General features: G+C 43.8%; 104 protein-coding genes, 13 tRNA genes, 1 other RNA gene and 1 pseudogene (1 of these 119 running past the window's edge). 67 read left to right on the top strand and 52 right to left on the bottom strand.

Annotated features, from left to right (window positions below):
* The 4 genes from AY607_RS10400 to apbC all read left to right on the top strand — a co-directional run.
* Positions 1 to 87, top strand: the 3' portion of a protein-coding gene (locus tag AY607_RS10400) for a hypothetical protein (RefSeq protein WP_155858359.1). It extends 510 nt beyond the left edge of the window; only the last 87 of its 597 coding nucleotides appear in the window; its start codon lies beyond the left edge, outside the window; it ends in the stop codon at positions 85 to 87.
* A 116-nt stretch (positions 88 to 203) separates the two neighbouring features.
* Positions 204 to 1,004, top strand: coding sequence for a hypothetical protein (locus AY607_RS10395; RefSeq protein ID WP_064102549.1), 801 nt, complete (start codon positions 204 to 206; stop codon positions 1,002 to 1,004).
* 389 nt (positions 1,005 to 1,393) lie between these two features.
* Complete coding sequence (locus AY607_RS10390) at positions 1,394 to 2,182, top strand: hypothetical protein (protein WP_064102481.1); 789 nt, start codon at positions 1,394 to 1,396, stop codon at positions 2,180 to 2,182.
* Between the two features lie 294 nt (positions 2,183 to 2,476).
* Entirely contained in the window at positions 2,477 to 3,742 is a 1,266-nt protein-coding gene (gene apbC / locus AY607_RS10385; RefSeq protein ID WP_064102480.1) for an iron-sulfur cluster carrier protein ApbC, read from the top strand.
* A 39-nt stretch (positions 3,743 to 3,781) separates the two neighbouring features.
* Here apbC and AY607_RS10380 read toward each other — a convergent pair whose 3' ends face one another.
* The 3 genes from AY607_RS10380 to AY607_RS10370 are packed head-to-tail and all read right to left on the bottom strand — an operon-like array spanning position 3,782 to position 7,283.
* A complete protein-coding gene (locus AY607_RS10380) occupies positions 3,782 to 5,797 on the bottom strand; it encodes a TRAP transporter permease (protein ID WP_064102479.1) in 2,016 nt (671 codons plus the stop codon).
* Complete coding sequence (locus tag AY607_RS10375; protein WP_064102478.1) at positions 5,794 to 6,279, bottom strand: DUF1850 domain-containing protein; 486 nt, start codon at positions 6,277 to 6,279, stop codon at positions 5,794 to 5,796. The genes AY607_RS10380 and AY607_RS10375 overlap by 4 nt, the downstream gene beginning before the upstream one ends.
* Positions 6,279 to 7,283, bottom strand: a complete 1,005-nt coding sequence (locus AY607_RS10370; protein WP_064102477.1) for a TAXI family TRAP transporter solute-binding subunit — start codon at positions 7,281 to 7,283, stop codon at positions 6,279 to 6,281. Before AY607_RS10370 ends, AY607_RS10375 begins: the two co-directional genes overlap by 1 nt.
* Positions 7,284 to 7,915: 632 nt before the next feature.
* On the opposite strand from AY607_RS10370, the gene AY607_RS10365 reads away from it, so the two are divergent.
* The 6 genes from AY607_RS10365 to AY607_RS10340 all read left to right on the top strand — a co-directional run bounded on the left by AY607_RS10365 (position 7,916) and on the right by AY607_RS10340 (position 15,883).
* Positions 7,916 to 8,509: a LysE family translocator gene (locus AY607_RS10365; RefSeq protein WP_064096423.1), complete on the top strand. Its 594-nt coding sequence runs from the start codon at positions 7,916 to 7,918 to the stop codon at positions 8,507 to 8,509.
* A 123-nt stretch (positions 8,510 to 8,632) separates the two neighbouring features.
* A complete protein-coding gene (dcd, locus tag AY607_RS10360; RefSeq protein ID WP_004280726.1) occupies positions 8,633 to 9,202 on the top strand; it encodes a dCTP deaminase in 570 nt (189 codons plus the stop codon).
* A gap of 208 nt (positions 9,203 to 9,410) precedes the next feature.
* On the top strand, positions 9,411 to 11,513 hold the full coding sequence (locus AY607_RS10355) for a hypothetical protein (RefSeq protein ID WP_064096422.1): 2,103 nt from the start codon (positions 9,411 to 9,413) through the stop codon (positions 11,511 to 11,513).
* A gap of 11 nt (positions 11,514 to 11,524) precedes the next feature.
* The gene (locus AY607_RS10350) at positions 11,525 to 12,247 is read left to right on the top strand and encodes a hypothetical protein (protein WP_064102476.1); all 723 of its coding nucleotides are present in this window, start codon (positions 11,525 to 11,527) and stop codon (positions 12,245 to 12,247) included.
* Positions 12,248 to 12,280: 33 nt separating this feature from the next.
* On the top strand, positions 12,281 to 14,566 hold the full coding sequence (locus AY607_RS10345) for a hypothetical protein (protein ID WP_064102475.1): 2,286 nt from the start codon (positions 12,281 to 12,283) through the stop codon (positions 14,564 to 14,566).
* A 21-nt stretch (positions 14,567 to 14,587) separates the two neighbouring features.
* A complete protein-coding gene (locus tag AY607_RS10340) occupies positions 14,588 to 15,883 on the top strand; it encodes a hypothetical protein (RefSeq protein WP_064102474.1) in 1,296 nt (431 codons plus the stop codon).
* Between the two features lie 58 nt (positions 15,884 to 15,941).
* Here the strand turns inward: AY607_RS10340 and AY607_RS10335 are convergent, their stop codons facing one another.
* The 4 genes from AY607_RS10335 to AY607_RS10320 all read right to left on the bottom strand — a co-directional run bounded on the left by AY607_RS10335 (position 15,942) and on the right by AY607_RS10320 (position 22,715).
* Positions 15,942 to 17,660, bottom strand: coding sequence for a proline--tRNA ligase (locus AY607_RS10335; RefSeq protein ID WP_064102473.1), 1,719 nt, complete (start codon positions 17,658 to 17,660; stop codon positions 15,942 to 15,944).
* A gap of 96 nt (positions 17,661 to 17,756) precedes the next feature.
* Positions 17,757 to 20,864 carry an efflux RND transporter permease subunit gene (locus tag AY607_RS10330; RefSeq protein WP_064102472.1) on the bottom strand — a complete coding sequence of 1,036 codons (3,108 nt, stop codon included), beginning with the start codon at positions 20,862 to 20,864 and terminating at the stop codon, positions 17,757 to 17,759.
* A 24-nt stretch (positions 20,865 to 20,888) separates the two neighbouring features.
* Positions 20,889 to 22,016, bottom strand: a complete 1,128-nt coding sequence (locus AY607_RS10325) for an efflux RND transporter periplasmic adaptor subunit (RefSeq protein WP_064102471.1) — start codon at positions 22,014 to 22,016, stop codon at positions 20,889 to 20,891.
* Positions 22,017 to 22,067: 51 nt separating this feature from the next.
* Positions 22,068 to 22,715, bottom strand: a complete 648-nt coding sequence (locus tag AY607_RS10320) for a hypothetical protein (RefSeq protein ID WP_064096415.1) — start codon at positions 22,713 to 22,715, stop codon at positions 22,068 to 22,070.
* Positions 22,716 to 23,001: 286 nt separating this feature from the next.
* Here AY607_RS10320 and pilG point away from each other — a divergent pair, with 286 nt between their 5' ends.
* From pilG to AY607_RS10290, 6 genes are all read left to right on the top strand, one after another.
* The gene (gene pilG / locus AY607_RS10315) at positions 23,002 to 23,385 is read left to right on the top strand and encodes a twitching motility response regulator PilG (RefSeq protein ID WP_064096414.1); all 384 of its coding nucleotides are present in this window, start codon (positions 23,002 to 23,004) and stop codon (positions 23,383 to 23,385) included.
* 27 nt (positions 23,386 to 23,412) lie between these two features.
* The gene (locus AY607_RS10310; protein WP_064096413.1) at positions 23,413 to 23,781 is read left to right on the top strand and encodes a response regulator; all 369 of its coding nucleotides are present in this window, start codon (positions 23,413 to 23,415) and stop codon (positions 23,779 to 23,781) included.
* A 5-nt stretch (positions 23,782 to 23,786) separates the two neighbouring features.
* The gene (locus AY607_RS10305) at positions 23,787 to 24,323 is read left to right on the top strand and encodes a chemotaxis protein CheW (RefSeq protein ID WP_064102470.1); all 537 of its coding nucleotides are present in this window, start codon (positions 23,787 to 23,789) and stop codon (positions 24,321 to 24,323) included.
* A gap of 46 nt (positions 24,324 to 24,369) precedes the next feature.
* Positions 24,370 to 26,442, top strand: a complete 2,073-nt coding sequence (locus AY607_RS10300; RefSeq protein WP_064102469.1) for a methyl-accepting chemotaxis protein — start codon at positions 24,370 to 24,372, stop codon at positions 26,440 to 26,442.
* A 167-nt stretch (positions 26,443 to 26,609) separates the two neighbouring features.
* Entirely contained in the window at positions 26,610 to 31,067 is a 4,458-nt protein-coding gene (locus tag AY607_RS10295; protein ID WP_064102468.1) for an Hpt domain-containing protein, read from the top strand.
* A 3-nt stretch (positions 31,068 to 31,070) separates the two neighbouring features.
* Complete coding sequence (locus tag AY607_RS10290; protein WP_064096409.1) at positions 31,071 to 31,529, top strand: hypothetical protein; 459 nt, start codon at positions 31,071 to 31,073, stop codon at positions 31,527 to 31,529.
* A gap of 63 nt (positions 31,530 to 31,592) precedes the next feature.
* On the opposite strand, the gene dapE is transcribed toward AY607_RS10290, so the two are convergent.
* The 3 genes from dapE to AY607_RS10275 all read right to left on the bottom strand — a co-directional run bounded on the left by dapE (position 31,593) and on the right by AY607_RS10275 (position 33,992).
* Entirely contained in the window at positions 31,593 to 32,729 is a 1,137-nt protein-coding gene (gene dapE / locus AY607_RS10285) for a succinyl-diaminopimelate desuccinylase (RefSeq protein WP_064102467.1), read from the bottom strand.
* A gap of 122 nt (positions 32,730 to 32,851) precedes the next feature.
* Positions 32,852 to 33,001, bottom strand: coding sequence for an entericidin A/B family lipoprotein (locus AY607_RS10280; protein WP_064096407.1), 150 nt, complete (start codon positions 32,999 to 33,001; stop codon positions 32,852 to 32,854).
* A 115-nt stretch (positions 33,002 to 33,116) separates the two neighbouring features.
* The gene (locus AY607_RS10275; RefSeq protein WP_064096406.1) at positions 33,117 to 33,992 is read right to left on the bottom strand and encodes a DUF1853 family protein; all 876 of its coding nucleotides are present in this window, start codon (positions 33,990 to 33,992) and stop codon (positions 33,117 to 33,119) included.
* Positions 33,993 to 34,079: 87 nt separating this feature from the next.
* Between AY607_RS10275 and AY607_RS10270 the strand changes: the two are divergent.
* The 11 genes and pseudogenes from AY607_RS10270 to AY607_RS10220 form a co-directional block, all read left to right on the top strand.
* Positions 34,080 to 34,433 (top strand): annotated as a pseudogene (locus tag AY607_RS10270) (YbaN family protein); the annotation flags it as partial.
* 140 nt (positions 34,434 to 34,573) lie between these two features.
* Positions 34,574 to 35,107 (top strand): cell wall-recycling L,D-carboxypeptidase ElsL, encoded by a 534-nt coding sequence (gene elsL, locus AY607_RS10265; protein ID WP_064096404.1) that lies wholly within the window; start codon positions 34,574 to 34,576, stop codon positions 35,105 to 35,107.
* 494 nt (positions 35,108 to 35,601) lie between these two features.
* Positions 35,602 to 35,677: transfer RNA gene (locus AY607_RS10260), tRNA-Val, on the top strand.
* A gap of 28 nt (positions 35,678 to 35,705) precedes the next feature.
* Positions 35,706 to 35,782: transfer RNA gene (locus tag AY607_RS10255), tRNA-Asp, on the top strand.
* A gap of 48 nt (positions 35,783 to 35,830) precedes the next feature.
* Positions 35,831 to 35,907: transfer RNA gene (locus AY607_RS10250), tRNA-Asp, on the top strand.
* A gap of 21 nt (positions 35,908 to 35,928) precedes the next feature.
* Positions 35,929 to 36,004 (top strand) — tRNA-Val (locus AY607_RS10245).
* Positions 36,005 to 36,018: 14 nt separating this feature from the next.
* Positions 36,019 to 36,095, top strand: a tRNA-Asp gene (locus AY607_RS10240).
* A 69-nt stretch (positions 36,096 to 36,164) separates the two neighbouring features.
* Positions 36,165 to 36,240, top strand: a tRNA-Val gene (locus tag AY607_RS10235).
* A gap of 14 nt (positions 36,241 to 36,254) precedes the next feature.
* Positions 36,255 to 36,331, top strand: a tRNA-Asp gene (locus AY607_RS10230).
* Positions 36,332 to 36,437: 106 nt separating this feature from the next.
* Positions 36,438 to 36,513 (top strand) — tRNA-Val (locus AY607_RS10225).
* A gap of 72 nt (positions 36,514 to 36,585) precedes the next feature.
* Positions 36,586 to 37,047 (top strand): DUF2750 domain-containing protein, encoded by a 462-nt coding sequence (locus AY607_RS10220; protein WP_064102466.1) that lies wholly within the window; start codon positions 36,586 to 36,588, stop codon positions 37,045 to 37,047.
* A 23-nt stretch (positions 37,048 to 37,070) separates the two neighbouring features.
* On the opposite strand, the gene AY607_RS10215 is transcribed toward AY607_RS10220, so the two are convergent.
* The 4 genes from AY607_RS10215 to yccS form a co-directional block, all read right to left on the bottom strand.
* Entirely contained in the window at positions 37,071 to 37,865 is a 795-nt protein-coding gene (locus AY607_RS10215) for a YdcF family protein (protein WP_064102465.1), read from the bottom strand.
* A 98-nt stretch (positions 37,866 to 37,963) separates the two neighbouring features.
* Positions 37,964 to 40,600, bottom strand: coding sequence for a PepSY domain-containing protein (locus tag AY607_RS10210; protein ID WP_081408814.1), 2,637 nt, complete (start codon positions 40,598 to 40,600; stop codon positions 37,964 to 37,966).
* A 170-nt stretch (positions 40,601 to 40,770) separates the two neighbouring features.
* Complete coding sequence (locus AY607_RS10205) at positions 40,771 to 41,331, bottom strand: YcxB family protein (protein ID WP_064096401.1); 561 nt, start codon at positions 41,329 to 41,331, stop codon at positions 40,771 to 40,773.
* Positions 41,332 to 41,416: 85 nt separating this feature from the next.
* Positions 41,417 to 43,591 (bottom strand): YccS family putative transporter, encoded by a 2,175-nt coding sequence (gene yccS / locus AY607_RS10200; RefSeq protein ID WP_064102463.1) that lies wholly within the window; start codon positions 43,589 to 43,591, stop codon positions 41,417 to 41,419.
* Positions 43,592 to 43,729: 138 nt separating this feature from the next.
* Between yccS and AY607_RS10195 the strand changes: the two genes are divergently transcribed.
* Positions 43,730 to 44,947, top strand: a complete 1,218-nt coding sequence (locus AY607_RS10195; RefSeq protein WP_064102462.1) for a multidrug effflux MFS transporter — start codon at positions 43,730 to 43,732, stop codon at positions 44,945 to 44,947.
* Positions 44,948 to 45,024: 77 nt separating this feature from the next.
* Here the strand turns inward: AY607_RS10195 and AY607_RS10190 are convergent, their stop codons facing one another.
* Positions 45,025 to 45,732: a nitroreductase gene (locus tag AY607_RS10190; RefSeq protein WP_064096398.1), complete on the bottom strand. Its 708-nt coding sequence runs from the start codon at positions 45,730 to 45,732 to the stop codon at positions 45,025 to 45,027.
* Between the two features lie 899 nt (positions 45,733 to 46,631).
* Between AY607_RS10190 and gltS the strand changes: the two genes are divergently transcribed.
* Both gltS and AY607_RS10180 read left to right on the top strand, forming a co-directional pair.
* Positions 46,632 to 47,870 carry a sodium/glutamate symporter gene (gltS, locus tag AY607_RS10185; RefSeq protein ID WP_064096397.1) on the top strand — a complete coding sequence of 413 codons (1,239 nt, stop codon included), beginning with the start codon at positions 46,632 to 46,634 and terminating at the stop codon, positions 47,868 to 47,870.
* Positions 47,871 to 47,915: 45 nt separating this feature from the next.
* Positions 47,916 to 49,391, top strand: a complete 1,476-nt coding sequence (locus AY607_RS10180) for an alanine/glycine:cation symporter family protein (RefSeq protein ID WP_064102461.1) — start codon at positions 47,916 to 47,918, stop codon at positions 49,389 to 49,391.
* Between the two features lie 54 nt (positions 49,392 to 49,445).
* On the opposite strand, the gene chrA is transcribed toward AY607_RS10180, so the two are convergent.
* Positions 49,446 to 50,651 (bottom strand): chromate efflux transporter, encoded by a 1,206-nt coding sequence (gene chrA, locus AY607_RS10175; RefSeq protein WP_064102460.1) that lies wholly within the window; start codon positions 50,649 to 50,651, stop codon positions 49,446 to 49,448.
* Positions 50,652 to 50,775: 124 nt separating this feature from the next.
* Here chrA and AY607_RS10170 point away from each other — a divergent pair, with 124 nt between their 5' ends.
* The 7 genes from AY607_RS10170 to AY607_RS10145 all read left to right on the top strand — a co-directional run bounded on the left by AY607_RS10170 (position 50,776) and on the right by AY607_RS10145 (position 57,080).
* Entirely contained in the window at positions 50,776 to 51,780 is a 1,005-nt protein-coding gene (locus AY607_RS10170) for a patatin-like phospholipase family protein (protein WP_064102459.1), read from the top strand.
* Between the two features lie 348 nt (positions 51,781 to 52,128).
* Complete coding sequence (locus AY607_RS15055) at positions 52,129 to 52,305, top strand: hypothetical protein (RefSeq protein ID WP_171254955.1); 177 nt, start codon at positions 52,129 to 52,131, stop codon at positions 52,303 to 52,305.
* Between the two features lie 286 nt (positions 52,306 to 52,591).
* On the top strand, positions 52,592 to 53,113 hold the full coding sequence (locus AY607_RS10165) for an acyl-CoA thioesterase (RefSeq protein ID WP_064096393.1): 522 nt from the start codon (positions 52,592 to 52,594) through the stop codon (positions 53,111 to 53,113).
* Between the two features lie 441 nt (positions 53,114 to 53,554).
* Complete coding sequence (locus tag AY607_RS10160) at positions 53,555 to 54,118, top strand: TetR/AcrR family transcriptional regulator (RefSeq protein WP_064102458.1); 564 nt, start codon at positions 53,555 to 53,557, stop codon at positions 54,116 to 54,118.
* A 31-nt stretch (positions 54,119 to 54,149) separates the two neighbouring features.
* Positions 54,150 to 55,346 (top strand): MFS transporter, encoded by a 1,197-nt coding sequence (locus AY607_RS10155; protein WP_064102457.1) that lies wholly within the window; start codon positions 54,150 to 54,152, stop codon positions 55,344 to 55,346.
* Positions 55,347 to 55,350: 4 nt separating this feature from the next.
* Positions 55,351 to 56,244: a DNA-binding transcriptional regulator HcaR gene (gene hcaR, locus AY607_RS10150; RefSeq protein WP_064096390.1), complete on the top strand. Its 894-nt coding sequence runs from the start codon at positions 55,351 to 55,353 to the stop codon at positions 56,242 to 56,244.
* 221 nt (positions 56,245 to 56,465) lie between these two features.
* Positions 56,466 to 57,080 (top strand): glutathione S-transferase family protein, encoded by a 615-nt coding sequence (locus tag AY607_RS10145; protein WP_064102548.1) that lies wholly within the window; start codon positions 56,466 to 56,468, stop codon positions 57,078 to 57,080.
* Between the two features lie 194 nt (positions 57,081 to 57,274).
* On the opposite strand, the gene AY607_RS10140 is transcribed toward AY607_RS10145, so the two are convergent.
* Together AY607_RS10140 and AY607_RS10135 are read right to left on the bottom strand one after the other, a co-directional pair.
* Positions 57,275 to 58,879 carry a bifunctional 3-(3-hydroxy-phenyl)propionate/3-hydroxycinnamic acid hydroxylase gene (locus AY607_RS10140; protein ID WP_064102456.1) on the bottom strand — a complete coding sequence of 535 codons (1,605 nt, stop codon included), beginning with the start codon at positions 58,877 to 58,879 and terminating at the stop codon, positions 57,275 to 57,277.
* A gap of 347 nt (positions 58,880 to 59,226) precedes the next feature.
* Positions 59,227 to 59,472: a hypothetical protein gene (locus AY607_RS10135; protein WP_064102455.1), complete on the bottom strand. Its 246-nt coding sequence runs from the start codon at positions 59,470 to 59,472 to the stop codon at positions 59,227 to 59,229.
* 389 nt (positions 59,473 to 59,861) lie between these two features.
* On the opposite strand from AY607_RS10135, the gene AY607_RS10130 reads away from it, so the two are divergent.
* The 5 genes from AY607_RS10130 (at position 59,862) to AY607_RS10110 (ending at position 64,679) form a co-directional block, all read left to right on the top strand.
* Positions 59,862 to 60,869, top strand: a complete 1,008-nt coding sequence (locus AY607_RS10130; protein WP_064102454.1) for a CobW family GTP-binding protein — start codon at positions 59,862 to 59,864, stop codon at positions 60,867 to 60,869.
* 101 nt (positions 60,870 to 60,970) lie between these two features.
* Positions 60,971 to 61,501 carry a YaeQ family protein gene (locus tag AY607_RS10125; protein WP_064096386.1) on the top strand — a complete coding sequence of 177 codons (531 nt, stop codon included), beginning with the start codon at positions 60,971 to 60,973 and terminating at the stop codon, positions 61,499 to 61,501.
* 87 nt (positions 61,502 to 61,588) lie between these two features.
* Complete coding sequence (locus tag AY607_RS10120; protein ID WP_064096385.1) at positions 61,589 to 62,212, top strand: MgtC/SapB family protein; 624 nt, start codon at positions 61,589 to 61,591, stop codon at positions 62,210 to 62,212.
* Between the two features lie 85 nt (positions 62,213 to 62,297).
* Complete coding sequence (locus tag AY607_RS10115) at positions 62,298 to 62,636, top strand: FKBP-type peptidyl-prolyl cis-trans isomerase (protein WP_004280661.1); 339 nt, start codon at positions 62,298 to 62,300, stop codon at positions 62,634 to 62,636.
* A 231-nt stretch (positions 62,637 to 62,867) separates the two neighbouring features.
* On the top strand, positions 62,868 to 64,679 hold the full coding sequence (locus AY607_RS10110; protein WP_064096477.1) for a diguanylate cyclase: 1,812 nt from the start codon (positions 62,868 to 62,870) through the stop codon (positions 64,677 to 64,679).
* On the opposite strand, the gene AY607_RS10105 is transcribed toward AY607_RS10110, so the two are convergent.
* Entirely contained in the window at positions 64,676 to 65,143 is a 468-nt protein-coding gene (locus tag AY607_RS10105; protein WP_171254963.1) for a GNAT family N-acetyltransferase, read from the bottom strand. The genes AY607_RS10110 and AY607_RS10105 overlap by 4 nt on opposite strands.
* Positions 65,144 to 65,525: 382 nt before the next feature.
* Here AY607_RS10105 and AY607_RS10100 point away from each other — a divergent pair, with 382 nt between their 5' ends.
* The 3 genes from AY607_RS10100 to AY607_RS10090 all read left to right on the top strand — a co-directional run bounded on the left by AY607_RS10100 (position 65,526) and on the right by AY607_RS10090 (position 67,181).
* Entirely contained in the window at positions 65,526 to 66,011 is a 486-nt protein-coding gene (locus AY607_RS10100; protein WP_064096383.1) for a hypothetical protein, read from the top strand.
* A 246-nt stretch (positions 66,012 to 66,257) separates the two neighbouring features.
* Entirely contained in the window at positions 66,258 to 66,533 is a 276-nt protein-coding gene (locus tag AY607_RS10095; protein WP_064102453.1) for a hypothetical protein, read from the top strand.
* A gap of 150 nt (positions 66,534 to 66,683) precedes the next feature.
* Complete coding sequence (locus AY607_RS10090) at positions 66,684 to 67,181, top strand: DUF2505 family protein (RefSeq protein ID WP_064102452.1); 498 nt, start codon at positions 66,684 to 66,686, stop codon at positions 67,179 to 67,181.
* Positions 67,182 to 67,295: 114 nt separating this feature from the next.
* On the opposite strand, the gene AY607_RS10085 is transcribed toward AY607_RS10090, so the two are convergent.
* From AY607_RS10085 to sdsA, 9 genes are all read right to left on the bottom strand, one after another.
* Entirely contained in the window at positions 67,296 to 67,970 is a 675-nt protein-coding gene (locus tag AY607_RS10085) for a DUF1345 domain-containing protein (protein ID WP_064102451.1), read from the bottom strand.
* A gap of 218 nt (positions 67,971 to 68,188) precedes the next feature.
* Positions 68,189 to 68,629 carry a YbjQ family protein gene (locus AY607_RS10080; protein WP_064102450.1) on the bottom strand — a complete coding sequence of 147 codons (441 nt, stop codon included), beginning with the start codon at positions 68,627 to 68,629 and terminating at the stop codon, positions 68,189 to 68,191.
* 3 nt (positions 68,630 to 68,632) lie between these two features.
* Entirely contained in the window at positions 68,633 to 68,989 is a 357-nt protein-coding gene (locus AY607_RS10075) for a YbjQ family protein (protein ID WP_064102449.1), read from the bottom strand.
* A gap of 107 nt (positions 68,990 to 69,096) precedes the next feature.
* Positions 69,097 to 70,569 carry a multidrug efflux RND transporter AdeIJK outer membrane channel subunit AdeK gene (adeK, locus tag AY607_RS10070; RefSeq protein ID WP_064096377.1) on the bottom strand — a complete coding sequence of 491 codons (1,473 nt, stop codon included), beginning with the start codon at positions 70,567 to 70,569 and terminating at the stop codon, positions 69,097 to 69,099.
* Positions 70,569 to 73,745 (bottom strand): efflux RND transporter permease subunit, encoded by a 3,177-nt coding sequence (locus AY607_RS10065; protein ID WP_064096376.1) that lies wholly within the window; start codon positions 73,743 to 73,745, stop codon positions 70,569 to 70,571. Before AY607_RS10065 ends, adeK begins: the two co-directional genes overlap by 1 nt.
* 13 nt (positions 73,746 to 73,758) lie before the next feature.
* Complete coding sequence (locus tag AY607_RS10060) at positions 73,759 to 75,021, bottom strand: efflux RND transporter periplasmic adaptor subunit (RefSeq protein WP_064096375.1); 1,263 nt, start codon at positions 75,019 to 75,021, stop codon at positions 73,759 to 73,761.
* A 37-nt stretch (positions 75,022 to 75,058) separates the two neighbouring features.
* Positions 75,059 to 75,661 carry a phosphatase PAP2 family protein gene (locus tag AY607_RS14870; RefSeq protein WP_081406363.1) on the bottom strand — a complete coding sequence of 201 codons (603 nt, stop codon included), beginning with the start codon at positions 75,659 to 75,661 and terminating at the stop codon, positions 75,059 to 75,061.
* 158 nt (positions 75,662 to 75,819) lie between these two features.
* Positions 75,820 to 77,862 (bottom strand): site-specific recombinase, encoded by a 2,043-nt coding sequence (locus tag AY607_RS10050; protein WP_064102448.1) that lies wholly within the window; start codon positions 77,860 to 77,862, stop codon positions 75,820 to 75,822.
* A gap of 15 nt (positions 77,863 to 77,877) precedes the next feature.
* The gene (gene sdsA, locus AY607_RS10045) at positions 77,878 to 78,855 is read right to left on the bottom strand and encodes an All-trans-nonaprenyl-diphosphate synthase (protein ID WP_064096372.1); all 978 of its coding nucleotides are present in this window, start codon (positions 78,853 to 78,855) and stop codon (positions 77,878 to 77,880) included.
* A 444-nt stretch (positions 78,856 to 79,299) separates the two neighbouring features.
* Here sdsA and rplU point away from each other — a divergent pair, with 444 nt between their 5' ends.
* From rplU to AY607_RS10005, 8 genes are all read left to right on the top strand, one after another.
* Positions 79,300 to 79,611: a 50S ribosomal protein L21 gene (gene rplU, locus AY607_RS10040; RefSeq protein ID WP_004651211.1), complete on the top strand. Its 312-nt coding sequence runs from the start codon at positions 79,300 to 79,302 to the stop codon at positions 79,609 to 79,611.
* Between the two features lie 19 nt (positions 79,612 to 79,630).
* Complete coding sequence (gene rpmA, locus AY607_RS10035; RefSeq protein WP_004280639.1) at positions 79,631 to 79,885, top strand: 50S ribosomal protein L27; 255 nt, start codon at positions 79,631 to 79,633, stop codon at positions 79,883 to 79,885.
* Positions 79,886 to 80,132: 247 nt separating this feature from the next.
* Positions 80,133 to 80,828: an outer membrane lipoprotein chaperone LolA gene (lolA, locus tag AY607_RS10030; protein ID WP_064102447.1), complete on the top strand. Its 696-nt coding sequence runs from the start codon at positions 80,133 to 80,135 to the stop codon at positions 80,826 to 80,828.
* A 166-nt stretch (positions 80,829 to 80,994) separates the two neighbouring features.
* Entirely contained in the window at positions 80,995 to 81,753 is a 759-nt protein-coding gene (locus AY607_RS10025) for an RsiV family protein (RefSeq protein WP_064102446.1), read from the top strand.
* Positions 81,754 to 81,853: 100 nt separating this feature from the next.
* Positions 81,854 to 83,125: a serine--tRNA ligase gene (gene serS, locus AY607_RS10020; RefSeq protein ID WP_064096369.1), complete on the top strand. Its 1,272-nt coding sequence runs from the start codon at positions 81,854 to 81,856 to the stop codon at positions 83,123 to 83,125.
* Positions 83,126 to 83,200: 75 nt separating this feature from the next.
* Positions 83,201 to 84,574, top strand: a complete 1,374-nt coding sequence (gene cysG / locus AY607_RS10015; RefSeq protein ID WP_064096368.1) for a siroheme synthase CysG — start codon at positions 83,201 to 83,203, stop codon at positions 84,572 to 84,574.
* Between the two features lie 31 nt (positions 84,575 to 84,605).
* Positions 84,606 to 85,082: a tRNA (cytidine(34)-2'-O)-methyltransferase gene (locus tag AY607_RS10010; protein ID WP_064096367.1), complete on the top strand. Its 477-nt coding sequence runs from the start codon at positions 84,606 to 84,608 to the stop codon at positions 85,080 to 85,082.
* 88 nt (positions 85,083 to 85,170) lie between these two features.
* Positions 85,171 to 85,650 carry a hypothetical protein gene (locus AY607_RS10005; protein WP_064096366.1) on the top strand — a complete coding sequence of 160 codons (480 nt, stop codon included), beginning with the start codon at positions 85,171 to 85,173 and terminating at the stop codon, positions 85,648 to 85,650.
* A gap of 69 nt (positions 85,651 to 85,719) precedes the next feature.
* Here the strand turns inward: AY607_RS10005 and AY607_RS10000 are convergent, their stop codons facing one another.
* From AY607_RS10000 to rpoD, 6 genes are all read right to left on the bottom strand, one after another.
* Positions 85,720 to 87,108 (bottom strand): APC family permease, encoded by a 1,389-nt coding sequence (locus AY607_RS10000; protein WP_064096365.1) that lies wholly within the window; start codon positions 87,106 to 87,108, stop codon positions 85,720 to 85,722.
* Positions 87,109 to 87,372: 264 nt separating this feature from the next.
* Positions 87,373 to 88,557 carry an iron-containing alcohol dehydrogenase gene (locus tag AY607_RS09995; RefSeq protein WP_064096364.1) on the bottom strand — a complete coding sequence of 395 codons (1,185 nt, stop codon included), beginning with the start codon at positions 88,555 to 88,557 and terminating at the stop codon, positions 87,373 to 87,375.
* A gap of 1 nt (position 88,558) precedes the next feature.
* Complete coding sequence (locus AY607_RS09990) at positions 88,559 to 89,092, bottom strand: hypothetical protein (RefSeq protein WP_064102445.1); 534 nt, start codon at positions 89,090 to 89,092, stop codon at positions 88,559 to 88,561.
* A gap of 74 nt (positions 89,093 to 89,166) precedes the next feature.
* Entirely contained in the window at positions 89,167 to 89,826 is a 660-nt protein-coding gene (lipB, locus tag AY607_RS09985) for a lipoyl(octanoyl) transferase LipB (protein ID WP_064096362.1), read from the bottom strand.
* 149 nt (positions 89,827 to 89,975) lie between these two features.
* Positions 89,976 to 90,263 (bottom strand): YbeD family protein, encoded by a 288-nt coding sequence (locus AY607_RS09980; protein WP_064096361.1) that lies wholly within the window; start codon positions 90,261 to 90,263, stop codon positions 89,976 to 89,978.
* A 114-nt stretch (positions 90,264 to 90,377) separates the two neighbouring features.
* Positions 90,378 to 92,291 (bottom strand): RNA polymerase sigma factor RpoD, encoded by a 1,914-nt coding sequence (rpoD, locus tag AY607_RS09975; protein WP_264753795.1) that lies wholly within the window; start codon positions 92,289 to 92,291, stop codon positions 90,378 to 90,380.
* 374 nt (positions 92,292 to 92,665) lie between these two features.
* On the opposite strand from rpoD, the gene AY607_RS09970 reads away from it, so the two are divergent.
* Positions 92,666 to 92,872 (top strand): PA3496 family putative envelope integrity protein, encoded by a 207-nt coding sequence (locus AY607_RS09970; protein WP_064096359.1) that lies wholly within the window; start codon positions 92,666 to 92,668, stop codon positions 92,870 to 92,872.
* 71 nt (positions 92,873 to 92,943) lie between these two features.
* On the top strand, positions 92,944 to 93,468 hold the full coding sequence (locus AY607_RS09965) for a YecA family protein (protein WP_064096358.1): 525 nt from the start codon (positions 92,944 to 92,946) through the stop codon (positions 93,466 to 93,468).
* Between the two features lie 63 nt (positions 93,469 to 93,531).
* On the opposite strand, the gene AY607_RS09960 is transcribed toward AY607_RS09965, so the two are convergent.
* From AY607_RS09960 to AY607_RS09945, 4 genes are all read right to left on the bottom strand, one after another.
* Complete coding sequence (locus tag AY607_RS09960) at positions 93,532 to 93,963, bottom strand: ABZJ_00895 family protein (RefSeq protein ID WP_064102443.1); 432 nt, start codon at positions 93,961 to 93,963, stop codon at positions 93,532 to 93,534.
* 29 nt (positions 93,964 to 93,992) lie between these two features.
* On the bottom strand, positions 93,993 to 94,610 hold the full coding sequence (locus tag AY607_RS09955; protein WP_064102442.1) for a DedA family protein: 618 nt from the start codon (positions 94,608 to 94,610) through the stop codon (positions 93,993 to 93,995).
* 87 nt (positions 94,611 to 94,697) lie between these two features.
* Positions 94,698 to 94,976 carry a hypothetical protein gene (locus AY607_RS09950; protein ID WP_064102441.1) on the bottom strand — a complete coding sequence of 93 codons (279 nt, stop codon included), beginning with the start codon at positions 94,974 to 94,976 and terminating at the stop codon, positions 94,698 to 94,700.
* A gap of 207 nt (positions 94,977 to 95,183) precedes the next feature.
* On the bottom strand, positions 95,184 to 96,116 hold the full coding sequence (locus AY607_RS09945; RefSeq protein WP_064102440.1) for a rhodanese-related sulfurtransferase: 933 nt from the start codon (positions 96,114 to 96,116) through the stop codon (positions 95,184 to 95,186).
* A gap of 188 nt (positions 96,117 to 96,304) precedes the next feature.
* Between AY607_RS09945 and AY607_RS09940 the strand changes: the two genes are divergently transcribed.
* From AY607_RS09940 to AY607_RS09925, 4 genes are all read left to right on the top strand, one after another.
* Positions 96,305 to 96,790, top strand: a complete 486-nt coding sequence (locus tag AY607_RS09940; RefSeq protein WP_064102547.1) for a DUF1289 domain-containing protein — start codon at positions 96,305 to 96,307, stop codon at positions 96,788 to 96,790.
* Positions 96,791 to 96,835: 45 nt separating this feature from the next.
* Entirely contained in the window at positions 96,836 to 97,447 is a 612-nt protein-coding gene (locus tag AY607_RS09935; protein ID WP_064102439.1) for a LysE family translocator, read from the top strand.
* A gap of 113 nt (positions 97,448 to 97,560) precedes the next feature.
* Entirely contained in the window at positions 97,561 to 99,354 is a 1,794-nt protein-coding gene (locus tag AY607_RS09930; RefSeq protein ID WP_064102438.1) for a DUF2157 domain-containing protein, read from the top strand.
* Positions 99,351 to 99,917: a GDYXXLXY domain-containing protein gene (locus AY607_RS09925; protein ID WP_064102437.1), complete on the top strand. Its 567-nt coding sequence runs from the start codon at positions 99,351 to 99,353 to the stop codon at positions 99,915 to 99,917. The genes AY607_RS09930 and AY607_RS09925 overlap by 4 nt, the downstream gene beginning before the upstream one ends.
* A gap of 66 nt (positions 99,918 to 99,983) precedes the next feature.
* Here the strand turns inward: AY607_RS09925 and panD are convergent, their stop codons facing one another.
* From panD to AY607_RS09870, 11 genes are all read right to left on the bottom strand, one after another.
* Positions 99,984 to 100,364 carry an aspartate 1-decarboxylase gene (gene panD / locus AY607_RS09920; protein ID WP_008307603.1) on the bottom strand — a complete coding sequence of 127 codons (381 nt, stop codon included), beginning with the start codon at positions 100,362 to 100,364 and terminating at the stop codon, positions 99,984 to 99,986.
* 144 nt (positions 100,365 to 100,508) lie between these two features.
* Positions 100,509 to 101,090 (bottom strand): aminoacyl-tRNA hydrolase, encoded by a 582-nt coding sequence (gene pth / locus AY607_RS09915; protein ID WP_064096351.1) that lies wholly within the window; start codon positions 101,088 to 101,090, stop codon positions 100,509 to 100,511.
* 19 nt (positions 101,091 to 101,109) lie between these two features.
* Complete coding sequence (gene rplY / locus AY607_RS09910) at positions 101,110 to 101,406, bottom strand: 50S ribosomal protein L25 (RefSeq protein ID WP_004645781.1); 297 nt, start codon at positions 101,404 to 101,406, stop codon at positions 101,110 to 101,112.
* 98 nt (positions 101,407 to 101,504) lie between these two features.
* The gene (locus AY607_RS09905) at positions 101,505 to 102,458 is read right to left on the bottom strand and encodes a ribose-phosphate pyrophosphokinase (protein WP_064096350.1); all 954 of its coding nucleotides are present in this window, start codon (positions 102,456 to 102,458) and stop codon (positions 101,505 to 101,507) included.
* Between the two features lie 36 nt (positions 102,459 to 102,494).
* A tRNA-Gln gene (locus AY607_RS09900) sits at positions 102,495 to 102,569 on the bottom strand.
* 92 nt (positions 102,570 to 102,661) lie between these two features.
* A tRNA-Gln gene (locus tag AY607_RS09895) sits at positions 102,662 to 102,736 on the bottom strand.
* Between the two features lie 19 nt (positions 102,737 to 102,755).
* Positions 102,756 to 102,830 (bottom strand) — tRNA-Gln (locus tag AY607_RS09890).
* Between the two features lie 26 nt (positions 102,831 to 102,856).
* Positions 102,857 to 102,931: transfer RNA gene (locus tag AY607_RS09885), tRNA-Gln, on the bottom strand.
* Positions 102,932 to 102,933: 2 nt separating this feature from the next.
* Complete coding sequence (gene ispE, locus AY607_RS09880; protein WP_171255304.1) at positions 102,934 to 103,761, bottom strand: 4-(cytidine 5'-diphospho)-2-C-methyl-D-erythritol kinase; 828 nt, start codon at positions 103,759 to 103,761, stop codon at positions 102,934 to 102,936.
* A 21-nt stretch (positions 103,762 to 103,782) separates the two neighbouring features.
* Complete coding sequence (gene lolB / locus AY607_RS09875; RefSeq protein ID WP_064102435.1) at positions 103,783 to 104,361, bottom strand: lipoprotein insertase outer membrane protein LolB; 579 nt, start codon at positions 104,359 to 104,361, stop codon at positions 103,783 to 103,785.
* Between the two features lie 7 nt (positions 104,362 to 104,368).
* Complete coding sequence (locus tag AY607_RS09870) at positions 104,369 to 106,081, bottom strand: tetratricopeptide repeat protein (RefSeq protein ID WP_064102546.1); 1,713 nt, start codon at positions 106,079 to 106,081, stop codon at positions 104,369 to 104,371.
* A 79-nt stretch (positions 106,082 to 106,160) separates the two neighbouring features.
* On the opposite strand from AY607_RS09870, the gene hemA reads away from it, so the two are divergent.
* Complete coding sequence (gene hemA, locus AY607_RS09865; protein ID WP_064096347.1) at positions 106,161 to 107,450, top strand: glutamyl-tRNA reductase; 1,290 nt, start codon at positions 106,161 to 106,163, stop codon at positions 107,448 to 107,450.
* 138 nt (positions 107,451 to 107,588) lie between these two features.
* Here the strand turns inward: hemA and AY607_RS09860 are convergent, their stop codons facing one another.
* The gene (locus tag AY607_RS09860; RefSeq protein ID WP_064102434.1) at positions 107,589 to 109,511 is read right to left on the bottom strand and encodes a DNA primase; all 1,923 of its coding nucleotides are present in this window, start codon (positions 109,509 to 109,511) and stop codon (positions 107,589 to 107,591) included.
* Positions 109,512 to 109,707: 196 nt separating this feature from the next.
* Positions 109,708 to 110,703: an outer membrane protein assembly factor BamD gene (locus AY607_RS09855; protein WP_064102433.1), complete on the bottom strand. Its 996-nt coding sequence runs from the start codon at positions 110,701 to 110,703 to the stop codon at positions 109,708 to 109,710.
* 71 nt (positions 110,704 to 110,774) lie between these two features.
* Here AY607_RS09855 and rluD point away from each other — a divergent pair, with 71 nt between their 5' ends.
* From rluD to AY607_RS09840, 3 genes are read left to right on the top strand one after another with little or no spacing between them, the layout of a single operon-like run.
* Positions 110,775 to 111,827 (top strand): 23S rRNA pseudouridine(1911/1915/1917) synthase RluD, encoded by a 1,053-nt coding sequence (gene rluD / locus AY607_RS09850; protein ID WP_064102432.1) that lies wholly within the window; start codon positions 110,775 to 110,777, stop codon positions 111,825 to 111,827.
* Positions 111,828 to 111,864: 37 nt separating this feature from the next.
* Positions 111,865 to 112,605, top strand: a complete 741-nt coding sequence (gene pgeF, locus AY607_RS09845; protein ID WP_064102431.1) for a peptidoglycan editing factor PgeF — start codon at positions 111,865 to 111,867, stop codon at positions 112,603 to 112,605.
* A gap of 40 nt (positions 112,606 to 112,645) precedes the next feature.
* Entirely contained in the window at positions 112,646 to 113,206 is a 561-nt protein-coding gene (locus AY607_RS09840; RefSeq protein ID WP_064096342.1) for a flavodoxin family protein, read from the top strand.
* A gap of 56 nt (positions 113,207 to 113,262) precedes the next feature.
* Here the strand turns inward: AY607_RS09840 and smpB are convergent, their stop codons facing one another.
* Positions 113,263 to 113,742, bottom strand: a complete 480-nt coding sequence (smpB, locus tag AY607_RS09835) for an SsrA-binding protein SmpB (protein WP_064096341.1) — start codon at positions 113,740 to 113,742, stop codon at positions 113,263 to 113,265.
* Positions 113,743 to 113,881: 139 nt separating this feature from the next.
* Here smpB and coaD point away from each other — a divergent pair, with 139 nt between their 5' ends.
* From coaD to AY607_RS09815, 4 genes are all read left to right on the top strand, one after another.
* Entirely contained in the window at positions 113,882 to 114,373 is a 492-nt protein-coding gene (gene coaD / locus AY607_RS09830; protein ID WP_004280585.1) for a pantetheine-phosphate adenylyltransferase, read from the top strand.
* Position 114,374: 1 nt separating this feature from the next.
* A complete protein-coding gene (locus AY607_RS09825; RefSeq protein ID WP_064102430.1) occupies positions 114,375 to 114,638 on the top strand; it encodes a YfhL family 4Fe-4S dicluster ferredoxin in 264 nt (87 codons plus the stop codon).
* Between the two features lie 26 nt (positions 114,639 to 114,664).
* Positions 114,665 to 115,042: RNase P RNA component class A (gene rnpB, locus AY607_RS09820), an RNA gene on the top strand.
* A gap of 72 nt (positions 115,043 to 115,114) precedes the next feature.
* A tRNA-Met gene (locus AY607_RS09815) sits at positions 115,115 to 115,191 on the top strand.
* The last annotated feature ends 152 nt before the right edge of the window (positions 115,192 to 115,343 follow it).

Here is a 115,343-nt window from a genome sequence, read left to right as displayed (position 1 = left end):
ATGGAAAAATCTAAACCGTATTACCATAATTATTGGGCAATCGCGGAAAAGCAAAAACTATTATTCAGTGTGAATGGCTTTTATTGAATTGCATTGGTGCTGAGTTTAGTGAAATCGTTAAAACAGACCACTTTATTGGTATGGCTCATGCAAGAATCGTGGATAATAGTGCGATTGCATTCACTAAAATGAGTCAGCCGTCCATGATTGAATATGACGACTATGAAGATGATCAACCCGTCACGCGGATTAAATCGAATATCAAACAACAGACTTTAGGCAAACGCATTCTTGAAGATGCTCAACGCTATTTAGAACAAATCTCGCAAGGCGAACATACATTTTTAATCGAAACCTTGCGTGATCTGGCACAGCAAGATGAATACTTTAATGTGTGGGCAGACCAGCTCGATCAACCTGTCGGCTCAAAAGTCGCCAATGATGCCTTGACCCTGATGCACTTCTGGCAACAGAGGCATCGTCATGAAGATGTCCAAACCTTTCATTTATTGGATGTCCTCAATAGCGAAGACTTTCAAAAAGAGCTGCTCACGGCTTTTGATGCGATGCAGATAGATGAAGCCCATAAAGCCTTACGTCGTCCAGTGATCATTGAAGCCTTTAAAATGTATAAATTGGGCTGTTATGCAGGTTGTGTGCCTTTGCTCTATGCACAGCTTGAAGGCTTATTGACCGATGTGCTGATTCAACAAGGCTACTTAAAACAAAATGGAACCAAGTTTGTTGATGTCTATAAAATTGTTCCCGGTTTAAAAGGCAATGAAATTAAGAGTCTGTGGCATAAATCTAAAATTGCCACGGAAATGAATCCATACTTTGCCGAACTGGCAGCCTATAAGATGGATTCAAGCTCGAATGTGACCGCAAGTCGTCATAACATTTTGCATGGCACAGATGTGGCACATTTCACCCAAGCGCGTAGTTTTATCCTGTTTATCTGGCTGTTCTCGGTATTAAGTTTTATGAGTACCGTGCGAGCTTAAGCTAAGATCTCTGGTTACCTGTAGTTTTAATCATCCTGTAAAGGTTTAATGTAGATTAACACCAAGCATCCTTTAGCTTTAACAATCAGGCGATAACAGCATTTGAATGGGCGAGCTACAGGAAATGCGATGTCAGAATGACAGAAAAATGTTTTAGTAGAAGTGTAAAGAATGAAGATGAACAGAATGTTCAAAACACAAATCACGATTTTTTGCGGCTGGCAGTGATTAAAGTTTGAGATCGTGAGGTTTGTACTATCTGATGCAATGATCAGCAACAACATGTACAGGCTTTGTTGCAGTTTGCTTAATTCAGCTACTTCATTGCATGCTTTGTGCTAAAAAATTGTCTGATAATTTATTATTTATGACACCTTAGGAGGGTACTCATGACTCAGAATAACCAGACAAGTACTTCAAAGCAGAACCAAGATAAAGAACAACATGCACGTGAAATGAATGATCAGGTTTCAAAAGAGCAAAAGCAGAACGAGATCGATAAACAGCATAATCAGGAACACAAGAATGGACAAAATGCTCAGACCAATGCCGAGGAGAAGTCTGATACTCAGCATAGCAGCAAAAATGTAAATACTGAGCAAAAAGACAGTTCTAAAGAGAATGAGTCAGATCAAAAAACTGAAAGTTTCAAAATGGATGACTTAAAAGCCAAAGCAATTGCAATTGGTGAGGAGCTTTTGCAAAAAGGTGAAAAGCTTCTGAATGAGCTAAAACATGGCAAATCTGACAGCCAGAAAAATGGTGAGCAAGAGACAGATCACGCGAAAAAGGCCAAAGCCGATCATAAATCTCAAGACAAATCATCTGATAAGTCAGATAAACAGAATTCTAAAGATGATCAGAACGATCAGCAGGCCGGTATGGCAAATTTGAAAGACGAAGCCATGCATAAGTTTGAAGATACTAAACAAAAAATCACGGAATTAGTAAGTGAAGCTTCTGTTAAATTCGCCGAGCTGAAACAGATGGCGACGGATACCATGAACAAGATGAAGGATACTCAAGCTAAAGACAATGATGCTGATCAGCAGAAAGACGCGAAAGATACAGATTCAGCAAGTAATTCCGAATCCAAAAAAGATGAATCAAAACAGGATCAGGATAAAAATACAAAGGAACAACAGGGCAAGTCTGAAAACAGTAAAAATCATAAGTAATTTATGATTATAGAGCCACTTTAATCACAGCAGGTTAGAGTGGCTTAAAATATAGAAACCTAATATAAAAAATAATGTTCACATCAAAAATAATATGTCTTCATTTACTTCTTTCTCATTCATTTTTCATTATTTATATGTGCCAAGATTTCATGAAATATTTTATAAAACCAAGTGAAATAGTTGGAAATTGAACATATCTGTTTCATCTTCTCCAATACAGTGCTTAACCTTCGCCTAAAACCCCGTTAAACTAGGCCATTCAGATGTCGATCTACATTTTTGGAGTAACCTATGTCGTGGCTTTCTTCGCTTAAATCGGTTTTTTCGCCTTCCAAGGAGGTGAACGAAGAAGCTGTGCAGAACGTACTGCAAAACTATATTTTGCCAAATTCCAGCAATGCCTTGAAAGATCGCATTACACAGGTCAATGTACAGGGTGAGATTCTGCAAATTACCCTGAATACCTATCCAGAAGAAAAAGAACAACTGCAACAGATTCATGATGAGCTGGCAGAAGCTTTGCAAAAATGTGGTATTCAAGAGTTGAATATGCATGTGGTTCAGCAAAAAACCGGGCCTAAAAGTAAAAATTCGGGTGGTTGCGGACATAACCATGCTGAAGGAGAAAGCTGTTCAAGCCAACCTGCAGTACCAGCAAAACCCAATCTTCCGCCTGTAGTTGATGCTTCGGCTCAAGCTGAAAAGGCAGAAGATGCTGATCCGAATAATCCACCGATTCAAAAAGCTGCACCACAACAGCGTGATGTCCCGAAACATCCTCGTATTCAGAATGTGATTCTGGTGTCATCTGGCAAAGGTGGGGTGGGTAAATCGACTACTACTGTCAATCTGGCCTTGGCTCTAAAGCAAATGGGCCTGCGGGTAGGTGTACTAGATGCCGATATTTATGGTCCAAGTATTCCGACCATGCTCGGCAATGCCGGTAAAACACCGATGATCGAAGCAGAACAGTTTGTACCTCTTGATGCCTATGGAATGGCAGTGTTATCGATTGGACATTTAACCGGTGATCACAATACACCGGTTGCTTGGCGTGGTCCAAAAGCTACGGGAGCATTAATGCAGCTCTTTAATCAGACTCTATGGCCAGATCTGGATGTCCTGATGATTGATATGCCACCTGGCACGGGCGATATCCAGTTGACCTTAGCACAGCGTATTCCGGTGACGGGTGCTGTAATTGTGACAACACCACAAAATGTGGCCTTGCTGGATGCAACCAAAGGCATTGAGCTGTTTAACCGTGTACAGATTCCAGTCATGGGCGTAATTGAAAATATGTCGACCCATATCTGCTCAAATTGTGGTTTTGAGGAACAGATTTTTGGTACAGGCGGTGGCGATAAACTGTCTGAGCAATATCAAATCCCATTATTGGGCCGCTTACCTCTGGACGCTAAAATTCGTGAAAATGCTGATGCAGGAAAACCTTCCGTGATTGCAGGGGACGAGGCAGCAGATAGCTACATGGCGATTGCAGAGAAAATTGCAGTACAGTTACCAAAAGCAGAAAAAGACCATAGCCGAATTTTCTAAAGTTCCACGTTAAAAAAAGAGAGCCGAGGCTCTCTTTTTTTATGAGGTTTTGACTGAGATGGTATTTTCTTTTCTTGCCTGAATCACATTAACTCCAATAGCAATAATTACCATAATCGTTCCTGCAATATCGGTAATCATTTCAGGCACAATCATCATTAATGCGCCGACACCCAAGAAGATACGCCAGAACCAGTTCATGGCAGTTTTAAAATAGCCTTCTACCGCTGCGCCTAATGCCAGAATGCCAACAATCGACGTTACCGTAATACTTAAAATGACATTCCATGCTGGTAAAGTAAATTCTTTGGCATTGACTGCAATATCTGTGGTGTCAATCATCAGCATTGCTGGGTTATAGACAAACAGGAAAGGCACAATAAAACCAGCCAGTGATAAGCGTAAGGCCTGGAAGCCAGTCCGCATGGGGTCGCCTCCTGCAATTCCGGCTCCGGCAAAGGCGGCCAAGGCAACCGGTGGGGTGATATTGGCAAATAGTCCGAAATAGAACACAAACATATGTGCTACTAAGATTGGAATATCAAAGTTCGCCAAAGCCGGCGCTGCCATAGTGGCTGTGATGATATAGGCGGGAATCGAAGGCAGGCCCATGCCAAGAATCATCGATGCAATCATGGTAAAAAACAAGGTCAGGAACAGACTGCCTGCACCAATACTCATAATTGAAGAAGTCATTACCGAGCCAAAACTGGTCAAGCTGACCACACCGATAATAATACCCACCACCGCACAGGCAGCCATTACTGAAAGGGATTGTTTAGCGCCATCTGCTAAGGCTTCCAGAATTTCCTTCGGCCCCATACGCGTAGATTTTCTAAATGCCGCAACGACGATGGTCAATAAAATTGTATAAACTGCTGCATAGCTGACCGGCATCGACTGGAATAAGAAGACCACGAGGACAATAATTGGAAGTAATAGATGTCCGCGTTCTTTCAGTACTTCTTTGACCCGCGGCAAGTCTGATTTGGGTACGCCTTTTAGATTATCCCGACCTGCCCTAAAATGGACTTGTGCTATTACACCCAGGTAATACAGCAGGGCAGGCAATACCGCAGCTAAAGCAATCGTGCCATAACTGACACCAGTTGTTTCTGCCATGATGAACGCACTAGCCCCCATGACTGGAGGTAAAATCTGCCCACCCACAGAAGCACTGGCTTCAACCGCACCGGCAAAGTTTTTGTGATAGCCAATTTTCTTCATCAAAGGAATGGTAAATGAACCCGTTCCTACGACATTGGCAACTGCTGTACCATTGATACTGCCCATAAAGCCACTTGAAATCACCGCAACTTTGGCAGGGCCACCTTGCTTATGCCCGGCAAGTGCCATAGCCAAATCGTTGAATAATTTTCCCATTCCTGATTTTGCTAGAAATGCCCCAAACAGAATAAACAGGAAAATGAAGGTGACCGAAGCACCAATGGCTGAAGAATACAGACCTTCGGTTTTTAGATACATTTGCCCGAAGATATCACTCAACGTATAAGGGCGAGTGAGCAAGCGATCCGGCATCCAGTCAAAATGACTGACAAATGGGTAGCTCAAGAAAATCAGTCCCAAGATCGGTAGTATCCAGCCCATAACCCGCCGTGCAGCTTCGACCACCAACCCCACAGTCATAATCGAGAATACAATATCCATCGTATTTGGTATGCCTCCCCGGGTGGTCATAATTGCCTGATATTCCTTGAACAGATAAAAGAAAGAGGCAAAAGAGGCAATCACTAAAATCCAGTCAGTCCACGCAACCTTTTGTCGGCTACTGTTTTGACGCGCTGGATACAACAAGAAAATCAGTGCCAGACCAATTGAGACATGCGCTGCACGTTGAATCAATTCCGGTAAAGGGTTAAAGGTGATATACAGATGAAATAACGAGTAAGATATTGCCAGGGCAGCAATAAACCAGCGTACCGATTTATTGATCGGGTTACGGGTAACGGATTCACGATCAAATTTTTCTAATAATTCTTGTTGCTGCTGCTCATTTAGTGCTTCTGGCACATGTTTTATTTCTTGTGGATTCATAGGCAATCATTTAAACCTCTTTTTTTCCATAGGCTGTCTTTTTTTATAGAGATATGTACGGTGCTGTAGTCAGGGAAGTCCTGATAAATATTCCAGACCCGATCAGCAATCTCGATTTTTCCCTGCATCCTGCGCGAAATGACCCAGTTTAGTTCTTTCATCTTCCGGTTAATTTGCATATGGATGCTTCCATCTTTCTGCCGGGTAAGAGTACCTTGGTCGGGTGTTCCTGCACCGAATGAAACAAATTGTGTTGCTGCCAGAATTAAATCGTTTTTATCTTGAATATAGCGCTCTTTCCACGCTGTTTTTTCTACCGAATGAATCCAGCTAAGCTGAAAAGTCTTCTGGGTAATTTTGCATTGAAAATTTTGCTCTTTCACTTCGATAATAATGTAAGGAAACGTCATCCATAAACAGCTTGCAAGGAATCCAGCCAAACCAAAAAGTGCAGCAAATGCTGCACCTTGTATCCATTTCATCAGTTCGCTTTATTCTCATCGTAGAATTTTTGCGCGCCAGGATGCAAAGGAGCAACCAGACCTTTTTGCGCACCATCTAAAGTGATTTCCTTAGCGGCCTGATGCGAGTTTGCCAGTTGATCCAGACTGGAGAAGAAAGTCTTGGTCAGCTTATACACATCATCGGTAGATAGATCCGAACGAACCACGAGAGCATTCATAATTGCAGCTGTTGGAATATCTTCAGCATTGCCATACGTGCCTTTAGGAATGGTCATCGGCAGGAAATAAGCCTGATCTTTGGCAATAGCTTTCACTTTGTCAGGGTTGATACTGACCAGTTGCATATCAAAACCTTGTTGTAGTTCCATCAAAGAAGAGTTTGGAATACCACTGGTGAGGAAAGCTGCATCCAGCTTGCCCCCTTTCAAAGCATCAGCTGCTTCGGCATAGCCCAAGTAATCGACTTTTACATCCTTATAAGTAATACCAAAACCCTTCAGCAGACTACGCGCATTTACTTCTACACCTGAGTTCTGGGCGCCAACTGCAATACGTTTGCCTTTTAGATCTTCAATATTTTTGATACCAGAACCTTTAGACGTTACGATTTGCACGTAGTTCGGATAGAGAGCCGCGATCTGCTGAACATTATCAATCTTGTTGCTAAAACTGCCTTGACCATTAATGGCTTCAGTAAGACTGTCACTCATGACAAAGGCCATTTCCACTTTATTCTGTTTTAATAGGTTCAGGTTCTCAACGGAAGCACCCGTGGTCTGAGTTTTGGAATTCACGCCGTAGGTCTTGTTATAAATTTCAGCTAATCCTGTCCCAATGACATTATAAGGTCCTGAGGCACCGCCTGTGGCAATATTCACAAAGCGGGTTTGTAGTTTATCTGCAGCCACGCTTTCGCCGGATGCAGCCTGATTGGCAGATTTATTTTGTGTATTATCATTCGAGCAGGCGACTACACCGGACAGCGCTAAACTCATGGCTGAAAGCTTGATCCATTTATTCATATATAACTCCTGATATTATTCTATAGTTCTTAAAAAATATAATTAAAACAACAATATATTAAACCGTCTGGATGTGAAAAATGTGAATTATCATCTGTTGTTCTTGTACAATTTAACAGCAATTATTTTGCCTGAATACCTTTAATAGCATTTTTTTAAAAATTTACTTTATCAATATGTTCAAAAAATTGAGCAAGATAGACATTTTAACTTTGTAGCTTAAATATAATAATTTAGAGATCGATAAAAGTTAGGTCTATAAAAAACCTTCATGTATCGCCTTATAAACTTGATGCGCAGGAGTAGTGGGGGCAATTTTATTTAGTTAAAGTTGAATAAAAATACTGATTTTAAAATTATTTGCCTTCATTTGCTGAAAATAAGTATTTGGAGACTTTAAGCCTCGGTGTTAGGTTGAAAAAGTCACTTTTATAGCCTTTTTCTTATCAGCTTATAGTTTTGTAAATTGATAAAAATGACTTGAGAGTAGGGAAGCTATATTTTTAATTAACCTTATAAATTAATTGAAAAATATTTAATTATTAACTTCTATAATAGGTTCTCTTACAATTATTTTTTTGCAGCTTTGACTTAACTATTCTATGCTACGCGGATTAGAGCGAGGTCAAACTATGATTTCATGGTTTTTTATTGGTTTAGTGGCAACCATTCTTTTAACACCAGGCCCAACCAATACCTTATTGGCATCTTCAGGCATTCAGGTCGGATTTAAAAAAACATTTCGTTTAATTCCTGCTGAAGCCTTTGGTTATCTGATTGCTATTAGTTTTTGGGGCATTCTGATCGGGAAAATTTCCGTTCATCTTCCACTGTTACCGACCATTCTCAAACTTTTTAGTGCTGGCTATATTCTGTTCCTTGCTGTGAAATTATGGCGGACTGCAGAGCTGAGTGAAAATTTTGATAAGGTCTCAATTCGCGCACGTGAATTGTTTTTAGCAACCTTACTTAATCCCAAGGCACTTTTATTTGCCTCAGCCATTTTTCCTGTGATTGTCTGGAAAAGCAGCCAACATTATGTGGCTCATATGCTCGTTTTCTTGCTTTTACTGATCCCGATTGCATTCTTCTGGACTTTTTTAGGCTCAATCCTAGCCAGAAAAAACAGCCGCTGGCTCAATCAGAAAAACCTGCAGAAAACGGCTTCGCTGGTGCTAATGAGCTTTTCTATTCCTTTAAGTTATTCTGCACTTTTAAGTTTATAAGCTGATCTCGATCAGCAATTTTTGGGCAACTTGAGCTCTCAGACTTTCACTTATTTTCATTAGTGGCAATTTCAGTTAAAGTACGTCGCAATAACTTGTTCTTAAGATTTTTGGATTATATCAATGGCAATTAAGTCTGATCGTTGGATTCGCGAAATGAGCGAAAAACACGGCATGATTGAACCGTATGCAGAAAACCAGGTACGTTTGGATGAAAATGGTCAAAAGCTGATTTCGTATGGCGTATCCAGCTACGGCTATGACGTGCGTTGTGCACGTGAATTTAAAGTATTCACCAATGTGCATTCTGCAATTGTCGATCCGAAGAACTTTGATGAACGCAGCTTTATTGATATCGAGTCGGATGTTTGTATCATTCCGCCGAACTCGTTTGCTTTGGCGCGTACCATCGAATATTTCCGCATTCCCCGTAATGTTTTGACCGTGTGCTTGGGCAAATCTACTTATGCGCGTTGTGGCATCATTGTCAACGTGACGCCGCTTGAGCCAGAGTGGGAAGGACACGTAACTTTAGAGTTTTCAAATACTACCAATCTTCCTGCGCGTATTTATGCAGGTGAGGGTGTAGCGCAGATGCTGTTTTTTGAATCTGATGAAGTCTGTGAAACCTCATATAAAGATCGTGGCGGTAAATATCAAGGTCAGACAGGTGTTACTTTACCAAAGACCTAATTGCTTTAAGCTATTGAATGACGGGACTTTATGTCCCGTTTATTTTTTTGAGATTTTCATTCATCGGAAACTGCTATTTTTCGCCTAATTGGCTTTGGCATCTGTGTTAAAAATCAGCATAATGGATTCCGCATAACCATAAAAAAAGACGCGGCTGGGAAGCTGAAGTATAAAGGTGCGGAGCATCAGATAAAAAGGAAAGAGCGAGATGACTCAGATCAAAGCTATATTAAAATTTCGCAAAAGTTATTTGGCGATGACCATCGGTTTCAGCCTGTTGCCTTCTGCACATGCGATGCAGGAATTATCAGACTCTTCTCTTTCTGACACCACTGGTGAGGGTGTTGCACTGGTACTTGATGATTTTAAAATGGTGTTTCAGGGACCCAAAGATCTTTCTGATGGTTCCAGTTACGCGAGAGGAATTCAAAATCCGGGGCAGGCTGATACCGGTTTTATTCGGATTATTCCAACCGGCGAAAACTATAACCAACTTGGTCAGCGTGCTTACGATAAAATTTATAAAACCTCTTATGACAGCAATGTTCTCCAAGGCAAAATCGATAGAGGGTATAACACCTTATATACTTCTACCTATAATTCCACTTATGACACGAATTATAGAAGTTTATACAGCACTTATACTCAGCCTATTCCTGATAAATTAACTGCTGAAAGAACCAAATTACAATCTGAAATTCCTGACCGTTATTTTAATTCAGATACAATTATTCAACGCTATTTTAATGAGCGACATAATTACTATCGAGCGGGTACTAATGGGGGATTTCTAGGTGGTGATGATGATGCAAAAGTTATAAATGATGGTACAACCATTTATAAAACACGTCCTGTTAGTGAGGATCCCACAGGGGTTTTGAAATATGCTGCAAAAGCCCTGGAATATGCCACTACAAATACCTATGAAATGATTCAGTTACTGTATGGTGGTCGTGCGGGTGAAGCAAATACAAATTTAACCAATTCTACTTTTTATAAAAGTTTGAATAGTTTCACGCGTAATAATACTATTGGGGCAGAAATTACTACTTTAGTACAGCGACTTAGCGATGCATCATATGCAGCAGCAACTATCCGCGCTAAATTTGAAGCAGGACAACTTGCAGAAGCAGAGGCTAAAAGACTAACAGAAGAACTTTATACAAGCATCCTTAGAGATGCGAGAACAGCTGCTTTGCTAGAGGCGAAAAATACTCCCGTCAGTTCCCTAAGAACCAAAGCAGATGTATTTATTTATGGTCTGGCATTATCAAAAAGTGATGGTTCTCTAAGCACGCGATATAGTAATCAGGGTTTTAGTTGGGGATCGGCAGATAATCCCTGGTTATTCCGGGCAGGAACTGAGAATGTCAAACAGTTTAAGGATGCTGCTAAAGATGTAGGTTATATTGCTTTGGAAGCCCCATTAAGCCCCATCGCAGGCGTCGAAAGTGATAATAATATCAAGCTGGGCTTCTGGAGTGATATTTTTGCTCGCGCGCTTGACTCCTCTAATCTGGTAGATCCTATAACAGGTGGGCCAACATCAGGGCTTGATACGGATTACCGATTAAGAACCCAATTTGTTGCCAATGGTTTGAGTTTCAATGGCTCGCAAGTTCGTTTATTTCAAACCCTGGAATCTGATAATAAGGATTACAGCCAAACCTTAGGTATGACAAGTATAATCCGGCTAAATACTAATGACCGGCCAGAAACGCTCAGCAGTAGTGACGCTAATCTTAACAGTAAAGGTATTCGTCTCAGTACTGCAGCAAAAACCAATGCACTTGATGGTGATGGACCGACTCCGGCTTTGAACGGCAGTGTTGCTCCGATATTTCATGATTCTGAAGGTTTATATCTCTATAGTCCTAATATTAACTTGGTGCTCGGTAATATGTACCAGCCTTTTGTAGTCGGTTCAGAAGGTAATAATATTATTTTAGAAGTGACACGTATTCCTAAAATTCCTGCTATCTATAATCAAATCTATCAGAATTATGGAGGCGGACTGGGAACCACAGATCTAAAGGGTTCAACCTGTAATGTCTATAGTTGTGGTACACCAATTAAAAATAATGCTGCAGATACTAGCGCACTTTATCAGGGGCGCAATGCGACTCACAGTAGCATCTCGATAGGGACTACAGAGCGTGTCCCGGGGACCAATATGCTGCGAGCCAAGGATGGTGTGAATTCAACAGGAATCGTATTTAAAAATACTGATGGTGTAAGTAAGAATTTTGGATCTGCTGTCATTGATGGTGTCCTGATTCAGCATCTGAAAATTAAAACAACTGGTCTATAAAGGAGTATAAAATGTCCAAATTAACCATATTCTGTACATTATTGTGTACTTCTATGATCAGTTTTGCCGGATTGGAAACCCTTGATCAGCAAGAGTTAACCGATACAGTGGGGCAGGGTGGAGCTGACCTTAGCTGGACTTTATCCTTGAACCATATCTATGCAACAGATTTAAGTAAGGCTCAAATTTCCCGGCTTAACGGAAGTGGTAATCCGCTCGAAGTATTTTATGTTCTAGATCCCACCGCTTGTGGAGCAACAAAACAATTTTGCCGTCTGGCAATAGCGCCGAATAACCATGTTGATGCCAATGGAAATAAGAAGTGGTTAGTCTTTAAAGGCATTCAAGGCACAATTCAGATTGATAAGTTTTCAATTGATGGTACAACCATTATTAATCACCGTAATGAACCACAGACGGCGATGCAAATTACCTTTTACGATGACAAGCCTTTAAAAATCAGGAACTTGGGTTTTAATACGGTTTCGATTGAAACGGGCACAGGTGCTGGCGCCTTAGAAGGTTATGCCAATACAGATGTTTATAGTACCTATACTGGCCGTATTTATAATGCTGATGGAACTTATACAACCGCGCCCCAAGATGTTCCTTCATTTGATAAAGGTGCTGAAAAAGGATTTATGGGGTTGAACGTGCATGGAAATCTGCATATGTCAGGCAATTTGAAGATATTTGGTTATAACTGTACAGGTGGAGCACAAAGTCGTTGTTAGTAACAACGCCAAGTACAGCATAAGGATATAGAAATGAAAAAAACAACAATAAAGTTGAAGTTGCTGACGGTATGCATGTGTCTTATACAACAAAGTTATGCACTTGAAATTATCGAAGAGCAGGAGTTGAGTGAGGTGACTGGACAAGACGGTATGGTCATTACCCATGAAATTTCTAAAGCCACTATTGCCCAAGTGAATTGGTACGATCCAAACTTAAACCCCAGTACTAAAATGGGTTTAGGTTTACATAATTTTGAAATTACTGGAAAAAATAATAAACCAATTATTAGTCAACTTGAAATAGATGTAGGTGCCACACAACAGGGAGCTGGTCTCCGGCTTGCGGCAAGTATTTCCCCATTTCAAGCCACTGCAGATTTAAAGTTGGTAAAGGTTGCCTGTACCACTAATCCATGTAGCCAATCTGCGAATAGTATTCGGACTGCTGGGGAACAATCTAATCAAAGCTTAGGTGTATTGGGAATGAGTACTTCTACACCGCTGAGTGTTCTATTACAAACCAGTGCCGGTTTATTTAATAAAGACTCAATTGCCAGTATCGATTTTCAACTTAAAAATGCCACGATTAGTCATAAATTGGGTGAAAATAGCTTAATTCTAAATGACTTTAATTTTAATTTCGCGGGTCAGGGATATTTGTATATTGACCCGGCTGAAGGTGTGGTGCTCACTACGAGAAACGGTAATCAAGATCATTATGTCGATCTTAAGCGTGCTGAAGATACAACTGATCTCGTAGCTGGTCGGGTTAATCCGACCAATCCTGGGGTCAATATAGACTTGCGTTATAACACGCCAAATAACGAACGTAAAAATATTATGCGTTTAGGTGCTTCGGGTGCCGTGACCAATGCAAGGTTATCCATGAGTGCTGATCAAACCCAGATCGGTACTTTTGATGTGAGTAATAAAGTAAATGGGGTACTGGAGCGTCAGGACAAAACTGCCACAGGATACAGTAGCCTGGTTGGGGAAGGCGGGTTGAACCTGGGATTATCTGCGGATTTTACTGGTGCTAATAGTGCCGGACGTCCAGCCACTATGGCCCCAACAACATTTGAGATTGGGCATACTGGTAAGGGAAGTCATGCTGTGCAATTTTCTAATATTAGACCATTGACTACACGTAATGCTGACGGAACCTTACATGGTAAAAATGCTTATATCGACTTTGGCAATATATATATAAATACCATTACTGCAAAAAATCTCGATTTTATAATCAATGAGAATATGCAAAAGACGCTAGGCAGTAGTAGTAATGTGCTTAAACAAATACTCAGTACTACCGCGAATGGAGAAGATTTTGCCTTTATCGCCGTGCGTGGAATGGATTTTCAATCCATTGCTGCGAAAGCACGCTTTATATCAGATAACTCTTTGGCGGAAATTGGTGGGGACGGAGGTTCTTGGGGAATCGGTATTCCTATCTATAATTTGAATGCCAATGTTGCCTTGTCGGGAACGACTTATGGAGCAGACAATAAGCAGGCAATTGCTTATAACATGATGGTATCTACAGAAGGTTACGGAATTGATAAAAAAACCGGTTTGCCAAGCACAACCTCAATTATATTGATTGATGGCAAGAATGGCGATCATGGTGAGGCAGTTAACTATTATGCGGGTTTTAGGAATATCGATGCCCTGATCAAGTCGGAAGGTATTATTGGCTATGAAGATGAAGGTATTTATATTCGTGCCGATAAACTGCTGATAGGGGCTAAAGCTGAGCTTGCGATTGGTCAATTACCAGGCTCTAAATACAATTGTACCAATGCATCGGTCGCTAAGTGCGGGGGCTATGTGCCTTACGATAATTTTTCTAAACGTGATGATGTTTTGACCAATATTGCTTTTAAACTCGATGGAAATGGCGAGCTCCTCATCATTCCAGGAGTGGATCCAACCAGCGATTCACCAGATACTAATTTTTTATCTTTTGATGCAAACTTTAAATTCAGACCCCTTACTGCAGAAGAAAATGCAGACAAAAATAATCTGGGGAGCTATTTTAGTATTGCCAATGAAGATATGGATTCAACCGGTGCATTAAAAACTTCTTCAATTAACTTTAACCGGATGGAAGGTCATTTGGGTGTTAAAGGGAAAGTCCGTGTCAGTGCCGATACAGTAACTTTAGATAATCAGGTCAAACTGAATTATACAAATAATATTGCGACACCATTTAAAACCAATTTTGCGATGGCCACCAATGGCAATATGCAAAACATAGCAAATATTGCGCTGACTGGTGGGACGATTCGTAGCACGATGGGTATTACGCCACGCTAATAAGAATATAAGGACATTAAAATGAAAAAAATACTTTTAAATAGTCTGGTTGTAGCAATGTGTGCGATTACACAACAAAGTTTTGCAATGACCAGCTTAAATGATGAAGAATTATCTACGGTAGAGGGTCAGGCACTTCTTTCGATGGAAGTACAAAAAGGTTTTAAACAAATAGATAATCTTGGTAATAACTATGATCAGTCCAATATTTCTTTCTATAAATTAGGTTTAGAAGCCGAGATGGAGATCAATACCAATATTAAAAAGCTACAACTGGGTTGCGGTGGCGTGAATGGGGCGGTAGGCTGTGATATTGATATTGATAATATCGCATTAAGTGGTCTGCCCGCGAATTCGAACTATACTGCCGATGATCGCGCAAGTAGTTCAGCATTGATCACCAATCCATTTCTTCAATTTGCGATTAAAAATCCAAATCAGGCATCTACTCGTGAAGTCCTAGGCTTTCGTCTAAGCGCCGAAAAAATTCAGGGTCTTTTGACTTTGGGTGCTGAAAATAGCAATACACCTAATGGGATTAACAGTTTTAGTGGTTATATGAAGACTAAAGCAGCATCAGGTGTAGCAAACACAGCTTCTCGGGTTATGGACTATGCATCTACGGGCCAATATATTGAAGGTACTGTGAGGGGTAAATTAGGGAATTTAACCTTGCCTCTTGATTTGCATTATAAATCAAATGATTATTCCTTCACTTTGCAGGAATCAACAGCCCCATTTGCTATTCCTTCTACTATTGTTTCAGGAACACGTATGAAGGAAATTGTCTTGAAAGGAACAGGCACAGTGGAGCGTATAGATTTCAGTGGTCCATTAAAAGCGCAGTTGTTAAATGGTGCTCTGACCCTCGATAAGCAAATTACGGGCTATTTAACAGGTCTCAAGACTGATATTACAGTAAATCAAAATCTTGGCTTAATCCATGCTCTATATTTAAATAACCCGGCATCCTTATCATTACAATCACAAAAAATTCTTTGGCCAGGCGCGGCAGTCGCTGCGAATCAAGGATGGTGGCTGGCAATGGAGGATGAGGTAGATTTAGGCAGTATCTCTCCATCAGATAAAGTACAAATTACAAATGAGGTTTTACAACAAACGATTGCAGGAATTAACCATGACTTGACTAATAATGTCCGAATTTGTGGAGGCATTATCAGTGGTTGTATTGTTGGCGGTTCACTGGATGTAAGTGAAATTAAAAACCCGACTTTAATTGATTTCCCTCTAAACAATTTAAAATTACAAGGTCAAGATTTTAAGCCGAACTGCTTTGGTGGTCATAAATTCTGTTGAGGCCGAGATAACCATAAAAAATCCCGCATGAAGCGGGATTTTTTATGGTAAGAAGGAATTACTTTGCGATTTTCGCTAATAACTCTTCTTTAGAAATATTTACAGATTCAGCATCACGACGGCCTTTATACTCAAACGTACCCGCATCCAGACCTTTTTCACCAATTACAATACGGTGTGGAATACCGGTAATTTCAAGATCGGAGAACTTCACGCCTGGGCGCTCATCCCGGTCATCAAGAATGACGTCATAACCCGCTGCGGTCAATTCTGCATACAGTGCTTCAGCTGCTTCCATGGTACGTGGTGACTTATGCGCATTCATTGGCACAATCGCAACTTCAAAAGGCGCAATCGCTTCAGGCCAGATAATACCTTTCTCATCGAAGTTTTGCTCGATTGCTGAAGCCACCACACGTGTCACACCAATCCCGTAACAGCCCATGGTTACAGTAAATGGTTTGCCATCTTTACCAAGAACTTTACAGCCCAAAGCCTCAGAGTATTTCTGACCTAACTGGAAGATGTGACCCACTTCAATACCACGTTTGATCTGAAGTGTACCTTTGCCATCTGGAGAAGGGTCGCCTTCAACCACGTTACGCAGATCAAAAACTTCAGTGAACTGTGCATCACGTTCCCAGTTTACGCCAGTTGCGTGTTGATCTGCTTCGTTTGCACCGGCAACAAAATCAGACAATACAGATGCTGCACGATCCACAATGACAGTTAAACCTTTTTCTACCAGACCTTGAGGACCAACGAAACCAGCAGTTAAACCTAAAGCCTGAATTTGTTCTTCGGTTGCAAAAGTCAGTGGCACTGCAATTAAAGGATGTTTTTCAGCTTTAATTTCATTCAGTTCATGATCGCCACGAAGGAATAGCGCCACTACGGGTGCATCCTGACCTTCTTCAGCCGCAACACCTTGTACAAGCAACGCTTTTACTGAATGGGCAGGATCTGTACCTAAGAAGGCAGATACATCAGCAATGGTTTTCTGATTTGGCGTATCTACCAGTTTAAGTTCTTGTGTTGGTGCTGCACGTTCACCGACAAGCACCGCTTCAGCCATTTCAATGTTGGCGGCATAGTCAGATTCAGTCGAAAACGCGATATCATCTTCACCACTTGAAGCCAGGACGTGGAATTCATGTGAACCTGAACCGCCAATCGAGCCAGTGTCCGCTTGTACTGGGCGGAAATCTAAACCTAAGCGGGTAAAGATTTTGCAGTAGGCTTCGTACATTTTGTCGTAAGTTTCTTGCAAAGATTCCTGATCGGCATGGAAAGAATAGGCATCTTTCATGATGAATTCACGTGAACGCATTACACCAAAACGCGGACGGATTTCATCGCGGAACTTGGTTTGTACCTGGTAGAAATTGGCAGGCAATTGCTTGTAACTTTTCAACTCGTTACGTGCAAGATCAGTAATGACCTCTTCATGTGTTGGGCCAAGCACGAAATCATTGTTATGACGGTCTTTGAAACGTAGCAGTTCAGGACCATACTGTATATAACGTCCAGACTCTTCCCAAAGTGATGCCGGTTGAGTTACAGGCATCAATACTTCAAGAGAACCGGCATTGTTCATTTCTTCGCGAACGATCGCTGCAACTTTATTTAATACGCGAACGCCCATCGGCAACCAGGTGTATAAACCTGAAGCCAACTTACGAATCATACCGGCACGAAGCATGAGCTGATGCGAAATAACTTCAGCGTCGTTCGGGGTTTCTCTCAAAGTTGCAAATAAAAAGCGACTCGCGCGCATGGAAACTGTCCTAAAAAATTAAGCGTTAAAGCAGGGATTATACAATAAAAAATGAGGTGAGCATTTGGGAATGTCACCTCATTGTGTTGCATTAAATTATGCCATGATTTTACATGCCTGACGCAGCATAAAATTCTTAAAGTCATCCAGATAGGTAAAGATCACCGGGACCACCACCAAAGTCAGCAGGGTAGAGGTAATCACGCCACCAATCACGGCGTGTGCCATGGGTGCACTTTGTTCCCCCCCTTCGCCTAGTCCCAAGGCCAGCGGAACCATCCCCATCACCATGGCACTGGTGGTCATCAGAATGGGACGCAGACGGGTTTTACCTGCTTCAATAATCGCATCATAACGGTCTTCACCGCGGTCCATGGCTTTCTTGATAAAGTCGATTAGCAGAATCGCATTCTTGGTCACTAGTCCCATCAGCATGATGATCCCGATAATCGAAAACAGGTTCATGGTCGAATTAAACAGGAACAAGGCCAGAAATACCCCAATAAGCGACAATGGCAATGAAGCCATAATTGCCGCAGGGTGAATAAAGCTGTTGAACTGCGAACCGAGTACAATATAGATAAATACAATTGATAGGGTAATCGCGGTCAAGGCATAACCTGCAGATTCTGCCATATCGGCATTGGAACCCTGAGTGTCAAAACTATAGCCCGGTGGCATATCGAAATTTTCTTGCAAGCGGCTGATATCAGCCCCGATGTCGCCTGCAGGGCGTCCAGACGTATTCGCTTCTACGAGTACTTCACGAGCCAGATCACGTCGGTTAATCTGCGAAGCGCCGAGCTTTTCTTCAAATTTGGCCACGCTTGAAAGAGGAACCAGAATTGGTTGATTGCTGGCAGTGGTTTTATTCGAAGTGATATACATATTCTGTAAATCGCTTGGCAAGCTACGCTGGTTTTCGGTCAGGCGCAGATTTACATCATAGGTTTCACCTTTTTCATCCTGCCAGGTGGTGACATCATCACCAGCAATCAGTGGACGGACCACATTGGCAATCTGATTCACCGATAAGCCTAGATCACTGGCCAGGACACGATTGATCTGGACACCAAGCGTCGGCTTGGGCTCTTTCAATGAAGTTTCCAGATCAACAATGCCATCAATTTTAGCCATTTCCGTCATAAAACGATCGGAAATTTTTTGCAGTTCATCCAGATCAGGTCCTTTGATCGAAATCATGATCGGTTTCTGACCACCTGATACGGTTTCATCAGCGGATGCCACCGAGGTAATGCTGATTCCGGCAACAGATTGCAGACGCTGACGGAATTCATTATTCAGCTCATTCAGGGTTTTTTCACGCTCGGTACGCGGTGTCACGGTCACCCGTAAACTGACATGGTTTTTACCGCGGTCGGTTGCACCATTAATCACCCCATAGGTGGCTTTGACCTCCGGATGCTGACGAATAATCTGATCCACCTGCTGCAGTTTGGCTTGTGAATATTCAAGCGATGAATCGACTGGTGTTTCAAACTTGATCCGGATTTCGCCTTTATCCGGAACTGGTACAAATTCGGTACCAATCAGCTTGGATAACCCCAAGGCACCAAATAATGAAGCAACGGCAATCAGAAGGGTGATAAATCTGAACCGCAGTGCCAGTTTTAGCAGTTTTTCATAAACATGGCTTAAATTATCCAGCTTGCCGGAAATCCAGTTAAAGAAACGTTGTATCCGGCCTGGCTTTCTGTTCGGATCTTTTTTCTTTTCTGCCCAGTGTGCAGAGAGCATCGGGTCCAAGGTAAAGCTGACAAACATTGAGATCAGCACGGCTATACTTACCGTGACCCCGAACTGGTAGAAAAAGCGGCCAATAATACCGCCCATGAAGGCCACAGGCAGGAATACGGCAACAATGGTCAGTGTGGTGGCCAGCACAGCGAGTCCAATTTCTTTGGTGCCATCGAGTGCAGCAGTCACATGATCTTTGCCCATATCGGCATGCCGGACAATATTTTCACGCACCACAATTGCATCGTCGATCAACAGACCAATACTCAAGGACAGCGCCAGCAAAGTCATCATATTGATGCTAAAGCCAAAGGCCCAGATAAAGGTCAGCGTGCCCAAGAGTGCAATCGGCAGAGTCAAACCGGTAATTACGGTTGAACGGAAAGAACCCAGGAACAGCAGGACAATCAGCACAGCCAGTACTGCACCCTCCACAATAGTGCGGGCTACATCGCCAATGGTGCCACGGATACTTTTGGAGGCGTCCACCACCACCTGTAAGGTAGTGCCTTGTGGAAGCTGCGCTTCAATATTTTTTAAAGCTGCGTAGGTCTTGTCTACTACTTCAATAACGTTTGCATCTGAACTGCGCAAAATATCAATTGCAACTGCAGCTTTCCCATTCAAAAAGGCAGCGGATTCCAGCTCTGCCTGACTGTCTTGAATATTGGCCACTTGTCTGAGAAAAATCGGTACGCCGTTTTTATTGGCAATGACCAGATCACCGAAGGCGAGGGGATGCAGCACTTTGGAATTGATTTCAATAACCAGTTCCGAATTCCCAGACTTGAGAGTGCCTCCCGGGACTTCAATATTTTCTGCCTTTAAGGTATTAATGACACTATCTACACCGATACCAAAAGCTTGCAGTTTTTGCGGCTCTACCTGGATCCGGATCTGGCGTTGTGCATCACCTAACAGATTGACCGTACCGACCCCTGGGATTGTACGCAGTTGTGGCACAATCCGCTGGTCCAGATATGAACTCAGTGTTTTTACGTCCATATTGTCAGATTCAAATACAATCGACATCACTGCATTTGCTGTCGGATCATAACGTTCGACAATCGGTTCCTGAATTTCATCCCGGAATTCAGCAGTCACAGAGGCGATTTTATCCCGCACGTCCTGAGCTGCTGTGGTAGAGGTCACATCTAGATTAAATTCGGTGGTGATGATGGACAGGCCTTCACTAGACTGGGAAATCACCTGTTTCAAACCGGAAATGGTATTGATCTGATCTTCGAGTTTCTTGGTGATTTCCGATTCAACCGTTTCCGGAGAAGCGCCTGGATAATTGGTATAGATCACCACAAAAGGGAAATCGACATCAGGGAATTCTTCAACGCCCATCCGCTGCCATGAAGCCAGCCCCAGCACCATTAGGCAGAACATCATCATGATGGTGAAAACCGGATACTTCACACTAATTCGGGTAAACCACATATCAATGATCCTGTATGAATGGCTTTAGTTGGCGCGAAGGGTGACAGTTTTTTGCAGATCGGCTTCGCTAAACTTAACCCGGCTGACCTGATCACCATTTTCCAGTCCTTGAACCACGGCAATGTTATCGCTATAACGCTGTTCTAGTACCTGAACATTGACCTTGATAATTTTATTCTGGCGAATCACCCAGACATAGGGTTTGTTCTGGATATCCTGAATGGTATCCAATGGAATCAGCTGTCCGGAAATCTGTTGTGAACTCAGAATGTTGCCTTCAACGAAGGAGCCGATACTTAGCGAGGGAATGGTTTCATTTGGCGTGGCAAAGAATTCGATCTGGCGACTGGCCTGATCTGCAATAGGGGAAATCCGGCTAATTACGGCAGTGAGCCGGTTTGGATTACCTTGAATAGTGTATTCGATTTTACTGCCCAGCCTTAAACCTGATTGCAGATCACTGGGTACGCGTGCCTGAATTTCCAGCCGTTTCGGATCGACGATTTCAAACAGGGTTTGTCCAATTGCAACGGTCTGGCCAGGCTCAACCTGGCGCTGGGTAATTACACCACTGATCGGGCTGGTCATGATGCCATCACGATCTGCTTTCTGGGCAATATCAACATTGGCTTGCTGGGCACGGACATTTTCCAGCTGTGCCTGATAGTCCACCTGACTTTGTTCATATTCTACTTTTGAAATAAAACCCTGATCTAGCAGGCGCTTTTTACGCTGCATCATATTGCGGGCCTGATTGGCTTGCGCTTGAGTGGAGGCCAGGTTGGCACGTGCTTGTGCCAGACGGGCTGCATTGTCCTGGTTATTCAGGCGTACCAGTACCTGTCCCTTGTTAACTGATTGACCTACCTGCGCGTTTACGCTGGTAGCAGTGGCAGAGACCTGTGCCTGTATGCTGCTTTGATTGACTGCACGGATGGTGCCGGTAAATGCGGTTTTTTGAACTGAATTGCCAGATTGAACCGCAACTAAATCCTGTGAAATGACTTCAATAGATTTTGGGGTTTCGGCTTGCACTGCAGGTTCATTTTTGTCGCAAGCCACTAAAAACATATTTAAGCAAAGTGCACTCACGATTAGCACAGAGCGCGGCGAAAGCATATTTAAATCATGAGAGTGCGGTGCAGGTTGCATATGAGTCCTTTTAGTTAGCTATGAATCAAAGCCTTGGCCAACTATTTGCATTTATTCAAGTGCTTTTAAACGGGCGATAATTTTGTCGTATTCTGCTTCCAGATTTCGATAGCGACTTTGTAAAGATTGAATATTCTCTTTTTGGGAAATGAGATTTTTCTGATTATTTTCCAGCATGGTTTTGAGGTGCGCCGGTGGAGTTTGACCTTTACGTAAATATTCCCGTTCCTGGCGAACGAACATGATCCGATCTTTTTGCAATTGCTTAATTTGCTCTTGCTGAAAATCAATCTGCTTTTTTAACTGGGTCAGGCTGTCATTCTTTTTTTGCAAGGCAGTCTGACTATTGTTATAGGCTCGCTTAAGTTTATGGTCTTCCGCAATCCGCTGCGCCTGTTGAGCACGTTGCGGGGCTTGTCTGATATCGGCTTCAGCGTTATAAGGACGGGCACGTTTAATGACCTGCATATTCTGGTCAAGTGCCTCATAACCATAACGGATATGATTGGGCGTAACATTGGTGCTGATATTGGCCACACCTTTACTGTCGTAATAACGGTACCAGGTGGCTTTTTGTGGGAGCTGGTTACTGCTCGCACAAGTTAAGCTGAGCTGCAAGAGCAACAATACAGCAACAATGAATTGACCAGTCATTTTATTTTTATCAATGACAGCAAGTTTTATTGAAAACTGACTCATCATTGGCTCCCCGAATTTAAAGTTGGCTAAATTACTTATTTTAAAGTAATAATATTGTTATATTAGACTTAAATTTATCAATAAAAAACTACCGTTAGTCAAAAAAAAACCAATAACCATAATAAAATGTGAAGCTGTTGTTAAAAATAAATGATTTTGTCTACTTGTGTAGAAAATGTTCATTGATAATACAAGTGACTTTATGTTAAAAATGTTTATCGATCGTAATAAAATAATCCTATGAGCCTTATGGCATATAGTTTCTAAAATGGGAAGGGTTAAACAAATGGACGATAAATTCCAAAATCTAAAAATTATGGTTATTGATGACTCAAAGACCATTCGTCGTACTGCAGAAACTCTTCTTCAGCGTGAAGGTTATGAAGTCATTACTGCGGTAGATGGTTTTGAGGCTTTATCAAAAATTGCCGAAGCAAATCCGGATATCGTTTTTGTAGATATTATGATGCCGCGCCTAGATGGTTATCAGACCTGCGCCTTAATCAAAAACTCTCAGAATTACCAGAATATTCCTGTGATTATGCTATCAAGTAAAGATGGCTTATTTGATCAGGCCAAAGGTCGTGTCGTGGGTTCCGATGAATACCTGACCAAACCTTTTAGTAAAGATGAATTGCTAACTGCAATCCGTAACCATATTAGTGCTTAATATATTTGATTTTTTTGGGGAATTGGCATGGCACGTATCCTAATTGTGGATGACTCACCGACAGAAACTTTTCGCTTTAGAGAGATTCTTTCTAAACATGGCTTTGATGTGATTGAAGCAGCTAATGGGGCAGATGGGGTCACCATGGCACAGGCAGAACTGCCGGATCTGGTTCTGATGGATGTAGTGATGCCGGGCGTGAATGGATTTCAGGCGACCCGCCAGATTGCACGTGGGGCAACAACCAAACACATTCCAATCGTGATTGTGAGTACCAAGGATCAGGCTACTGACCGCGTATGGGGCAAGCGTCAAGGCGCAGCGGACTATCTAACAAAACCAGTCGATGAAAAACAATTAATAGATGTAATTAAGCAGCACCTCAATGCAGGATAAGCTCTATGGCAGCAAATGGATTTATCGAATTGCTTCGCATTGCGAAACGTGGAAATAAAAACTACGTTTCCAATGGCAATGAAGTTAACCGATGGTCGGGCATTGCTTTTGAGATGATGGGGCAATATTTTGTTGCTCCGCTGGGGGAAGTATCAGAAGTGATTTATCCCCCAAAATATACGCCGGTACCCAAGACACAAGCCTGGGTATTGGGTTTGGCGAATATCCGGGGAAGACTGTTGTCTGTTTCTGATCTGACGCAATATGTATCAGGGCAAAGCAGCCAATTTTCACCGACTCAAAAAGTATTATGCATCAACCATAATGACCAGTATGTGGGTTTGGTCGTAGATCAAGTTTTGGGTATACAACATTTCAATAAGAAAAGTTTCTTTTCGAAGAAATCTGAATTGGATAAAAACTTACAAGAATATTGTCAGGGGTTTTTCCATCAGCACAACCAGCAGTGGCATGTGTTTTTATTCAGTCGTCTGTTGCAAAATCCAAAATTTATGAACGCATCTATAAAATTTATAAATTAAATGTCGCGCTCGAAAGTAAGCAAGGCGTCAACCGGGGAGAGGCTGCATGGGCTTTAAACTTAAAAAGAAAAATACAGGTGAGAGCACTGGCCGCAAGGGCGGTAATGCTTTTTTAGCTAAGATTCAAACGCAAATAGATCAGTTATCACGTGTCTTCGGTGATAGTGAGAAATCAAAACCGCTGATCTATGGAGCAGCAGGCTGTCTTTTAGCCGCACTGATCACTTTATTGTATCTTTTTTATAGTGTACCACGTACCAACGAACTTACTCAGAGTCTGGGTGACCTGCGTCTCCTCTCGCAAACCATTTCGCGCCAGGCGACTGAGGCGACCGCTTCCGGTACACCAGAAGCTATGAAAAACCTGACTGACTCGCAAAAAGCCTTTGCTGAAAATCTTGAGACAGTTAAAAGTATTCACTCCAATAATGATGCGTTGCAGGCAGTTGATAAACAGTGGACAGAAGTTTCCAGCAGTATTGATCTGATTACCTCGCAACAAAAGATTATTAACCAGTTATACGACACCAATATCGCGATTGGTGAGGCAATTCCGGGGATTCAGGCCGAATATAACTTGATGGTTGACCAGATGGCACGTCAAGACATGCCGTCGAACCAGGTTGTTATTGCCAAAAACCAGGTATTTATTGCGGAACGTATTTTGCGTTCGATCAGTCTGGTACTGACGGGTACTGATGGTTCACGTGAATCTGCAGATGACTTCAGTGCCGATACCGAAACTTTCGGCTCATATTTAAATGCTCAGTTAAATGGTTCTGCTGAACTGGGTGTACAGCGTATTGATGATCCAACCCTGCGTGAATCTCTGGAAGGAATCAAGGCTGAATATGATGACGTACTGGAATCTGCATCAGCAATTATTCTTAAAAACTCTGCACAGATCGTCAAAGTTCGTCAGGCTGCTGCATCAATTTTTTCCCAGTCTGATGTACTTTTAGACAACCTGAATAAATTATCAGGTAACTCAGGTCTTAAAACAGTAGTTCCAGCTGTCCTGCTGATTGCATTATTAGTCAGTTTCTTGCTGTGTGTATTCAAGTTACTTTCTCTGCGTGGCTTGTCAGATAAGCAGCGTGTGGGCCGTTTACAAGAAGAATATGACCGTAACCAGAATGCGATTTTACGTTTACTCGATGAGATCGCCGACCTTGCAGATGGTGACTTACGTTCATATGCAACGGTATCTGAAGACTTTACCGGTGCGATTGCCGACTCGATTAACTTTGCGATCGACCAGTTACGTGACCTGGTATCGCGTATTACTGAAACTTCACAAGAAGTTGCGCAATATACCGCGACCACACAAAGCATTACCAACCAGTTAGCTGAAGCATCTGAACATCAGGCACAAGAAATTGCTGGTGCTTCTGCAGCGATTAATGAAATGGCGATGTCGATTGATCAGGTATCTGCCAACGCCGATGAATCAGCTGTGGTAGCAGACCGTTCGGTACAAATTGCTGCAAACGGTGCAGATGTTGTACAGCGCTCGATTGAGGGTATGGACACGATTCGTGAACAGATTCAGGAAACCTCAAAACGTATTAAACGTCTGGGTGAATCTTCTCAGGAAATTGGTAACATCGTAGCCCTGATTAACGATATTGCCGACCAGACCAACATCCTGGCATTAAACGCAGCGATTCAGGCCTCGATGGCGGGTGAAGCAGGTCGTGGTTTCGCGGTCGTTGCCGATGAAGTACAGCGTCTTGCAGAACGTTCTGCCTCTGCAACCAAGCAGATTGAAGGTCTGGTAAAAACCATTCAGACGGATACGAACGAAGCCGTAATCTCGATGGAACAAACTACGGCTGAGGTTGTGCGTGGTGCGAACCTGTCTAAAGATGCCGGTGTGGCACTGGATGAGATTCAAACGGTATCGAATAACCTGGCAAAACTGATTGCGAACATTTCTGATGCTGCGAAACTGCAGTCGGCTTCTGCGGGTCATATTGCGACCACGATGAATGTCGTACAGGAAATTACCTCGCAAACCACCAGTGCGACCTTCGATACAGCGCGTTCGGTATCCGAACTGGCAAACATGGCCGATGCATTACGTGAATCTGTAGCTGACTTTAAACTGCCAGAATAAAGTCAGAAATGATGGGGAAATGTGTCTTGACTGCGGTTGAGACACATTCAAGAAATACAGATAAAGCCTCGACAAGATGTACTTAACTTCATACGTTAGGTATCGCGTGACGGTCACAATTAAGTTTGAGCGCCCTTCTTGGCGGCATAACGTAAGAAGCATGAGCTATGAAAGAAATATTAAAAAATTTAGTTGAAACGACAACGCTTCCTGAAGATAGTTATCTTGACCAAGATGCAGAAATTCTTGAAATTTTTGTTGAAGAAATTGAAGAAATCTTCGTTGAGTTAAATGCTTTATTTCCAGAATGGTTAAGTCATCCAGATCATCAAGAAAATCTGAAGACTATTCGTCGCCATTTTCATACCTTGAAAGGTTCAGGCCGTATGGTCGGTGCCAAATCGGCAGGAGAGATGGCCTGGGCGGTGGAAGATACCCTGAATCGGGTTTTGTCGGGTTCAATTCCACTGACACCGACCGTGCAGAAATTTGCTCAAGCAGTATTGAATATCTATCAATATGCTTTATATCCGAAATTCAAACAAGTCCAGCCGCTTGATCTCGATCTGCGCCCAATGGTGCTGTTGGGGCAACAATTACAACAACAAATTACACCTGAACCTGCGCTGCAGGAATTATTGATATTGGCAGATCATTTAACTGCAGAAGGTCAAATAACAGGTCTTGAATTTGCAGATAATGCAGACAATGGGTTAGGTGCAGCTGAGCCAGCTCTAGCTCAAGTAGAAATCCCTGTTCGCAGTGATATTGAAGAGACAGTGGCAATCTTTATTGAAGAAGCAGAAGAGCATCTGGATACGATTGCGACTTTCCTTCGTACTGAAGATGAAAAATCACAAGATTATAATGCCCTGATCCGTGCGATTCATACCCTGCGCGGCAGTTCATCCATGGCGCAGATTGAGCAGATTTTTGAAGCCAGCTCCAAGGTGGAACATCTGTTCAAAACTTTGCTACAGGATGAAATTGCTTCTACTTCAAAAGAAACTGCTTTGCTGATTCAGTATGCGGAGTTCGTGAGTGACTATCTGCACCTGCTACGTCAGGGCAATACCGCAAAACTGGATACGGTCTATGCAACCTTTGAACGTGTCTGGCATGATTATGGCTTTGCAGTTACTGAAAATAGTATTCAGACACAGGGTCTGGTGTCCAAACTGGTTGAGCTGGATATTGATCTGTTGCTGGATGCCGAGTTTGAATTTGATAAACGCGCCCAGGTTGATTATCCGGAATATATTCAGGCACTCAGTCAGCAGGCTGCAGAATTGCTGGCCCATACAGAGAGCCGGGCAGCCCAGGGTATTCATGAATTTACCAGTGATCTGAAATCGGCTTATGATGCATTGCTTGAAAAGCCAGTGTTATTGAAGAGCAATTATGCCTATGAGCTGTTTGCACAGGCGCATCAAGAGTTTATTCATTTGTTTGATACCCTGGCCGCAGGGCAGCGTGTCATTCTGAATGAAGAAATTCAAAAAATACTCAGTGAATTGTCTGCATTTGTGCAGCAGGATCTTGAAATACCTGCTGAAGATCATGCAATTCAGCATGTTCAGGTAACGACAGAAGTTACCCAGGCAGCCGAACCTGTGGCAACAGCCAGTGTCGATTTTGCAGGCTTGAGCCAGCGTATTGCTTTGGATCGTCAGCAGCAGCAAAGTGCTGAGACCAACCGTGATTTTGATGAAGAATTATTAAGTATCTTCCTGGAAGAAGCAGATGAATTGCTTGCAGGCATTGATGAAGACCTGAATACCTGGAGCAAAAAGCAGGATGATACAGCTTCGCTGAACAACCTGATGCGTCATTTGCATACCTTAAAAGGTGGTGCAAACATGATCTCAGCTTCACATATCGGCTTGATTGCGCATGAACTGGAAAGCATTTATGAACGTGTAATCCGCCAGCAAATTGCCGTGACCCCTGCTTTAATCCAGGTTATCCGTCTGGTACAGGACAACGTTTCGGATCGGATTCAATCCATTCGTGATGAAGGCATTGACTATCCTGCAACGGAAGCGATTTCAATTCTGCAGAATATTCAGTCGCTAGTTTCCGGACAGGCTGGGACTGCTGTTGAAAGCGCAGTTGCTGCAATTGAAGTGGAAGAGATTGAAGCTACAGCAATTTCTGAACCGCAACTGGCAGAATCAGCAACGACGGAGCAACCAGTTGCTGATCTGGCTGAAACTGAAGAATTACCGGCAATTTCGCAACCTTCTGCTGATGCAATTAATGATAGTTCAGTGGAACGTTCTGAAGAAGATGAACTGAAATCCATTGTAGAAGAATCTTTCCTCGAAGAAGCCGAAGAAATTCTGGTAAATGCCGAGAAGCTGCTCAATCAATGGTTTGACCAGCGTAGTGACCGTAGTTTATTGCTGCAATTACAGCGTGCTGCCCACAGTATCAAGGGTGGCGCACGTATGGTAGATGTTGAAGAAGTGGCCAGCGTTGCCTATGAGCTGGAAACGTCTTTCGAGCAGTTTGCCGTCTATCAGTTTAACTCGAATGCCTATGATGGTCTGTTGCAGAAAACCCTGACCTGGTTAAGACAGGCGATTTTCCAGCGCGACTATAGCGGTTTTGAGCAGCTGCACAGCAGTCTGAAAAAGATCGCCTTTGTGGATGTCACGGCACAATTGCCTGAGCGTCTGGCGAAAACAGACAATCTGGTGGTCAGCGACTTTGGCTTTGTTGAAGGCGATGGTACTGAACCACCACACATGATGGGTGAATGGGCGGATAGTGGAGCCAGCGATACCAATAACGAGATGATCCGTATCTCTGCCGATCTGGTCGAGAAGATGATTGACCTGTCTGGTGAGAACTCGATTAACCGTTCACGTATCGAGATGGATCTGGGCCAGCTTGGCAATACACTGAACGAAATGGAACTGGCGATCAAGCGTCTTGCCGATCAGTTGCGTCGAATGGAAGGAGAGCTGGAATCACAGATTATTGCCAAACATGGTTCAGAGAATTCGCGCTATGCTGACTTTGACCCGCTGGAAATGGACCAGTATTCGTCGCTCAACCAGCTGTCTAAATCACTGGCAGAATCTGCATCGGATTTGGTCGACTTCAAGAGTACCTTAGCCGACAAAATTCGCGAAACTGAAGGGCTGTTATTACAACAATCCCGTATTCAGGCCGAAATTCAGGAAAGCCTGATGCGTACCCGTCTGGTTCCGTTTGACCGGATGCTGCCGCGTTTACAGCGTATCGTGCGTCAAACCTCGACCACCTTGAACCGTCCTGCAGAACTGATCGTGCAAAATACCGAAGGTGAACTGGACCGGAATATTCTGGAGCGTCTGGTCACCCCATTCGAGCATATGCTGCGTAATGCAATTGATCACGGTCTGGAAGATACTGCAGATCGTATCGCACTGAACAAGCCGGAAGTCGGTTCGATTGTCTTGAATATCAGCCGTCAGGGAACCGATGTGATCGTGTCCTTTAGTGATGATGGTAAGGGGATTGATGCAGAGAAAATTCGTGAGAAGGCCTTAAGTCAAGGCCTGATCAAAGAAGACCAGACACTGGATTCGGAAGAGCTGTTACAGTTTATTTTCCATCCGGGATTCAGTACCGCGAAAGCAGTGACCCAGATTTCCGGTCGTGGAGTCGGTCTGGACGTAGTACAAAGTGAAATCAAATTGTTGGGTGGTCATGTGTCGGTCAGTTCACAACTGGGCCAAGGCACTATCTTTACCATTCGTGTACCGACTACCGTAGCAGTCAGCGATGCCTTGATGGTGAAAGTAGGCGATCAGCAATACGCGATTTCTCTGGCTCAGATTGACCGAATTGTGCGTATTGCGCCGATCACATTGGAAACGTACTTCAACAGTAACGACGACTATTTCAAGATCGATGGCGAAAAATATAAGCTGCGTTATTTATCTGAATTTGTGGGTAACCAGCCGATTCCACGTCTGAATAATGTTGGACATTCATTGCCGGTGCTGTTGATCAAAGGCAATAGTGGTCAAACCATTGCCTTGCTGGTCGATCAGCTGGTCGGTTCACGAGCGCAAATTGTAGTGAAACCGATTGGACATCAGTTTGCCACTATCGGTGTAGTGGCGGGTGCTACGATTCTGGGTGATGGTCAGGTTTGTCTGATTCTTGATGGACAGAATATTGCCCGTCAGATTCAGGCGACACAGCGTGTCAAACAGCTGCATGATCAGCGTGATGGATCACGTTATTCCAATGCACGCCGTCTGGTAATGATTGTCGATGACTCGGTGACTGTACGTAAGGTAACGTCGCGTCTGCTTGAACGTCAAGGCTATGATATTGTCACTGCCAAAGATGGTGTGGATGCGATCGAGCAGCTTGAAAACGTCAGACCGGATCTAATGTTGCTGGATATCGAAATGCCGCGCATGGACGGTTTTGAAGTGACCAATCTGGTCCGTCACCATGATATTCACCGTGACTTGCCGATTATCATGATTACCTCACGTACCGGTGAGAAACATCGTGAACGTGCATTTAGCCTGGGCGTAACGCACTATATGGGTAAACCGTTCCAGGAAGCGGAACTGCTGGCCAATATTCAACAACTGATTGCTGAAAAACAGGGGTAATACATGAGTCAGACCAATTCAAGCGGCAAACTGGCTGATCAGATTAGCCAGCAGGAACTTCAGCATCTGATTACGGTATCGACCGGATTTATTGATGCCTATATTATTGACTGTCATGGTAAAGAACCGATGCTGTTGCCACAAAACATTGTCCTGTCAGCCCTGGATAGCAATACCCAGGTCAAGACAGTGGAATGGCATGAGGCACAGTTGCCGGTCTATGCAGTGAATGATCCGTTACGTCAAAATGGGGTGGCATTGGTGATTGAGGGCGATGAAATCAATCAGCGCTTTGCCCTGATGTGCAATGAAATGCCGAACACCATCCGGATTCGTATTTCCGAAGTAGTCGATGTCGATCAGCAGGTAAATGATCCTGCCATCTTTCAATATGTGCGCATGGATGAGCGGCTGTTCCATATTCCAAATATGACCCATATTCAGGCTGCAATTGGACTGTAACTAAAAGCAACAACTAAAAAAGGAACTCTATAGAGTTCCTTTTTTATTACGTTATCTATTTATTTAATTCGCAAGTAAGTTGACCAGGATCTGCTCATAAATTTCAGCCAGTGGCTCTAGGTCGGCAATATTGACATGCTCATTGATCTGGTGGATCGTAGCATTTAACACGCCAAGCTCCAGTACTTGTGCACCGGTAGGCGCAATAAAGCGGCCATCAGAAGTACCACCTGAAGTGGATAGTTCGGTTTCAGTGCCTGTTACATTCAGAATAGCATTTTTAGCTGCATTCACCAGTTCGCCGACAGGAGTCAGGAAAGGCAAGCCCGATAAAGTCCAGGAAACATCATAGTCCACACCATGACGATCCAGAATTTCCAAGGTACGTGATTTGAGTTCTTCGGCAGTCACTTCGGTTGAATAGCGCCAGTTGCACAATAGGTTCATGGTACCGGGAACAACATTGGTTGCGCCTGTACCTGCATTGATATTGGAAATCTGGAAAGAGGTTGCCGGGAAATATTCATTGCCATGATCCCAGACTGTGTCACATAACTCGGCAATCGCTTTAGAGGCAGTATGAATCGGATTTACCGCCAGATGGGGATAGGCCACATGACCCTGTTTGCCTTTGACTGTGAGATTGGCATTTAACGAACCACGACGGCCATTTTTGACAATATCACCCAACGTATTGGTACTAGACGGCTCACCAACCAGACACCAGGTGATTTTTTCATTACGCGCTTCGAGTGTTTCAATCACTTTCACCGTACCATTAATCGACGGACCTTCTTCATCTGAAGTGATCAGGTAGGCAATCGAGCCTTTATGGTCTGGATGTTTTTCTACAAAACGTTCTGTTGCAACCACCATAGCTGCCAAAGCGGTCTTCATGTCGGCACTGCCACGACCATAAAGCTTGCCATCACGGATCTCAGGTAAAAATGGATCTGAGTTCCAGGCATCAAGATTCCCTGTTGGAACGACATCGGTATGGCCAGCAAAACAGAATACCGGGCCTTCTGTACCTTTGCGTGCCCAGATGTTATCTACATCTTCAAAACGCATGGATTCAATATTGAAACCAACCTTCTCTAGACGTTCAGCCATAATATTTTGGCAGTCATGATCGATAGGGGTAACGGAAGGCTGGCGTAATAGTTGCAGACTTAAATCGAGGGTAGCGGAAGAGCTCATGCAGTTTTCAACAGTCGATAATTTTCTCGGCCCTATGATAGGCGAATATGAGCTTGAATGTGAATGAATGAGATAAAAAAAACCCTATCTAAGATAGGGTTCTGTGAACGATCAGGAAAAAACTAGTTTTGACGAATTTCATCAGAAGTTTTTTCAGCAGTGTTGGTTACTGCATTCCCCGCTTTAGACACATCTTTGCCCATGCCTTTTACGGTGTTACAGCCAGTCAATACAAAAGCCATCATTAATGAAGCAGCAAGAATTTTTTTCATCATCATCTCCGTATAATCAATAATAAAATTATTATGATGTGGGACTTAGAGTAAAAAATATACGCTCTAAAAAATATGTGGTTTTCATAGTGCTTCGGTTAATAAATGTAATGCTTTATAGGGGCTTATGCGATGAGTTCAGAATCAGCACCGGTTGTCGGTACATATAAAAATCGTTGCTGTCGGCTTTTTTATAAAGTCCATTCGTCCACCAGCGCGCAGTCAAACTACTTGGCTGGGCTTGCGGATAAATCCATTCATGTCGTTGCAGACGGTAGAAACCGTGCCGGGCTGCAGGAATATACTGTCCCCATAAACCCAGACGACGTTCGGTATTGATCCACGCAGGAATCGGCTGGTCAGCACGATGTGTAGGCAGATATAACTGTCCTTTCAGGACGCAATATCGTCTTTGAATGGAATACTGCAAAGCCTCATCAAACTGGAATTGTTTTTGTGTGAAATGTTTCATTTTTCTGATCAGAGTATCGGTACGGTTCAGGCCATACCAATGTGGCAGGCTAAAATCTGCTTCGGCCAGATAATATTTTAATGCCACTTCCCAATGTTCAATCTGTCCTGTATCAGTATTTAATAACAGAAAATCCAGCTCCCCCAGGGTTTTTGCGCCTTCAATCTTTTGCAGACTATGAGCAAGCAGCTGATACGGATGATAGGCATCATCCAGTAACCAGAACCAGATCAGCATTTCAAAGCGCAGCCCTAAACGTGTACTTTTCAGTTGCTGCACAAATTCGATTAATTCTTCTGGATGCTGATCAAGAAATTCTAAACGTGGATGGTAACGGCTGAGATAGTGCTGCCAGGTCTGGCTGTCATGCAGTTCAAAGTGATGCATAAGCTCAAGTTTATCCGGAATACCGGACAAGATATTCGGACTGCCGACAGCGAATGCCAGCTGACGCACCAGAGGATGTTGATAACGTTGCCATACTTCTACAAGATTTTGGTTTAAACTGGAAAAGGGCATAGTACAACCTGTGAAAAGTGCAGAAATACAACGGACAGTATCGGAAAACGCTTTATACTACCTGAATTCTGCGGTTAGGGTTGATGTATGAAAGTGTTGTTTTGGCGAAGTCTGGTGGTGCTGTTTGTGATCCTGGGCTTTATCGGTGCAATCCTGCCGGGTATGCCAACAACGGTCTTTTTGATTCTGGCCGCCTGGGCCTCATCCAAAGGCTGGCCACAAATGGATGCCTGGTTATTGAATCATCCTAAATATGGCCCGACCTTAAGAGATTGGCGTGCCCATGGTACTGTGCCGCGTAAGGCCAAATGGTTAGCCAGTATTATGATGCTGATCAGTGGAATTATCATGCTGTTTACCACGGCGCCGTTGGCAGTCAAAGCATTTACTGATATTACCATGCTCATTGTCGCGATCTGGTTATGGCGACGCCCTGAACCCAATCCGGTCATCATTCAGCAAAATGCAGTCGACCTAGAAAAGACAGATATGCCGGCAGCGCAGTCTGCAGAGAGCCAGTTAAATCCAGAAAAGTCAAACAAAGCAGAATTAAAGAAAGTAGAGTCAGAGAATAACAAGTCATGAATAACTTACAGCTGGATCAAGCCGACATCCTGATTGACCTTGCTCAACAAAAACTGTATCTGCCACGTCTAGACAGGCAATATCTGATCTCTACGGGTAAAAATGGAATTGGCGAAACTGAAAACAGTGGCCAGACTCCTCGTGGCTGGCACAAGGTCGCCGAAAAATTTGGTCAGGATGCTCCCTTAAATAGTGTATTTGTGGCACGTCAGGCGACAGGTGAAATTTATAATGCCGAATTGGCGGCAGAATTCCCGCAGCGGGACTGGATTCTGACACGCATTTTATGGCTGAGTGGCCTTGAAGCTGGTTTTAATCAAGGCCCGGGCTGTGATACCTATCAACGATATATCTATATTCATGGCACTCCAGAAACTGAAAAGATGGGGGAGCCACTGTCGCATGGCTGTATCCGCATGCGTAATCCAGAGATCGCTGAACTATTTGACCTGATCAGTGAGGATGCACTGGTTTATATTTCAGAGCAGCCATTGGATCTAAATTTGCTGGATTTTTCGAAGAGCGAATAAAATGTAGATTTTAAGATCATGTGAAAATGATTTTATTTTTATGGGTTGAATCTGCTTGTTTGAGACAGCAGAAGAAATTCATCAATCTGACCCAGCTGGTATTTTCCTCGCATGAAACGGATTAAATCATGAGTTGCAGATTAGGTTTTCTGTCATGTTCTGAATAAAAATAAATGACAGCTGAAAGATTACATGAACACAACGTCGAGTATTTTAAAGCTTTGTATAATCCTTAATCAGAATCGCAGCACATGGCATCGCTAAGACTGAAACTTCGCAGGGTAAGACACAAAATTTTGCTTCAACTTTCATTTTGAAAATTAAAAAATTTCGGTAGAGACTTAAAAAATAAACAAAAAGTGTTGTTTTTTTTAACAAACAACCTATTTTTTAATCACTCACACCTAAAAAGTGGAAAACATTCCGAAAAGCGTTTGACAGGCTGTGCAGATTCTCTATAATGCACCCATCAAACGATGATAGACGTTTAGAAAGGGCGCTTAGCTCAGTTGGTAGAGCGTCTGCCTTACAAGCAGAATGTCGGCGGTTCGATCCCGTCAGCGCCCACCAAGCTCTTTCACGTTGAGACCTTATAGTTGCAGCGGTAGTTCAGTTGGTTAGAATACCGGCCTGTCACGCCGGGGGTCGCGGGTTCGAGCCCCGTCCGCTGCGCCACTTTAAGATCTTGATTTTCGTTTGCCACATTAGCGACATTGTGTAAGTGCAGCGGTAGTTCAGTTGGTTAGAATACCGGCCTGTCACGCCGGGGGTCGCGGGTTCGAGTCCCGTCCGCTGCGCCATTTATACGATAGACCTTTTGAGGGCGCTTAGCTCAGTTGGTAGAGCGTCTGCCTTACAAGCAGAATGTCGGCGGTTCGATCCCGTCAGCGCCCACCAGATTCTTTTGCGATGCAGCGGTAGTTCAGTTGGTTAGAATACCGGCCTGTCACGCCGGGGGTCGCGGGTTCGAGTCCCGTCCGCTGCGCCATTTCAAGAGAAATTAAATTGAGGTCCCTGAGCCTGAATTTAATAAACTAAAGATTGACAATCTTTATCAGGGCGCTTAGCTCAGTTGGTAGAGCGTCTGCCTTACAAGCAGAATGTCGGCGGTTCGATCCCGTCAGCGCCCACCAGATTCTTTTGCGATGCAGCGGTAGTTCAGTTGGTTAGAATACCGGCCTGTCACGCCGGGGGTCGCGGGTTCGAGCCCCGTCCGCTGCGCCATCTTAAGATGAGAAGCTTGGATTCCTGAGATCTAAGTTTTCCAGATACCAAGACAACATTCCTTGTTAGTCTTGCGTCATTAAAAACAACGCTGTTGTTTTTCTCAGGGCGCTTAGCTCAGTTGGTAGAGCGTCTGCCTTACAAGCAGAATGTCGGCGGTTCGATCCCGTCAGCGCCCACCATATCTTCTTGCCTCAATTCTGTTTTTTCCTTAGAATCTGATTCTATTATAATAATATTAAGATTTCACGACCATGAGAAATCCCTATCAGCGCAAGGCAGCGTCCAAATTTCAACATACGGTATACGACCCTCAACAACTTTATAAGCAATATATTGAAGCCATTGTTGCCAATGCTGGCATTTTTGCGCTTTATCAGGATGGCTGGGCTTTGTGTGCCACGCCTACCGGACAACGTGCATTTGCCAGCTGGCACAGTAAAAGTCTGGCGCGACTGCTCATTAAAGATAATTGGGTGAATTACGATATTCAGGAAATTAGCCTCAAGGATTTTGTAGAAAAAGTCATTCCTTTTTTACGCCAGGAAAGTACCATTGTCTCGCTTGACCTGACGCCAGAAGGACAGAATATTCTGGTGGCACCAGAAAAACTATTACTTGATATTAAGAACTATCTGTATCAGATCTATATGCAAAAGCCGGAACTGTTTAAAAATCCGGACATGCCTTTGCCCAGAAAGATTCGTTTAAATTAATTTTCCTGTTTTTCAACATTTTTTTATTTAAATAGTGAATATTCATTTAGCAGCCAGCCACTAATCAAAGCAAAATATTCACGAAGCCAGGAATTGTAGCGGACATTCTGGGGAGTGCTGGCACTCAGACTGATGACGTGTTGATAACCCTGATGTCTGGCAATGGCCCGCGCGCGAGGGCTATGAAAATCGCTGGTGACAATCGCAATGGGTTCATGTTGTCCTATATTCTGTTGTTTCAAGATCCCTTGAGAATATTGCAGGTTCTGTTGGGTACTTCTGCTTTGATCTTCTAAACTAATCGGATTTTTGAGCTGCGGATAGGTCCTATGAATATAATTTTGCATGACTTCAGCTTCGCTCTGTCTTTCCCAGAGATTTCGTCCACCGGTCATAATCATCAAGGTATTGGGATAGCGTTTTGCATACTTTGCTGCAGTGTCCAGACGATTTTTCAGAATGGGGGAAGGCTGACCCTGGTCAATGCCACTGCCTAATACCAGAATTGCTGTAGCGGGTTGTGTTGGAATATTGGAGTTGATCGACATCTGGATATAGGCGAAGAAGGCCGCGACACTGATGATCCAACAAAAAAAACCGCCCCAGAGACAGTTCCAGAACCATGTCCTGAACCGGGAATTCTGTTTCCAGCGCTGAATAGATGAAAAAAGCAGGGCGTACAGGATAAGTGCTACACCAATCATGAGAAACAGGGTGATGGCAAAATGCCTCTGCCCATGGCTCATTAACCAGATACTATATATGCAGAGAACCAAGCCAGAAATCAGGCTGAGACTTCGTTTCAGTTGCTTGAGCATCCACGTTTCCTTTTTCTTATCAATATTTTTATTATTACTTCTGTATCTTCAAATAAAAACCGGGCTATTGAGCCCGGTTTTTATTATATCAGCTTATATTAATATACATCACGGCGATAGCGGCCATCCAGACGTAATTGATCTAGTACGCTTTCACCGAGAATATCAGTCAGCGCCTGATCTACATCGCTGGCCATACCATTGATGCTACCACAGACATAGATCACTGCACCTTGAGCAATCCAGGCTTTCAGTTCTTCAGCCTGTTCACGCAGTTTATGGTGTACATAAACTTTTTGCTCCTGGTCACGAGAGAAGGCCAGATCGAGACGTTTCAGAGTTCCCATTTGCAGCCAGGCCTGAATGGTTTCTTTAAAGAAGAAATCATGTTCACGCTGACGTTCACCGAAGATCAGCCAGTTCAGGGTATAGTCCTGACGGTTACGTGCACTGAGCAGACTTAATAGTCCTGCAATACCGGTACCATTACCAATACAGATAATCGGACGGTTGTCATTAATCAGGTGGAAAGAGTCATTGCTGCGAATACGTAGCGCAACGGGTGCATTCAGTGCTGCATGTTGAGTCAACCAGCCGGACCCCAATCCCAGATTACCCTCGGCATCGGTTTTCTGACGCACTACCAGACGCAAAACCTGCTGGCTTGGAATGCTGGCAATCGAGTATTCGCGCGTTGGCAAGGTTGGTAACTGGACAAGAAGCTGATCCAGAGAATCAAAAGGTTCAGCCTGAGTCAGATCACGGTCCCAAAGCGCCTGTTCAATGCTTTGTTGCAGAGATGGGACCTGTGTACCGGCAGCAATCTGGTATTTTTGCATAAATGCACGAATACGTTCCGGGCTATTTCCTGGCTGGATCTCGGCAATATCACCTGCCTGCCAGACTGCTTCATGCTCGGGAACCAGTTCAATATTGAAGGCAGGGGCACCTAGACTACCGGGATTCAGCAGTTCACGTTTGCTCAAGATCCACTGATCAAAAGTCTTATCAATATTCATTGCTTGCAGTTCAAGTCGAGTCACCCGTGCAAGTGCAGTATTCCACTGCTGAATATGCTCATTATTGGCATTATCTACTTCAATGGTCTTGAAAAGCTGGTGCGCACCGTTCTGGTGTAGCCACTGGTCAATTCGATGGCCAAAGCTGCAGTAGGTGTCCGGATATTCCCGAGAGCCCAAGGCCAATACTGCATAGCTTAAATGACTAAGATCAGCTTTTGCAGACAGGATTTTTTTCTCAAAAGAAGAGGCCCGGTCCGGTGCTTCTCCCGTGCCATACGTACTGGCAACAAATAATACCTGTTCGGTTTTCTGTAACTCGTCTAGTGTGAGCTGCTGCACCGGCTTGACGGTTACAGGTTGCCGCGCCTCCTGCAGGGCAGTCGCTGTACGCCAGGCCAGCTGCTCGGAAACTCCTGTTTGTGTGGCATAAGCAATGAGCCACGGTTTGGCATTTGGATCTAAAGGCTGAATCATTGTAGCTTGACGTGCTGCCAAGGTTAATTTTTTCTGCTTGCGGCGTTTCAGATAGAGCATCCAGCCGGTCACAAAAAACAAGGGCATCAACAAGGCTGCGACCATGACAAAGAACTGGTAGATCGGACCAAAGAAACTACCTCGATGCACCGGTAACATGCTACTCATGATTTTTTCATTGAGCTTTTTATCTTCGTACATTTCAACTTTGGTGAATTCAGCCGTCCGGTAATTATAAGTAGCATTGTTCCGGGCGCGTTCATGCTGTACTACAGGGTCGACAAAGCTCAGCTGCATTTCGCCATCCGGTTTTTTCGGCAGGTTAAATGTCACAGTCGAGTATTTGTGAGCAAATTGAGTATTAAAACCAGCCCAGCTCAGATCCAGTGCGCGAGAGATATTTTCTGGATTCATGCCAGTTTCTTCACGTCCTTCACCACGAGCACCGCGTTCGCCACCCTGACGGCCTTCACCTCGTGCCTCACCTTCAGCACGTGGGCCACGGTCGCCACCTTGACGGCCTTCACCACGGTTATTGCCGGCATTGGTCTGCATTTCCGGTTGCGGGCGATCCACACCCAGCACCTTAAACATGCCGTTGCGCCACCAGTCATAAGACCAGTACAGGCCGGTACAGGCCAGAATCAGGTAGAAAATCACTACCCAGGTCCCCACAACCGCGTGCAGATCCCAGATAAAATTACGGCCTTTCAGTTGAGGTTTTATAAACAACCATTGCTTGATCGAATGACGTTTCGGCCAGCGCAGATAAAGGCCTGACAGTACGAAAAAGATCAGCATCAGGGTACAGGCGCCGGTAATCTGTTTACCCACCGGGCCCACTGTTAAATTACGGTGCAACTGCTGAACAAACTGGAAAAATTCCCGGCCCTTAATCTCTGGCAATACTTCTGCGGTATATGGATTGACCATGATGTTCTGGCCACGCCGCGCACCTTCTTTAGCAACATTTACAGTACTTGAAGCACTTGGGTCTTGTGCCACGGTAATACTGTTGATCTTCATGTCAGGTGCAGTATGGTTAAAGTGCTGATATAGCTGGGCAGGCGTAAGTTTTTCACGTTGTTGAACCTGAACCGTATAACTGTCGCTATTTATCCATTTTAATATTTGTTGTTCATAGGAATAGATTGCGCCAGTGACCCCCATTATCGAGAGGATTAAACCTGCTGTAATCCCCAGAAACCAGTGGATTTGGAAAAATGTCTTTTTAATCATGGTGGTCAGATTAAGGGTAAGCGATAAAAATAATGCCAAAATTATAACTGAAATTTAAGCCTAAATTATAGATGTTGAAGATAATATTTATTCTCATTATCATTCAATGTTGTGTGATTAAAAAAACCTCCATGCCGAGGCAGGAGGTTTTTTATGAAAGAATGAAGCGGTTAAATTTGTTTTGCCGGACCGACTTCTGCTTCAAGATGTTTGCGAATCGTGGCAAAAGAAAAGTTTTTGCTGTCCAGACGTTTAGGCAGGATGTATGCACCTTGCTGGCCTTTAACCTTGAAATTGACCAACATAAATTCTGGTGTGTTGTACCATTCATAGATGTCTTTCCAGCTAATCGCGCCAACACCTTCTTGCATACCCATTTTTTGGCGCATCACGATACCGTGCGGCTGTACGCCCAGGCGAACGCCCTTGATTTCCTGAACCGGAAATTCATTCATCTTGCGTTTAACATACCATTCCAGACCAAAGGTACGGATCAGGTAATACAACACCACACAGACAATCGCTACCCAGCAGAACACGGTAGAGTAGTTCTTCAGAAGCAGAATGCCCAGAATAGAAAGTGCAACAACAGCACCCATAATCAGCCATGCTTTCATGCCAATTTTATTGGTACTACGCCAGATCACCAGCTGAGCATGACGTTGCTCGGCTTCTGAAATTTCATAGTTCACAGGCTGGAGGGTATAAGCGTATAAATTTTTCGCGGTCATAGGGAAACTAGCAGATTTTAAACTGTAAAAAGTTTAGCATTAATTGTACCAATTCAGTGAGTATATTGTTCCAAAATCAGCCAAATTATAATGAACCCAATTCTGTTGCCTGTTCATCCCACTCATGACTTAAACTTTGTTTGAGCTGGCTTAAATGATTTAAAATGCTAAACATTAAAGACAGTTGCTGCAAAATGATCAGGGATTTCTGATCCTGCTCCCGTTCATGAGACAGACGCTGTCGAATATTGACAATCATATTCTGTGTGCTCGAATCGGGCATTTCATCTCGCAGCAGTGCGTCACGAATATTATCCAGCGCGTGGTCCAGTAGATTCAGGATGTCCTGATCTTCAATTTTTTCCCGATGCGCTCCCAGTGCAGCAATATAACTGATAAAAGTATGGTTCAGACACAGGAACTCAAAGGCCAGTGATTTTTGTACCGGATCAATATCGGGCTCTGTGGCCAGTGTTGAAATCAGTGAAGCCACCTCGGCATCGGTATTGTGGGCAGCACGGCGTACAATCCGATATTGCAGGCCATTATTACGTCCCGATTTATACTGCTCGATGACTTCATTCAAATAATCGACTTCTGCCTGCAAGCTGCGTTTGATACTGCGCGGTAAACGTCGGAACTTCCAGTCCGGAAAAATAAAGCTGACACCGAACCATGCAATCGCACAGCCAATTAAGGTATCAATCATCCGTGGAATGGCCGCAGCAAAGCCCATACCATCCAGATTGAAGTTGATCAGCGCTAAAATTGTGATAAAGGCAGTGGCTTGTGCATACTGTTTACTGCGCAATTCAAAGAACAGAATCCCGCTCAGTACCAGAAGTAATAACTGTCCTTCGATGGAGGGCACAAAATACAGAATGGCATAACCGAGAATAATCCCGACCAAAGTACCGATAATGCGCAGACGTAAACGGCGTTTGGTGGCGTTAAAGTTTGGCTGGCTGACAAAAAGGGCGGTCAATAAAATCCAGTAACCATATTCAATATTACTGACCTGTACGAAGATATAGCTGATCAGCAGCACAATCGACAGGCGGATGGCATGCCGGAACAGCACTGATTCTGGGGTCAGATGCTGTTTAATTCGAACCTTGATGTCATCCCAGCCTTTCAGGTCATCATCTTTGAGCTGGTTTTCGATATGTTTGAAACGTTCAGACTTGATACTCTGTTCGGTTTCTAGGTTGCGTAGCTGGGCATCAATCGATTTAAGGTTCTGAAACAGCGAAAATAGGGCGTTGATCCAAGCCTGGTCATAATGCTGATCCTGACGTAATTTATCTAGCGACAGTCTCAGGTTATCGAATGCATGCTTAAAACGCTGATTATGCACATAAGGTTTGCGCTGCAGCAAACTTTCACTCAGATCCTTACAGGCCTTGCCCTGGATTGACATGATACGCTGGAAGCGGAACAGGATATCGCTATGCTGGAAAATCTTGGCCAGTTTTTGATAGTCAATATGTGCCGAATCGGCACGTTCATGAATATCCTGCGCAACAAAATAATACTGCAAACTGCGACGGGTATCTTTTTGCCCACGGTCACCTTTCAGACGGGTCAGAAGGGCGGTTTTCATTTCGTTAAAAATGGTAATCAGCTTACCATTTTCCATCGACAGTTCAATCATGCTCTGCTGATAGCTTTTAGGAGTCATATCCACATCAAAAAGATTGGATTTGGCATATAAGAAGTCACCGAGCGCAGAATAGGAGATGGCAAGCTTGTCTTGCGCCAGTCGGGTAGGGAAGACCAGGAAACTCAGCGTTGACAGCAAGCCATACCACATTGCGCCGATCACCAGCAGGCCAGCCTGCTTATACCATTCATCAAACAGCTCCACCCCGAGCATCGAGTAAACGGAAATGACCAGACAACCATAGGAAATCGTGGCATAGCGCCTGCCAAGAGAACCCAGCAGAATCAGTGCAATACAGGACACAATCAATGCCAAGGCAAACAGGACTGGATGTGGATACAGCAGATATACCCCAACCGCCGTAATAAAGAAGCCAATATAGGTGTAGAGCAGATTTAAAATCCGCACAGAAAAGCGGTCATCAATATCGCTTAAACCGGCTGCAACCACCCCTAAAGTCAGTGGAATGGTCAATAATTGTTGTCCCATAAAATAGGGAACAAAGGCAGTACCTGCAAATGCCGTCATCATGCGCAGGTTATACATTAAGGTCGTGTTATAGGTAGTTTGCTTGAGACGAGTGAGCCAAGATTTCAAAGGTCGTCCTTTATGCTGCAGTTTTACAGCTGAATCTGAATATACTAATGAAAATAGTAGATTTATAAATCTTCATTTCAGGCTAAATCATACTATGCACTGTGTTAATTTGTCTGCATATTAGCGCTTTAAATCTTCATGCTTATGACATCGAATAAAATAGTACAACAACCTTATGCCATGTCCTGGATTGTGTTGCTGGCAGCACTGAGTGCACTCGGGCCTTTATCCATTGATATGTATCTTTCTGCCTTGCCGGCCATGGCAGCAGATTTTGGCGTCAGTACTCAAATGGTTTCCAATAGCCTGCCAGCTTATTTCTTCGGTCTGGCTGTCGGACAGTTGATCTATGGACCGATCAGTGACCGGATTGGACGTAAACCACCGCTGTATTTTGGGCTGTGTTTATACATTGGGGCAAGTTTGCTGTGTGTCTTTGCACAGGATGAATGGAGTCTGATTGCTGCCCGGGTTTTACAAGCTCTCGGTGGCTGTGTTGGCGTGGTCATGGCACGTGCTGCAATTCGTGACCGTCTGGATATGCACTCAGCAGCTCAGGCCTTTGCCAGCATGATGATTGTGACCGCTATTGCACCAATTATTGCCCCGAGTCTGGGGGCCTGGATACTCAAGTTTTATGAATGGAACACGATATTTCTGGTATTGATGGGCTGTGGTTTGCTGAGTCTGGCTTGTGTGCACTTTCTTTTTAAAGAAACCTTGGAACCAGAACGCCGTCTCAAGCTGAATTTTCAACAGGTATTAAGCCTATACCGTAGCATTTTTCAGGATCCCAGCTTTCGGCGCCCGCTTTATGCCGGCTGTTTTTCCGGTGCGGTGATGTTCTGTTATATCAGTGCTTCTTCGGCCATTTTGATGGATCGTTATCATTTCACCGAGCAGCAGTTTGCCTATGCTTTTGGTGCAAATGCGGTCGGTATCATGCTTTTTTCGACATTGAATAAGCGGCTGGCCGGACGTTTCTCGATATTGCAGCGCCTGAAGATCGGCAGCTATCTGCAGTTTGCCGGTGTGTCAGCTTTAATCCTGCTGGGCTGGCTGGACGTAAACTCTGTGCTCTGGGTACTGCCAGGCATGTTTGTCATAGTGGCAGCCATCGGTTTTACTGGTCCGAATGCCATGGCTCTGGCAATGGCTGAACAGGGCGAACGGGCAGGAACCGCCAGTGCCATTATGGGAAGTATGCAATTTGTCTGTGGATTACTGGGCGGCGTATTACTGAATTTTATGCTCTGGCAGGCTTTACTGAATATGGCATTGATCATGCTGGTTTTTGTCTGTATTTCTGCTTGGACAATTTTTAAAATAAAAATGCCCAGCCTAAAAAATGCATAGATGCTGGCTGTTCTCTCAGGCAATAAAAATACTGATCCGGACAGAGGGCTAAGTCAATTAACTTAGCCCTGCCTGCCTCACTCTTCGATAAACACGGCAAATTCCTCTACGGGAACGCGCGGGGTAATAAAGCTGTTAACAATCTGCTCTGGATCGGCATAGCCCAGTGCCATACCGCAGACCAGCTCTTCATCGGCTGGAGCACCCACCAGATCAAGTACGATCGGGTGAAAATGATTCCAGGCAGCCTGCGGGCAAGTGTCCAGACCGCGGGCTTTTGCGGCCAGCATGACATTCTGGATCATCATTGAAACATCCATTTTGGAACCAATCGCCAAAGAACGATGGACAGTAAAGAACAGGCCGACAGGCGCATCAAATAGTTCAAAATTGCGTAACTGCTGACGTGCCATTTTTTCCTTTTCGCCTTTTTGAATGTTAAGCAAGCCATATAAACCCCAGCCATTTTCACGACGACGTTCAATAAATGGCGAGATCCATTGTTCAGGATAATAGGCAAAAGTTTCCTGATACTGCTGTGACAATTCCGGATTTGCATAGATTTGCATTTGTGCCTGACAGACACGTTGCACGATTTCATCGCGCTTTTTGCCAGTTACCACATACACTTTCCAGGGTTGGGTATTGGTGCCTGAAGGGGCACGGCTGGCAACGGCCAAAATCTCTTTTAAGGTGTCGGTATTCACGGGTGTATTTAAAAAAGCACGTACTGAATGACGAGAGGTAATGGTGTGATCTACCGCATGAACAAAATTTTGATCCATTGTAAAGTCCAGTCAAATATCCTTATTGAGTTGGCAATGACTATAAACTAAACAAACAGAAGGGGGGATAGGAAAAATTCATTGTTTACCGGCTGATAAAAATGATTTATCCAAAAAATGGCCAAAGAGCACTTATTTGGCCTTCCAAAATACGAGTTTAGTCCTCTAAATGATTAGAATAAAGATCGTTATGAAAATTGTCTTTAAGTGAAAAAAATAGCTTAAATCCCAAGTGTTTGAACAATTTAACAATAACAATTTCACACAGAGAACACATTTATTTTGCCTGAAAATCGAGTTAATTTAATTTCAAGATTCCGATGTTATTCTGTTTTGAGTAAGAGACTAATATTTTTTTTGAATTAAAAGATAGTTTAATCTTCATATAAAAAATGAGAACTTATAATTATTTTTTATAGTTTTATTAACTATTGCTAATAAAAAACAATATAACGTTATACAAAGAAACAGCATAATGTACGACTTTTCATCTTAATTCATGCTTTGCATGATCAAGATCTGTTTGAAATAACGCTATTCCAGATGGCTTGAACGAAGCCTTTAGGTTGAAAGCACTCATCAAGCAGTGAATGTTTTTTGAGCTTAAAACACAGTTTTTTTATTAGCATGTATGTCTGTTTGAAGATTGCCTGCAATTTTCCAAAAGACTGAGTATCGGAATAGAAATGGTGTTGCTTTTATAAATCTCTCATTTGTTGAATATGATCGTGACGATGATATTCATAAGTTTGAAAGAGATGATAAACGTTTTGTTTTCTAAAGGTCATAGATTAAATCCGGAGGTAACGGGTGCATATCTAATGAGAGAGCTAGACATATAGTCGACTCTACGACTTTTAGAATAATAAAAAATTCAGAATCATCTTGGGCAAAAAATTATGGATTTTACTTTTAACGCATTTTATACCCTGATTGCCGCAGTGATTGTTTTATTACTTGGGCGGTTCCTGGTTAATAAAATCGATTTTTTAAAGCGCTACAACATTCCTGAGCCGGTTGCAGGCGGTTTGGTTGCTGCGATTATCTCATTACTGGTGCATTCACTGTGGGGATACAGCATCACCACCAGTTCAGAGCTACAAACCAGTTTTATGCTGATCTTCTTTGCCTCGATCGGTCTGAGTGCCAACTTTTCCAAGTTGCGTGAAGGCGGTGTCGGTCTGGTAATTTTCCTCTTTGCTATATCAATTTTTATTGTTTTGCAAAATGCAGTCGGTATGAGTCTGGCAACACTGCTTGGTATTGACCCACTGATTGGCCTGATTGCAGGCTCAGTTACCTTAACCGGCGGTCATGGTACTGCGGGTGCATGGGGGGAGATTTTTGAAGTTGAACATGGCATTCAGGGCGCTTTGGCATTGGGTATGGCCAGTGCGACTTTCGGTCTGATCATCGGCGGGATCATTGGTGGACCTTTGGCCAAGTTGCTGATCAACCGTTATAACCTGGCTACTGCACGTACCGATCAGCAGATCGAAAAGCGTGACAACACCCCAATGGATAGCACTTCAGAGGAATACGTACAATTTGAATATCCACATCGTCTGCGTCTGATCACTGCCGATAATGCTATTACCACATTGGGCCTGTTTGCAGGCTGTTTGGCTTTTGCAGAGTTTATGACAGGTTTCAGTAAAGGTACTGCTTTTGAACTGCCAACATTTGTCTGGGCATTGGGCGGCGGTGTACTCCTGCGTAATGTACTGGAAGGCATTTTCAAGGTTCAGATTTTTGATCGCGCGATTGATGTGTTTGGTAATGCGTCATTGTCACTGTATTTGGCGATGGCATTATTGTCGTTAAAGTTATGGCAATTGGCTGACCTTGCAGGACCACTCATGGTGATTCTGGGTGCGCAAACCATCACCATGGCTTTGTATGCAGCTTTCGTCACTTTCCGTATCATGGGCAAAAACTATGATGCTGCGGTACTTGCAGCGGGTCATTGTGGTTTTGGTATGGGTGCAACGCCAACAGCGGTTGCCAATATGCAGGCGATTACCAATATGTATGGTGCTTCGCATAAGGCTTTCCTGATCGTACCATTATGTGGCGCATTCTTTGTTGACTTGATCAATGCCACTGTTATTCAGATGATTTTGAAGTTTTTTGCATGATTTTTATGCCTGATACGATGAGTCATCGGCTCATAAGGATGTGACATGAATGATCAGTTAAATGAAACCTTGCTGGGCTGGATTAATGCCCTGAATGGTCCTTTATGGGACTTTCTGGTGGTGTTCCTGGTTGCAGTCGGTATTTTCTACACAATCATGACGGGTGCAGTACAAATTCGTTTGTTCTGGCACAGTATGAAAGTGATGAAGGGCAGCCGTGGCAAGGTCAGAGATGCGCATGGTATTACGCCATTCCAGGCCTTTGTTACTGGCCTTGCTAGCCGGGTCGGGGTAGGTAATGTCGCGGGTGTTGCAATTGCAATTGCGATTGGCGGGCCGGGTGCCGTGTTCTGGATGTGGTTTACTGCCTTTCTGGGCATGAGTTCAGCTTTAGTTGAATCCTCACTGGCACAGCTGTTTAAAGTCAGGGATAGTAAGACCCAGCAATTCCGTGGTGGGCCTGCCTATTATATTACCCAAGGTTTGAAGCAGAAATGGCTGGGGATTGTCTTTGCGATTGCATTGATCACCACTTATGGCTTTGTATTCAATGCCGTTCAGGCCAATGCGATTATTGGGGCAACCTCTCATGCCTGGGGCTGGAATCAGGCCAATGTCATTTTACCATTGGGCGGATTTGATTTTGAAATTTCCTGGATTGGATTGGTTCTGGTCGTAATGACAGCCCTGATCATTTTTGGTGGAATCAAACGGATTGCTAAAGTCGCTGAACGCTTTGTACCGCTCATGGCGGTACTCTATCTGGCAGTGGCCCTGTATATTGCAGTAATCAATTACGATATCTTGCCATCGATTTTCCAGCTTATTTTCACTAAAGCCTTTGAGTTTGAAGCTGCTGCTGGCGGTTTCTTTGGTGCTATGGTATCTATGGCGATGATGATGGGCATTAAGCGTGGTCTGTTCTCTAACGAAGCCGGTATGGGTTCAGCACCGAATGCTGCTGCGGCATCTGATGCCAAGCATCCAGTGAATCAGGGTCTGATCCAAATGCTGGGTGTATTTGTTGATACCTTTGTGGTCTGCACATGTACCGCCATTATTATTCTGGTTTCAGGTGTATATGAAAATGCAGGCTTTGAAGGGGTGACTTTGACCCAGATGGCACTTGAAAGCCAGATTGGTGCCTGGGGTGATGATTTCCTGGCACTAATTCTGTTCCTGTTTGCCTATTCTTCGATTATTGGTAACTATGCTTATGCCGAAGGCAACGTTCAGTTCATCAATAACAATAGTTGGGTCATGTTGATTTTCCGCTTATTTGTATTGGTGATGGTGTATTTCGGTTCGATCGCGAGTGTGCCATTGATCTGGAATATGGCAGATCTGTTTATGGGCGTGATGGCAAGTATCAACCTGATTTCAATCCTGTTGCTGATGCCTTTCCTGTTGATGCTTCTCAAAGACTATACCGGTCAGCTGAAGCGTGGTGTGAAGGAACCTGAATTTAAACTGGATAACCATCCTAAATTTAAAGACAAGGTTAAATCAGATATCTGGTAAGACTTGAAGCAAAAAGCCCCGAACATTCGGGGCTTTTTTGTGCCAAAGTTTTATTTAGAAGAAATTTAAGTAACTTTGATAAAGCACGAAGCCTAAAATCAGGCTGAACCAGACTGGTAATTTTGAACGTAGCAGGGTAATCATCACCGCGACAAAGACCAGATCGGAGCCATAGCTAAAATAGCCTTGTGAAAGATCAAGCAATAAATACAGTAATAGCCCCACCACTGCAGCATTGATGCCCATAACCGCTTGATGAATATGACGCTGCTGCATCAGCCATGACCAGTAGGGTAAGGTGGCAAAAATCAGGAAAAATGAAGGTAAAAATATTGCACAGGTCGCTAGCACTGTATTCAGCCAGACATAGGGCGTCCAAGGCAGCAAGGCACCGATATAACTGGCAAAACTGAATAAAGGCCCCGGCATCAGCTGGGCAAATGCATAGCCAAGATCAAAAGATTGTGCACTGACTAAACCGGTTGTGACAAAGTCCTGATATAGCAAAGGCAAAATCACATGACCACCACCAAACACCAGCGAGCCAGTCTGATAGAAATTGGAAAAAAATTGCAGGTCTGATTCACCCCATAATTTCCCAGCTAAGGGGGGCAGAACAAACGGCAAGATAAATGCCAGTAACCAATAGGGTGCGGCAGCGGATCGAATATACGGCGAGCGAATTGCCGTTTTGTTAATTTCTTTGGGTTTCGAATCTGATTGAGAAAAATGTCCCGCCAAGAGTCCACAGATCGCGCCCAGCATAATCACCAGAATCTGGTTGAAACTCGCTGAAACCCCCATCAACAATATGACAGAAAGGATTAGGACCGCGTATTGCCAGGCCATTTTACAGAAGCTTCTCAGCATTTGCCAAAAAGCCCAGGCGATTACAGAAAATACAATTAACTGGATGGTATGAAAGCTGTTTGAGTTTAAAATATGAAAATAGCTTTGACCCAAGAGCGCTACCAAGGCCATTAGAATCATTGAGGGCAGGGTAAAACCCAGCCATGCGATCACGGCACCAATATAGCCCCGTTGCAGATAACCGATCGACAGCCCCACCTGACTGCTGCTCGGCCCGGGTAAAAGTTGTGCCAAAGCGACCAGTTGACTATATTGGGTGTCATTCAGCCATTGCAGCTGGGTCACAAATTTTCGGTGAAAAAATACCAGATGTGCAGCAGGTCCGCCAAATGAAATGCATCCCAGTTGTAGGAAAGTCAGAAAAATCTGATAAAGGGTAGGTGACTGCATGAGGATACAGGTTTAAATAGTTATAAATTATTCAAACTGTATGACAGTTTTACGAAATTCTACAGACTATTTATGCATGTGTTTATACACTATGCTGCTTTAGATTAATGAGGACATTCTCTGCATGCAGAAATATGCGTTGAGTATGGTAATACTGGGTGTACTTGGCCTAAGTGGTTGCCAAACGACCCCAATGACAGCCCAAGTGGCGACCAGTCATCTGCAACCTGCTGCACAACGTGGAGAAGCACAGGCACGTCCAAATCAAATTGATTTTCAAAAGATCAAGCAGACCCAACAACGTCCAGTGATTGCTTTGGTACTGGGCAGTGGCGGTGCGCGTGGTTATGCACATATTGGTGTGCTGGAAGTACTGGAACAAGCAGGTATTCAACCCGATTTTATTGTCGGAACCAGTGCGGGCAGTATCGTGGGCTCCCTTTATGCGAGTGGCAAGCCGGCGATTGAACTGCGCAATATTGCCTTAACGATGCGACCCAATGATGTCCGTGATATCAAACTGGCTAAAAAAGGCTTTTTTGATGGCAAAAAAGTTGAAGACTATGTCAATTTACAGGTCGATCAGACCCCGCTTGAAGCCATGAAAATCCCGATGTTTGTCGTAGCCACGGCACTTAAAGAAGGTAAAAAAGTGGTCTTTAACTATGGCAATACCGGACAGGCAGTACGGGCTTCAGTCTCGATTCCAAGTATGTTTATTCCAACCGTTATTCAAGGTAAAGAATATGTAGATGGTGGGCTGGTCAGCCCGGTACCCGTAGATGTGGCGCGTGATTTGGGAGCCGATATTGTGATTGCGGTGGATATTCTGGCACAGCCTATTCATACCGAAACCAGCAATGTCTGGGGACTGTTTAATCAGAACATCAATATTATGCAGCAACATCTGGCGCATGAAGAATTAAAGCATGCAGATGTGGTGATTCAGCCAGATCTGCGTGAAAAAGGCCATATTTTTGATGTGCGTGGCAGAGAGTTGACCATGCAGGCTGGTATTGAGGCAGCTCAATTAAAGTTGATGGAAATTTCACAGGCCTATCAAAAACACGACTATGCCCGAGGGCACCGTATTCCGCAGTTTGTGGTCAAGGATCATTACTCCCAATAAAAATCTCTTATAAGAATTCTCTGAATATTGCCATTTTATCAAAGGAGAAGGTGGTGATATTCAGTACGAGGATTAAACATCATCAGCTTTAATAGCTCACTAATTGTTATGAAAGATGAGATAAGTGCTGATGTCTATAAGTAGCTTTAATTTTTTATCAAATACAAAATTAATTTGAAATATAAGCTATTGAATTATAAATTTATTATTTTAAGGTATAAGCTTTATTAATCCTGAGTTCTAATTTTAGCATTATTATTCGTATACTTAAGTTGATCAAATATTCAAAAATTCCCCCGTTCATGCCAGAATGTAGTTAAAACAGAACACTCAGCAGATGTAGACAGCATGACACATATAGAAATTGGACATCAGGTCAAACTGGCACAATTCGAACATTATATTTTTACAGTAACAGCTGCCCATCAGGACGGTTCTTTCACTGTTGAAACCATCTTGGATGGCCAACAAATTTTGAGTTATCAAAATGTAGTTCAGGAAATGCTCAGACCACTAAAGCTTTAAATTTCTAATAATTTCCCTCTATTTTTTAAGTATTTGGTTTGATGGAGGGGGAGTATGGATTATTCAATTTTAGGCCTGTCAGCCCCCCAGTTAAACAGGTATTGAATAATTTATACTTTGTTTTTAATTCACATTTTAAGCAATTAAATATATTTTTTTCTGTATGAATACATTTTCTATATCAATAATTATGATGCCCGATTTGCCGAATTGAACATTTTATTCACGTTAAAAACGCTATAATAATAAATGATAACCTTATCATTCAAAGAGTTCAAAGAAAACGATGGCCCCTTTAGATCAAATTGCAGCATTAGCAGATGACCAGTCAGAGTTAACGATGTCAGTTCTCATGACGCCAGATATGGCAAATTTTTCAGGTAATGTTCATGGTGGAACCATTCTGAAATTATTGGATCAGGTGGCGTATGCGTGTGCAAGTCGCTATTCGGGTAGTTATGTTGTGACCTTATCTGTAGACAAAGTGAATTTTAAAGAGCCAATTCATGTCGGTGAACTGGTAACATTTTTGGCCAGTGTTAACCATGTTGGTCGTACCTCAATGGAAATTGGTATTCGTGTAGAAGCACAGAATATTCAAAAGAGAACCGTGCGTCATACCAATAGCTGTTATTTCACGATGGTGGCAGTAGATGAGCATGGTAAACCCAAACAGATTCCAGCTTTAAACTTGAACAATGACTGGAAGCGTTGCCGTTTTGAGGCAGCCGAACAGCGCAAAATAGCGCGTTTACAAGAGAACCATCATCCCTCATGCAGCATTTATAAAAAGACCGCACAAAGTTAAATATAGAAATAACCTCTTAATCATTTATAGTGAATAACGTTGTTTTTCTTTTCAAATTCAATTGATGCAGTCTAGATGCTACTTTTGTTTCGGCAAAATAAAAAATGGAGCTTCGCAAGAAACCTGTCTTGCGGAGCAATACTCTTCGCTAAAAAACTGGTTTGCTAATATTCAGTTTTTTAATCTATCGTGAAAACATCTATTTTCTGATTAAATCCTGTCTCAAACACGGAAATGACATTTCCATATATCCTATTTCTATCAGCAATTAAAATAATAAAAATCAGTCAATTTGTTCTCTATTATTCCTTATTCCTTATTCCTTATTCCTTTGAAGCTCTTTTTTTGCATCAATTTTAGTTTATGGCTGGAGCTTTATAACATTTTATTTTAATATAAAACGATACGTATCGTTTCGTTTTAAGGCTTAAGCAGAAAAATATGAGTAATGACGAGAGAAGTTCCCGACGACAACAATGCATTTTACAGGCGGTCGCAGATGCGCTGGCAGAATGTGAATATCATCAGCTGACCATTGAAGATGTGGCTGCACGCGCCGGCGTAGGCAAGTCCACGATTTATCGCTGGTGGAAGCATAAATCGGAACTGGTATTGGATACTTTCAAGCAACAGACCGCTTCAGTATTTGAACTGGATACCTCCAAAAGCTTGAAAAGCAATCTCATTCAACAGCTCGTTTTTTTATCCGAGGCACTGAATCATCCGGTAGGGCGGGCTTTACTGGTGGTTATTGCCAATCACCGGGAACTGGCAGGTGGATTCTTTCAACAATATCTTTTACCTCGGCGGCAACAGATTCATCAACTGATTCAGCAAGCGATTGAATGCGGAGAAATCCGTGCGGATTATCCTTTTGATTTGATGCTGGATACCTTATATGGCCCGATTCATTACCAGATCATTTTTTTCAACCGCATTCCAGATGAACACTATATCCAGAATTTGGTCGAGTTGGTGCTGAATCCTGCTGCTGTTCAAGCCTGAGTTTGATCTTATTTCCTAAAAGTTGGTGAGTATGTCAGTTAATGCTGAGCGTTTATGGAATCGCTCATTTATCCTGTGTTTATTTAATAATTTTTTTCTGTTCGTTTATTACTTTGCCTTGCTGACGGTTTTACCGATTTACATCATGAAAGATCTGGGTGGCTCAGTAAAAGAAGCTGGTCTGGCACTTACGCTATTCCTGGCTTCATCGATTGCCATTCGGCCATTTTCCGGCATGATTATTGAAAAGTTCGGCAAAAAAATCACCATGCGTAGTGCAGGCATAGTTTTTGCCTTATTTGCCTTTAGCTATTTGCTGGTGGACAGCATGTGGTCGCTGTTAGTGGTGCGATTTTTACATGGCATCTGGTTCAGTATTCTGACTACGGTAGCAGTACCCGTCGCCAATGAGTTTATTCCTGAACAGCGCAAAGGTGAGGGCATGGGCTATTTCGTCATGTCGACCAATCTGGGGGTGGTGTTTGGGCCCTTACTGGCATTGACTGTTATTCAGATCACCAGTTTCAAGGTGTTATTTGGAGTTCTCGCCGTTATTATTTCTCTCGGGCTTATTTTCTGCTGGATGCTGAAAATTACAGAGTTACCTAAACGTGATGCCATAAGTAAAGAAAAGAATAGCCTGAGCTTGAAGGATATTCTGGAAGTCAAAGTTCTGGCGGTGAGTTTTGTCGCCTTGCTGACGGCTTTTGCCTACTCAGGTATCATGAGCTTTATTACCGCATTTAGTGAAACCAAGCAGCTATTGGATTATACCAGTGTATTCTTTATTGTCTTTGCTGCCTCTATGCTGCTGGTTAGACCTTGGGTCGGGAAGATTTATGATCGTAAGGGACCAAGTGCTGTTATTTATCCTTCTTTTGTGTTTTTTGCTATTGGTCTGGTGATCGTCAGTCTGATTTCCAATCAATGGATATTGTGGTTGTCGGCAGTATTTATCGGCATTGGTTACGGTTCGCTGTTCCCATGTCTGCAGACGCTAGCGATTCAGTCGGTTGATACGCAGCGTATGGGACATGCGATTTCAACTTTCTTTACCCTGTTTGATCTGGGTTTGGCGATTGGTTCAGTAGTCATCGGAATATTGATTGCCTCTTGGGGCTTTGAAACCACCTATATATTAAGTGCTGTACTCGTCATGATGACAATATGGGTATATCGTCAGTATGTTGCCAAAAAGAGACATAAGCGCCCGGCAGGCTTGGAGTGATAAGATGGAATTAAGACATTTACGCTATTTCGTGACTGTGGCACAGGAGCTGAACTTCACCCGTGCCGCAGAAAAATTAAATACGGTACAACCTTCGCTCAGCCAGCAAATCAAGGATCTTGAGCGTGAGGTAGGCGTACAGTTGCTAGAGCGCAATAACCGTAAGGTCGGGCTGACTGAGGCTGGGCAGGCATTTTTGACAGAAGCCTTATTGAGTATTGAACATGCAGAGCGTGCTATACAGAGCGCCAGACAGATCGCAAATGCACAGCAGGATCAGTTGAATATTGGTTTCGTGCCGGTCGCGGAAATGAAAATCTTCCCTTATATCATGCCGAATATACGCGCACATTTCCCGAATATTAAAATTCATTTTCATAGCCTGACCGATGCCAGCCAGTTAAAGGCCTTAAAAAAAGGCGAGATTGATATTGCCTTTACCCGCTATGTCGATGAGTCTGATGAGCTGGAACATGTGCAAATTTTTAGTGAGCCGCTGGCCTTGATTATGCCCAAGGATTCACCGCTTGCTGAGCAGCGCCATGTGAGTATCAAGAGCTTTAATCATCAGGATTTTGTAATTAGTGATGAAGATGCTTCACCACAACTCCATAAAATCATCACTGACTTTTTCAAGCAATCCAAACTGAATGTGAATGTGGTCCAGCACTCCACCAATATCCTGCTCAATGTCAATCTGGTCGGGATGGGCGTGGGCTGGAGCCTGGTTCCGGCTTATGTGATCCCGTTATTGGGGGATAAAATTATCGTCAAAAATACCATTGAACCCTTGCCGATGATTAATCTGTATGCCAGTTATCGTAAAGGACAGAAAAACGAGCTGCTTGAACTCATTTTAAAAATCCTGAAAGAACAGTTTTATATGGGTTTCTTTTAAAAAAGAAAGACCTGATAGCACCGCAGGTTTTTAAACAGCAAAAAGGCTTCGGCAGATAAATCTGTCAGATAATCGTTCTTCACAGGCTATCGAAGCACTTTATACTAGATTTTTTTAACATGATATCTTTGATTTTTCTTGCATTGAGAGAAATCAAAGGCAGCCAATAAAAAAAAGTTGCATTAAAAAATTAAAATAACAGCAGAGGGTGAATAAAAATGATGAAGTTATATAGCAATCCCCAGTCCCGTGGCATGACTGTAATGCTTTTATTACAGGAGTTGGGCATTACAGACCAGGTTGAAATTATAAACGTACCTTATGAAAACATGCATCAGGCCGAATATTTAGCGATTAATCCCATGGGCAAAGTACCTTGTCTGGTCGATCAGGACGTGATAATTACTGAAGTTGCGGCCATCTTTACCTATCTGGCCGATAAATATATAGAAAAAGGTTTGGCACCGACTCTGGATGATCCCAAACGCGGCGCTTATCTGAAATGGATGTTCTTTACTCATGGCCCTTTAACGGAATTTATGGATTTAAAAGGATTGGGCGTACCGGATGAACAGATTGAGCAAAGAACACGGAGCTTGAGCTTTGGTCATGCACAGAGCCTATTAGCCTTTCTCAAAAAAGGTATGCAAGAAGCCAATCCATATCTGCTGGGTGAGAAAATTTCAGCTGCAGATGTATTTCTGGGGTACTGGCTGATTTTTGCCATTTCTTTGAAAATATTGCCCTATCTGGATGAGTTCAAGCCCTTTATTCAGTTGCTGGCGCAGCGTGACTCAATGAAAGATATACCCTGGTTACAGAAAATCAATGCCTAAGTTCAATAAAAAAAAGTGTGGTTCATATATTTTCTGACAGACATGCTCTTTTTCTTGAATAATGAGACATTGACCTTAAAGAAAGCAACTTATAAACAAGCCCTGTGCAAGAAAAAATACACATAAAAAAAGACCACGTTTTCACGTGGTCAGGTCTCTGAATGTAATTCAGTAAGTGTATTTTATGCTCGTAATTATTTTACATGCAGCTTTTTAAACAGCTGCTGGCTGATATGATCCAGTGTTTGTGGAATCGCTAGGGCTGCCACAAAACGGTCAGGTCGTAAAATAACGACTGACTCAGTGGTTTTACCGAACCAGCTGCGAATATCAGTGCCGATGTCACCAACGGTAATCACGCCTTCAAATTGCTTGCGGTTTTTATTGCCCAGTTGAACTTCGGGAATGACCTGAATAAATTTGACGCCTAATTTTTTCCAGATTTGCATGGTGGCATCCGAAATACCCCATTGCGGGTCTACACCCCAAGCAATAATTGCAAAATCATTAGCAATTACGTCATCCAGTAAAACTTTTTCACCTGACTCAAGTCTAACCTGTGGCTGGATAAACATCTTGCCGACTGGAGAGTTCTTGGCACCGTTACTCAAAAGTGCGCCGTCATGATATTTAGGCATCGGTTTAAAGCGCATTTCCAGCAGGTACTGTTTGATGGGTTTGATATAGTTCAGGGCATAGGCAATACCGTCACGGACAAAACCCTGCCATTTTTTCGGTGGTGCCAGTACATGGCCGGCCATAACGGAGAGATCAATCATGGCTTTGGCATGATCTTTCCGCTCGATCTGGTAAGAATCCAACAGTTCAGCTGTCGCTTTGCCCTGAATGACCATTGCCATTTTCCAGGCCAGGTTAAAGGCATCACGCATACCGCTGTTATAACCCTGACCCTGCCATACTGGCATGATGTGCGCAGCATCACCGGCAAGCAGAATTCGGTCGACACGGAACTTGTCGGCAATACGGGCATTATGGGTATAAACACGCTGACGGATTACTTCAATACCATCCGTGCTTGGTAAAACCTTGGACAGAAGTTTGGCAATATTTTCCGGTTTGCTCAGTTCTTCCTGGGTTTCACCTGGCATGACCATAAATTCAAAACGTCGAATACCGTGTGGCAATGCTGCCGATACATAAGGACGTACCGGATCACAACATAAATAGATATGCGGTGTAGCGAGAGGGTCATTCTCAAGGTCGATCACGATCCATTGATTCGGTGCGGTTTCACCTTCAAATGCAATACCCAGGTTACGGCGTATATAAGAATTACCGCCATCACAGGCAATCAGATATTGAGCGCGTAAGGTTTCTGCAACGCCATCCTTATTTTGCAGATTGAGTGTCACGCCTTCAGCATCCTGACTAAAATGGGTCAATTGACGTGAGAATAGCACTTGGGTGTTTTTATATTGTTTCAAGCCCTGCAGCAGCACGTTGTCGACTTGTGGCTGAATAAAAGCATTACGGCGCGGGAAGCCAAACTCACGCGTCAAAGGCTGAATATCTGCAAAACAGCGTCCTTTCGGGGTCAAGAAACGCATTGCATGATTTGGGGTGGTATGTGGTAAAACTTGCTCGACTAAACCTAAAGACTGAATAGTACGCAAGGATTCATCATCGATTCCAATCGCACGTGGGTAATCAATCAAACTATCCAGTTGCTCGACAATCGTGACAACTACGCCTTGTTTGCTCAGATAGTTGGCAAGGGTTAAGCCTACGGGTCCGGCACCCAGGATTGCCACTTCAGTAGTGTAATTGGTATTGCTCATAGCGAATGTCCATTCAATCGACTTGCATTTAAGGCTATTAAGGAACAGCTGAACACCAGAAACAAGTTATGCGATAGTAGCTGAAGGATATGATAAATATTGAATTTGATAGATTATTTTTAGTTAATCAATTGAATTTAAAAATAAAATTAATATAAATTTGATAGCTGCTATTAATTCTGTGATTAGTTTTGACTATGGCTCTAAATAGATTCTGTGCAATAAAAATGCTGAACCAGCATCAAGCATGATTCAGCATCGAAAAATATCGGACAGCCTAGGACACAGCCTACTGGAGAAATACTGTCACGAATATCCTTATAGGGTTAAACGAGTCATCTAATAACTTAACGTGCAGCAGGTTTTGCTGGTGTTGTACTGTCTGCAGTAGCTTCAGATGCAGCTGCTTCAGAGGCAGCAGGCTGCTCTGCAGATGCACCTGCAACCGGCGCATTTGATTCAGGTAATTCTTGGGTACTCACGACCACTTTTTCTTCAGTGGTGGTTTTTGCATCTGTGGTTTTGCTGTCTGCAAAACTGGTAGCTGCAGCAGCAGTAAGAGTCGTGGCGAGTAAGATTTGTGCATAGTTCATTTTTGGCATCCTTTTATTCAGGTTATTAATCTGCGGAATTGACCATCACATCAATTCGACAGATGCTCATCCTAAGCACTGAAATTTTACGAGGCAAACCAATTAACAAAAGCGACACGTAGGCAATAACCAAAGCAATACAAAACTGAGAAAGTTGTTTTATTTCTGTTAATTATGCAGAGTTTTATTCAATAAAAATGTGTATGAATATTTCAAAAATTATATTGGCAATAAAAGTTAACATAGCAAATTGAAGATTCTGGATGATTCCATGAATTTTGGAATCTGTAATTTCATCATGTGTTTATTAAGAAGACGCATTTTATAATCTGGCCGTGCTTTATAATGCAGAGCATTGCTATTTCTATTCAATCTCTTGAGAGCCGATTTTGAAAATTCTGTCAGCATCACAGGCTATTCCTGTCCATATCATTTCCGGATTTTTAGGTGCAGGTAAAACCACACTACTCAAACATTTACTACAGCAGAAACCGAAACAGGAAATCTGGGCAGTGCTGATGAATGAGTTTGGCCAGATTGGGGTAGACCAGCAGTTATTGCCGCAAGATCAGGGTTATGCAGTCAAAGAGCTATTGGGTGGCTGTCTATGTTGCAGTAGCCAATTGCCGATGCAAATCGCCTTATCGCGCTTGCTGTCAGAAGTAAAACTGGATCGCCTGTTTATCGAACCTACCGGGCTGGGGCACCCGGGACAATTATTGGAACAGCTGACCGAACCGCACTGGCATAGCCATTTGAACATGCAGGCTTTAGTCACCGTGGTGGATGGTTCGCGTTTGCATGACCGGGACTGGACCCAGCAAAACCTGTATGCAGACCAACTCAAGGCAGCGCAGATCGTGGTGATTTCACATGCTGATTTGATGACAGCCGAAGATAATGCAGCGCTCGCACAACTTCAGGCAGAATATCAACCTTATGCCCAACAGTGGCTGCTGACTGAGCAGGGACAGCTCAATATTGAACAGATCAGGCAGGATTATCAGGGTTCGGCCCGTAAGATCCAGCCCTTGTTAAAACAGCAACAGACGATCTCGTCCGCAGACACTTCCGTAGTCATTCAACAGATGCCTTATCATTATGTAGAAAGTGCCCAGGGATATCAGGTCGCAGGCTGGAAATTGCCAAAACGCTGGCAGTTTAATTTTTATGATCTGCTGGATCTGCTGTGTGAACAAAAAGACTGGCTTAGAATCAAGGGGATTTTCCATACCGATCAGGGCTGGAAAAGTTTTAATTTCAATCCGGAACAGTTCAATTATCAGTCGGCAGATGAAGGTATTGATAACCGGGTGGAAGTGATTTATCAACAGTCACGCGATTGGCTGGCATTTGAAACTGCCCTGATGCAATGCCGTATCGATCCAGAAAAATAACAGCACTATTTCTAGTACGCTGAATGAATCTTTGACCTAAATCTGTTCAGCAAAATTGTGCTAAATCTTATATGCTAAGCGCCAAATTTGAGGATTGTGTGATGGCGTTAAAAGCGACGATTTATAAAGTTGATTTGAATATTGCGGATATGGATACGCATCGTTATGAAGACTATCAACTGACGATGGCACTGCATCCTTCGGAAACCATTGAACGCTTGATGGTGCGTATTCTGGCCTATGCGCGCTATGCCGATGAAGCACTGGAATTTACCAAGGATCTGTTCGAAACGGATGAGCCGGCACTCTGGGAAAAGGATCTGACCGGGCAACTGGTCAAATGGATTGAAGTGGGCAGTCCGGACGAAGATAAAGTCAAAAAGGCCAGTGCGCGTTGCAAGCAGGTCGCAGTCGTGACCTATGGTTCTGCGGTAGATGAATGGTATAAGCGTAGCAGCAAGTTAAAAACCTTAAAAAATGTGGAAGTATGGAAATTATCCACTGCAACCACTGATGCATTACCACAATTGTGTGCACGCACCATGCAGTTACAGTTAAATGTGATGGATGGGGAATGGACCTTGATTGGTGATCAGGGTCAAGTGATTGTAGAGTGGGAACAGTTACAATAAGAATTCACAAGGATGCAAGTTTCAACTTGTATCCTTGCCTCACTATTTCGTATATCTGGAGAGAAAAATAAGTTCTCTGGACGAAGCATGTATCATGAACTTTATGAGTTGCTATTAGCAGTCGTGATTGGTGCAATCATTGGGGCAGAACGGGAATATCACAGTAAATCTGCCGGACTGCGCACCATGATCATAGTCAGTCTGAGTTCCTGTCTGTTTACCATTATTTCTTTAAAAATCGGCGTGGACAACCCTGACCGTCTGGCAGCCAATGTTTTAACCGGTTTGGGTTTTCTGGGAGCCGGAGTAATTTTAAAAGATGATAACCGGGTTTCTGGTATTACCACTGCAACCACGATCTGGATGACAGCGGCACTGGGCATGGCAGTCGGTGCGGGTTATGAACTGTTAAGTATTTGGACAACGGTGATCGTGTTGATCGTACTGGTCCTATTGGTCTATGTGCAACGTGGTATCGAGCATCTGAATCATGAACGTAACTACGAAATTGTCTGTCCTTTCGAGCAGCATGAGCCGGAACATTATGAAAAACTGTTTAAACGATACAAATTAAAAGTGATTCATTCCAGCCAGCAAAAAATCGACCAGCAGATTACAAGCCGCTGGATCCTGATGGGGTCAGCTAAAAATCATCAGAAATTAACCCAGTATTTATTACAGGATAAGAAGATTCAGAAACTCAGCTTTTGACCTATTGAAGCTAAAGGCCAAGGAATTTAGCTCAATCCAGTTTATACTGAACTCTAAATTTAGTGCTAATCTCAGGTAAATGACGATGATAAACGAACTTGAAATTATTGATTTAAAAGTAGGTGAAGGGAAAGAAGCGGTAAAAGGCGCTTTAATTACCACGCATTACACTGGATGGCTGGAAGATGGAACCAAGTTTGATTCATCCATTGACCGAGGCAATTATTTTGAAACTGTCATTGGTACAGGGCGTGTGATTAAAGGCTGGGATCAGGGCATTCTGGGAATGAAAGTTGGTGGTAAACGTAAACTGATGGTACCTGCACATTTGGCTTATGGCGAACGTAAAATGGGGAAGGTCATTCCAGCCAATTCCAACCTGATTTTTGAAATTGAATTGTTTGATGTAAAAACACGTGATTAAAACAATATAATTAGCGAGACATAAATAGTTTTCTCTAATTAAAATATTTGAGCTTTTCCGGTGCAGTCAACCCAATACAGGTTGTACCGGACTAAATACAAAAAACATTTGAAATCATAAATATTCCTTGTAAATTATAAGAATAATAAACAATTATCTTGAGATATAACGTATTTGCATAAATTGATAAGGAATGTCTTTTTTATCGTATTTATCTGGACCTTTAGCTGGCTGACTTGCATAACTAGTCCAGCGATCGCTCAGAACGAACTCACATCGCCATCATTTCAGCAGCAATCTCAAAATGAGGTTACAGAAGTCCATTTTACCGAACATAGCAGTAGTTCTTTGCAGGGAAAATGGTGGTTCTACCCGAACCAGTTTATAGTTCAGCCCAGCTCCATACTCCAGTCAAAAACCGTTCAATTGCCAGCTTCTTTTAAAACCTTGGCAGGCTCAAATGCGGGTTATGGGACTTTCATTGGTCATTTTAAAATTCCAAAAGAGTTTCTCGGACGACGGATTGCGATCCGGATTCCAACCCAGTACGGCGCCTATCGAATGTATGTCAATGGACAGTTTATCGTTCGACTCGGAGAAATCAGTACCACACCTGAAAAACAGGTGACTGAAAAAGCACCGCGGATTGGCTATTTTGTTCCAGACACTGAATATATTACCTTAAGTATTCAGGCCTCGAATTATACCCATTTGCATGGTGGCCTCGAACGACCGATGCAGATCGGCATTGCGGCGACAATCAATCGCCAATTCCAGCAGCTCATGATGAGTATTGCCATGGTGTGCGGTGCAGTATTTGGGGTAGGGGTGTTTACCATTCTGTTTTCGATATTCAGAGGATCTCGAGAACGCAACAGTAAAAGTATCTTTGTTTTTGGCTGGTTTATTGTCTTTTTGGCCATGCATAACCTGTTTTCTGCACCTTATGCTTATTCAGTGTTTACCAATATCAACTGGTTGTGGGGAAGCCGATTAGAGTATCTGTTTACTTTTTTTGCGGCATTCTTTTTTCTCAGCTATATGCATCTGTTTAACCGGCGCTATTTGAATCCGGTGATTTATTATATTGCAGTTATATTGTTGGTCTTTAATATTATTATTACCCTTTTTTCATCTCCGGAAATATTTGAGCGTCTGGCTCTGTTTAGTGCGATCTATGCTTTAGTCATCCTTGCCAATTTTATGTACGGCTTTTATCAGACTCTACGCTATAAAGAACATTATTCGCGTTTGAATCTGATTGCGATTATTTTCCTCTGTCTGACGTTTTTGAATGATTATCTATTGCTGATCAATGTAATTAAAACGACGCATCTGTTCTTTATCTCAACCAGTATCTACGCGTTATTAATCATGTTCCGGCAGTCGAGGCATTATGCGCATCAAACTTATGAGACCGAACAGTTGAACCTGAATCTGATTGCTCTCAACAATTCACTCGATCAAAAAGTCAAAGAACGTACCCAGCAACTGCATGAACTGAATGCTAAATTAGAGCAGCAGATGAATACTGATGCACTGACAGGTGCCTTTAACCGGCGCGCTTTAAATCATGAAATCCAGCAGCAGTTTTTGCAGACCCGGCAGCAGCTGCAACATACGCTGGTTTTTGCCATGCTCGATGTCGACTATTTCAAAAACTATAATGACTATTATGGCCATTTAAAGGGGGATGACGTCCTGAAAAATCTGGTCAGGATTATCCAGCAAGCCTTGCCGCCGTCGGGTTATCTGGCACGTTATGGTGGCGAAGAGTTTGCGATTCTGCTCACAGATATACCGGTTCAAACTGCCTTGAAAAATCTGGAAAATGTATTAGAGCAGATTCGGGAACAACGTATGGAACATCTGAACCGGCCAGATGCAAAAAAATATATTACGGTCAGTATGGGGGCAGCATGGACTGCACAAACACATATATATGCAGATATTCATGAACTGATGAAAGCTGCAGATGTGCAACTCTATGCCGCCAAACAGGCAGGGCGTGATCAGTTAAAAATTAAGAAAGAGACTGATTAAAAAACATATTTATAAAGAAGGCATACCTCATCTTCTGACCCGGCAGAATGCAGATGAAAGCCACAGCGTTGATAATAACTTAAAGCAGTCTGGGTGGACTGTATTTCAATCTGATGAATTTTTTTCTTTAATAATGTGTGATGCATCTGGTGAAACAACTGGGTACCAAATCCCAGTCTCTGGTAGTTAGGGGCGATATAATGCATCCGGATTTCTCCAGTATCACTGACCAATAAGAACCCGACCACCTTGTCATGTACAAGGTAAACCCAGCAATCGTTATAAAGCATGTCGACAATCAGGCTGGCATGATCAAATTTTTCTAGCCAGGTTTGAATTTTGCTGGCTTCACGCTGATGATCCAGAACACAGGACTGAATACTGTCATGAATCACCTGAATAATCTGAGGTATATCTTCGATCTTCCCTTCCCGAATCATAATCTTATTCATTTTCTCAAATATTTATAGGAAGGGTTTATTTGATAAAAAAACACTAGGTAAAAAACAGAACAATATTGTAGTGATTTTGAGAATTTTTGCTGATATCCATACGCCTGAAGAACAGGTCTGTTATGGATTTGTCCTTTTTTATTATCTCAAGTGCCTAAGTTTCATGATGAAGCTAAAGATAAAAATCAAAGTAAATTAAATCTTAAAATAAAAATGAACTCGAGAAGGGGGTGAAAATGCTCCAGAAAAGAAGATAAATTATAAAAATAAGCCGTAAATTTGCACTGTCTAAAAAATAGACGTATTCTGGATCCACGTGGGCTATTCCAGTAAATGCTGCGCCTGCTGCGATAAAATAAAATAAAAAAGAATCAGTCACATGAGATGATCAATTATGCTGAAATTACTCCTCCTATTATGTGTTTTATTCATTTTGAATGCTGCTTGGATTGTGGGCAGGAAAATGTATAAGGCTCAGCGTCATCTGGCTCATAAGTGCCTAAAAAAACAGGTACAGATTTCGAGCATTACAGAGCAAGAAGTCATCGAGCAAGAGCAGCAGGTGTATCTAGTGGATGCATATGAGCTGGAACTGTTTGATGATGTGGCACAGCTATTCTTTCAACGGCAGGTGCATATTGGGAATCGAGCACAGGCCGAACAGTTACAGCAGGAAGTATTACAAAAGATGCCAATGCACTGTAGTACCCAGATCCGTCAGATGGATTTAGGGGAATGGTCAATTTTTTGGAATTTCTATGATCAATCACTAGAATATTATGTCGGCCGCTATGGAATATTTTACGTGCATGTTGACCGTTTTGGAGAAGAGCACCGGCAGGAAATCCGTACTGACCTTTTGCATCCAGACTGTGCCTAGGTAGACAACTTTTATTCGCTCTCTAATATTAAAGATCTCAAGCCGTGTACCTCAGTCGATTTAACTTGATGAAATCAGATGGAACTTTTTACCAGCTTTGTCTTTATCTGGGCGAGAATATCCCATATAACCCATTTCTTTTATGCCATGGTGCTAGAGAAAAAAACCGCAAAACTTTCTGTCTTTTTCATGCATAGCCGTGGCACAGTTATTTAAGAACAATCTGGGGAGTGAAGCAGGAAGTTCATGATTATTGATTTTCATCAAGCACAATTACAGAAATTTATGGCTCTGGCGATGAAAATCGAGGCTGAGCCTGAATTGTATTTGCAGTTTGAATCAGTTGCAGATTTTTATAAGGCTGACTGGTTGCAGGCTTTTCCCTCTGGTACTGAATATTTTGCTTCAGGTCTGGACGATGGTGCCGAAGAGTTTTATGCATTGATCTGTTATGGCGAAATGCAGCTACGGATCAGCTGTGTTCAGGAACAGTTCTCTGCAAAACTATGTTGCAAACATTGACCGGATTGCCGCTGTTTCCCGATAAAAGAATAATGACATCTACTGTAGAGTTGATATAAATTGCAGAGTCATCTCTGTGTTTGGTCTTTTATTCGCTGCTGTCAAAAGTAGTGTATGTAAATAACTTAATAAAAATAAGGAAAAAATAGCATGGCACATCAGTTCACCGTAAAAGCAATTATTAATGGCGTGTCCATTGATGAGTTTAAGCGTTTGGCCAATGATATCCGTTTACATGAGGCAGTTTGTCATCGAATTCCTGCTCAAAATCTGGAGATCCTGGTTTCGGAAAAGCAGGGGCATATGTATACCCTGAAACGTGCTTATAACCTGGATGTCAATATTCCGGATATGGCAAAAAAACTACTTAAAGATGCATTCCGTTTGCAGCGTACCGATGTCAGTAATCTGGATGAAATGACCTCGACGGTACAACTTGGGGCCAATTTGCCGATTGAGGCTACCTGTCAGCGTGCAGTCACTGGAGATAAAGATCAGATCCAGTTTCAGTTAAACTGGACGGTGAAAGTTAAAGTACCTTTGCTGGGTGGAATGTTAGAAAAGCATGCCGAAGGTGAGATTCGTAAATTTAGTGAAATTGAACTCAGCATTGTTGAAGATGAATTGCGTAAAAACCTGACTGCCTGAAATTATGAAGCAAGATAATTAACTTTAAAATCGGTCATGTAGAGACTAGAGAATACTAGTAGATAGAGGCAGTAGATGGCTATTTTCAGTGTGCTGCCTCTTTCAGGACACTTTTTAATTGCTGATAAAGTTTGCCGTGACGTTAATACTGATAGCCAGAATGGTGGTATTAAATCCATAAGCCAAAAGCAGATGTAGGGTATTTAACACCCGCATAGATTGGCAAGTAATGGAGACATCTGCCGTTTGCGCAGAAGTTCCGATGATATAGCTAAAATATAGAAAGTCCGGATAAGTCGGATTCGCGGTGTTGGGAAAATCCAGTCCGCCTTGTTGCTGTTTTTCCAGAGCCAAATAAAAATCATGTGCATAGTGAATGGCAAAAATCGTATGCATCAGGAACCAGGCTGAGATAATAGTGATAACAGACAGGATTAAATGGCCGGTTCTAATCAGGGGATTTTTGGGTAAATGGTTAATTTCAATAATAATTGCAATAAAACAAATGATCAGCGTAATGATCACCAGAAATAGAATGATCCATTTACCGGCATCCTGTTGCATGGCACGTTGCAGAATATGAGCGTGGTCAATGTGCCAAAGCTTTTTTATAGTAAAAAACAAATAAGCATAGATCGCGATATTCCAGCTGCTTAATAAGCAGCTGGACCAGCTTAAAGGAGTGAGGGTCTGTAAGACCAGATAAAATACCAAGATGGCTGGGAAAATAATAAAGAAATACAGATGGAATTGAAGTGTAGTTTTTATAGAGTCGAGAAACTGCATCATCTTATTTATATTTATTCTGCTGATTACTTAATATCCTAGCACAGAATAATAGGGAATAAAGATGATTCCAGCGGCTTGAAGTCGGACTCAATGACTGCCTATCGCTCTATTTCCTCTTTAAAGCGGTATGTCTATTCAGGTTTAGTCATTTGAGTACCAGAATCGTGTAGCAGGGCTGGATCAGCTCGGCAGAGTTTCTGGGTAGACATTCAGTTTGGTCAAGAAGGCTGTTTTAGTGCAGTACCATAAGCAAAGACTTCCACCATACCGCCTTGCATGCCGAGTTCAGTGGTGCTGAGACGGATTCCCATAATCTGGGTCGCCCCGATTTTTTCAGCCTCAAGTTTTAAACGTACAATTGCTTCGCGTCGTGCACGCTCTACCACGCTTTCATAGCTGGTCAGACGGCCACCCAGCATATTCTGGACACTGGCAATGGCATATTTAAAATAATCATGGGAAATAACCACATTGCTACTGATCATTTGTCCAGAATATTCAGACATGATAAAGCGACTACTGTTCATCTGAATATATGCCAGACGTTGTTCCTGTTCATCCAGATAGCGAAAATGTTTACGTTCGTTATAACGGCCAAATCCAAACCCGACACTAAACAGGATGGCAAAAATGATGACCTGGAAAATTAAACCGTCCATGCTTTAATCTGCCTGCGGAAAAGGATCGGGTAATTTTGGCATGACCGGATCAACCACTACGGCTGTACCATAAACAAAGAGCTCAGAAGCACCCTGGGCAATATTAGAAGTCGAGAAGCGAATGCCGACAACTGCATTGGCCCCCATACTGCGAGCTTTTTCAATCATACGGTTCATCGCTTCCTGACGGGATTCTTCCAGTAGTTCGGTATAGGCAGTAAGTTCACCACCCACAATATTTTTTAGCCCGGCCAGTAGGTCACGTCCGACATGCTTGCTGCGTACGGTACTTTCATAAACGACATCTATTTGCTGACGAATGGTATGTCCCGGTACAGATTCCAGATTGCTAAGTAACATGTGTATGTTTTCTAAATAAATCGCTAGCCTATGACAATAGGAAAACTGCCTTGAAAATGCAATAAAAAAAGCCCACCGAAGTGAGCTTTTCTTGATCTGTCTGGAATTTATTGCGCTTGCTGTTCGGCCGCGCGGCGTTGTTCAGACACAGACGGCGGGTTCGGCACGATGTCGGTTGTATTGACTTTTAAGCCGCCACCCAGGGTTTTATAGACTTCAACCTGATTGTTCAGATTGGCCTGTTCAAGCAATAATAAACCCTGTTCTGCAGCATAAGAAGCACGTTGTGCATCCAGTACGCTCAGATAGCTGTCAATCCCGGCACGGAAACGTGCAAGTGACAAACGATAGGTCGTATTAGTTGCTTCAACCAGACGGCGCTGAGCTGCAAGACGATCACCAATATTCTGGCGAACTGCCAGGGCATCACTGACTTCACGGAAAGCAGTTTGAATCGACTTTTCGTAATCTGACAAGGCAATTTGCTGATCAGTTTCAGAAATGCGGATATTGGCCTGACGGGTACCCCAATCAAAAATTGGAATATCCAGACTTGGGCCTACTGACCAGACAAAGCTACCAGACTTAAACAGATCACCCAGATCAGTTGACGCCAGACCTGCAGAGCCGGTCAGGCTGATGGTCGGGTACAGACGTGCGCGAGCTGCCGCAATATTGGCACCTGCTGCAGACAGACGATATTCTGCTGCACGGATATCCGGACGGTTAATCAGCAGATCACTTGGCAATCCCGCACCTAGTGCAGTATTGGAAGTAATACGGGTAACACGTTGTGCCGGTAATAAGCTGGTTGGCACTGGCTCGCCCACCAGAAGGTTTAACAGGTTTTGCGCCTGTGCCACCTGAGTCCGGTAGTTGGCAACATCGTTACGCGCTGTTTCTACTGAAATTTGTGCCTGACGTACAGGAAGCTCACTGTCGATCCCAACGTCAAAACGTTTCCTGTTCAGATTGTATGACTCAAGTTGGGTTTGCAGCGTCTGTTGCGCTAATGCCAGATTGGCATTGGCAAATGAATAGCTGAGCCATGCTTGTGCAACCTGACCAATCAGGGAGATCTGGGTCGCATCACGTGCACTCTGGGTCGCAAAGAATGTATCAAGCGCATTATCACGCAGACTACGGACACGGCCCCAGAAATCCAGTTCGTATGCGGTTACGCCTAGTCCTACGTTATAACTGGTGATAGGACCGCGGTTCTGGGCACTGTTATTTAAAGTGTCCTGACGCAGTACACTGCCACTGGCACCAATCGTAGGTAACTGGTTATTTTCGCTAATCTGATACTGCTGCTGGGCACGTTGAATATTGAGTGCTGCAGTACGCAGGTCGCGGTTATTATTCAGCGCTAAATCCAACACCTGCAGTAAACGCGGGTCAGCAAAAAACTCTTTATAACCCTGTTCTGCTACAGAAGTACCAGACGCATTGGTATAGCTGCTCGGGATATTTGCCTGCGCAACGGGTTCTGGACTGCGCATGCTTTGACAGGCAGTCAAAGCCAGCGCAAGGGCAGATACCGCAATGCTACGACCTGTAATAGACCATAGATTTTGCATTACGACTTATACTCCTGATTTTGTGTTTTTGGTTTGTATTTAAAGACACTTCGAATCCATACATAGAATACCGGGATAAAGAAGATACCTAATAAGGTCGAGCTGATAACACCACCGAGTACACCATAACCTACCGAGTGCTGGCTACCAGCACCAGCACCTGAAGACAGGGCAAGCGGCAATACACCAAAACCAAAGGCTAAAGTGGTCATGATAATCGGGCGTAAACGCATTTTTGCCGCATGCAAGGTAGCATCAAATAATTCTTCACCTTGTTCTTGCAGCTCTTTAGCGAATTCGACAATCAAGATGGCATTTTTCGCAGAAAGACCAATGACTGCAATAAGCGCTACCTGGAAGTAGATGTTATTGGACAGGTTTGGATTCTGGAACAGCATCATCCCACCAAAGGTCAGTAATAATGCACCCACAATACCTAATGGCACCACCAGCAGCACCGAGAACGGAATTGACCAGCTTTCATACAAGGCTGCCAGACACAGGAATACAATCAATAACGACAGGGCATACAGGAATGGAGCCTGATCACCAGATTCACGTTCTTCCAGAGATAAACCTGTCCATTCATAGTCGAAACCTGGCAAGCCCATTTCCGGTAACTTCGCGATAATTTCTTCCATGGCCTGCATGGCTGCACCCGAGCTGACACCTGGCGCCGGAGTACCCTGGATGTTCATAGACGATACGCCATTGTAACGTTCTAGTCGTGGTGAACCATAGGTCCATTCACCTGTTGCAAATGCCGAGAAAGGAACCATTTCACCGCGATTATTACGGACATACCATTTATCCAGATCTTGCGGCATCATGCGCGCATCTGCTTCACCCTGTACATAGACTTTCTTGACACGACCGCGATCTACGAAATCGTTGATATACGAACCGCCCCAAGCCATGCCCATGGTGGTGTTAATTTCAGCGATGCTCACACCCATGGCACCCGCTTGTGCCTGATCGATAATCACATGGTACTGAGGTGTATCTTCCTGACCATTCGGACGTACACCCGCCAGACGTGGATCTTTTGCCGCCATGCCCAAAATTGCATTACGGGCTGCAAGAAGCTGTTCATGAGTCTGGCCACCTGCTGCCTGGAGCTGCAGGTTAAAGCCAGCGGATACACCCAGTTCTGGCATTGCAGGTAACTGTAGCGGCATGATGTAAGAAGCATCCTGCACAATCATGTTTAATGCCATACCACGTTGAATGATCGCACCGACCTGAGCTTCCGGATTGGTACGTTCAGACCAGTCTTTCAGTTTAATGAAAGCCAGACCTGCGTTTTGACCTACACCGGTAAAGGAGAAACCTGCCACACTAAATACGGACTGAACCGTATCTTTCTCGTTTTCCAGGAAATAGTTAGTCATGGTATTGACTACACTATCAGTTCTTTGCAGCGTTGCGTTCGGTGGTAGTTGTACCAGTGCAATTACTACACCCTGATCTTCATCCGGCAGGAACGAAGAAGGCAGTTTCTGGAAAATAAGAACAATAATACCCAGTACTACAGCGTAAATGATGCCCGAAAAAATTTTGCTGTGAGTCATGCGGTTAACGCCGCCCTGATATTTCACCGACATCTTTTCAAAGCTGCTGTTAAACCAGCGGAAGAAGCGTGCAAACACACCATTACTTTCCGGTTTGTTAGGATCATGCTGTTTCAGCAGGGTCGCACACAGGGCAGGGGTAAAGGTGAGCGCCACAATGAGTGATAAAACCATTGCAGTCACAAGGGTAATCGAGAACTGGCGATAAATAACCCCGGTCGTACCACCGAAGAATGCCATAGGCACGAATACTGCAGAAAGTACCGAAGTAATACCAATCAATGCACCAGAAATCTGTTTCATTGACTTTTCAGTTGCAGAAACCGGATCGAGGTGTTCCTCCGTCATTACCCGTTCCACGTTTTCGACTACGACAATCGCATCATCGACCAGAAGACCAATCGCCAATACCATGGCAAACATGGTCAGGGTGTTAATCGAGAAGCCGAAGACATTAATAACAGCAAAGGTCCCCAATACCACGACTGGAACCGCCATGGTTGGAATGATGGTCGCACGCCAGTTCTGCAAGAATAGGAACATGACGATGAAGACCAGAATAATCGCTTCAATGAGGGTATGAACCACAGATTCAATCGATAACTGAATGAAAGGCGTGGTATCGAAAGCCAGCGTATCCACCATCCCTTCAGGATAATTTGGACGTAACTGTTTTAAGCGCTCTTCAACTGCTTTTGCAGTATCTAGGGCATTGGCGCCTGTAGCTAGCTTAATGGCTACACCACCGGCCGGTTTACCATTAAATTTGGAATCAAACTGGTAGTTGTCCGCACCTAGTTCTACACGTGCTACATCGCCCAGGCGAACCTGTGCACCTGACGTGGTATTTTTCAGGAAAATATTGCTGAACTGTTCCGGGGTTTGTAACAGGCTTTGTGCTGTGACTGTCGCATTCAGTACTTGACCTTTTACTGCAGGTGCTCCACCGAGCTGACCCACGGCAACCTGTGCATTCTGGGTACGAATTGCGGTGGCAATATCACTTGGAGTGACTTGCAGACTTGCCATTTTGGCTGGATCGAGCCAGATACGCATGGCATATGAACCACCAAAGACCTGAACTTCACCAACGCCTTCGACACGGCTTAAAGGTTCAGAAATATTGGAGTTCACATAGTCTTTAATGTCATCTGCAGTCAGGGTGCCATCTGGCGAATAGAAAGCCAGTACCTGTAAGAAGCTGGCACCAGACTTGGTAACACGTACACCCTGACGCTGTACATCTTCAGGAAGTAGTGCGGTAGCAGACTGTAATTTGTTTTGAACCTGAACTTGCGCCAGGTCAGGGTCTATACCCTGTTCAAAGTTTACAGCAATAGACGAAGAGCCATTACCCGCACTGGTGGACGAAATATAACGTAATCCGTCCATACCATTCATCTGCTGCTCAATGATCTGAGTTACTGTATTTTCAACAGTTTCAGCAGATGCACCTGGATAAGTTGCAGAAATGGTGATGGTTGGCGGAGCGATAGTCGGATATTGCGCAATCGGCATTTTGCTGATGGTTAGAATACCCGCCAGCATAATTACCAATGCGATCACCCATGCAAAAATCGGGCGATGAATAAAGAATTGAGCCATGAACCATTACTCCTTATGCATTTGCAGCAGGTTTTTGTTCAGGTTTCTCTTTAGCATCATCTGCCTTTTTCTCGCTCGCTGCAGGCTGTTTCGGTGCAGCACCTTGTGGAGCAGCAGCTTGAGGTTGATAAGGTTTAGCAATGACTTGTTGTTCAGGCTTAACTTTCGCAATACCGTCTACAATCACTCTATCACCTGGGTTTAGACCTTCTGTCACAATCCAGTCAGCGCCTTGAGTGCCGACTGTAGTCACTGGACGCGATGCCACTTTACCATCAGCACCGACCAGCATTGCCATCGCCTGACCTGTAGGGGTACGAGTGAGGGCTGCCAGAGGGATGAGGTAAGCATTCGGGATTTCACCCTGCACAATTTGTGCAGTTGCAAACATGCCAGGAAGAAGCAGGTGGTTTTTATTCGGGAATACTGCACGTAAGGTGACTGTACCTGTTTCAGGATTCACGCTGGCATCCGAGAATGCAAGACGGCCTTCTACCGGGTAGGTGCTGCCATCTTCAAGCTTTAGCTTGACTTTGGTATTGTTTGAACTGTTCAGGTCGCCTTTACTCAATTGCTGACGTAAACGCAAAAGTTCAGTACTGGACTGGTTAATATCGACATAGATCGGATCCAGACGCTGAATTGTCACTAACGGATCTGGCTGGTTGGCCGTGACTAATGCGCCTGCAGTCACAGACGAACGGTTGGTCTGACCCGAGATCGGGGCACGTACCGTTGAATAACCCAGGTTGATTTCAGCATTACGCAGGCTGGCACGATTAGCATTCAACTCGGCTTCAGCTAGTTTTACCTGTGCTACGATGTCATCATATTCTTGCTTCGAAATGGCATTTGTACCGACCAGTTGACGGTAGCGTCCTTCTTTGACCCGCAATACACCCAGATTTGCTTCAGCACTGGCAATCGCTGCACGGGCGTTGTCTACTGTAGTACGGCTGGAGCTTGAATCGATTTCATACAGCGCCTGACCTTCACGTACATAACTGCCTTCAGTGAACAAGCGTTTTAGAACGACGCCACTGGCTTGCGGGCGTACTTCTGAAATTTCAAATGCAGTTGTACGACCCGAGAGCTCTACAGACTGCTCTACACTTTGCGGTTGTGCAACAAGAACACCGACTTCAGTCGGTGGCATTTTTTGTTGAGCGCCAGCTTGCTGGCCCTCTTTGGGATCTTTGCTACAACCAACAAGTGCAAGACTTGTTGCTAATGCGCAAGCAGTCAGGGCCGGTGCCCAAAGCTTTGCAGACATCATTATTCCACCTCAATTAGATTTTTATCTAAATATTTTTTTATTTGTGCGCCGTGCAATATTTGATCCACACCATATACCACAACGAAATCCAAATAAAACTGATACTCCAGCCAGAAATGACATCTGAAGGAAAATGTACGCCCAGATAAACTCTTGAAATTCCCATCATCAGCATCCATAACACTGCGCCCATCACAATAATGTAATACCGGGAATGTTGCCGATAGATATAAATTGCCAGACATCCCAGACAGGCTGCATACAGACTATGGGCACTTGGAAAAGAACTTCCAAAGCTTTCCACCAGATGGAGGGATGCTGGTGGTCTTGGTCGGGCAATCGCAAATTTCAACAGCCAAGCTAGGAGTATTCCTCCGATAATTCCGATACATATAAAAGTTATGTTTGTACGCTTTTTATACCACAGTAAATAAATACACCATAGTGTGGATAAAAATAATACAAATGGCATGCCACCTATTGCTGATAAGTATGTTGCAATCTGATTTAAAGTTCCGGTGCGATGCTCGCTCATCCACTGTACACTGAGCAAGTCAAACTGGCTCAAGACTGGAATGTTAAGGAATAAAACACTGAAAAATAAAAGCAAAATTCCGACAAAAAGCAACAAGTAAGGCATACCGAGAATCTCTGTCCCTCTCACCGATAAAGGATCGGCTCATTGTCTGAAGTGAAGTGTACTTGTCAGTACACTTTTTTTCAAGTGTGTGTATTTTATGCGAATTCCATTATCTTAGTAAGGAATTTGGAAGCAAATATGTCGAAATTATCACAGTTTTAGGACTTTGTAGATGTATGATTTTCGTCAATTTCAAGTGTTTGCTTAGGGGGCCAGAAGAAATCACTGGGGCGGGTCAGAAAGTGAGTCATGACCAGTTTTGCTAGCGGTTTCCACTGTTCAAAACGAACCCGTCGCGCACGCAATGCTACAATAATAGTCAGGCTGAAGCTGACAAAGAGGTTGGTCAGGCCAATCAGCAAGACACCGAGGAAAGATACGACAATCAAACCGACATCAGGACCATTAATATTGATCAGACCCTGAATAAAGTTAGCTGATGCAAAGGCAATGTGACGAATATCCAGTGGTAGACCCAAAATGAAACCGAGTGTCCCCATGCTTCCCAGCATAATACCAAACATAAAATTACCCGCCAGTGCCCCTAGATTACGCTCGATATAGTCAGCAAAGCGCAGCAAGCGTTGCTGCCCCATAAGCTGGGCTAAACGCACATCCGCTTTCAGGCGAGGTCCTACCTTGCGATAAACTGCCATATTGTCAAAATAACCTGCTAATAATCCGGACAGGAACAAACAGACTCCGGCAATTGCAGCATGCGGAATAGCTAAAGAAGTAAAGGGATTCAGGTCATGCAGGGTTTTGGCTGCCTTGGCATGGGTCATTAAGGGTTCATGCAGGGCATAATCCCAAGTTAAGGCAATCAGAGCGGCTACCGGAATCGCGATCGAAATATTACCTAAAATGGCAACAAACTGGGTGCGGATAATGTTCACAATCAGCGCAGCCAGCTCGGCAATCTGAGCCATTTTTGTGCCTTTGCGCTGTTGTACGGTCGCAGCCAGCGCGGCAGCCGTCATCGCCGGCTGTTTGGTCGCAACGGTAAAATGCAGGACATGAATCAGCATAAAGCCTAGCGAATAATTCATGCTGTAGCTAAAGGCCTGCATCAGGGGCGCCATAGAAACACGTGCCATTAATGTTTTTAGCGTGGCCATAATGGCAATGATTACGCCTGCACCTGCAGCCGACTTATACATGGCGAGAAAGCCCTGCTTGTCCGTACTGACATAATGCTCACCGGTCTTGCTGGCATTTTCGGTGACTTGCAAAGCTAAAAGTTCACTATTGGTTGCCAGTAAGGCACGGACACTGCGTTCACTGTAAATTGCTTCAGTGATATCCGCAATAAAAAGGCCAATGGACTTATAACGAAGGTCATCATCATCCATGACCATATTCAGCAGGATTTCGACTCGTTCCAGACACTGTTCCAGCAGAGCAAGCATATAGGTCAGACTGACACTGACTCCAATCCGTCTGGTAGAGCGGCGCACTTTGGCCGCTACATCATGACATTGTTCCAGCATCACCAGCGCTTGTGAGGCATCCGGCGGGGTAATCGAATCGACCAGTGCTACCGTGTTATAGCGTTTCTTGTATTCCTGAATAAATTCGTTGATCTCACGGTTCTGTACCAGAAACGGAGATTCATATTCCATCAGTTCAGGTTGGGCATTAATAAATTCGGGATGCAGACCGATACCGCTAATCCGGTAAGACAGAATAGTCAGGGCCTTGATCAGCTCATCCTTAATCCGGGTTTTTTCAGGCTGGTTGGAATGTCCCTGATTCAGTATCGAAAATAAACGCTGCCAGTCTGCTGCATCAAAATAATCCAGCCAGTATTTATCGGTACGATGATAAAAGACCTTACGAAACAGTTCCTGTAGCTGCTGATGGTCAGGAATAAGCGGCAAAATATGCGCGCCAATACGCTGGTTCAGCTGGTTCCAGAAACCATCCAGGGATAAAATGCCAGTATCGGAAAACAGTCCCGTCTGTTTATAACGATTAATGATCCGAAGGGTAAAGGTCTGAAGCGTCGCAACAGCATTCGGGGTAAGTAATAAAGCCCGAATAAATGCATTGAATTTTGCTTCGATCTCCTCGGTATTTCTGCTGTCTTCCGGTCTGATTCTTTCAACCAGCTCAATCAGAAGATTTTCATCCAGAACTGCCTGAGGTTGTTCAAGCTGATGCTGCATGTTTTGGAAAAGATCAAGAAAATTAATATGCATAGGCAAATTTAAAGATTACTGAATTCGGTGTAGGGCCAGTTTGGCCAGATTAATCAGGGCTTGACGGTATTCAGAGTCAGGTAAGGCCTGCAGGGCATTGATTGCGATTTCAGTTTCTTCAGTCGCACGTTGACGGCAATAATCCAGTGCACCAGATTCATTAACAATATGAATGACCTGCTCCAGATGTTCTGTGCCACCAGTTGCAATACTGCGACGGATGATTTCATGTTGCTCACCGGTGGTGTTTTTCAATGCCGCAATCAATGGCAGGGTGGGCTTGCCCTCCATCAGATCATCACCGATATTTTTGCCGAGCGTGTCCGCATCGGAGGTGTAGTCCAAAATGTCATCTATAATCTGGAAAGCATTACCGAAATGTCCGGCAAAGGTTTTTAAAGGCTGACGGAATTCACTTTTATCCGACAAAATGGCAGCCCCTTCGGTGGCCAGTTCAAACAGACGCGAGGTCTTGCCATGAATAATATTCAAATAAGTCGCTTCAGTGGTTTCCGGCTGATGCTGGGATTGCAGTTGCAGCACTTCACCCTCAGCAATTTCACAGGTACCGGTCGAGAAATCCTTGAGCAATACCATATTGTTCAGATCGACCAGCAAATCAAAAGCACGTGAAATCAGAAAGTCACCGACTAGAACAGCAGTCTGGTTATTCCAGGTCGCATTTGCAGTTGGGCGACCGCGACGCAGACCTGATTCATCGACTACATCATCATGCACCAGTGTTGCGGTATGCAGCATTTCAATGATTGCAGCCAGTTTACGGTGCGGTTCCAAATTTTCAGCACCACACGCCTTGGCAGCCAGAAGACACATAATCGGGCGCATACGTTTGCCACCGGCTTCTACCACGTGTTTGCTGACGGCCATCACCAACGCAACTTTTGAGGTAATTCCTTCATTAATGAATGTGTCCATCGCAGCAAAGTCGTTAGCAACAGGAGCGAGAATGTCTTGCTTAAAGTCGATGGTCATGTGAAAGAAAACCTCTGGTCTGGTAAATCGCTGGACGTAGTTTAACAATTTATAACATGAGTGAAACCTAAGAAATGCATAAACTCCACTAAAAATCAGCTTTTTATAGATCTTAAGAGAAATTGCTCCCTATTTCGAGCCATAAAAAATCACAAAAGGTCAGGACGCACCCCCTTCATCCGGCTGAGTATATTAATCAAATGCGCCAGATTTCTGCTGTAGTATTTTGTTGCTGAATATATCTTGAGTGCTTGATTTGATAGGAAATATTTAATAGTTAAATAATTAGCGTAAACGGGTCATTATTATTTCAGTAAAATGGCTTGTTGTTTTTTTGAATATCCCTTAAAATCCTCGCCCTTAGATATCCCCCCAGTGGCGTACGTCTTAAGTTCGATATATTCCTTTATCGGCACGACGACACGGGTTAGTTTGGAGTACATTATGTACGCAGTAATCCAAAGCGGTGGTAAACAGCACCGTGTAGTTGAGGGTGAAACCCTTAAAGTAGAATTATTGAAAGCTGAAACTGGCGCGACTATTACGTTTGATGACGTATTGATGCTTGTTAACGGTGAAAGCATTCAAATCGGTGCTCCAGTTGTTGCTGGTGCTACTGTAACTGCTGAAGTAGTTAGCCATGGTCGTCACGACAAAATCCGTATTGTTAAAATGCGTCGTCGTAAACACTACCGTAAACAACAAGGTCACCGTCAATGGTTCACTGAGTTGAAAATTACAGCTATTTCAGGCTAATTACGAGGAGTAAATAGACATGGCAACTAAAAAAGCCGGTGGTTCGACTAAGAACGGTCGTGATTCGAATCCTAAGATGTTAGGTGTTAAAGTTTACGGTGGTCAAACTGTAACTGCAGGTAACATCATCGTTCGTCAACGTGGTACTGAATTCCACGCTGGTCAAAACGTAGGTATGGGCCGTGACCATACATTATTTGCTACTGCTGATGGCGTAGTAAAATTCGAAGTGAAAGGTCAATTTGGCCGTCGCTACGTATCTGTTGACGCGTAATCCGCTGAGATAGAAAAAAAGCCCACAATTTTTGTGGGTTTTTTTATGCCTGAAAATTAATGTTCAGCTTAAGTGACATTCCATAATGTAAAAATTGTCCTGAAATCTTCATGATGATGAACAAAAAAACCGGTTTCGAATTAATAACAATACAAAAGTTCTTATTTTCTATCATTTTAGCTTTTAATTTTCGTTTAAGATGAGTTATCAAATAAATTGCGATGACGCAAAATATAAGGGTGAAATTATGAATATGCTTCGTAAAACCGTCTGTGCGATGGCGCTGGGTGCAGTGACTTTAGCTCCGGTGATGAGTACAACCGTGTTTGCTGCTCCTGTAGCAGCTTCGGAGCAGCAGGCAACTGCAAGTCTGGTGAAACAGCTTAATCATGTGCGTAGTATGACGGCAAACTTCGAACAAAGCTCCAAGGTGACTAACCCGAGAGCAACTCAGAAGAAAGGTCTGACTGCACAGCATATGAATCAAACCTTTAAAGGGGTGATGAAAGTCGAGCGTCCGGGTAAATTCTATTGGGAAACGACAGCACCATCCAAGCAGGTAATTGCAACTACGGGTAAAACTGTGTGGATTTATGATCCTGATTTGCAGCAGGCGGTTCGTCAAAGTCTAGATGAACAGGTGGCCAACACACCGGCATTATTGCTGTCAGGAAACACCAGCCAGATTATGCAGTCTTACCGGGTCACTCAGCCAAATAAGGGTAAAACCTATTACACGCTTTATCCTAAAAATACCGATGGGGTATTTGAAAGCTTGACGATCAGTTTTGGAACGAATAAAGCACCAAATTTGATGATCTTGCAGGATTCATTGGGGCAAACCACCACAATCAAATTTAACAATGTAAAAGTGAATAGCAGCATTCCTGCTTCTACTTTTAACTTCACCCCACCCAAGGGTACAGATATCATTGATCAATAAACTTTAAAATGAACCGATAAAAGCAACCTATTCAGGTTGCTTTTTTATTGCCAGAGATCAGGATAAGGTTGGACTGGATACAAGGTTTAGCTATATCTGGATGGCAGCGCATCTTAAAATAAATAAAAGTCGAGTCAATGAAATTGCAAAATTTTAGGAGCTCAGTATGAAGATCAATCGGTTTAAAATTTTCAGGGTGTACCTAGTGTTCTTGATTGGTCTGGGCATACTGGGTTGTCAGCCTCAATCCAGTTCAGTTGCTATTCCTGAAACAGACCAGAATGTGCAGATTGAAACTGAAGCAGTTCCACTCAAGGGGGCGGCCAAAGTGGTGTGTGAAATAGAGGGGTGTATACGCTTTGATTTGCAGACGGTAGACACCAATATTGACTGGATTAATCAATATTTTGTTGAGCGCATTCAGCATACCGAACCTGTTGCATTCATTAAAGTTATCCAGAAAAATCCTAAAAAAGCCCATGAACCGCATTATCTGGATCAGCGGTCGATCAAGGTGGAATTTATGGCTCAGCGCGCTCATCTGGCCACTTTTACCTTAAAAAGTTCCAATTTACCTCGGAATCATGCTCAACCGATGACTCATACTGAATATATCAATTTTGATTTACAGCAGAAAAAACGTCTGGCTTTACATCAATTTTTGTTCAATGGCAGCGAACAGAAACTGCTTGAGGTGATGTATCGTGCCAATGCCCCATGGTTGAATAAACAAGGGATTCAACGGCAACAGTTAAAGCTGAGTGATAACTATTATTTTGACAGCTCTGGTCTGGTAATAGTGTATCCGGCGGGTGAGTTGGCTCCGACAGCTGCAGGCATGCCTGAATTAAAAGTACCCTATGCAGATTTAAAAAAAGTGATTCGGCCAGAATATTGGGCCATTTTGCAGCAGACAACTTCCTAAATATTGTGCTAATAGGGCGAAGCTTGGGTTCTGGTCGCTGTATTTTTTGACGTTAAGAGCTTACACTATAGCCAGTTTTTTTCTTAACAAAAGATTGGCTATGATCGACCCGAAATTACTCAGAAATAATATTGAGGCTGTAAATTTAGCCTTGGCAAAACGTGGTGTTCAACTGAATGTCGAAGAGTGGGCTGCACTTGAAGCTCGCCGCAAAGAAATTCAATCCAAAACTGAATCGCTACAAGCTGAGCGTAATGCGGGTGCGAAACAAGTTGGTCAAATTAAAAAAGCCGGCGGTGATGCATCTGAAATCATGGCACGTATGTCAGCGATTGGTGATGAAATCAAAGCTGCTGAAGCTGCACTGGCTGAACTGCAAGCTGAGCTTGAAGAAAAATCATTGTCTATTCCAAACTTGCCAGACGAATCTGTACCGGCAGGTAAAGATGAAAGCGATAACGTGGAAATCCTGAAATGGGGTACGCCACGTGAATTTGATTTCGAAATCAAAGACCATACTGATCTTGGCGAAATGATGGGCGGTCTGGAATTTGAAACCGCTACCAAATTGACCGGTTCACGTTTTAGCGTACTGAAAGGTCCATTGGCACGTTTACAGCGTGCTCTTACCCAGTTCATGCTGAATACACACACAGACCAAAATGGCTATACCGAAGCCTATGTGCCTTATCTGGTGAATGCAGATTCATTGCGTGGGACTGGTCAGCTGCCGAAATTTGAAGAAGATCTGTTTAAATTACAGGGCGAAAAAGAATTTTATCTGATTCCGACTGCTGAAGTGCCAGTAACGAATTTTGTGCGTGATGAAATTATTGATGCAGACCGTCTGCCACTGAAATATGCGGCGCATACGCCATGTTTCCGCAGTGAAGCTGGTTCATATGGTCGTGATACGCGTGGTTTAATCCGTCAGCATCAATTTGACAAAGTGGAAATGGTTCAGATTGTAAAACCTGAAACCTCGATGCAGGCACTAGAAGAATTAACTGGTCATGCAGAAGGTATTTTGCAGGCATTAGGTCTTCCATACCGTAAGATCATCCTGTGTGGTGGCGATATGGGCTTTGGCGCGACCAAGACTTATGACCTGGAAGTTTGGGTACCAAGCCAAAGTACCTATCGTGAAATTTCTTCATGCTCAAACATGGGGGACTTCCAGGCGCGTCGCATGAAAGCGCGTTACCGTGCTGACCAGAAGAAAACTGAATTTGTGCATACCTTGAATGGTTCAGGTCTGGCCGTGGGTCGTACTTTACTTGCAGTGATGGAAAACTATCAGCGCGCCGATGGCTCGATTGAGATTCCTGAAGTATTACGTCCATATATGGGTGGTGCGACTTATATCGACTAATTGTCGATCTTTGCATCCCTATAAATGTGCATGAAAATTGCATAGACAGTCAGATTTAAAATTTTGAGGTAGTTCGTGGATATTTTTCCAATCTCGTTAAAGTTGCAGCAGCAACCTTGTCTGATTGTCGGTGGTGGGCATATTGCATACCGTAAAGCACTTTTACTTCAAAAAGCAGGTGCGATCATTCATGTGATTGCACCTGAAATCGAAGAGAGTCTGCTGCGAATTGTGCAAAATAGCCAAGGACACTATGTGCAGGCAGCTTTTTATCCTGAAGTTGCATTACGCCAATATCGACTGGTGATTGCGGCGACTGATGATGCCGAGACCAATCGTCAGGTCTTTGAACTGTGTGAAGCGGAAAATGTCCTAGTCAATAGCGTCGATGATCCACCGCATTGCCGGTTTATGGTGCCAGCGATTATTGACCGTTCACCTTTGGTAATTTCAGTCGCATCGAATGGTACGTCGCCCGTGTTGTCGCGGCAGATTCGTACTCAACTGGAAACCACTATTCCGCATGAAATGGGCAAGCTAGCCGAGTTTTCAGGAAAATGGCGCAGTGCGGTTAAGGCTAAAATAATCAATCCGGATGAACGCCGTATTTTTTGGGAAGACTTATATGCCAGTCCGCTAAAAGAACAGGTGTTTAACGACAATATTGCAGAAGCAGATCGCCTGATCGAGCAAGCATTACAAGAATGGCAACAGCCGAAAGGTGAAGTCTATCTGGTGGGCGCCGGTCCTGGTGATCCAGAACTGCTGACATTAAAAGCCTTACGTTTGATGCAGCAAGCCGATGTGGTGATTTACGACCGTCTGGTTTCAGCACCCATCATGGATCTATGTCGTCGTGATGCGGAAAAGATCTATGTCGGTAAGGCGCGTTCCAACCATGCGGTGCCGCAGGATGGAATTAATGCCTTGTTGGTCAAATATGCCAGTGAAGGAAAGCGGGTTTGTCGTCTGAAAGGTGGTGATCCCTTTATCTTCGGGCGTGGTGGTGAAGAGATTGAAGAACTGTTCGCTGCAGGCATTACTTTTCAGGTGGTTCCAGGGATTACTGCAGCTTCAGGCTGTTCAGCCTATGCCGGTATTCCCTTGACCCATCGTGATTATGCACAAAGTGTACGTTTCCTGACCGGTCACTTAAAAGAAGGTTCGCCTGAACTGCCTTGGAGTGAACTGGTCTATGAAAACCAGACCTTGGTGCTGTATATGGGCTTGGTGGGACTGGAAAAAATCTGTGCGCAGTTGATTGCTCATGGTCAACGCACCGATATGCCGGTAGCGCTAATTTCTAAAGGTACGACCCCTGAGCAAAAAGTCGTAGTGGGCACCCTGACGGACATTGCATCCAAGGTGGCCGAACATCAGATTCAAGCTCCGACTTTGACCATTATTGGTGAAGTTGTGCGTTTGCGTGAACAATTAAAGTGGCAATAAGCTGTCACTTAAACCCAAGTAGAGAAATTCTGTGATCCACGTTGTTTTATATGAGCCTGAAATTCCTGCAAATACAGGCAATATCATTCGTCTGTGTGCCAATACCGGAGCGCAGTTGCATCTGGTCAAGCCGCTGGGTTTTGAACTGGATGACAAAAAGCTGAAACGTGCCGGCCTTGATTATCACGAATATGCCAATATGCAGATTTGGGAAAATATCGAAGACTGTCTGGCTGATCTGGCAAGTAAAGGCATTGGTCCGGATGCAGTCTATCCACTCACTACTAAAGGTTCTGCAACGCCACATACCTCGGACTTAAACCGTCCTGTGGCCTTGTTAATGGGGCCGGAAACTCGTGGCCTACCGGAGCAGGTGCGTATGCTGTTCCCGCAAAAGCAATGGATTCGTTTACCCATGGCAGAGAACTCGCGCAGTCTGAACCTTTCAAATGCGACTGCAGTGATTGTGTATGAGGCTTGGCGTCAACAGGGTTTTAAAGCGCTTTAACTGAAATCTACAATAATTTAAAAAGCCACCTTCGGGTGGCTTTTTTATTTTGTGTAACAAATAGATAAAAGGTTTTGCACTTCATTGTATGCTTAGGTTTGAAACGTCATCAAATATAGCAAAAGGTACTGCCTTGAAGCCTCTAGTAAAACTTGTCATCACATGTTGCTTTAGCATCATTGCTGCTTCTGTGAGTGCGGAAGACGGTAGTGCTGCAACCCTGACAACTGAAAATCGGCCTATTACTCAAGCGGAAATCCAGCAGAGCCTTCGCGACATGCAGAAACGCCTGGATGCCCGTATTGAAAAATGGGGACAGAGCCTGGATGCAGATGATTTTCAATGGACCTGGCAGGGACGTAAACTAAAACAGGCCAAGCGCCAAGAAGTTTGTGATATCTTCCAGGGTGTTGTGGATGAAATGTATCAACTGGCTGTCCAGAATAAAGCCCGTTTAGCTCCGGAAGAGCAGAAGATGTTGTCTAACCGTCGCCTGTTTATTGAAAAACTGGGCTACAAAAATAATCGGGTCGATACTCAAATGGGTTTTGATTGCCTTCTAAATTAGTCAGCTTGAAAAAAGCAAAAAAATAAAAAAGGCGCATGAAGCGCCTTTTTTAAGGATGAACAATACCGATTATTCAAATTCGTTATGTTGTGGAGCAGGGTGCTTAAAGCCCTTGGTTTTGTAGCCCAAGTACAGAATACCGAACATCGCCCACCATAAACCGTATTTCAGCGCAGTTTCTTCAATTTCCAGCCACATTGCAAAGATACTGAAAAAACCAAGCATTGGAATGACCACGAAGCTGAAAATGTCTTTCGCAGTTTTAGTGCGGCCATCTCGCAGTGCATAACGTGAAATCACCGACAGGTTAACGAAAGTAAACGCTGTCAAGGCACCGAAGCTGATCATTGAAATGACGATATCCAGATCCATGAAGCCTGCCGTTAAGGCCACAGCACCGACAATCAGAATATTGTAGTTTGGCGTGTAGCTTTTCGGGCTAATATGACCAAAGATCTTCTTATTGATCACGCCATCACGACCCATTACATACATCAGACGAGATACACCTGCATGTGCTGAGATCCCTGATGCCATTACTGTAATGATTGCAAAAGTCAGAACATAAGACTGGAACAATGAACCGCCTACGAGTAATAGGATTTCTGGCTGAGTTTCAGCAATATTCTTAAAATAAGAACCTGGATTAGAAGGGAAGTACAGCTGCATGAAATACGTGCTAATAATGAAAATAATCCCGGCGATTAAAGCAGTCAGGAAAATTGCTTTAGGCAAAGTTTTTTCAGTGTCTTTGGTTTCTTCTGCCAGAGAACTTAAAGAGTCAAAACCAGTGAATGAGAAGCATAGTAAAGTTGCACCGGTAATCAGTGCACCGACTGATGTCAGTTCATTCCAGAAAGGCTCGAGACTCCAAAGCTGGTAACGCTGTTCAGCCGTGATCGGACCATCGGCATTGAAGCCTGCCTGCAGTTTGGTAAACACCATCCAGGTAAAGATGCCGATAACCAGTAACTGTACCAGTACGATCAGACTGTTAAAGTTGGCCACGAAGCGTGCACCGCGCAAGTTTACCCCGGTCATGAAGGCAGTCAATACGACGACCCAGACCCAGTGGTTGACATCCGGGAACAAAGCCTCAAGATAGATCACCGCCAAGATAATGTTGACCATTGGTGATAACAGATAATCAAGCCATGAAGACCATCCCACCATAAAGCCAATATTCGGGTGAATCGATTTTTGCGCATAGGTATAGGCCGAACCCGAAGAAGGATAGCGACGAATCATGTGACCATAGCTGATCGATGTAAACAAAATTGCAATGAGGGCAATGATGTAAGAAGTAGGAACATGCAAATGACTTTCTTCAGATACCAAACCAAAGGTATCAAATAAGGTCATGGGTTGAATGTAAGCTAAACCAATAATAATGATGTGCCAGAGTCCTAGCGTTTTTTGCAGTTTAGCTGCCGATTGAGTCCCAGAGAAATTTGTCAACGGCGTTATCCTCTTAATCGTTGATCAAGGATCAGTCATATTTAATAAGGATCGTTTGAGACGAACGATCCCCCCTACAATTTTCTATAAAAGCGCGCCAATCTACTTTAAAATTACGGCTTTTGCTAGCTATTTTTTAAATTTAGATTTGCACGAAGTGTGCCATTCGTAGCAAAAAACGGCTATTTCCTGCAAGATAAAAGCCCGATGTCTAAAAAAACATCAGGCTTTAAATTTTTGCTATATTGGCTTATTTTTCAGTAATTACCAAGCCTTTTTTAAGATTGATTTTAAATCTTCCAAGTTGGCTTCTTTCGGGTTGTAAATGATGGAACCATCATTTAGTGCTTTTTCAGCAACTTCATCGAGCTGGGCTTCAGAAATCTTACCGGTTTCACGTAATGTACGTGGTAATTTGGTCAGACTGTAAATCCGGTCACGCATGGTCATAATCGTTGCAATGGTTTTGTCAGCACGTAGATGCGCCGGTGTTTGTGCATAAATATCTGCACCAGCCAAAGGTAAGAGTAGATCTGCAATTTTGTCACCATTGACATCTTTGTTGTATTCCAGCACATAAGGCAGGAATAGGTTCATGCATAAACCATGCGGCAAGTGAGCCACTGCACCTAATGAGTGACCGAGAGAATGTACAATGCCCACCATTGAGTTGGAAAATGCAATGCCCGCCATGGTCGATGCCTGAGCCAGTTCCAGACGGCCTTGTGCATCGGTAGGATTGTCCAATACATTAAATAGGTGGGTGCTGATCTTCTTGACGGCAGCGGTCGCATAGGCATCCGAAATCGGATTGGCTGCCATACAAGTATAAGCTTCGACTGCATGGGTCATGGCGTCCATCGCAGTCATGGCAGTTAAATGCGGCGGCAAGGTCTGGGTCATGCGTGGATCTAGAATCGCGGCATGCGGCATCAGATAATAAGAAGCGAACGGCATTTTGACATTCTTTTCAGTATCCGACACGACAGCGACCATGGTCACTTCTGAACCTGTACCTGAAGTGGTTGGAATTACAAAGAACGGTTTCAGCGGTTTGGGCAGGTTATGTGCACCTGAGTATTTCAGCAGATCATCACCCCCTTCAGAGACCAGAATATTGGTCGCTTTGGAGGTGTCAATAACTGAACCACCGCCCACGGCAATGATCGCATCACAGTAATTTTCACGGTATAGCTTTGCCGCACTGCGAACTGTACCCAAACTGGAGTCGGGTGGTACATCATCAAAAATGGCGACAATTGCAGCATCTGCCATTTCAAATGCAGCTTCAATCGGTGCCAGCAGATTGTTGGCGCGCACACCTTTATCAGTAATGATCAGCGGACGTTTTGCTCCCAAGGTTGCAAGTTCAAACGGAATATGTTCTAACGCGGCATGGCCGGCAATTATTTTGACCGGACAGAAAAATTCATAATAAGGTTTAGCCATGTTATACACTCCGTTTCAAATAGGATTGAGCGATTTTCAGATAAATGCTGCTCGCTTCACTTAGTTTTTCTTTTAGGCTCAGATTGTTTGGATATTCTTTAACAGCCAGTTGAGCCACCATTTTCGGCAAAATCAGGGCTTCCATTTTATTCAGGCAGCGAACCAGACGAATGGCATTGGAAATATCGCCATCAGCAATCATGCGGTCATTGGCAAAAGCTTGAGAGGTACTTTCCTGAAAAGAAAATACTAAAAAGGCATGGTGCAGGTGCTTAAAGGTAATGGTCAGATCGGGCGCTTTTTCCAGATTTTTCACCAGTTCCAGTTGTTTATCCTGAGTGACCCGCGCCACAAAGGCCGGGCCGTGCGGAAAAACTTTCATGGAAAGACTAAAATTCACTGGAAAATTAGACACTTCCTGTTTTATTTCTTCATCCACCTGACTTGCCATGACCAGACCTCGGCCAATCACATCCATCATGAGTTTGACATAGGCAAGCTGCAAAGCGGGTTTTACGGATTTAGTTGCAATCACGTGATGATCCCTATCTCAATATTATTGGTTTAGAGTAAATACTCTAATTTATTTAAGGGTGAAATGCAAAGGCTTTATCTTTGCTCGACAGTTACCTGATTAAAGTAACCGCTGTGGTGCAAAGTTTCAATAATTTCAGTGCACAACTGATTGAATTGGGGCGGCTGGTCTAGGAGGTCACTCATGCGTACCATTTCTAGTCCTGCATATCCACAAGGATTAATGGTATTGAATCCGCTCAGGTCACAATCCAGATTCAAGGAAAGACCATGATAACTGCGGCCTTTACGAATTTTAAAACCGAGAGAACCTATTTTGCGCTCAGCCACATATACCCCGGGTGCATCTGGTTTGGCATAGGCATCGATGCCATATTTTTTTAGTAGATCAATCATCAGGTTTTCAGCATAAGACACTAGTGTGCGCACATTCCAGCCCAGGCGATTCAGGTCAAACATGAAATAAGCCACCAACTGGCCTGGACCATGCCAAGTGACCTGACCACCACGATCGGTCTGAATTACCGGAATACTGCTAGGTATTAGAATATGTTCTGGTTTACCTGCCTGACCCTGGGTAAGGACATCATGATGTTGCAGAATCCACAATTGATCAGGGCTATTTTCGTCACGCGTTTCCGTAAATGCTTTCATTTCCAGAAAACGATCTTCATACAGGGTAAGATCATGATATTGACGAATGATCAGCTCGGGCTTTTGCAGCGCATCAGTCACAGGGAGGGTCCTTGATAATGAAAAATACTGCCAATAATTATAATGATTTCGGCATGAAATAGGGGTGAGATCAACAATATTTAAGCCATAGCTCAGCTTTGAATGGGCATAAATAAACACGCCCGGAAGCGTGTCTTTTGTGTTTTTGATTAAAGTGCTGTTTTAATCAACGGACATGCTGCCAAGTCAGCATATACTGCATGAACCTGTTCTAGTTCCAGGAAGCGCAGCTGGGCAGTGATCGAATGATATTTACCAGTACGTGAAGGCGTTACAGTCATTTGGCTGCCATCAAAGTCAGGAAAATGCTTTACAAAAATATCATTCACGGCCTGATGGAGTTCTTCGCCAGCCAAACCAATTAATTTAATTGGATAGTCCATTGGGAACACCCAAAGATGTTCTTGAAGTTCGCGAGATGGTGTACGGTCTAACATGGTAGTCCCCCTGATTTGAAACGCCTGCAATGATGCAGGCGTTTGGGTCTGTCTTAGCTACTTAAAATGGAGACTGATGATTAAATTTCAAGTCTCCACATCACGTATCAAATCTTAATCATTCTCAAGGAATGAACGTAAGTGTTCAGAACGCGATGGATGACGAAGCTTGCGTAACGCCTTCGCTTCAATCTGACGAATACGTTCACGTGTCACGTCAAACTGTTTACCTACCTCTTCCAAAGTATGGTCGGTCGGCATGTCGATACCAAAACGCATTTTCAGGACTTTGGCTTCACGTTCAGTGAGGTTTTCCAGAACTTCACGTGTTGCTTCTTTCAGGCCTTCAGATGTTGCCGCATCAATCGGTGAAGTGATATTGCTGTCTTCAATGAAGTCACCCAGATGCGAATCTTCATCATCACCGATTGGGGTTTCCATCGAAATTGGTTCTTTCGCAATCTTCAGAACTTTACGTACTTTGACCTCGTCCATTTCCAGACGTTCACCCAGTTCTTCAGGAGTCGGTTCACGTCCCATTTCCTGTAGAAGCTGACGAGATACACGGTTGATCTTGTTAATCGTTTCGATCATATGGACCGGAATACGAATGGTACGTGCCTGATCCGCAATCGAACGGGTAATTGCCTGACGAATCCACCAAGTGGCATAGGTCGAGAACTTATAACCACGACGGTATTCAAACTTGTCTACCGCTTTCATCAGACCGATGTTACCTTCCTGAATCAGATCCAGGAACTGCAAACCACGGTTGGTGTATTTCTTGGCAATCGAAATTACCAGACGCAAGTTTGCTTCAACCATTTCCTTCTTGGCACGACGTGCTTTTGCTTCCCCCACAGCCATGCGTTTGGCAATGTCTTTAATGCCTTTCACATCAAGACCTAGCTCTTTCTCGATATCGGCAATCTTTTGCTGAAAGGCCAATACGTCTGGACGTACTTTTTCCAGATAGGCTCTCTGGTCTGCTGGTGTTTTCGCGATCTGTTCGTCTAACCAGGCCGGATTCGATTCCTGACCAGGGAAGCTGGTACGGAACTGGGTACGGTCCATGCGGCCACGGCGTACCGCATAACGCATCACTTCACGTTCTGCACCACGAATCTGGTCATGCGTGCCACGAATCATTTCAGAAATGATATCAAATAGACGCGGAGTGAATTTGAACATCATAAATACGGTGGCAAGGGCCTGCAAGGCTTCTTCAGCCTGTTTGCTGTCACGACCATATTTTTCAATGGCTGATTTGGTATTCAGCCACGCATTTTCGAGTTCAGTGAAACGCGCTTTGGCAATTTCAGGATCTGGTCCAGAATCTGCTTCTGATTCGTCATCTGACTCAGCTTCTTCTTCCTCTTCATCATCGTCCAGTTTTACGTCTTTGGTCGATTTGGTCGAGTCAGTCTCATCAGCAATAACGGCTTCTTCTTCTAGAACTTCAGGAATTTCTTCATCTGACTCGGGATCTAAATAACCGGATAAAAGGTCAGCAAGACGGCGTTCACCCGCTTCATAATCTTTGTATTCTTGCAGTACTACTTCAACCGCATTTGGCCAGTAAGCAATTGAATGCAAAACATCACGAATACCTTCTTCGATGCGTTTTGCAATGCTAATTTCGCCTTCACGTGTTAAAAGCTCTACGGTACCCATTTCACGCATATACATACGCACTGGGTCAGTTGTACGACCTGGCTCATTTTCTACAGATGCAAGTACTGCTGCAGCTTCTTCCTCCGCAACTTCATCGGCAGCTTCTGCAGTGTCCTCGAACATCGTATCATCAGATTCAGGCGCGCGATCATGTACAGGAATACCCACATCATTCAGCATCTGAATAATGTCTTCAATCTGCTCGCTTTCTGTGATGGAGTCCGGCAGATGATCGTTAACCTCAGCGAAGGTTAAGTAACCTTGTTCTTTGCCTCGGCTAATCAGAGCCGCTACTTGAGAAGTAGGGGAAGTCATATCGCTCATCTTTTGCTTACTCTTCGTTGAATCTGTGATAGTAAAAAAATCGTACAATTATGTATGCACGATTTAAGCTCATTAAATTTAGTGAATAGCCTACTTATTTCATCAGGGTAATTAGCATTAAAGCTCACTGATAAAATATTTAAAATGAAATTCAGTAATTTAAGGTGGGGATGAATTTGTTATTTTCAAGTCCAACCCATGCATATGTATATTTGACCAAAAAAATGTGTAGTCAAAAAACATAAGGACGCAGGGTGGATTATATCATGCCACACAATGGAGCTAGAAAAAAAGCCCTATTTACAATTTTAACATAGGAAAATTTAAATAAAACTTGACTTGTGATTATAGGCAAGATAAATAGCGCTAAAACCATTTACATTTTTCACTATGAGGAAGTTTTAGTGTCTTCTACAGATTTTGAACTAGATGATAACTTCGGTGAGGATGATGTTAATTTCGATGAGGCTTCCAGTAAGCTGAGTGCCAAAGAGTCGTTGGAAAAACGTCGTCTGATTGATGATTTACTTTCACAGCGTCGCTTGGAACGCGAACTCAAAGATTTTGACTACGACTTCGACGATGACGATGACTTTGATGACGAAGATTAACGAATTCGGATTTAGCATCGCCTGAATAAATGCTATGCTAAACCTTTCGGTTTTCTAAGTTTGGATGTTAGATGAGTGCTTTAGATTTAGACCTGTTGAGTGAGTATCTAGATGGTGACCAGAATGAACACGGTCTAGATTTCGCAGCAACCCATGGTTTCTTATGTGCTATTGCAGTAGGCCCAAAATTTGACAAATGGTTAGACGAACTTTTTGATAACAATCAAAAGAAAGTGCCTGCAGAAATCATCAGTCAGGTGAAAGCATGGTTAGAGTCTATTCGTCAAAGCTTAGCCAATGAAGAAGGGATTACATTCCCGTTTGAAATTGAAGAAGCAGATACCGAATCAAGCTTGGGTGACTGGAGCGTGGGCTTTGTAGATGCCATGTTCCTGAACGAAGAGGCTTGGTTTACTGAAGAGTTTGAAGAACAACTGGTTGATTTAACTTTGCCAATCATGGTCTTCAGCGGCATCGATGATGAAGATCCACAAATGGAAACTTTCCGTCGCAACGGCCAGTTAATGGATGAGCTTGCAGAAGAAATTCCAGAAAACCTGAATGAATTGTATCTGATGTACCACACGCCAGAATAATTCATAAAAAAAGCACCGTACGGTGCTTTTTTTAGCTTTGGACTTTTACATGGGTAAAGATATTCAATCCCGGTTTTTCTCCAGACCTGCGCGTTTGGACAGACTATAGCGGGCATAACCATTGTAGGCGATATGGAACAGCAAGGTATGTAAGGCAATGCTGGCAGCCACCAGAAATGAGTTAGGTCCTCTTCCTGTATAGGCGATGGTTCTATAAATTTCATCTGTCTGAGGGGACATCCAGATCAGCACAAATAAAAATATAAACTCAAAGGTCATGGCAATAATCGTAGAACCCCAGATGAGTGGTTTTTTCTCCTCCTGGGTTGGTAAGCGGTGTTGGTGTTTAACGAAGTACCGGGCACTGAGAAAGGCAGAAGCAATCAGGGCAGGAATCAGGAGAATAGCGCCCAGACCAAATAAATAGACGAATAGGCCCACCAATAGAACCAAGATCAGATAAACGGTGGCAAAATATTTCAGATAATGCGACATCGTTTTGACCTCCTTATGCTGAGGTCTATTCAGGATGGACGATTTTTACGCTGCTGTCTACGATAGAAAGCCCAGGCAATAATTACGATAACAATCGCAATAATCACATAACTGACTTTACTGAAAATCTGATGCATCAACTGCTGGTTTTCGCCAAAATAAAACCCGACACAGGCCAGAAATGTGGTCCAGATGATGGTTCCAAGTGCGCTATAGAACATGAATTTCCAGAAAGGCATATGACTCATACCTGCAGGAATGCTGATCAAGGAGCGAACAGCAGGAATCATGCGGCCAAAAAACACAATCCGGTGACCGTACTGCTCAAACCAACTCAATGATTTTTTTACATCTTCTGATTTAATAAATAAATATTTGCCATAACGATCGACAAATTTAAAAATAGAGTCATGGTTGAATTTATAGCCAATCCAGTACAGCAAAGCAGCTGCTAGTAAGGAGCCGATACAGCCAGCTATGATTACTCCAACCAGTACCAGCTCACCTTGAGAGGCTGAATAGCCCGCAGAAGGCATAATGATTTCAGACGGGATGGGCGGGAAGACATTGTCCAGGAACATGAGCAGGGCGATGCCCCAGTAGCCCAGTTGCTCCATGATGGAAATAATCCATTCGGTCAGATTCATATGATTGGCAAAATAAAAAATACTGCCTGTATCCTAAGCAGTATTTTTGGTGCGGTAAAGTCTTGGAATATAAATGCTCAGACAGAATCAGCTATGCGTCAGCGTATAAATATAAACTTTACGTAAGAAATAGGCCAAGCACACCGGCAAAATACTCAGCAGGATAAAATGTATGATACCGGTATTGATATGGTAACCAATGAACAGCGCCAAAATCGCGCCAATAACCGTTCCCAGAATAACGACAAATAAATGTGACTGATGTTCAAGCTCCTCAGTAATTTGATGAAGTCGTTGCAGCTTTATATTTTCTTGAGGTTGGAAATGAACCATATTTTCTGAATCTTGAGCAAGTGAGCCTGGCATTTTATATTCCTTTTCATTTAAAAATTTCAGTTAATAATGAAAGACTTAGCATGTAAATCACCGTATCATTAGACTAACAATCTTGTTTGAAAAAAAATGAGGTTCTTGGTAAAGGATTGGTAAGAGTTTTATTACAGTTGTAATTTTTATGTAAACAAAAAACCCTCCGAAGAGGGTTTTTATATGATTTTATTACAAAAGATAGAATTAAAGACGTTTACGTTTCGCCGCTAAAATTTGTGACTGACGCATACGGAAACTCTCTTTTTGTTTCTCTGTGGTCTTATCAATACAGTACACACAAGAGACGCCATGTTCATAACTTGGTAAGGCCACTTCTTCTGGAAGTAAAGGCCAGCCACAAGCATGACATTTGGTATTTTGACCTTCTTCAACACCATGTGTTACAGCAGTACGCCCGTCAAAAACGAAGCATTCACCTTCCCACATGCTTTCTTCAGCCGGGGTTTCTTCCAGGTATTTTAGAATGCCACCTTTCAGGTGATACACTTCTGTAAAGCCTTCTTGCAGTAGAAGTGAAGTAGATTTTTCACAACGAATACCACCAGTACAGAACATGGCAATTTTCTTGTCTTTGTGCTGTTCCAGATTATTTTTCACATATTCAGGGAATTCGCGGAAGCTTTCAGTTTTCGGATCAATCGCACCTTTGAAAGTCCCTGCCTTGTATTCGTAATCGTTACGGGTATCAACTAGAATCACGTCATCACGTGCAATCAGCTCATTCCATTCTTTCGGATCAAGATAGTGGCCGACTAAATCACGCGGTTTCACTTCCACACCCAAAGTCACGATTTCTTTTTTTAATTTAATTTTCATTTTACGGAATGGCTTTTCAGAACTGTCAGATTCTTTGTATTCCATTTCGTTAAAACCTTCATTTAGAAGGAACTGGTGAATTTGATCAATCGATGCACGGTCACCTGCAACTGTACCGTTGATGCCTTCACCTGCCACAATTAGAGTACCGCAAAGGTTGATGGATTTTACCAGGTCCAAAAGACGTTGCTGAAGATCGGCAGGATCTTGAACTTCTTTGAATTGATAAAGTGCGGCAACAACCCAACCAGTCGTCGCTTGCTGTTCTACAGGTGCAAGCTGTTCTACAGTAGCGTTCATGGAATACTCCAACGTAGCATGATATTTGAAAGGCGCACATTTTAGCTTGATTCGAGTGAATAAGCGAGTAAAACACGAGGCTTTTAACAGTCTTCAATTCAGGGAGGAGAGCGTGTATAGTCATGCCCGACCCAGGATTTTGTGCAGTAATGCAGATACTGAAAGTTGCAGTATCTTTGGAGTATGTTTTGAGTTCAGATCGTCGTATTGCGTCATTAACCCCATGTGCAGGGCGTTGCTCGACCGTATTTGGTGATGCGGTATGTCGTGGTTGCCGCCGTTTTAATCATGAAGTAATTCACTGGAATACGTATAGTGCCGAGCAGCATCGTGCCGTGTGGCAGCGTCTGGATGCGCAACTGGACCAGATTCTGGTACCACTGTTGCCGCATGCCGATCTTGCCAGGGTACAGGCTTTTGTGCTCTCAAAACGGGTACGTTTGCGTAATGATGCTTCCAAAGGGCGCAAGCTGTATCACGCGTTAAAGCTGTGTGAGAAAAACCGGCATTTTACTGACGATAGTGGATTGGGTATTCATTATAAGCAGGTGCGCCCACTTTGGGATGAGTTCGAACGCCGTATTTTGGCCTTGGCTACCGCCAGCTATGACCTGGCTTTTCTACGGGCAGACGGCATCAGGCAACATCTGATGCATATGCAAGAGGAGGACTAAGTCCTCTTTTTTATGCAGCAAAATAATAACAGCTGAGGGAATGGCGTGAATATCAGTGAATATATCCTGTATTGTCTGGCCGTCGTCCTGATGATTGCCACACCGGGACCGGTGATGCTGCTGGTTGCTAGCACAGGATTAAAAGGTGGCTATGCTGCGGCTTTAAGAACCATTTTCGGCACCAATTTCGCCTCTCTGGTTTTAATTGCTTTATCTATATTAAGTTTGAAAGGTTTGCTGGTTATCAATGCGCATTGGCTAGATGCCATCAAGCTGCTGGGTTGTCTCTATATCGGCTATCTGGGGCTGCAGATATTCCGGGAGGTTTTCTTTGAGCAAGCAGAGTCAATTCAAGAAAAGTTATCTCCGGTACGTGGCGGCTTTCAGCAAGGTTTTCTGGTCGGAATTTCTAATCCGAAAGACATTATTTTCTTTGCGGCTTTTTTCCCCCAGTTTATCGGGATTACGCCCACTCTGGATTTAAGTTTAATAATGCTAACCCTGAGCTGGATCGTACTGGATTTTCTGACTTTATCTTTGGTTTATTTGGGCTTTAACCGTTTGCGTCATTCTCGTCTATATCCACACTTGCTGGCATTGTGCGGTATGGTCCTGGTCATTATTGCCATTTATGGGATATATCAGGTTCTTATTTAATTAAAAAAATTAAGATTGATACACTGAATGATAAGACAGGTTCTATGGCCTAGGCTGGAATTACGGCCAAAAATCATGTTAAGGTAAAATCAAATAAAAGTGCACAGATTAGAATGTCTAAAATATTGCATAAGTCAGACAATCCATTTTCACCGTTGTTATTCATTCAACCTGTTGTCATTCAATACCTGCAGATCATTGGCATTGCGCTAATCGCCATCAGTATCATATATCTGCTGGCAGCAAACTGGTGGATGTTGCCGAAATTTGTGCAGCTGTTTATTCCTCAGATTTTACTGCTTGCTTCAGCGATACTGAGCATACGCTTGGATACCCAGGCTGCCTTGCGGCAAAGTCTGGATGCTGTTTCTGCTCTGATGCTGGGGCTGAGTCTGGCTGTCATTGGACAGATTTATCAGACGGGTGCTGACAGCTATCAGTTATTTCTACTTTGGGCTGTGTTGCTATTGCCTTGGCTGTATCGGCCTAATATTGGTGTATTTGTCTTATTTTGTCTGGTAAGCCAGCTGGCGCTGTATTTTTATTTCAAACAAAGCTTTTGGCTGATACGTGCTGAAACAGCTTATTTTTTGATGTTGAATATTTTTACAGGATTAAGCTTTCTCTTTGCTCTGCGCTATTATCCGGTCTTACGTTATCTGTTTATTCTGCTTATTGTATTCATTTCAATATTGAGTATGTTTCGATTTATCGACTCGAACTCGATCTGGTATTTAGGTTCGGTATTGATCCTGCCAATTTTATTCAGTCGCTATTTTTATGCTCGCCAGCAACAGCTTGAAACCAGTTTGCTGGTCGCAGGTGTGGCACTGAGTTTTAGTGTGCTGATTTTTGATCTGACCCAGCAATACCTGCAAGAGTCGGCCTTGAGTTTACTTGTGCTGGCGATTCTCATTTTCGGCTGGTTTGCAGGAATCAGTACTGTGCTGATGAAACTGTTACCTAAGAGCAAATTTTCTGTCATCCCAATGGCATTAGGTGCCTGGATTGCCGGTATGATCCTGGCAGTTCTACTGCTGACTTATTGGGAAAGTTTTTCCATTTTTATGGGGATTATCTTCATTGGGGTTGCATGGTGGCTGATTCGTGTCAAAAGTTCTATTTTTCTGGGCCAGTTTGCATATTGTCTATGGGTATGTGGCCAGGCGGCTATCCTAATTCATAGCGAATTACTAACCGAAAGTTGGCCGCTGATCTGGCTGATTCAGCTGGGAATTATGTTAGTCACGATCTTAAGCCGCATGCACTGGTGGATCGTCTTTCTGCAATTACTATTGACACATGTGCTGACCATTATAGCTTTATATTCAGCGCTTCATAATGATCATCTGATGACCATTGCCATGTCGATCAACTGGCTGGTTCTGATCGTGGTTTTGGTCGCTGCCGGGTATTGGTTGCAGTCTCACTATAGCCGAAGTATCCAGTTATGGAGCATTTGCGTACTGGCAGCCATGGCAGTGTTTCAAACTCTATTCCACTTGGATCATCGGCAGATAACTGAACATGGTGCTGAAAATGTCATGGTCTTCTATATTCTGCCAATAATCTGGTTATTCAGCTTTATACTTGTGCAGCGACATCAATTTACTCGGCATGATTTATGGCTGATTCCAGTCTTGGGCACAATCCTGATCTGGCTCGGCTATTTTGAGATTCTGGTTATTTTGATGTTGATGGCTTGGGCAATTGCCTATCGGCAGTCTTTGATTCAGGCCTTATCCATCTTGCTGCTGATCTTCTGGTTATGGATGCTGTATTATAATCTGGGTTTAAGTTTCCTGTTTAAAAGCATCAGCATTTTTGCCTCAGGAATATTAGTCTTGGGGCTGGCCCATATTTTAAAACAGCCAAAATCACAACATGCTCAAGGAGAGACAATATGAAAAAGTTTCTTCCTTTGCATTTGGCTATTTTTAGCATCGCCTTATTTTGTGGGTTGATTCTGCAACATGAATGGCATTTAAGGCATAGCCAGAGTATTTATGTAGAGCTGGCTCCTGTGGATCCGCGATCAATTCTGCAGGGGGATTATATGGCTTTGAACTATAATCTGCACTTTAGTGCGACAGCACCTGAAGATGCTACACAACAGCCTGTACCTGAGATCAGTATCAATGATTTTAACAATCAATCGCATGTGATGAGCTATGTACAGCTGGATCGGCAGCGCAGAGTTATTAAAACCAGTTTTAATCGAACTGAGCTGGATCAGTCTAAAACTTTAGCCCGATTAGTTCTGAAAAATCCGCGCAATACATTTGACGGGCTTTATCCGGCTGCCAACAGTTTTATGTTCGCCGAAGGCCTTGAGCCTTGTTATCGCAATGCCAAATTTGCCGAATTAAAAGTACAAGATGATGGCAAGGCTTTGCTGGCAGATCTGGTTGATGATCAGCTTAAATCCTTAAATTGTGAAAGCCGTAAAAACTGGTGGCAGGGGAGTTAATTCTATTTTTATTCGTCCATAAAAAAGTCCACTTTTCGCGGACTTTTTAGAATCTTATCTAAAACCTCAGGCAACTTGTACCGGAATGCAGTTTGCTGTGTGATTCACGGTATTGTCTGGATTTGCATAGACTAAACGTGGCTTGTGAGCATTTGCTTCAGCTTCAGTGAAATCACCGAACGTAGCAATAATTACGATATCACCAACATCGGCCTGATGCGCAGCACCACCATTCACAGAAATAATCCCTGAATTGTCTTCGCCACGAATTGCATAAGTTGCAAAACGTTTACCATTGGTCACGTTCCACACATGAATTTCTTCGTATTCACGAATGCCAGCCAAATCCATCAAAACGCCATCAATTGCACATGAACCTTCATAGTGTAGTTCTGCATGTGTAACGTGAGCGCGGTGAATTTTGCATTTTAATAAACGAGATAGCATGGCTAGCGTCCCCTGAGTTGACCTAAGAGTTTGATCATTTGGTTAAATCAATCTTGCTTGCTGTATGGTGAACAATCGAGCAAACGCATTTTGCGCTTAAATAAACTTTCTGGCAAGCGGAATTGTCCAGCAATTTTTGAATGTTCAGTTCGGCTTATATGCGTTGATTTGATTCATGGCTTGCTGTACTTCACCGTTCACCAGCATTTTTGTGCGGGCGAGGGCATGTGAAATCGCATCATCCATTAAACGCTGTTCGCTGCTAGGCGCTTTACTGAGCACATGACCGGAAACACGGTCTTTGGCACCAGGATGACCAATGCCAATGCGAAGGCGATGGAAGTTTGGACCGATATGCGGCACGATATCGCGTAAACCGTTATGACCCCCGTGACCACCGCCAGTTTTCAGGCGAATGATGCCAGGATTCATATCCAGTTCATCATGGGCAATCAGGATTGATTCAGGTGCGATATTGTAGAATTTGGCGAAAGGAACAACACTTTTACCGGAAAGATTCATAAAAGTTGTTGGGAGAAGGAGACGGACGTCTTGACCTTCAATATTGCCACGACCGCTAAATCCGTTGAATTTTGGGTCTTTTTTAAGATTAATGCCATATTGGTCTGCAAGGCGTTCTACGAACCAGAAGCCTGCATTATGGCGGGTTTGGGCATACTCAGAACCTGGGTTACCCAAACCTACAATCAGTGAAATATTTGACACTAATTTACACCATTAACACTTATGCGCGTTTGAAGTCAGCGTGCATTGGTGTGTTTTTAGCTGGGTGACGTTGTAACGCTTGGATTTTCACGCTTTCAACTTTACCGTCTACATCAATTTCGATAACTTCTTCAAAGAATGAATTGTTTTCTAAGAATTTAACAAGCTGACGAAGCTCAACAGTAATTGCTACAGGAGCAGCTTCACCACCGTAGATGATTGCAGGAACTTTAGCTTGAAGACGAAGGCGGCGGCTCGCACCTTTCCCTTGAACTGCTTCTTCACGTGCTGCTGCGTTTAATACGAAGTTTGCCATGATAGACATCCTATTTAAGTTAAATGAACCAGACTTGCGACCAGTCTGGTGAGTAAAAGCCCTACCAAATGGCAGGGCTTTGAAAATTCAGCGCTCTATTATAGATAAGAATCGAACATTGCGCTAATAGATTCTTCGTTGTTGATACGACGAATTGTTTCGGCAACCATGCTGGCTACTGAAACCTGGCGAATCTTACCCAGTGCTAAAGCTTCATCTGAAAGAGGAATGGTATCAGTCACAACCAGTTCATCAATTACAGAATTCTTTAAGTTTTCAAGTGCTTTACCAGAAAGTACTGGATGTGTTGCATATGCAACCACCTTGCGAGCACCGAAGGTTTTCAATGCATCAGCAGCTTTGCATAGCGTACCAGCCGTATCTACCATGTCATCAACAATGACACAATCACGATCTTTAACATCACCAATCAAATGCATCACTTGTGATTCATTCGCTTTTTGACGACGTTTATCGATGATTGCAAGATCGATATCACCCATTTGTTTCGCAACAGCACGTGCGCGCACTACACCACCCACGTCAGGTGAAACCACCATCAGGTTGTGATGCGATTGCTGACGAAGATCAGCTAAAAGCGCAGGAGTACCGTAGATGTTGTCTACAGGGATATCGAAGAAGCCTTGGATCTGGTCAGCGTGCAAGTCGATCATCACAACGCGGTCAATCCCGACAGTAGTCAGCATGTCTGCAACGACTTTAGCGGTAATTGGCACACGGCTTGAACGTGGACGACGGTCTTGACGAGCATAACCAAAATAAGGAATCACGGCAGTAATACGACCAGCACTTGCACGACGCAAAGCATCAGCCATCACCAGGATTTCCATCAGGTTATCATTGGTTGGGGCACAAGTAGGCTGTACGATAAATACGTCTTTACCACGAACGTTTTCAGTAATCTCGACAGCAATTTCACCGTCAGAGAACTGACCTACAGAGGCAGCGCCTAGAGGAATATGTAAGTGACTTACGACTTTTTGAGCGAATTGTGGATGCGCAGATCCACTAAAAACGACAAGATTGGGCATGAAGCACCCTTGGCGGTTGGGATATATGGGAATAGATGGCAGGGGTAGCTGGATTCGAACCAACGGATGCCGAGATCAAAACCCGGTGCCTTACCACTTGGCGATACCCCTAATGCGGCAGAACTTTAATATTTTTGCGGTAAAGTGTCAAGGTAAATTAACAGTCTTACAGCAAATGAGTGCTCTGTCTTTTTTCGAGAAAATGGCAGGGGCGGCTGGATTCGAACCAACGGATGCCGAGATCAAAACCCGGTGCCTTACCACTTGGCGACGCCCCTAAATTGATGAACTGTAAGATGGCAGGGGTAGCTGGATTCGAACCAACGGATGCCGAGATCAAAACCCGGTGCCTTACCACTTGGCGATACCCCTAATACAGTACATCTACAGGTGAAGAATGGCAGGGGTAGCTGGATTCGAACCAACGGATGCCGAGATCAAAACCCGGTGCCTTACCACTTGGCGATACCCCTATCTACACTTTAAACTGAACTAAAGGTGATTCTTGTAAACTGTTGACCAGGTAAGCTTTACATGGTGCATTTGCAAGAATATCTTCGATATTCAGATTTTCAGTGACTTCAATAAACACACAAGCACCTGTACCTGTAAGCTTTGCTTTTCCGAACTGGTCGAGATATTGCATTGCTTCATCGACTTCAGGATATAAGCTTCTTGCCAGTGGCTCAAAGTTATTTCCAAAATCAGATGGCGTTTCCTGATAGGCGCAAAATTTAGAGCTCTTCGTGTCTCTTGTCAATGCTTTTTGCGAAAAAAGCAGTTGAGTGCTGATAAAACAATCAGGTTTTAACACAATGAATTTTTTTTGATCTAAGTCTATGAATGTTAAGTGTTCACCAATGCCTTCAGCCCAGGCATTTTTACCATGCACAAATATCGGGACATCTGCACCTAGCTTGACCCCAAGCTCTGCCAGTTGTTCAACATTTAAACCGCACTGCCAGAGCTGGTTTATCACAATCAGGGTCGTCGCGGCATTGGAAGACCCTCCACCCAGACCTGCACCCATCGGAATGTTTTTTTCCAGACGGATCTTTAGCCCGCAAGGCGTTTTGGCATAAGGCTTCAACAACTGTATTGCCCGATAGATTAAATTCTGTTCCAGATCGACAGAGGCCAGACCTTCAATCTGAATCGCATCATCGGCACTTGGTTCAAGCTCCAGCCAGTCATACAGGTCAATCAGCTGAAAAATACTTTGTAGTTCATGATAGCCATTTTCACGGCGACCGGTAATATGTAAGAACAAATTCAGTTTAGCAGGCGAAGGAACACGAATTATCATGGGCTGGAATCAGGTCAATTAACGGTTTTCAATGATCATTGTAATACGGTTTTCCGCGCCATTTTCAAGTGACTGCTTTAAAATCAAGCGGTTTGGCATTCTGGCCTGCGCATTATAATTAAGATCGACTGTCCAGCCCTGTTCCATAATCTGGCTAATCCGTTGCGTGTCGTCTTTTTGTAATTTTGCAGAGGTAGTTGCAGGACGGGCCTGTACCCAGTCCACTAAATAACTGATCGGTGCTTGCCAGCCGGTTGCACGTTGCAGTAATTCTTCGGCACTGGCTGCTTGAATCACACCGGTTTTTGCGCTGTTTAAGGTTACTTGTCCCGGGGTGCCAGAAATTTGGGTTTTACCCACGCCTAAGATACCGCTGAGCTCAATATCAAATTCTTCCTGCTGTTGTACCCAGGTAAAGAATGCACTGCCAGTCTGTTGAGGAGTGCGAACACCAATTTTACCTTGCAGCTGGAATTGATTGTCTGCTTGGACAGAAGGCGTCACGGGCTTTTGTGGATTGATCATCTGCTGACAGCCAGTCAAGAATAAGGCAGTTGCTGCAAAGGCACAGCAACCCAATTGGCTCAAATTGCGCATAAATAAATTAACTCGTTTGGGTTTGTGGTGCTAACAATAGCGAATTAAGTTGTTTCAATTCTGGGTCATTTGGATGATTTTGTTGTAATTGTTGTAACACTTGATGAAATTGTTGCAGATCACCTTTCATGTATAACGCACGGGCATAACGCACGCCAATCTTCACATTCGGGTTCAACTGATAAGCTTTGTAGAGCACGTCCGCAGCCGTGGCAAAGTCATTCTGTAAATAACAGATATAACCATAGGTATCCAAAATTGATGCCTGTTCTGGTGCATATTCCAGTGCCTGTTCGACATAGCGACGTGCTTCTTCCAGACGGCGGTTCTGCATCGCCAGAGTATAGGCATAGGCATTCAGATAGGTCGGACTATTCGGTTCAATGTTGAGTAAAGTAGTGAGTAGTTCGTCCAGCTTGACGCGATCCTGGTGCGGGTCCAGTAACAGGACTTGCGCGTAAACCAGTTCAGGGTCATCCGGCAGATTTTTGCTGGCTTCTTCCAGCAGGCGAATAGCGGCTTTTTTGTTCTGCATACGCGTCAAGATATCTGCCTGGGCCAGATAGAGAAAGCTGGCATGTTGCGGATAATTCACCCTTTCCTGGGTTAAGAAACGCAGTGCATCATGCAGTTTATCCTGCTGGGCGAAAATTGAGATTATATTGCGACGTGATACAGTATACAGACTGCCATCGACCAGACGGTAATAGGCTTTAGCCGTTTCGTAATGCTGTTTGCGTTCCGCATTGACAGCAAGATAGTAATAGGCTTCGTTCTGATATTGCGGAGAATAACGCAGTTCGACCAGATATTTTTCGGCCTTTTCGTATTCTTCCAGATCAATGCTGGTCAGTCCGGCAATGAACAGGGCCTCTTCAGCAGTCGGCCATTTCTTTAAAATATCCTGCAGTTTTTTCAGCGCCAAACTTGCTTCATTCAGCTTGACCAGATATTTGACTTCAGCCAGACGTACGTCCAGATTATTGCGGTGCTTGCGGCTGGATTTTGCATACCATTCCCGTGTGGCATTGGCATCGCCTAACGCGTTGAGCAGGTTGGCCTTCATTAGAATATAACCGGTTGCCTTTGGACGTTTCTTCAAGGCACGGTTAATCGTGTTTAACGCCTGTTCCAGCTGGCCATTTTGTGCTTCCAGGCCGGCCACAAGGACGAGAATAGACGGATTGTCCCGAGCCTTGGTGGTGCTTAAGGCCTGAATCAGATAAGTACGATCCTCTGTTCCTTCTGGTGAAATCCCCGCCAGAATTTCTTCCAGATCGGCGCTATCATCAATTTGCAGGATTTTTTCCAAGGTCTCTGCAGCCAGTTCATACTCATGCGCTTTTAAAGCAATATGCGATAAATAAAATAGGGCAGGGACATCTTGCGGTTCTTGTACCACCCAGTGTGTGGAAATGTCCAGAGCCGCCTGCAAGTCATTATGTTCTAGTGCAACATTTAATGCGCGCTGTTTGACTGAAGTGGAATTGCTCTTGATCGCCAGCACCGTATAGTTGTGCAAAGCAGTGGGAATGTCATGGGCAGCGATGGCAAACTCGGCCATCATACTTTGTTTTATCGCATCATAATTATGATTTGCATGGTAAACTGCTTCCGCTGCATAGAGATGTGCAGTCGAAGCCATGCTACCCACCAGTAGGAATGTGGTAGAATATTGCTTAATTGTAGGGCCGTTGATACGGCTGATTGTTTGACGCAATTTTTTCTTGATCCAAGTAATGCTTTTTATGACACCGATGTTGCACAATAGCATAAATTTAGTGAAATGATGACCTGATATGTCTTTCTTTGCATTGGGTGTCAACCATCAAACTGCCTCTGTAGAATTGCGGGAACAGGTGGCTTTTAACCCTGAAAAGTTAAGAGACATTCTTGCCGAACAAAGCCAGCACCCTGAACTGAATGACATGGTGGTGGTGTCTACATGTAACAGGACCGAAGTTTATGCCATGTCAGAAAACGCTGACATGGTGCTGAACTGGCTCGCCCAAAAAAATGGGGTGGATGTCAAGCAACTGCAGCAGCATGTCTATCGTTACGAAAATGCGCAGGCAGTAACTCACTTGATGCGTGTCGCCAGTGGTCTGGATTCACTGATGTTGGGTGAACCGCAAATTCTGGGACAGGTCAAAACCGCCCTCTCTTTGGCCAAAGACTCTCATACAGTTTCGCGTGATCTCAACCGGATTTTTGAATATGCCTTTTATGCCGCCAAACGCGTGCGTTCGGAAACGGCTGTCGGCAGCCATGCCGTCTCGATGGGATATGCGGTGGCGCAACTTGCTCTGCAAGTATTTAGTCACCCTGACAAGCTGACCATTATGATCGTGGCAGCCGGGGAAATGAACAGTCTGGTGGCCAAACACCTCGCAGAGATGGGGGTAGGCAAGATCATTATCTGTAACCGTACCCGCGAGCGTGCGGATATTCTGGCACAGGAAATTGCACATCGGGTTGAGGTCGAAATTATAGATTTTGATCAGCTTGCAGAAAATCTGCATCGTGCCGATGTCATTTCCAGTTGTACCGGCAGTTTGCATCAGGTGATCCATTTTGCCGATGTGAAGGCTGCACTGAAAAAACGCCGTTACCAGCAGATGCTGCTGGTCGATCTGGCCGTACCGCGCGATATTGATGCCAAAGTAGAAAGCCTGGACGGGGTTTATCTGTATGGGGTCGATGACCTGCAAAGTGTCATTGAGGAAAATCTGGCACAGCGGCGTCAGGCTGCGGTTGAAGCCGAGATCATGGTCAATCAGTTGGCTACAGAACTGCTGACCCAGCAAAAGGTCAAACAGGCCGGGGCGACCATTCATGCTTACCGTGACCACGGGGAAACATTACGTCAGGAAGAGCTGGCATTGGCAATGCAGCGTATTGCCAAGGGCGAAAAGGCGGAAACGGTACTGGCCGATTTTTCACATCGCTTAACCCAAAAACTGTTGCATCCAACTTCTATTGTGCTGCGTGAAGCAGCCAAAGCGGAAGATCCTGCCTATTTTGAGCTGTTACAGGAAGAACTGGGCAATGTAGTTGCGAAGCGTCGTAAATCCAGGCACTCACTGTAATCAGCATGATGAGAGGCTTGGTTCTTTGCGGATTTGTACTTCAACATAAAACCCAGCCTGATTATTTGAGAAAATTATAAATAATACTGTGATCTAGTCTGACTTCATTTGATTCAAAAGAATCAATAATTTGAAAAATCAGTCTTCTAACAGGGTCATCGAGCGTTTGCGATCAATCTCATAAATCTGCATTTTCAGGTTTTTCATTTCAGCAATGCTGCTAAATTTCTTGGATTTAATCTTATTTTTCAAGCACTGATATTGCAGCTTGGTTGAAAAATCAGCCGCGAGCTTATCGGCCTGTTCTGGCGATGAGGTGTAATCGCTGACATTGGCATGCTGCAAAATATGCTGCAGTTCATGATGATGGGCTGCGCAGGCACCGAGCACATAATAGATCGACAGTTCTGGGTCATCCGGCAGGTCATCAAAAATCACATTCAGAATATTCAGAATTTTAAACAGCAGCTGATCTTCAGAGACCAGCGCGCGCAACGGTTCAAAATGAATATACAGATAAGGGTGATTCATCAAGATCGCAATTACATATTCTTCGGCATCAATTTTGGTACTAAAGCTTAAGGATGCATCCGTATTGACCTTGGGTTGCCATTTACGGTTAAAGCCCAGTTTTTCACGGAAAAATTGCTGCAGCAGATAACGGAAGGAACCGTGTTTGGGCAGTAACTCGGTCAGATTTTTTAGTTCACCCATGACCTGACTTTTACCTTCAGGCGTGGTGATGTCCTGATTTTGGGTCAGATGGGCAAATACGAAGTCCGACATCAGTGGCGCCTGTTCCAGCAAGCGTCTGAAGTTTTCTATCCCTTCACGGCGGATCAATGAATCCGGGTCATGGTCAGCGGGCAAAACAAAGAACTTCAGCTCTCGGCCATCATTTAGCAGGGGCAGGGCAATGTCCAGAGTACGGCGTGCCGCTTTTTGACCGGCAGCGTCCCCATCAAAGGCAATGGTCAGCCGATTGCTCTGTTTGAACAGAATATTTAGGTGATCCGTATTACTGGCTGTACCTAAAGTGGCTACTGCGCCATGAATGCCATATTGCTGGAGCGCAATCACATCCATATAGCCTTCGACCATTAGCCATTCTTGGGCTTTCTGTTTGCGGCCTTCATACAGACCGTAAAGCAACTGGTTTTTATGGAAGACTTCAGAATCTGGCGAGTTGATATATTTTGGCTTGATCTCGTCATTGAGTGCGCGACCACCAAAACCAACTACACGACCCTTGGTATCACGGATCGGGAAAATGACACGTTCACGCAGCAGGTCAAAATCACGGCCACTGTCGCTGGTGCGAATCAGACCTAAAAGTTTTAAGCCCTCAATATCCTGAGGAAAGGCTTTTTCCAGATGTTGCCAGTCTTCAGGCGCGTAGCCTAAGCGCCAATAAGCAATGGTCTCTGCAGTCAGACCACGCTGCTTGAAATATTGCTGAGCACTTGAGCTATTTGGGAGTTGGCGCTCATAGAACTGCGCGATATTTTCCAGCAGATCATAGAGATTGCCATCTTGCTGAACTTCCGCCATCGGCAGGTGCTCAAAAGAAGCAAAAGGGTCACCATAAAAATCCTGTTCGGCTGCCTGAAACTCTGCAAATGGGTCAAAACTCGCTGTAGATACAGCAGTATTATTTTCTGTTGCTGCATTATTTTGTTGCGGCTGAGCTTGTGGAACAGCTTGAGCAGGCGCAATTTTGGGCTTGGCTGCTTCACGTTTATATTTTAATTTATTGGAATCGGTATTGTCTTTAGGCAGTTCGATGCCGGTCTGGCTGGACAGGTCCTTCATTACTTCGACGAAATTACGGCTGCCAATGTCCATCAAAAAACGGATGGCATTGCCATTAGCCTGACAACCAAAACAGTGAAAATACTGTTTATCGCGATAGACGTGAAAAGACGGTGATTTTTCCTGATGAAACGGACAGCAGCCCGAATAAGTACGGCCAGTTTTTTTTAGTTTCACGTATTGACCAATCACATCGACAATATCGGTGCGATCGAGAATCTGATCAATCGTATGCTGAGGAATGGCCATGGTCTGCTGAGCTTCTCGTGCTGCGTTATTTAGGGGTTAAATCATTGAAAATTAAGAGCCGGATGATTGTTCCAACCCTATAAATGAATTACTTGGTATAACCTTTTTACACAATTTGTTCAAGCATTGCTCAGAAAATGCAAAAGGGCAAGTATGATAACTTGCCCTTTGCAAAAATGCACCTGTAACAGTTGGCTTATTCAGCAGTCGGTTCAGCTTGCTCGGTTGTTGTATTTTTCGGACGGTCGAGTAAACCAAACGTCATACGATTGGTCAGGCTGCGTTTTTCTGTCAGTGATTCTGGAGATTGGGTAGAAGGATCCGTTACAGTCTTGGCTTCTTTACCAAAAATACCCAAGGTTGCGCGGTTAAAGAAGCTGCCTTCACTACGTGCTGCACGCAGGTTCACCGTACCATTGGCATTCACCAGGCCAGGATAGTTCAGTTTGAGCACTTCAATATATTGCTGTGAAGTGGCTTTATCGCCCAGTTTGTCATAGCCATAGGCAACTGTTGCCAAGGCTTCCGGAATCTGCGGAGTTTGTGGATAATGTTCAATTACCCACAAGCCACGCTCCACTGCTGCCAGATAAGCCTTACGCTTGATATTGAAACGTGCTGCATTCATTTCATGCTCAGCCAGTTCCTGACCGATAAACTTCATACGCTGTGCTGCATCCACTGCATACGTGCTAGATGGGTAACGGCGAATGAAATCGACAAAATTCTGGTAAGCCAATTTCAGGTAGCTGACATCACGGTGTGACTGTTTCAGTGAGGTATAACGCATCAGACCGTTATAGTTCTGTTCCATGTTGGCGACACCACGTACATAGTAGGCGTAGTCGACATTTGGATGTTGCGGGTTCAGACGGATAAAACGCTCTGCCAGTGTAACTGCAGCTTCATATTCTTTTTGCTGGAATTTTACATACAACAGCTCAAGCTGGGCTTGTGGAGCGTACTGACTGGTCGGGAAATAAGTTTCCAGCGCTTCTAGCTGTTTTGCTGCATCGGTATATTGATTACGATCTAGCGCTTTCTGTGCTTTTTGAATATAAACCTGTTCGCTAGATTCCGGACCTTTATCCACGACGTCTTTTTTTGTTGGATTACTGCTACAGCCTACCATTGCCGATGCAATGCCTAATGTCACAGCAAGCATTGTCATTTTATAATGTGGTAGCGACATAAAAATTCCTCTGTTAATACGGGCAATGAGCTACAATTGCACTATTAAACCACTTTTGTCTGAATGAGCAAATGAGTCAAGCACAATCTTCCAATTCTAATATCCCTGATACTGATTTCAATTTACTTGAAGATTCTGAGGATGCAGATAACCATACTTCAGAAGCAACTGCAACACGTTTATCGTTGCAATTTCAACTGGATGAAACTTATATCGGGCAACGGATCGATCAGATTGCAGCGATGGTCTGGAGCGATTTTTCCCGAGAAAAATTAAAGCAATGGATCAAAGAAGGTAATTTATTGGTGAATGGCCAACCGGTCAAGCCTAAATTTAAAAGTGATGGTTTCGAAATCCTGACCTTAAATGTCGAGCTTGAAGCGCAAACGCGCAGCCTGCCGGAAGACATTCCACTGGATATCATCTATGAAGACGAAGATATTATCGTCATCAACAAACCAGTCGGTATGGTGGTACATCCGGGTGCCGGCAATACCTCGGGCACCTTGGTGAATGCTTTATTACACCACTATCCAAAATCTTCTGAGCTGGCGCGAGCAGGTCTGGTACATCGTATCGATAAAGATACCAGCGGTTTATTGGTGGTTGCTAAAAATCTGGAAGCACAGTTTGCCTTAAGCAAACAGCTTGAGAAGAAATCGGTGTATCGTCTCTATGATCTGGTGGTTTACGGCAACATTATTGCTGGCGGCACCATTGATGAGCCGATCAAACGCCATCCGGTGGATCGTGTAAAAATGGCAGTTCTGCCAGGCGGCAAGGATGCAGTAACCCATTACAATGTTAAAGAGCGGTTCCAGCACTTCACCCGTGTTCAGGCACGTCTGGAAACCGGACGTACCCATCAGATTCGTGTGCATTTTAGCTATATCGGCTATGGCCTGGTGGGTGATCAGGTATATATGCCGCGTGTCCGTATGCCTGCAGGCGCATCGCAATTGCTAGATGATACTTTACGTGGCTTTAAGCGTCAGGCTTTACATGCCGTGCAACTGGGGCTGAAACATCCGCGTACCAAAGAAGAAATGACCTTTGAAGCACCGTGGCCGGAAGACTTTGCCAATCTGGTGGAAGTGCTGCGTACCGAAAACAAAGCCTATTAATCTTTTTATTTAGCTCGCGTCAAAGCAAGGAATCGAGATGCAATTTGTACCAGGACTTCCACCAGGTGTGTATGTGGGTCAGACCCGTGTTTATCATGCGAAAGTGCAGCCATCTACACAGCCTGAACTTGCAGGTTTTAATCTGGCCTTGCATGTGCAGGATGATGCGCAACGGGTACAACAGCATCGTATGGCTTTACTGCAGGATTTCGCTGCCTTTGGCGTAGATAAAATTACCTGGATGACCCAGACGCATAGCACCATCTGTCATACGGTTAATGAGCAGATGCCTTTTGAGGCACTGGTAGGAGATGGTCTGGTGACGCAGCGTAAACAGCATGCTCTGATGATGATGACTGCAGACTGTTTGCCAGTTGTATTAGGCAATGCGGAAGGTATGGAAGTTGCGAACTTGCATGCCGGCTGGCGGGGACTCGCAGGAGGTATTATCGAAAATACCCTTGCAGCCATGCAGACTCCGCCGACTTGGGCGTGGCTCGGTGCAGCCATTAGTCAACCTTGTTTTGAAATTGGTGCTGAAGTAAAAGCAGCTTTTTGTGAGAAATATCCTGAACTGGACAGTGCGTTTCAGCCCGGTGGACAGGCTGGTAAATATTATGCTGACCTGTATGCGATTGCGCGTTATATCTTGCAGCAACACGGCATAAATACCGTATTGGGTGGGGATCAGTGTTCTTATCGTCAGGCGGATGAATATTTCTCTTATCGCCGCGAAGCTAAAACCGGGCGTATGGCGACATTCGTGTTTATGACATGAAAATGTTAAACTTAACTGAATTTTTTGGCTTTTGAGCGTTATGTCCCTATCTTCCAAATCTGTTGCGATTGTTTATCACAGTCCTTATGGACACACGGCTAAAGTGGCAAATTTTATTGCCGATGGTGCACGGGAAACCGGTGTTCAGGTACATATGATGAATGTCGAACATATAGACTGGGAGGTGCTGGACGCTGCCGATGCGATTATCTTTGGCTGTCCAACCTATATGGGTAGCCTGACAGCTGCCATGAAGCTGTTTATGGAACAGTCTTCCAAGCGCTGGCTGGCACGTAGCTGGCAGGGTAAGCTGGCAGCAGCCTTTACCAATGGTGGCGGACTCAGTGGCGACAAGTTGGCAGTATTGCAGCAGATCAACCTGTTCGCCATGCAGCATGGCATGTTGTGGAGTGGCTTGCCATTAATGCCGACAGGACGTGCCGTCACGGATCTGAACCGGATGTCGAGCTTTTTGGGTTTAATGACCCAGTCGGATAATGCGCCAGTAGAGTTGACCCCGCCTGAAGGTGATTTAAAAACTGCATTCTGGTTTGGTGAGTATATTGCCCTGACGCTTGCGCGACTAAATAGTCATACTTAAAATCATAAAAAAAACCTCCAAATGCGGAGGTTTTTTTATATGCAACTTTTAATCCATTATTTATGGAAAATTCGCGCTTTATCACGTTGCCAGTCACGGTCTTTTTCAGTAGCACGTTTGTCATGGAGTTGCTTACCTTTGACCAGGGCAATTTCCAGCTTGGCATGCGGGCCTTTCCAGTAGCAGGCCAACGGTACGCAGGAATAACCTTTTTGATTAATTGCACCTTGCAATTTTTCAATTTCACGACGGTTCAGCAACAGCTTGCGAGTACGGGTTGCTTCAGGCACTACATGGGTCGAGGCGCTTAACAAAGGTTGAACCTGAGCACCAAACAGGAAAGCTTCACCATTTTTAAAGGTAATATAGCTTTCGACAATGGTCATACGCCCAGCGCGCATTGATTTGACTTCCCAGCCTTTTAATGAAAGCCCCGCTTCAAATTTCTCTTCAATAAAATAATCGTGGCGGGCACGTTTATTCAGTGCAATGGTACCGCCATTATTTTTTTTTACTACAATAGATGCTTTCGCCATAATCTGATACTTCCAAACGTGCTGCTATTGTACCGCAACTAGAAATAAGGTGAAGTTTTTTAAATTAATGAGGATTATTCACCAAAAAAACAAGTTTTTGCTAAAATAAGATTCTACATAACAAACAGAGTACAAATGGATGTCTAAAACTCGTGTGATTTATCCGGGGACTTTTGATCCAATTACCAATGGACATATTGATTTGGTAACACGCGCAGCGCGAATGTTTGATGAAGTCGTAGTGGCGATTGCCATTGGTCATCATAAGAATCCGGTATTCAGTCTGGAAGAACGTGTTGCATTGGCGAAAGAGTCATTGAGTCATTTGGACAATGTTGAATTTGTAGGTTTTGATGGTTTGCTCGTCAATTTTTTTCGTGAGCAAAAGGCGACTGCTGTATTGCGTGGTTTGCGTGCAGTGTCTGATTTTGAGTATGAATTTCAGCTGGCCAATATGAACCGGCAGCTGGACTCCCACTTTGAAGCAGTGTTTTTGACCCCTTCAGAGCAATATTCTTTTATTTCATCCACTTTAGTGCGTGAAATTGCTCGATTAAGAGGTGATGTAACCAAGTTTGTACCACCAAACGTGGTTGCTGCCTTCGAGCGTAAACTTCAACAAGGTTGGTAGCGTGTCTTTATATATCACCGATGAATGCATTAACTGTGATGTCTGTGAACCTGTATGCCCGAATGAGGCGATTTTCATGGGTGAAGTCATCTATGAAATTAACTCGGACCTGTGTACGGAGTGCGTCGGACATCATGATCAACCGCAGTGCCAGCTGTTCTGTCCGGTGGATTGTATTCCACTGGATCCGAATCATGCTGAAACGCAGGAACAGCTGCAAGCCAAGTATGAAAAACTGACTGCTCAAAAAACATCAAGCAATTAGTCTGGATATTTGGTACTATGCCGCTCGAAGTGAGCCAGACGATCGCTGCTGTGGAAATCTCCGTGATTGAAGCAGGGGAGGAAAGTCCGGGCTTCATAGGGCAAGGTGCCAGGTAACGCCTGGGCGGTGCAAACCGACGGCAAGTGCAGCAGAGAGAAGACCGCCTTCATTATGTTTTCGAGCAATCGGAATCGGAGGTAAGGGTGAAAGGGTGCGGTAAGAGCGCACCGCATGGCTGGTAACAGTTCATGGCGAGGTAAACCCCACCGGAAGCAAGACCAAATAGGAATCCATTAGGCATGGCCCATGCTGGATTCGGGTAGGTCGCTTGAGCGCATGAGTGATTGTGCGCCTAGAGGAATGATCGTTCACGACAGAACCCGGCTTATCGGCTCACTTCAACAAATTTTGATCAAACAGCACAATATGGGGTTGACGCTCTTTAAAGAAAATCCCATAATGCGCGCACAGTTTAAGGCTATGTAGCTCAGTTGGTTAGAGCACCGCACTCATAATGCGGGGGTCACAGGTTCAAGTCCCGTCATAGCCACCATATTCTGAAAAAACCCACTCCGATTGAGTGGGTTTTTTTATGTCTTAATTTTATTTTGATTAGTTTGAATATCTGAATAGCCACCGATTTTGTAGACACTCTTTAGTTAGATAAAATGGCTAATTAACGAGGTGTTTATGAGCAGTAGCAAA

Origin of the sequence: Acinetobacter sp. SFA, from assembly GCF_001647535.1 — a bacterium.
Lineage (GTDB): Bacteria > Pseudomonadota > Gammaproteobacteria > Pseudomonadales > Moraxellaceae > Acinetobacter > Acinetobacter pecorum.
Note: the sequence above shows the minus strand (reverse complement) of the source record. Positions and strands in the feature narration are given on the sequence as shown.

Coding starts and splice junctions, on each gene's coding strand:
- AY607_RS10190 (WP_064096398.1), bottom strand. CDS start 45,732: ATGGATCAAAATTTTGTTCATGCGGTAGATCACACCATTACCTCTCGT.
- AY607_RS10320 (WP_064096415.1), bottom strand. CDS start 22,715: ATGAGTCAGTTTTCAATAAAACTTGCTGTCATTGATAAAAATAAAATG.
- AY607_RS09925 (WP_064102437.1), top strand. CDS start 99,351: ATGAAAAAGTTTCTTCCTTTGCATTTGGCTATTTTTAGCATCGCCTTA.
- rluD (WP_064102432.1), top strand. CDS start 110,775: ATGAGTCAAGCACAATCTTCCAATTCTAATATCCCTGATACTGATTTC.
- AY607_RS10155 (WP_064102457.1), top strand. CDS start 54,150: ATGTCAGTTAATGCTGAGCGTTTATGGAATCGCTCATTTATCCTGTGT.
- AY607_RS09840 (WP_064096342.1), top strand. CDS start 112,646: ATGTCCCTATCTTCCAAATCTGTTGCGATTGTTTATCACAGTCCTTAT.
- sdsA (WP_064096372.1), bottom strand. CDS start 78,855: ATGACCATCGACTTTAAGCAAGACATTCTCGCTCCTGTTGCTAACGAC.
- AY607_RS10005 (WP_064096366.1), top strand. CDS start 85,171: ATGCTTAGGTTTGAAACGTCATCAAATATAGCAAAAGGTACTGCCTTG.
- pgeF (WP_064102431.1), top strand. CDS start 111,865: ATGCAATTTGTACCAGGACTTCCACCAGGTGTGTATGTGGGTCAGACC.
- AY607_RS10305 (WP_064102470.1), top strand. CDS start 23,787: ATGGCAGCAAATGGATTTATCGAATTGCTTCGCATTGCGAAACGTGGA.
- AY607_RS10395 (WP_064102549.1), top strand. CDS start 204: ATGATTGAATATGACGACTATGAAGATGATCAACCCGTCACGCGGATT.
- AY607_RS10310 (WP_064096413.1), top strand. CDS start 23,413: ATGGCACGTATCCTAATTGTGGATGACTCACCGACAGAAACTTTTCGC.
- AY607_RS10380 (WP_064102479.1), bottom strand. CDS start 5,797: ATGAATCCACAAGAAATAAAACATGTGCCAGAAGCACTAAATGAGCAG.
- AY607_RS09945 (WP_064102440.1), bottom strand. CDS start 96,116: ATGAACGCTACTGTAGAACAGCTTGCACCTGTAGAACAGCAAGCGACG.
- AY607_RS09960 (WP_064102443.1), bottom strand. CDS start 93,963: ATGTCGCATTATCTGAAATATTTTGCCACCGTTTATCTGATCTTGGTT.
- AY607_RS10100 (WP_064096383.1), top strand. CDS start 65,526: ATGCTGAAATTACTCCTCCTATTATGTGTTTTATTCATTTTGAATGCT.
- AY607_RS10330 (WP_064102472.1), bottom strand. CDS start 20,864: ATGTGGTTTACCCGAATTAGTGTGAAGTATCCGGTTTTCACCATCATG.
- lolB (WP_064102435.1), bottom strand. CDS start 104,361: ATGCGCAATTTGAGCCAATTGGGTTGCTGTGCCTTTGCAGCAACTGCC.
- AY607_RS09950 (WP_064102441.1), bottom strand. CDS start 94,976: ATGCCAGGCTCACTTGCTCAAGATTCAGAAAATATGGTTCATTTCCAA.
- elsL (WP_064096404.1), top strand. CDS start 34,574: ATGAATAACTTACAGCTGGATCAAGCCGACATCCTGATTGACCTTGCT.
- coaD (WP_004280585.1), top strand. CDS start 113,882: ATGTCTAAAACTCGTGTGATTTATCCGGGGACTTTTGATCCAATTACC.
- hemA (WP_064096347.1), top strand. CDS start 106,161: ATGTCTTTCTTTGCATTGGGTGTCAACCATCAAACTGCCTCTGTAGAA.
- AY607_RS10290 (WP_064096409.1), top strand. CDS start 31,071: ATGAGTCAGACCAATTCAAGCGGCAAACTGGCTGATCAGATTAGCCAG.
- AY607_RS10135 (WP_064102455.1), bottom strand. CDS start 59,472: ATGAACTATGCACAAATCTTACTCGCCACGACTCTTACTGCTGCTGCA.
- dapE (WP_064102467.1), bottom strand. CDS start 32,729: ATGAGCTCTTCCGCTACCCTCGATTTAAGTCTGCAACTATTACGCCAG.
- serS (WP_064096369.1), top strand. CDS start 81,854: ATGATCGACCCGAAATTACTCAGAAATAATATTGAGGCTGTAAATTTA.
- AY607_RS10050 (WP_064102448.1), bottom strand. CDS start 77,862: ATGCATATTAATTTTCTTGATCTTTTCCAAAACATGCAGCATCAGCTT.
- lolA (WP_064102447.1), top strand. CDS start 80,133: ATGAATATGCTTCGTAAAACCGTCTGTGCGATGGCGCTGGGTGCAGTG.
- AY607_RS09955 (WP_064102442.1), bottom strand. CDS start 94,610: ATGAATCTGACCGAATGGATTATTTCCATCATGGAGCAACTGGGCTAC.
- AY607_RS10275 (WP_064096406.1), bottom strand. CDS start 33,992: ATGCCCTTTTCCAGTTTAAACCAAAATCTTGTAGAAGTATGGCAACGT.
- panD (WP_008307603.1), bottom strand. CDS start 100,364: ATGCTATCTCGTTTATTAAAATGCAAAATTCACCGCGCTCACGTTACA.
- adeK (WP_064096377.1), bottom strand. CDS start 70,569: ATGCAAAATCTATGGTCTATTACAGGTCGTAGCATTGCGGTATCTGCC.
- AY607_RS10295 (WP_064102468.1), top strand. CDS start 26,610: ATGAAAGAAATATTAAAAAATTTAGTTGAAACGACAACGCTTCCTGAA.
- AY607_RS10025 (WP_064102446.1), top strand. CDS start 80,995: ATGAAGATCAATCGGTTTAAAATTTTCAGGGTGTACCTAGTGTTCTTG.
- AY607_RS09855 (WP_064102433.1), bottom strand. CDS start 110,703: ATGTCGCTACCACATTATAAAATGACAATGCTTGCTGTGACATTAGGC.
- AY607_RS10205 (WP_064096401.1), bottom strand. CDS start 41,331: ATGACCGCGAAAAATTTATACGCTTATACCCTCCAGCCTGTGAACTAT.
- AY607_RS10195 (WP_064102462.1), top strand. CDS start 43,730: ATGCTTATGACATCGAATAAAATAGTACAACAACCTTATGCCATGTCC.
- smpB (WP_064096341.1), bottom strand. CDS start 113,742: ATGGCGAAAGCATCTATTGTAGTAAAAAAAAATAATGGCGGTACCATT.
- AY607_RS10375 (WP_064102478.1), bottom strand. CDS start 6,279: ATGAAATGGATACAAGGTGCAGCATTTGCTGCACTTTTTGGTTTGGCT.
- AY607_RS10125 (WP_064096386.1), top strand. CDS start 60,971: ATGGCGTTAAAAGCGACGATTTATAAAGTTGATTTGAATATTGCGGAT.
- AY607_RS10115 (WP_004280661.1), top strand. CDS start 62,298: ATGATAAACGAACTTGAAATTATTGATTTAAAAGTAGGTGAAGGGAAA.
- apbC (WP_064102480.1), top strand. CDS start 2,477: ATGTCGTGGCTTTCTTCGCTTAAATCGGTTTTTTCGCCTTCCAAGGAG.
- AY607_RS09995 (WP_064096364.1), bottom strand. CDS start 88,557: ATGGCTAAACCTTATTATGAATTTTTCTGTCCGGTCAAAATAATTGCC.
- AY607_RS10215 (WP_064102465.1), bottom strand. CDS start 37,865: ATGCTCAAGCAACTGAAACGAAGTCTCAGCCTGATTTCTGGCTTGGTT.
- AY607_RS10350 (WP_064102476.1), top strand. CDS start 11,525: ATGTCCAAATTAACCATATTCTGTACATTATTGTGTACTTCTATGATC.
- AY607_RS10090 (WP_064102452.1), top strand. CDS start 66,684: ATGGCACATCAGTTCACCGTAAAAGCAATTATTAATGGCGTGTCCATT.
- AY607_RS10210 (WP_081408814.1), bottom strand. CDS start 40,600: ATGATTAAAAAGACATTTTTCCAAATCCACTGGTTTCTGGGGATTACA.
- pilG (WP_064096414.1), top strand. CDS start 23,002: ATGGACGATAAATTCCAAAATCTAAAAATTATGGTTATTGATGACTCA.
- AY607_RS15055 (WP_171254955.1), top strand. CDS start 52,129: ATGACACATATAGAAATTGGACATCAGGTCAAACTGGCACAATTCGAA.
- AY607_RS10390 (WP_064102481.1), top strand. CDS start 1,394: ATGACTCAGAATAACCAGACAAGTACTTCAAAGCAGAACCAAGATAAA.
- AY607_RS10170 (WP_064102459.1), top strand. CDS start 50,776: ATGCAGAAATATGCGTTGAGTATGGTAATACTGGGTGTACTTGGCCTA.
- AY607_RS10365 (WP_064096423.1), top strand. CDS start 7,916: ATGATTTCATGGTTTTTTATTGGTTTAGTGGCAACCATTCTTTTAACA.
- chrA (WP_064102460.1), bottom strand. CDS start 50,651: ATGCAGTCACCTACCCTTTATCAGATTTTTCTGACTTTCCTACAACTG.
- AY607_RS09860 (WP_064102434.1), bottom strand. CDS start 109,511: ATGGCCATTCCTCAGCATACGATTGATCAGATTCTCGATCGCACCGAT.
- dcd (WP_004280726.1), top strand. CDS start 8,633: ATGGCAATTAAGTCTGATCGTTGGATTCGCGAAATGAGCGAAAAACAC.
- AY607_RS10280 (WP_064096407.1), bottom strand. CDS start 33,001: ATGAAAAAAATTCTTGCTGCTTCATTAATGATGGCTTTTGTATTGACT.
- rplY (WP_004645781.1), bottom strand. CDS start 101,406: ATGGCAAACTTCGTATTAAACGCAGCAGCACGTGAAGAAGCAGTTCAA.
- AY607_RS10160 (WP_064102458.1), top strand. CDS start 53,555: ATGAGTAATGACGAGAGAAGTTCCCGACGACAACAATGCATTTTACAG.
- AY607_RS10080 (WP_064102450.1), bottom strand. CDS start 68,629: ATGGACGGTTTAATTTTCCAGGTCATCATTTTTGCCATCCTGTTTAGT.
- AY607_RS10140 (WP_064102456.1), bottom strand. CDS start 58,879: ATGAGCAATACCAATTACACTACTGAAGTGGCAATCCTGGGTGCCGGA.
- AY607_RS09965 (WP_064096358.1), top strand. CDS start 92,944: ATGAGTGCTTTAGATTTAGACCTGTTGAGTGAGTATCTAGATGGTGAC.
- AY607_RS10085 (WP_064102451.1), bottom strand. CDS start 67,970: ATGATGCAGTTTCTCGACTCTATAAAAACTACACTTCAATTCCATCTG.
- AY607_RS10145 (WP_064102548.1), top strand. CDS start 56,466: ATGAAGTTATATAGCAATCCCCAGTCCCGTGGCATGACTGTAATGCTT.
- AY607_RS10065 (WP_064096376.1), bottom strand. CDS start 73,745: ATGGCTCAATTCTTTATTCATCGCCCGATTTTTGCATGGGTGATCGCA.
- AY607_RS10220 (WP_064102466.1), top strand. CDS start 36,586: ATGAGAAATCCCTATCAGCGCAAGGCAGCGTCCAAATTTCAACATACG.
- AY607_RS10355 (WP_064096422.1), top strand. CDS start 9,411: ATGACTCAGATCAAAGCTATATTAAAATTTCGCAAAAGTTATTTGGCG.
- AY607_RS10180 (WP_064102461.1), top strand. CDS start 47,916: ATGAATGATCAGTTAAATGAAACCTTGCTGGGCTGGATTAATGCCCTG.
- rpmA (WP_004280639.1), top strand. CDS start 79,631: ATGGCAACTAAAAAAGCCGGTGGTTCGACTAAGAACGGTCGTGATTCG.
- AY607_RS10340 (WP_064102474.1), top strand. CDS start 14,588: ATGAAAAAAATACTTTTAAATAGTCTGGTTGTAGCAATGTGTGCGATT.
- AY607_RS09930 (WP_064102438.1), top strand. CDS start 97,561: ATGTCTAAAATATTGCATAAGTCAGACAATCCATTTTCACCGTTGTTA.
- rplU (WP_004651211.1), top strand. CDS start 79,300: ATGTACGCAGTAATCCAAAGCGGTGGTAAACAGCACCGTGTAGTTGAG.
- AY607_RS10345 (WP_064102475.1), top strand. CDS start 12,281: ATGAAAAAAACAACAATAAAGTTGAAGTTGCTGACGGTATGCATGTGT.
- AY607_RS09905 (WP_064096350.1), bottom strand. CDS start 102,458: ATGCCCAATCTTGTCGTTTTTAGTGGATCTGCGCATCCACAATTCGCT.
- AY607_RS10120 (WP_064096385.1), top strand. CDS start 61,589: ATGTATCATGAACTTTATGAGTTGCTATTAGCAGTCGTGATTGGTGCA.
- gltS (WP_064096397.1), top strand. CDS start 46,632: ATGGATTTTACTTTTAACGCATTTTATACCCTGATTGCCGCAGTGATT.
- AY607_RS09980 (WP_064096361.1), bottom strand. CDS start 90,263: ATGTTAGACCGTACACCATCTCGCGAACTTCAAGAACATCTTTGGGTG.
- AY607_RS10075 (WP_064102449.1), bottom strand. CDS start 68,989: ATGTTACTTAGCAATCTGGAATCTGTACCGGGACATACCATTCGTCAG.
- AY607_RS10060 (WP_064096375.1), bottom strand. CDS start 75,021: ATGATGTCTGCAAAGCTTTGGGCACCGGCCCTGACTGCTTGCGCATTA.
- AY607_RS10335 (WP_064102473.1), bottom strand. CDS start 17,660: ATGCGCGCGAGTCGCTTTTTATTTGCAACTTTGAGAGAAACCCCGAAC.
- AY607_RS14870 (WP_081406363.1), bottom strand. CDS start 75,661: ATGCCTTACTTGTTGCTTTTTGTCGGAATTTTGCTTTTATTTTTCAGT.
- AY607_RS10095 (WP_064102453.1), top strand. CDS start 66,258: ATGATTATTGATTTTCATCAAGCACAATTACAGAAATTTATGGCTCTG.
- AY607_RS10300 (WP_064102469.1), top strand. CDS start 24,370: ATGGGCTTTAAACTTAAAAAGAAAAATACAGGTGAGAGCACTGGCCGC.
- AY607_RS10325 (WP_064102471.1), bottom strand. CDS start 22,016: ATGCAACCTGCACCGCACTCTCATGATTTAAATATGCTTTCGCCGCGC.
- AY607_RS10165 (WP_064096393.1), top strand. CDS start 52,592: ATGGCCCCTTTAGATCAAATTGCAGCATTAGCAGATGACCAGTCAGAG.
- AY607_RS10370 (WP_064102477.1), bottom strand. CDS start 7,283: ATGAATAAATGGATCAAGCTTTCAGCCATGAGTTTAGCGCTGTCCGGT.
- hcaR (WP_064096390.1), top strand. CDS start 55,351: ATGGAATTAAGACATTTACGCTATTTCGTGACTGTGGCACAGGAGCTG.